The 115343-nt window shown below is 59.8% G+C and carries 92 protein-coding genes, 1 tRNA gene and 7 pseudogenes (2 of these 100 only partly in view); 40 read left to right on the top strand and 60 right to left on the bottom strand.

Annotation, left to right across the window (positions count from 1 at the left end):
• Positions 1-439: pseudogene (locus AQUI_RS27910) on the top strand (IS91 family transposase) (its annotated part extends 170 nt beyond the left edge of the window); the annotation flags it as partial.
• A gap of 376 nt (positions 440-815) precedes the next feature.
• Here the strand turns inward: AQUI_RS27910 and AQUI_RS0113170 are convergent.
• Complete coding sequence (locus tag AQUI_RS0113170; protein ID WP_027257928.1) at positions 816-1511, bottom strand: Crp/Fnr family transcriptional regulator; 696 nt, start codon at positions 1509-1511, stop codon at positions 816-818.
• 241 nt (positions 1512-1752) lie between these two features.
• On the opposite strand from AQUI_RS0113170, the gene AQUI_RS0113165 reads away from it, so the two are divergent.
• From AQUI_RS0113165 to AQUI_RS0113140, 6 genes are all read left to right on the top strand, one after another.
• The gene (locus AQUI_RS0113165) at positions 1753-2961 is read left to right on the top strand and encodes an NnrS family protein (protein WP_027257927.1); all 1209 of its coding nucleotides are present in this window, start codon (positions 1753-1755) and stop codon (positions 2959-2961) included.
• Between the two features lie 128 nt (positions 2962-3089).
• The gene (locus AQUI_RS0113160; protein WP_027257926.1) at positions 3090-4091 is read left to right on the top strand and encodes a cytochrome-c peroxidase; all 1002 of its coding nucleotides are present in this window, start codon (positions 3090-3092) and stop codon (positions 4089-4091) included.
• Positions 4092-4116: 25 nt separating this feature from the next.
• Entirely contained in the window at positions 4117-6495 is a 2379-nt protein-coding gene (locus tag AQUI_RS27905; protein WP_051371892.1) for a response regulator, read from the top strand.
• A gap of 236 nt (positions 6496-6731) precedes the next feature.
• Positions 6732-8816, top strand: a complete 2085-nt coding sequence (locus tag AQUI_RS0113150) for a peroxidase family protein (protein ID WP_027257925.1) — start codon at positions 6732-6734, stop codon at positions 8814-8816.
• 240 nt (positions 8817-9056) lie between these two features.
• Positions 9057-10988, top strand: a complete 1932-nt coding sequence (locus AQUI_RS0113145) for an acyl CoA:acetate/3-ketoacid CoA transferase (RefSeq protein WP_027257924.1) — start codon at positions 9057-9059, stop codon at positions 10986-10988.
• A 299-nt stretch (positions 10989-11287) separates the two neighbouring features.
• A tRNA-Gln gene (locus AQUI_RS0113140) sits at positions 11288-11362 on the top strand.
• Positions 11363-12068: 706 nt separating this feature from the next.
• Here the strand turns inward: AQUI_RS0113140 and AQUI_RS0113135 are convergent.
• Both AQUI_RS0113135 and AQUI_RS27900 read right to left on the bottom strand, forming a co-directional pair.
• Positions 12069-13376: a hypothetical protein gene (locus tag AQUI_RS0113135; protein WP_169730790.1), complete on the bottom strand. Its 1308-nt coding sequence runs from the start codon at positions 13374-13376 to the stop codon at positions 12069-12071.
• A gap of 277 nt (positions 13377-13653) precedes the next feature.
• Positions 13654-14780, bottom strand: a pseudogene (locus AQUI_RS27900) (IS3 family transposase).
• A 174-nt stretch (positions 14781-14954) separates the two neighbouring features.
• On the opposite strand from AQUI_RS27900, the gene AQUI_RS30745 reads away from it, so the two are divergent.
• Positions 14955-15185 carry a hypothetical protein gene (locus tag AQUI_RS30745; RefSeq protein WP_156916825.1) on the top strand — a complete coding sequence of 77 codons (231 nt, stop codon included), beginning with the start codon at positions 14955-14957 and terminating at the stop codon, positions 15183-15185.
• Positions 15186-16286: 1101 nt separating this feature from the next.
• On the opposite strand, the gene AQUI_RS0113110 is transcribed toward AQUI_RS30745, so the two are convergent.
• Positions 16287-18173 (bottom strand): adenylate/guanylate cyclase domain-containing protein, encoded by a 1887-nt coding sequence (locus AQUI_RS0113110; RefSeq protein WP_027257920.1) that lies wholly within the window; start codon positions 18171-18173, stop codon positions 16287-16289.
• 337 nt (positions 18174-18510) lie between these two features.
• On the opposite strand from AQUI_RS0113110, the gene AQUI_RS0113105 reads away from it, so the two are divergent.
• On the top strand, positions 18511-19683 hold the full coding sequence (locus AQUI_RS0113105; RefSeq protein WP_027257919.1) for an IS5 family transposase: 1173 nt from the start codon (positions 18511-18513) through the stop codon (positions 19681-19683).
• Between the two features lie 122 nt (positions 19684-19805).
• Here AQUI_RS0113105 and AQUI_RS0113100 read toward each other — a convergent pair whose 3' ends face one another.
• A complete protein-coding gene (locus AQUI_RS0113100; protein ID WP_027257918.1) occupies positions 19806-20738 on the bottom strand; it encodes an IS5 family transposase in 933 nt (310 codons plus the stop codon).
• 646 nt (positions 20739-21384) lie between these two features.
• A pseudogene (locus AQUI_RS31950) lies at positions 21385-21783 on the bottom strand (recombinase family protein); the annotation flags it as partial.
• 47 nt (positions 21784-21830) lie between these two features.
• Here AQUI_RS31950 and AQUI_RS29975 point away from each other — a divergent pair.
• Positions 21831-22195 (top strand): annotated as a pseudogene (locus AQUI_RS29975) (transposase); the annotation flags it as partial.
• A 639-nt stretch (positions 22196-22834) separates the two neighbouring features.
• Here the strand turns inward: AQUI_RS29975 and AQUI_RS0113090 are convergent.
• From AQUI_RS0113090 to AQUI_RS31945, 6 genes are all read right to left on the bottom strand, one after another.
• Positions 22835-23977, bottom strand: a complete 1143-nt coding sequence (locus AQUI_RS0113090; protein ID WP_245596918.1) for a zinc-dependent alcohol dehydrogenase family protein — start codon at positions 23975-23977, stop codon at positions 22835-22837.
• A gap of 29 nt (positions 23978-24006) precedes the next feature.
• The gene (locus AQUI_RS0113085) at positions 24007-24915 is read right to left on the bottom strand and encodes a 2OG-Fe(II) oxygenase family protein (RefSeq protein WP_027257916.1); all 909 of its coding nucleotides are present in this window, start codon (positions 24913-24915) and stop codon (positions 24007-24009) included.
• Between the two features lie 152 nt (positions 24916-25067).
• Positions 25068-25913, bottom strand: a complete 846-nt coding sequence (locus AQUI_RS0113080; RefSeq protein WP_027257915.1) for an enoyl-CoA hydratase/isomerase family protein — start codon at positions 25911-25913, stop codon at positions 25068-25070.
• Between the two features lie 101 nt (positions 25914-26014).
• The gene (locus tag AQUI_RS0113075) at positions 26015-26803 is read right to left on the bottom strand and encodes an SDR family NAD(P)-dependent oxidoreductase (protein ID WP_027257914.1); all 789 of its coding nucleotides are present in this window, start codon (positions 26801-26803) and stop codon (positions 26015-26017) included.
• A 36-nt stretch (positions 26804-26839) separates the two neighbouring features.
• A complete protein-coding gene (locus AQUI_RS27890) occupies positions 26840-27508 on the bottom strand; it encodes a CmcJ/NvfI family oxidoreductase (protein WP_245596917.1) in 669 nt (222 codons plus the stop codon).
• Positions 27480-27626, bottom strand: coding sequence for a hypothetical protein (locus AQUI_RS31945; protein WP_245596916.1), 147 nt, complete (start codon positions 27624-27626; stop codon positions 27480-27482). Before AQUI_RS31945 ends, AQUI_RS27890 begins: the two co-directional genes overlap by 29 nt.
• Before the next feature lie 98 nt (positions 27627-27724).
• Between AQUI_RS31945 and AQUI_RS0113065 the strand changes: the two genes are divergently transcribed.
• Positions 27725-28648, top strand: a complete 924-nt coding sequence (locus AQUI_RS0113065) for a LysR family transcriptional regulator (protein ID WP_027257913.1) — start codon at positions 27725-27727, stop codon at positions 28646-28648.
• 1053 nt (positions 28649-29701) lie between these two features.
• Positions 29702-29992 (top strand): annotated as a pseudogene (locus AQUI_RS27885) (integrase core domain-containing protein); the annotation flags it as partial.
• 198 nt (positions 29993-30190) lie between these two features.
• On the opposite strand, the gene AQUI_RS32470 reads toward AQUI_RS27885, so the two are convergent.
• The 4 genes from AQUI_RS32470 to AQUI_RS0113045 are packed head-to-tail and all read right to left on the bottom strand — an operon-like array spanning position 30191 to position 33188.
• The gene (locus AQUI_RS32470) at positions 30191-30820 is read right to left on the bottom strand and encodes a pyridoxamine 5'-phosphate oxidase family protein (protein ID WP_211236016.1); all 630 of its coding nucleotides are present in this window, start codon (positions 30818-30820) and stop codon (positions 30191-30193) included.
• 31 nt (positions 30821-30851) lie between these two features.
• Complete coding sequence (locus tag AQUI_RS0113055) at positions 30852-31139, bottom strand: DUF1330 domain-containing protein (protein ID WP_027257912.1); 288 nt, start codon at positions 31137-31139, stop codon at positions 30852-30854.
• 60 nt (positions 31140-31199) lie between these two features.
• Positions 31200-32456: an NAD(P)/FAD-dependent oxidoreductase gene (locus tag AQUI_RS0113050; protein WP_342665587.1), complete on the bottom strand. Its 1257-nt coding sequence runs from the start codon at positions 32454-32456 to the stop codon at positions 31200-31202.
• A 24-nt stretch (positions 32457-32480) separates the two neighbouring features.
• Complete coding sequence (locus AQUI_RS0113045; RefSeq protein WP_027257910.1) at positions 32481-33188, bottom strand: SDR family oxidoreductase; 708 nt, start codon at positions 33186-33188, stop codon at positions 32481-32483.
• 124 nt (positions 33189-33312) lie between these two features.
• Here AQUI_RS0113045 and gcvA point away from each other — a divergent pair, with 124 nt between their 5' ends.
• Positions 33313-34185, top strand: a complete 873-nt coding sequence (gene gcvA, locus AQUI_RS0113040; protein WP_051371891.1) for a transcriptional regulator GcvA — start codon at positions 33313-33315, stop codon at positions 34183-34185.
• 35 nt (positions 34186-34220) lie between these two features.
• On the opposite strand, the gene AQUI_RS0113035 is transcribed toward gcvA, so the two are convergent.
• From AQUI_RS0113035 to AQUI_RS0112990, 10 genes are all read right to left on the bottom strand, one after another.
• Positions 34221-34994: a pyrroline-5-carboxylate reductase gene (locus AQUI_RS0113035; protein WP_027257908.1), complete on the bottom strand. Its 774-nt coding sequence runs from the start codon at positions 34992-34994 to the stop codon at positions 34221-34223.
• Between the two features lie 4 nt (positions 34995-34998).
• The gene (locus AQUI_RS0113030; protein ID WP_027257907.1) at positions 34999-36015 is read right to left on the bottom strand and encodes a proline racemase family protein; all 1017 of its coding nucleotides are present in this window, start codon (positions 36013-36015) and stop codon (positions 34999-35001) included.
• A 20-nt stretch (positions 36016-36035) separates the two neighbouring features.
• Positions 36036-36386, bottom strand: a complete 351-nt coding sequence (locus tag AQUI_RS27880) for an SDR family NAD(P)-dependent oxidoreductase (protein WP_084294380.1) — start codon at positions 36384-36386, stop codon at positions 36036-36038.
• 3 nt (positions 36387-36389) lie between these two features.
• On the bottom strand, positions 36390-37865 hold the full coding sequence (locus AQUI_RS0113020) for an aldehyde dehydrogenase family protein (protein WP_027257906.1): 1476 nt from the start codon (positions 37863-37865) through the stop codon (positions 36390-36392).
• A gap of 13 nt (positions 37866-37878) precedes the next feature.
• A complete protein-coding gene (locus AQUI_RS0113015) occupies positions 37879-39126 on the bottom strand; it encodes an NAD(P)/FAD-dependent oxidoreductase (protein ID WP_027257905.1) in 1248 nt (415 codons plus the stop codon).
• Positions 39127-39182: 56 nt separating this feature from the next.
• Positions 39183-40073 (bottom strand): 4-hydroxy-tetrahydrodipicolinate synthase, encoded by an 891-nt coding sequence (gene dapA, locus AQUI_RS0113010; protein WP_211236015.1) that lies wholly within the window; start codon positions 40071-40073, stop codon positions 39183-39185.
• A 27-nt stretch (positions 40074-40100) separates the two neighbouring features.
• A complete protein-coding gene (locus AQUI_RS0113005) occupies positions 40101-40841 on the bottom strand; it encodes an amino acid ABC transporter ATP-binding protein (RefSeq protein WP_027257903.1) in 741 nt (246 codons plus the stop codon).
• 13 nt (positions 40842-40854) lie between these two features.
• The gene (locus tag AQUI_RS0113000; RefSeq protein ID WP_211236014.1) at positions 40855-41898 is read right to left on the bottom strand and encodes an amino acid ABC transporter permease; all 1044 of its coding nucleotides are present in this window, start codon (positions 41896-41898) and stop codon (positions 40855-40857) included.
• Positions 41899-41958: 60 nt separating this feature from the next.
• Entirely contained in the window at positions 41959-43125 is a 1167-nt protein-coding gene (locus AQUI_RS0112995) for an amino acid ABC transporter permease (protein WP_027257901.1), read from the bottom strand.
• A gap of 85 nt (positions 43126-43210) precedes the next feature.
• Entirely contained in the window at positions 43211-44245 is a 1035-nt protein-coding gene (locus tag AQUI_RS0112990) for a transporter substrate-binding domain-containing protein (protein WP_035919952.1), read from the bottom strand.
• 119 nt (positions 44246-44364) lie between these two features.
• Here AQUI_RS0112990 and AQUI_RS27875 point away from each other — a divergent pair, with 119 nt between their 5' ends.
• A complete protein-coding gene (locus AQUI_RS27875; RefSeq protein WP_051371890.1) occupies positions 44365-45096 on the top strand; it encodes a GntR family transcriptional regulator in 732 nt (243 codons plus the stop codon).
• A 245-nt stretch (positions 45097-45341) separates the two neighbouring features.
• Here AQUI_RS27875 and AQUI_RS0112980 read toward each other — a convergent pair whose 3' ends face one another.
• The 3 genes from AQUI_RS0112980 to AQUI_RS0112970 all read right to left on the bottom strand — a co-directional run bounded on the left by AQUI_RS0112980 (position 45342) and on the right by AQUI_RS0112970 (position 47492).
• Complete coding sequence (locus AQUI_RS0112980) at positions 45342-46223, bottom strand: hypothetical protein (RefSeq protein ID WP_156916824.1); 882 nt, start codon at positions 46221-46223, stop codon at positions 45342-45344.
• Positions 46196-46489 (bottom strand): hypothetical protein, encoded by a 294-nt coding sequence (locus tag AQUI_RS0112975; protein WP_156916823.1) that lies wholly within the window; start codon positions 46487-46489, stop codon positions 46196-46198. Before AQUI_RS0112975 ends, AQUI_RS0112980 begins: the two co-directional genes overlap by 28 nt.
• A 139-nt stretch (positions 46490-46628) precedes the next feature.
• On the bottom strand, positions 46629-47492 hold the full coding sequence (locus tag AQUI_RS0112970) for a LysR family transcriptional regulator (protein WP_211236013.1): 864 nt from the start codon (positions 47490-47492) through the stop codon (positions 46629-46631).
• Positions 47493-47604: 112 nt separating this feature from the next.
• Here AQUI_RS0112970 and AQUI_RS0112965 point away from each other — a divergent pair, with 112 nt between their 5' ends.
• Both AQUI_RS0112965 and AQUI_RS0112960 read left to right on the top strand, forming a co-directional pair.
• On the top strand, positions 47605-48696 hold the full coding sequence (locus AQUI_RS0112965) for an NADH:flavin oxidoreductase/NADH oxidase (RefSeq protein ID WP_027257896.1): 1092 nt from the start codon (positions 47605-47607) through the stop codon (positions 48694-48696).
• A 159-nt stretch (positions 48697-48855) separates the two neighbouring features.
• Complete coding sequence (locus AQUI_RS0112960) at positions 48856-49617, top strand: NAD(P)-binding domain-containing protein (protein ID WP_027257895.1); 762 nt, start codon at positions 48856-48858, stop codon at positions 49615-49617.
• A gap of 60 nt (positions 49618-49677) precedes the next feature.
• Here AQUI_RS0112960 and AQUI_RS30740 read toward each other — a convergent pair whose 3' ends face one another.
• The 17 genes from AQUI_RS30740 to AQUI_RS0112875 form a co-directional block, all read right to left on the bottom strand.
• Positions 49678-49827 carry a hypothetical protein gene (locus AQUI_RS30740; protein ID WP_156916822.1) on the bottom strand — a complete coding sequence of 50 codons (150 nt, stop codon included), beginning with the start codon at positions 49825-49827 and terminating at the stop codon, positions 49678-49680.
• Positions 49828-50047: 220 nt separating this feature from the next.
• Positions 50048-51421: an aspartate aminotransferase family protein gene (locus tag AQUI_RS0112950; RefSeq protein WP_027257894.1), complete on the bottom strand. Its 1374-nt coding sequence runs from the start codon at positions 51419-51421 to the stop codon at positions 50048-50050.
• Between the two features lie 138 nt (positions 51422-51559).
• A complete protein-coding gene (locus AQUI_RS0112945; RefSeq protein WP_027257893.1) occupies positions 51560-53035 on the bottom strand; it encodes an NAD-dependent succinate-semialdehyde dehydrogenase in 1476 nt (491 codons plus the stop codon).
• Positions 53036-53156: 121 nt separating this feature from the next.
• On the bottom strand, positions 53157-53942 hold the full coding sequence (locus tag AQUI_RS0112940) for an SDR family NAD(P)-dependent oxidoreductase (protein WP_027257892.1): 786 nt from the start codon (positions 53940-53942) through the stop codon (positions 53157-53159).
• A gap of 97 nt (positions 53943-54039) precedes the next feature.
• The gene (locus tag AQUI_RS0112935) at positions 54040-54519 is read right to left on the bottom strand and encodes an Lrp/AsnC family transcriptional regulator (protein WP_027257891.1); all 480 of its coding nucleotides are present in this window, start codon (positions 54517-54519) and stop codon (positions 54040-54042) included.
• 12 nt (positions 54520-54531) lie between these two features.
• Positions 54532-55524: a N(2)-acetyl-L-2,4-diaminobutanoate deacetylase DoeB gene (gene doeB, locus AQUI_RS0112930; RefSeq protein ID WP_027257890.1), complete on the bottom strand. Its 993-nt coding sequence runs from the start codon at positions 55522-55524 to the stop codon at positions 54532-54534.
• Positions 55525-55527: 3 nt separating this feature from the next.
• On the bottom strand, positions 55528-56715 hold the full coding sequence (doeA, locus tag AQUI_RS0112925; RefSeq protein WP_027257889.1) for an ectoine hydrolase DoeA: 1188 nt from the start codon (positions 56713-56715) through the stop codon (positions 55528-55530).
• Between the two features lie 19 nt (positions 56716-56734).
• Complete coding sequence (gene eutC, locus AQUI_RS0112920; RefSeq protein ID WP_027257888.1) at positions 56735-57727, bottom strand: ectoine utilization protein EutC; 993 nt, start codon at positions 57725-57727, stop codon at positions 56735-56737.
• A complete protein-coding gene (gene eutB / locus AQUI_RS0112915) occupies positions 57720-58727 on the bottom strand; it encodes a hydroxyectoine utilization dehydratase EutB (protein ID WP_027257887.1) in 1008 nt (335 codons plus the stop codon). Before eutB ends, eutC begins: the two co-directional genes overlap by 8 nt.
• An 18-nt stretch (positions 58728-58745) precedes the next feature.
• Entirely contained in the window at positions 58746-59510 is a 765-nt protein-coding gene (eutA, locus tag AQUI_RS0112910; RefSeq protein ID WP_027257886.1) for an ectoine utilization protein EutA, read from the bottom strand.
• A gap of 10 nt (positions 59511-59520) precedes the next feature.
• Positions 59521-59958: a universal stress protein gene (locus AQUI_RS0112905; protein ID WP_027257885.1), complete on the bottom strand. Its 438-nt coding sequence runs from the start codon at positions 59956-59958 to the stop codon at positions 59521-59523.
• Between the two features lie 12 nt (positions 59959-59970).
• On the bottom strand, positions 59971-61257 hold the full coding sequence (locus AQUI_RS0112900) for a TRAP transporter large permease (protein WP_027257884.1): 1287 nt from the start codon (positions 61255-61257) through the stop codon (positions 59971-59973).
• A gap of 10 nt (positions 61258-61267) precedes the next feature.
• Positions 61268-61834 (bottom strand): TRAP transporter small permease, encoded by a 567-nt coding sequence (locus AQUI_RS0112895; RefSeq protein WP_027257883.1) that lies wholly within the window; start codon positions 61832-61834, stop codon positions 61268-61270.
• Between the two features lie 69 nt (positions 61835-61903).
• On the bottom strand, positions 61904-62920 hold the full coding sequence (locus tag AQUI_RS0112890; RefSeq protein WP_027257882.1) for a TRAP transporter substrate-binding protein: 1017 nt from the start codon (positions 62918-62920) through the stop codon (positions 61904-61906).
• Positions 62921-63015: 95 nt separating this feature from the next.
• Positions 63016-64410, bottom strand: a complete 1395-nt coding sequence (gene ehuR / locus AQUI_RS0112885; RefSeq protein WP_027257881.1) for a MocR-like ectoine utilization transcription factor EhuR — start codon at positions 64408-64410, stop codon at positions 63016-63018.
• Positions 64411-64612: 202 nt separating this feature from the next.
• Positions 64613-65710: a DegT/DnrJ/EryC1/StrS family aminotransferase gene (locus AQUI_RS0112880; RefSeq protein ID WP_027257880.1), complete on the bottom strand. Its 1098-nt coding sequence runs from the start codon at positions 65708-65710 to the stop codon at positions 64613-64615.
• Positions 65707-66117: a sugar 3,4-ketoisomerase gene (locus AQUI_RS0112875; RefSeq protein WP_027257879.1), complete on the bottom strand. Its 411-nt coding sequence runs from the start codon at positions 66115-66117 to the stop codon at positions 65707-65709. Before AQUI_RS0112875 ends, AQUI_RS0112880 begins: the two co-directional genes overlap by 4 nt.
• 109 nt (positions 66118-66226) lie before the next feature.
• Between AQUI_RS0112875 and AQUI_RS0112870 the strand changes: the two genes are divergently transcribed.
• The 4 genes from AQUI_RS0112870 to AQUI_RS0112855 all read left to right on the top strand — a co-directional run bounded on the left by AQUI_RS0112870 (position 66227) and on the right by AQUI_RS0112855 (position 69772).
• Positions 66227-66901, top strand: coding sequence for an acetyltransferase (locus AQUI_RS0112870; RefSeq protein WP_027257878.1), 675 nt, complete (start codon positions 66227-66229; stop codon positions 66899-66901).
• Position 66902: 1 nt separating this feature from the next.
• Positions 66903-67829 carry a hypothetical protein gene (locus AQUI_RS0112865; protein WP_027257877.1) on the top strand — a complete coding sequence of 309 codons (927 nt, stop codon included), beginning with the start codon at positions 66903-66905 and terminating at the stop codon, positions 67827-67829.
• 3 nt (positions 67830-67832) lie between these two features.
• Positions 67833-68774 (top strand): GNAT family N-acetyltransferase, encoded by a 942-nt coding sequence (locus tag AQUI_RS0112860; RefSeq protein ID WP_245596915.1) that lies wholly within the window; start codon positions 67833-67835, stop codon positions 68772-68774.
• 62 nt (positions 68775-68836) lie between these two features.
• On the top strand, positions 68837-69772 hold the full coding sequence (locus tag AQUI_RS0112855) for a glycosyltransferase (RefSeq protein WP_027257875.1): 936 nt from the start codon (positions 68837-68839) through the stop codon (positions 69770-69772).
• Between the two features lie 44 nt (positions 69773-69816).
• Here the strand turns inward: AQUI_RS0112855 and AQUI_RS0112850 are convergent, their stop codons facing one another.
• From AQUI_RS0112850 to pcaQ, 6 genes and pseudogenes are all read right to left on the bottom strand, one after another.
• Positions 69817-72462 (bottom strand): methyl-accepting chemotaxis protein, encoded by a 2646-nt coding sequence (locus AQUI_RS0112850; RefSeq protein ID WP_035919950.1) that lies wholly within the window; start codon positions 72460-72462, stop codon positions 69817-69819.
• Between the two features lie 232 nt (positions 72463-72694).
• Positions 72695-73153, bottom strand: a complete 459-nt coding sequence (locus AQUI_RS0112845; protein WP_156916821.1) for a hypothetical protein — start codon at positions 73151-73153, stop codon at positions 72695-72697.
• A gap of 153 nt (positions 73154-73306) precedes the next feature.
• Complete coding sequence (locus AQUI_RS0112840) at positions 73307-74965, bottom strand: transcriptional regulator (RefSeq protein ID WP_027257872.1); 1659 nt, start codon at positions 74963-74965, stop codon at positions 73307-73309.
• A 181-nt stretch (positions 74966-75146) separates the two neighbouring features.
• Positions 75147-76171 (bottom strand): annotated as a pseudogene (locus AQUI_RS29965) (IS5 family transposase).
• A gap of 315 nt (positions 76172-76486) precedes the next feature.
• Positions 76487-77398, bottom strand: a complete 912-nt coding sequence (locus AQUI_RS0112825) for an MBL fold metallo-hydrolase (RefSeq protein ID WP_027257870.1) — start codon at positions 77396-77398, stop codon at positions 76487-76489.
• A 128-nt stretch (positions 77399-77526) separates the two neighbouring features.
• Positions 77527-78435 (bottom strand): pca operon transcription factor PcaQ, encoded by a 909-nt coding sequence (pcaQ, locus tag AQUI_RS0112820; protein WP_483805410.1) that lies wholly within the window; start codon positions 78433-78435, stop codon positions 77527-77529.
• A 106-nt stretch (positions 78436-78541) separates the two neighbouring features.
• On the opposite strand from pcaQ, the gene pcaC reads away from it, so the two are divergent.
• From pcaC to AQUI_RS0112800, 4 genes are all read left to right on the top strand, one after another.
• Positions 78542-78940 carry a 4-carboxymuconolactone decarboxylase gene (pcaC, locus tag AQUI_RS0112815; protein ID WP_027257868.1) on the top strand — a complete coding sequence of 133 codons (399 nt, stop codon included), beginning with the start codon at positions 78542-78544 and terminating at the stop codon, positions 78938-78940.
• Positions 78937-79674, top strand: a complete 738-nt coding sequence (gene pcaH / locus AQUI_RS0112810; RefSeq protein ID WP_027257867.1) for a protocatechuate 3,4-dioxygenase subunit beta — start codon at positions 78937-78939, stop codon at positions 79672-79674. Before pcaC ends, pcaH begins: the two co-directional genes overlap by 4 nt.
• A 61-nt stretch (positions 79675-79735) precedes the next feature.
• Complete coding sequence (pcaG, locus tag AQUI_RS0112805; RefSeq protein WP_027257866.1) at positions 79736-80356, top strand: protocatechuate 3,4-dioxygenase subunit alpha; 621 nt, start codon at positions 79736-79738, stop codon at positions 80354-80356.
• 12 nt (positions 80357-80368) lie between these two features.
• Positions 80369-81199: a 3-oxoadipate:acetyl-CoA acetyltransferase gene (locus AQUI_RS0112800; RefSeq protein WP_027257865.1), complete on the top strand. Its 831-nt coding sequence runs from the start codon at positions 80369-80371 to the stop codon at positions 81197-81199.
• Positions 81200-81304: 105 nt separating this feature from the next.
• On the opposite strand, the gene cueR is transcribed toward AQUI_RS0112800, so the two are convergent.
• Positions 81305-81694 (bottom strand): Cu(I)-responsive transcriptional regulator, encoded by a 390-nt coding sequence (cueR, locus tag AQUI_RS0112795; RefSeq protein WP_027257864.1) that lies wholly within the window; start codon positions 81692-81694, stop codon positions 81305-81307.
• Positions 81691-84198 carry a heavy metal translocating P-type ATPase gene (locus AQUI_RS0112790; RefSeq protein ID WP_027257863.1) on the bottom strand — a complete coding sequence of 836 codons (2508 nt, stop codon included), beginning with the start codon at positions 84196-84198 and terminating at the stop codon, positions 81691-81693. Before AQUI_RS0112790 ends, cueR begins: the two co-directional genes overlap by 4 nt.
• A gap of 356 nt (positions 84199-84554) precedes the next feature.
• Between AQUI_RS0112790 and AQUI_RS0112785 the strand changes: the two genes are divergently transcribed.
• Positions 84555-85667, top strand: coding sequence for an S-(hydroxymethyl)glutathione dehydrogenase/class III alcohol dehydrogenase (locus AQUI_RS0112785; protein ID WP_027257862.1), 1113 nt, complete (start codon positions 84555-84557; stop codon positions 85665-85667).
• A 113-nt stretch (positions 85668-85780) separates the two neighbouring features.
• Here the strand turns inward: AQUI_RS0112785 and AQUI_RS0112780 are convergent, their stop codons facing one another.
• The 3 genes from AQUI_RS0112780 to AQUI_RS0112770 are packed head-to-tail and all read right to left on the bottom strand — an operon-like array spanning position 85781 to position 90572.
• Positions 85781-87295, bottom strand: coding sequence for a SpoVR family protein (locus AQUI_RS0112780; RefSeq protein ID WP_027257861.1), 1515 nt, complete (start codon positions 87293-87295; stop codon positions 85781-85783).
• Positions 87282-88619 carry a YeaH/YhbH family protein gene (locus AQUI_RS0112775; protein WP_027257860.1) on the bottom strand — a complete coding sequence of 446 codons (1338 nt, stop codon included), beginning with the start codon at positions 88617-88619 and terminating at the stop codon, positions 87282-87284. The genes AQUI_RS0112780 and AQUI_RS0112775 overlap by 14 nt, the downstream gene beginning before the upstream one ends.
• 18 nt (positions 88620-88637) lie before the next feature.
• On the bottom strand, positions 88638-90572 hold the full coding sequence (locus tag AQUI_RS0112770; RefSeq protein ID WP_027257859.1) for a PrkA family serine protein kinase: 1935 nt from the start codon (positions 90570-90572) through the stop codon (positions 88638-88640).
• 730 nt (positions 90573-91302) lie between these two features.
• Between AQUI_RS0112770 and AQUI_RS0112765 the strand changes: the two genes are divergently transcribed.
• From AQUI_RS0112765 to AQUI_RS0112750, 4 genes are all read left to right on the top strand, one after another.
• Positions 91303-93828, top strand: coding sequence for an Ig-like domain-containing protein (locus tag AQUI_RS0112765; protein WP_027257858.1), 2526 nt, complete (start codon positions 91303-91305; stop codon positions 93826-93828).
• A 71-nt stretch (positions 93829-93899) separates the two neighbouring features.
• Positions 93900-95189 (top strand): TolC family protein, encoded by a 1290-nt coding sequence (locus AQUI_RS0112760; protein ID WP_027257857.1) that lies wholly within the window; start codon positions 93900-93902, stop codon positions 95187-95189.
• On the top strand, positions 95186-97492 hold the full coding sequence (locus AQUI_RS0112755; RefSeq protein WP_027257856.1) for a type I secretion system permease/ATPase: 2307 nt from the start codon (positions 95186-95188) through the stop codon (positions 97490-97492). Before AQUI_RS0112760 ends, AQUI_RS0112755 begins: the two co-directional genes overlap by 4 nt.
• Positions 97489-98667, top strand: a complete 1179-nt coding sequence (locus AQUI_RS0112750) for an HlyD family type I secretion periplasmic adaptor subunit (RefSeq protein ID WP_027257855.1) — start codon at positions 97489-97491, stop codon at positions 98665-98667. Before AQUI_RS0112755 ends, AQUI_RS0112750 begins: the two co-directional genes overlap by 4 nt.
• Positions 98668-98736: 69 nt before the next feature.
• On the opposite strand, the gene AQUI_RS27860 is transcribed toward AQUI_RS0112750, so the two are convergent.
• A complete protein-coding gene (locus tag AQUI_RS27860) occupies positions 98737-99450 on the bottom strand; it encodes a trypsin-like serine peptidase (RefSeq protein ID WP_027257854.1) in 714 nt (237 codons plus the stop codon).
• Between the two features lie 541 nt (positions 99451-99991).
• On the opposite strand from AQUI_RS27860, the gene AQUI_RS0112740 reads away from it, so the two are divergent.
• The 3 genes and pseudogenes from AQUI_RS0112740 (at position 99992) to AQUI_RS27845 (ending at position 104563) form a co-directional block, all read left to right on the top strand.
• The gene (locus AQUI_RS0112740; protein WP_027257853.1) at positions 99992-102325 is read left to right on the top strand and encodes a methyl-accepting chemotaxis protein; all 2334 of its coding nucleotides are present in this window, start codon (positions 99992-99994) and stop codon (positions 102323-102325) included.
• Between the two features lie 565 nt (positions 102326-102890).
• Positions 102891-103914, top strand: a pseudogene (locus AQUI_RS29960) (IS5 family transposase).
• A 49-nt stretch (positions 103915-103963) separates the two neighbouring features.
• Positions 103964-104563, top strand: a complete 600-nt coding sequence (locus AQUI_RS27845; RefSeq protein ID WP_051371889.1) for a LysR substrate-binding domain-containing protein — start codon at positions 103964-103966, stop codon at positions 104561-104563.
• A gap of 9 nt (positions 104564-104572) precedes the next feature.
• On the opposite strand, the gene AQUI_RS0112715 is transcribed toward AQUI_RS27845, so the two are convergent.
• Together AQUI_RS0112715 and AQUI_RS0112710 are read right to left on the bottom strand one after the other, a co-directional pair.
• Positions 104573-105241, bottom strand: a complete 669-nt coding sequence (locus AQUI_RS0112715; protein WP_027257851.1) for a GntR family transcriptional regulator — start codon at positions 105239-105241, stop codon at positions 104573-104575.
• Positions 105242-105342: 101 nt separating this feature from the next.
• Positions 105343-105957: a helix-turn-helix domain-containing protein gene (locus AQUI_RS0112710; protein ID WP_027257850.1), complete on the bottom strand. Its 615-nt coding sequence runs from the start codon at positions 105955-105957 to the stop codon at positions 105343-105345.
• A 173-nt stretch (positions 105958-106130) separates the two neighbouring features.
• On the opposite strand from AQUI_RS0112710, the gene lpdA reads away from it, so the two are divergent.
• The 8 genes from lpdA to AQUI_RS0112670 all read left to right on the top strand — a co-directional run.
• On the top strand, positions 106131-107513 hold the full coding sequence (lpdA, locus tag AQUI_RS0112705; RefSeq protein WP_027257849.1) for a dihydrolipoyl dehydrogenase: 1383 nt from the start codon (positions 106131-106133) through the stop codon (positions 107511-107513).
• An 18-nt stretch (positions 107514-107531) separates the two neighbouring features.
• A complete protein-coding gene (gene lipA / locus AQUI_RS0112700; protein ID WP_027257848.1) occupies positions 107532-108476 on the top strand; it encodes a lipoyl synthase in 945 nt (314 codons plus the stop codon).
• Between the two features lie 25 nt (positions 108477-108501).
• Positions 108502-109872, top strand: a complete 1371-nt coding sequence (locus tag AQUI_RS0112695) for an alanine/glycine:cation symporter family protein (RefSeq protein WP_027257847.1) — start codon at positions 108502-108504, stop codon at positions 109870-109872.
• 67 nt (positions 109873-109939) lie between these two features.
• Positions 109940-110353: a universal stress protein gene (locus AQUI_RS0112690; protein WP_027257846.1), complete on the top strand. Its 414-nt coding sequence runs from the start codon at positions 109940-109942 to the stop codon at positions 110351-110353.
• Between the two features lie 30 nt (positions 110354-110383).
• Positions 110384-111481, top strand: coding sequence for a glycine cleavage system aminomethyltransferase GcvT (gcvT, locus tag AQUI_RS0112685; protein WP_027257845.1), 1098 nt, complete (start codon positions 110384-110386; stop codon positions 111479-111481).
• Positions 111482-111502: 21 nt separating this feature from the next.
• On the top strand, positions 111503-111868 hold the full coding sequence (gene gcvH / locus AQUI_RS0112680) for a glycine cleavage system protein GcvH (RefSeq protein WP_027257844.1): 366 nt from the start codon (positions 111503-111505) through the stop codon (positions 111866-111868).
• Positions 111869-111989: 121 nt separating this feature from the next.
• Positions 111990-114848 (top strand): aminomethyl-transferring glycine dehydrogenase, encoded by a 2859-nt coding sequence (gene gcvP, locus AQUI_RS0112675; RefSeq protein ID WP_027257843.1) that lies wholly within the window; start codon positions 111990-111992, stop codon positions 114846-114848.
• A gap of 100 nt (positions 114849-114948) precedes the next feature.
• Positions 114949-115343, top strand: the 5' end (the start) of a protein-coding gene (locus AQUI_RS0112670) for a helix-turn-helix domain-containing protein (RefSeq protein WP_027257842.1). 610 nt of this gene lie beyond the right edge of the window; 395 of the gene's 1005 nt are visible here — the first part of the coding sequence; its start codon is at positions 114949-114951; its stop codon lies off the right edge, out of view.

Below are 115343 nucleotides of genomic sequence, written 5' to 3'. Positions count from 1 at the left end.
GGTTCTGGCCTGCCTGAGCCGTTACACCCACCGGGCCGCCATCTCGAACGCCCGTCTGATCACCGCCGATGCCGGTACCGTGGCCTTCCGCTGGAAGGATTGCCGCATCAAATCCGGTGATCGCCCAAAGGCCATGCGGCTGGCCACGTTCGAGTTCATCCGCCGCTTCCTGATGCATGTTCTACCTGACGGCTTCCGCCGCATCCGGCACTATGGCCTTCTGGCCAGCCCTGCACGCAAAGCAAACATCACGAAAATCCGCGCTTTGCTCTGCGTCCAACGCGTTGAACAAGCCGCCACGCCAGAGCCCGAAGCCGAGATCGCTCCGCTCTCCTTGCGCGAACAATGCTCCTGCTGCGGCGGCCCCATGCGCATCGTCGGGATATTCCGCCGTGGCCGGAAACCGATGTCGCGCGCGCCACCAAAGGAGCAGGCCGCATACACGATGCTTGCCCATCCAATCCAACGAGCACTGGCCGCTCCTGGACGGACGGCCCAAGCCCGCTGCGCCCGTCATTCCGGATGATCGCTGCAAATATCCGGCGCTCCTTCACTCAATGAGATATCCGCTGCGAATGGCTGCTGCTGACGCACGCAAATAGATCAGAGGTGCGCTGGTGGCAGTGTTGCCATCAACCGCAATTCCTCTTCCCCATAGACAACGCCCAACCCCCGCGGCTTCCTCCTTCCGAGGTTTGTCAACGCCGGCCGCAGGCCGCGCCAGAAAGCAATGCGGCACCCCGGCCCGCATCGAAAAACCTTCAGGAAATCTGACCTTAACCGTTGTGCCGACGACTCGAGCCTTCACTATGTTTCTAGCCCTGCACCCCGCTCAGGACCACCAGCCGATGCGGGTCCGTAACCACGATGTGCTTGCGAGTGGAATGAACGATGCCGTCCTTTTCCCAGGCTGACAACAGCCGGCTGACGGTGTGCAGCGTGGTGCCGGTCATCTCGGAGATATTGCGGCGGGTCACCGGGAAGGCGATCTCGATCCCCTCCTCCACTTTGCGGCCCGACTGGGTCACCATCCGCAACAGCGCCGCCGCCACCCGCTGCTCCACCGCCTGCGTCGCCAGTTCGGTGATCCGGGTCTGCATCTCTCCCAGCCGCTGGCCCAGGGTGTTGTAGCTCTCGGTGGCAAAGCCCTGGTACTTGGCGGTGAACTCCGGCCACATCCGCACCGGCCAGGACAGCGCCAGCGATTCCGAGGCCGCCACCGCGGTCGCCGGATAAGTGTCACGGTTCAGCGCGGGCGCAATGCCGAACAGCTGGCCCGGTGAAATATGCAGTGCGATGATCTGCTCGCCGCCCTCGGTGGTCTTCACCACCCGGATGTAGCCGTCCAGCAGCAGGTGGAATCGCTCTGCGTCATGGCCTTCGTGAAAGATCTCATTGCCCTCGTCATAGCGTTTGGGCAGCGCTTGATCGAGGATTTCGCGGATCTGGCCGCGCTCCAGGCGGCTGAAGGGCGGCAGCCCGGTCAGGAGGCTTTCATCGAGCTTGGACAAGAATGCACCGCAAGTTTGCTAGAGGACAAAGAGTTGACCCCGCCGTTATCGCATAGTGAAGCCAGAGGAAACAACCGTGCGGTAAAAACGGGAAACCGGAATTGGGGGAGCCTCCCTCCTCCCTGCCCGCCGGAGCTGATCCACGGGGTTCGGCGAAAGATTGCGTCCCTTGCGCTGAACCGGCGGGCGGCACCTGACCAGTGCCGCCCGCCTGTCTTTGACCGGACGTATGGAGGCCGTGATGGCTGCGCGAACCGACTATACCGGACCTGTTCTGTTTTCCTTCGGCTTCAGGCCGTTTTTTCTAGGCGCCTGCCTGTTTGCGCTGGCCGTGATCCCGGCCTGGCTGCTGATCTGGCGAGGCGATCTGGATTACAGCGGCCCGTTTCTGCCAACCGACTGGCACATCCACGAGATGATCTTCGGCTATGGCGCCGCCGTTGTGGCGGGCTTTTTGTTCACCGCGGTTCCCAACTGGACCGGGCGGATGTCCGCCCGCGGCTGGCCGCTGGCGCTGCTCTCTGGCCTTTGGCTGCTGGGACGGTTCGCCGCTGCCGGCTGGCTGGGGCTGCCCGCGCTGGGAGTGATGGCAGTAGACTGCGCCTTTCTGGCCGCTGTGGTTGTGATGATCGCACGCGAGATCATCGCGGGCGAAAACTGGCGCAACCTTAAGGTCCTGGTGCCGGTTACCCTGCTCGGCCTGGCCAATGCCTGCTTCTATATTGAGGCAATGACCGAGGGAGCGGCTGATATCTCGCGCCGATTGGGAATTGCTGTGCTGATCTTTCTGATCATGCTGATCGGCGGGCGGATCATCCCCAGTTTCACCCGCAACTGGCTGGCCAAACACGGCGCCGAGAAGATGCCGGTTCCATTCGGCACATTCGATGCCGTGACCCTCGCGTCGGGTGCTGCCGCTTTACTCGCCTGGACCGCAGCACCCTGGGCTGCCGTCAGCGGCGTGCTGCTTTTGGCGGCCGGACTGCTGCACGCCCTGCGGCTGGCACGCTGGTGCGGGCTGGCCGGCCTGGGCGAGCCGCTGCTGTTCATGCTGCATGCGGCCTATGCGCTGGTGCCTGCAGGGCTGATTGCCGCTGCGGCAGTGCCATCTGGCTTGCTCGAACCCGCCGCGGCCGCGCATATTCTGGGTATCGGCGCCGTTGGAGGCATGACACTGGCCGTCATGATGCGCGCCACCATGGGCCACAGCGGCCGCCCGCTGGTTGCAGGCCCGGCTCTGACCGCTGCCTTTGCACTGGTCATAGCGTCTGCCGCTTTGCGGGTTGCAGGCAGCACCGAACTGGCCGCAGGTTGGACCGGCATCACCGTATCCGGAGGTTTATGGACCGCAGGGTTTGCGCTGATGGTGCTGAAAACCGGTCCCTGGCTGGCAACCCGGCGTGCGGGACCCAAGAAAGTGTCAGGGACGCAGGCCCAGCACCGGACCTAGTGCACACATGAGGCCGTAGAGACGGCAAAGCTTACGCAAATTTAACGGCCTTCTCAGAGAGTGCTATTCCGGGTAACTAGGCTTTGGATCCGGGTAACTAGGCTTTGGATAGTGTGGGGAGGTCCTAAATGCAGTGGAAAGCTGCTGCCGCTGCTGTAGTGCCGCTGCTGCTATGGGCCGTCCAGAGCCTGGCGCAACCCGCCGGGCTTGAAGCATTCAAGCGGCCTGCTGCCGTGCCGTTCCCGGAGGCTGCGCCCTACAGCCGCGAAATTGCCACCTTAGGCAAAATGCTGTTCTTCGATCCGCGCCTGTCCGGCGGCCGGAACATCAGCTGCTCAAGCTGCCACAACCCTTCTTTCGGCTGGGAAACCCCGGTTCCCAAAGCCATTGGTGCTGCAAATAAGCCGGTGCGCCGCCATGCGCCGACACTCCTGAACGCCGCCTGGATCACCCCGCTGTTCTGGGACGGGCGCGCGGACAGCCTGGAACAGCAGGCTATTGGACCAATTACTGCTCCGGATGAGATGAACGCGACCTTTGACGGCATCACCGCCCGCCTGACTGCGGTGCATGAATACAATTTCTGGTTCGAGCGCCTGTTCCCTGGGCGGGGGATCCGCAAGGAGACCGTCCTGACCGCACTCGCCACCTATCAGCGCACGATTGTCAGCGGCGTAGCCAGTTTCGACCGCTGGGTAAGCGGGGATGCAACTGCAGTGCCGGAGGCCGCCAAACGCGGCTTTGCACTGTTTAATGGGCGGGCGAATTGCGTGTCTTGTCATTCCGGCTGGATGTTCACGGACAACCAGCTGCATGACATCGGGATGCAAACAACCGATCTGGGCGGCGGCGGCCTGACACCGGCGGATCCAGACCAGAACTACCGTTTCAAGACCCCCGGGCTGCGCAACATCGCTCTGCGGGCGCCTTACATGCACGACGGCTCGTTCACCTCGTTGCGGGACGTGGTCCGCCATTATGCCGGCGGCGGCGCGGCCAGGGCAACCCGGACGCCGGATATCGAGGGTTTTGCCGCCACCGAAGCGGAAATCACCGACCTGATCGCCTTTCTGCAAACGCTGACGGATACTGAAACCAATGTGCCAACCCCTATTCTGCCGGCGAACTGAAGCGCATGGCTGAGGGTTCCCGCTTATGAATATCAAACGCTCCACCGTGCTGCCGGTTCTGGTGATTGCGGTTGCGGCACTGCTCGCGGCGCTGCTGATCGGCAGCATGGCGATGTATGCCTCCAGCCGGAAAGACGCGGTGCTGGAATCGTCGCTTGAGGTGACCCGGCGCGCCAGCGGCGTCAGCACGGGCATCACTGCCGCCCAAGTTTATGCCCAAGACGTTCTGGCGATGACGCGGCTGATCCCGCAGGAGGAAGTGGCCAGCCAGTTTCAATCTCAACTCAAGGAAATCAACAGCGATCTCAGCGCATTGCTGAAGCAGCCGCTGCCCGGGCCATTGCGGGCCGAGGCTGAAACCCTGAACCATGCGCTGTCGGAGTGGTGCGAGTTGGCGGTTGTGCTTTTGGGCATCAAACCTGCACAGGAAGTCCCCACACTAAGCACATTGATGATGAGCAGCGAGGCCGTTACCCGGCAAGCTGCCACCGTGACCGGCCTGGCGGCTGTGCATGCCGAACAGGCCGTTGCGGCGGCAAACCGGGCGTTGTCCCGTATTTTTGTTCTGGGACTGACCGGTACTGCACTGCTTATGCTTGCAGCACTGATTTTTGCCATGCGCAAGGCACATGCCATCTCTGGCTCGATGCAATTGGCGGCTTCCAAACTGCGGCGGCTGGCGAGCCGGGAGCAATCTGCGCCGTCCCACGAAGCATGTGAGATTTCTGCGGTATTTGCGGCGCTGGACACGCTGGAATTCAGCTTGGTGGAAAAGAAGCGGATCGCCGAGCGGCTGCAGCAGGAAAAAGCCCGGGCAGAAGCGGCCACCGAGACCAAATCCCGCTTCCTGGCAACGATGAGCCACGAAATCCGCACGCCGATCAACGGGGTTCTGGGGATGGCGGAAGTGCTGAATGAAACCAGCCTGACATCTGAACAGCAGTCCTGCACCGGCACCATCCTGGCATCGTCCGAGGCGCTGTTGCGCATCGTCAACGACATTCTCGATTTCTCCAAGCTGGAGGCCGGAAAAGAGCAGATGCTGGAGCAGCCCTTCAACCTGCGCGACGTGATTTATGACGTCGCCACGCTGATGTCGCCCAGCGCATCCGCCAAGGGGCTGGAAATCTGTATCGACATCCCGGAAAACACGCCTGCCGTCTTTACCGGCGACAGCGGCCGGGTGCGGCAGGTTCTGATGAACCTGGTGGGCAACGCGGTAAAGTTCACCCTGGAAGGTTTTATCAGCATTACCCTTAACTACGACGCCAGCCATGCTATTCCACTGTGCATCGATGTACGCGACACCGGGGTGGGTATCCCCGAAGACAGTATCGGCCAGATCTTTCATGCCTTCGAGCAGGTCGAAAGCACCACCGCCCGGCGTTTTGAGGGCACTGGCCTGGGTCTGGCCATCTCGTCGCGTCTGGCGCAGGCTATGGGCGGGCGGATCGATGTGGACTCGGAGGTCGGCACAGGGTCCTGCTTCACTGTTTGCCTGACCCTGCCGGTTGCCGCTCCGGTGCCGCCCCCTGCCCGGCCGCTTGCGGGCAAACTGGTGGCTGTGGCTGCGGATCTGGCCTTTGCCCGCGACGTGCGGCTGCGCCAGCTGGCTCTCTGGGGGGCAGACACAATCGCGCTTCACGGCATGGACGGCCTACCGGAGAAAGTGGCCGCAATGGCTGCAGACCAGCAGCAACCGGATCTGGTGCTGGTTGAAACCAGCCTGCCGCTGGAGCAAGCCAGAAGCCTGTGCAGGAACCTGCACAGCTTACCTGGGTGCCGGGACATGCCGATCGTTTTCTGCACCGGCGGCCAGTTGCTGGCCGAATATGAAGCGCTGAAGGAGTGCAAGACTTTGCGTGTGCTGATGAAACCGGCACGCAACAAACTGCTTCTGCAGACCCTGCAGGAGGTCCTGAACACCGGCGCACCCGTGGCTGCCGCCGCTGCGCTGCCCAGCACCGGGCAAACAGCCGGCCAATTCAGCCACTTGCGCCTGCTGGCAGCTGAGGACAATCGCACCAACCAGCTGGTTTTGCAGAAAATGCTGGCCCCTTCCGGCATTCAGCTGACCATTTGCAGCAATGGGCGGGAGGCGGTGGACACCTTCGCCGCACAACGCTTCGATCTGGTGCTGATGGACATGTCGATGCCGGTGATGGATGGCCTTGAAGCCACCCGCTGCCTGCGGGCCTGGGAGCAAGAGAACGGCCGGGCGCCCTGCCCGGTCATTGCGCTCACCGCCAATGTGCTGAGCACCGACGAAGCGGCCTGCCGCGCCGCAGGCATGGTTGAATTCCTTTCCAAGCCGATGCGGAAGCAGCAGCTGCTGGAGCAAATCGCCAAATGGGCTGATACTCCGGCCGCCGCTGGAGCAGCGCCGCGGGTCCGTCAAGCCTGACACGCAGGGTCCTGGCCTTTTGCTTCACCTGTGACGCAATGGCGCTGATCCGCCACGAAAATCACGACAATACACAAAATCACACTAATTCGTGATACACTGGATGCCTGTCTGTGTCCCGGTTTGAGTGCATTTCCGGAACCTGGGAAGGCGTTTGCCGACACCGCTCGCACGGGGATTGCGAGCCGCACACAATTGCAGTTTTGGTGAAAGTTAATGAGTGATTGGGGGATCACATGTCCAATTTGCAGATCGGGGCCGCACGCCCCGCCGATGGCTATGCCGCACATTCCGAAAATCCAACTTGGGGGGCAACCGGCACAGGTCTGCTGCATTTAGCGCCCAGCGGCCTGACCTCTGATGGCGGCATGGCCGGGTCAGACCGGCCCAACCCGCGTGAGATTTCAAACATCCTTTCTGCGCAAGACAGCAGCACTCTGAATACTGCCGGCGCATCGGATTTCCTGTGGATCTGGGGGCAGTTTCTGGACCATGACCTGTCCCTGACCGGGGCCGAAAGCCAGACCGGGGCAGATATCGAAGTCCCGGCGGGAGATCCGTTTTTCGATCCCTTCAGCACCGGTGAGGCGGTCATTCCCTTTACCCGCGTGGCACAGCAGGACGGTGAGTACCTCAATGAGATCACCGCATTTATCGATGCCTCCATGATCTATGGCTCGACGGTGGAAACTGTCGCAGCAATGCGGGACGAAGGCGGCGGGCTGCGGATGACCAAGGACGGGTATCTGGCCCGGGATGGCGACGGCTTCCTGACCGGGGACGTCCGCGCCGCAGAAAATGTGCCCCTGTCCTCGATGCACACGATTTTCACCCGCGAGCACAACCGGCTGGTTGAGGAACTGGCCGCAAGGGATCCCGACCTGACAGATGACCAGCTGTTTGAGGCGGCCCGCGCCAGGGTCGAAGCGCTGGTGCAGAGTGTCACCTTCAAGGAGTTTCTCCCCCTTTTGATCGGCCAGGACGCGCTTGGGGGCTATCAGGGCTATGACCCGGACGTGAACCCTGGCATAGCAATCGAGTTTTCTACAGCCGTGTTCCGGCTGGGGCATACGCTTTTGCCGGCCAATCTGCAGCTGGTGGCAGCTGACGGAACCGCCGGCCTGCTGGCGTTGCGGGACGCGTTCTTTCAGCCGCACCTGCTGAAGGAACCGGACATGATCGAAAACGTCATGCGCGGTGCTGCAACCCAAGCCTCCGAAGCAGTTGACACCCTGGTCGTCGAGGATGTGCGTTCGTTCCTGTTCGGGCCGCCCGGCGCGGGCGGACTTGACCTGGCAGCGCTGAACATTCAACGCGGGCGCGATCTGGGGGTTGCCAGCTATAACGGCCTGCGGGAAGCGCTTGGCCTTGACCGGGCAGAAAGCTTTACTGATATCACGCAAGATGCCGGTCTGGCTGCCAGGCTGGAAGAGGCCTACGGCGAGACCGATCTGGTCGACGCTTGGGTTGGCGGGCTGGCCGAAGACCCGTCCGGCGGCGGGCTGCTTGGGGAAACCTTTACCACGGTGATGGTGGACCAGTTCACCCGCCTGCGCGACGGCGATCCATTCTGGAGTGAAGGACGCCAAGGTATTCCCGCCAGCGAGCTGAAGGCACTATGGGACACAAAACTGTCCGATGTAATTCTGCGCAACACCGATCTCAGCGCGGTTCAAAAAGACATCTTTACAGCGATGGACAGAATTCCAGGCACCATGGGTGACGACACATTGGCAGGCGGAACCGGGCGCGATTTCCTGTTCGGCAGCGATGGTGCCGACAGCCTGGCTGGCCGGGCCGGCGGCGATGACCTTCAGGGGGGCCGTGGCAGGGACACGCTTGCAGGCAACCAGGGGGACGATTTCCTGAACGGAGGCGCTGGCCGGGACTATTTGAATGGCGGATCCGGGGAAGACTTCATCTTTGGCGGCACTGGCAAGGATCATCTCACGGGAGGGCAGGACAACGACGAACTGTCAGGCGGGCGCGGCATGGACAGACTGTCCGGTAACCAAGGTAACGACACGCTTGACGGCGGCCTGCATGCCGACACTCTGACCGGCGGCACTGGTAATGATCTGCTGACCGGCGGCGCTGGCGACGACCGTTTTCTGTTCAGGACCCGGCACCATGGGGATGATACCATAACAGATTTTGAACTTGGCCTTGATGAAATCAAAGTGACGGGTCCAATGCGCCGAGCATTGCATATTGAGGACACTGAAGGCGGTCTGAAGTTTTCGGATGGTGCAAACTGGTCCGTTGTGCTGGAGGGCATCAGCATGGGCGACTGGTTTCAATCCGGCGACAGCCTGTTCTGACTGCAACCGGGCTGATGCGCGGCCACCTGGATGAGACACGCTGCCCGCCGCATCGGCAACAGCCAGCCGCCGATCGGAAACTTCGCCCCAGCCCGCAGGGCGTCATGTCGTATGTCCCCCATCCGCTGACGCAATCAAAGGACAGGCGCCGCCCGGCCCGCGGCTAGAATGCCCGATCAGTTTCCGCAAGGCCGCAAAGCCCTGGCGGAAGGCGACAGGCATCGGGGAGGACGCGCCGCCATGAAAGACAAGACAACCACCACCGAACAGGCAATGGCGCTGATCCGGGACGGGGATGTCGTGACCACTACCGGATTTGTGCAAAGCTGCATCCCGGAAATGCTGCACGCGGCCTTGGAAAAGCGGTTCCTCGAGGAAGGCGCGCCCCGCGACCTGACCCTGATCATGTGCGCAGGCGCCGGTGACAGCAAGGGTCTGGGAACCGGACGGCTGCACCACGACGGGCTGCTGCGCAGGGTGATTGCTGGCAACTTCGGACGGATGCCCAAGGTTGCGCAGGCAGCGCAAGAGAACAAGATCTGCGGCTACAACCTGCCGCAGGGGGTGATCTCGCAGCTTTACCGCGCCTGTGCCGCGGGCCAGCCGGGGCTGTTCTCCAAGGTCGGCCTGCACACCTATGTCGACCCGCGCCACGGCGGCGGCAAGGTCAACAAGGTGACCGAGGAGGACATCGTCCGCTACCACGAAGTCGATGGCGAGGAATGGCTGTTCTACAAGGCCACCAAGATCGACGTCGCCTTCATCCGCGGCACCAGCGCCGACCGCTCTGGCAATATCAGCATGGAGCGTGAGGCGCTGACGCTGGACTGCCTGGCCCAGGCGATGGCCGCCCATAACAACGGCGGCATCGTCATCGCCCAGGTCGAGCGCATTGTCGAGGACGGCTCGATCAAACCCAAAGACGTCAAGATCCCCGGCCTGCTGGTGGACTGCGTCTGCTTGGCGGACGACCCGGAAATGCACCGGATGAATTACGGCGTGCAGCACAACCCTGCCCTGTCCGGTGAAATCCGGGTGCCGGTGGAGGGTATCGCCAAGATGCCGCTGGACCAGCGCAAGATCATCGCCCGCCGCGCCGCCTTTGAACTGCCGCCTAATGGCGCGGTGAACCTGGGTGTCGGCGCCCCCGATGGCGTCGGCGCCGTTGCAAACGAAGAAAAGGCCACCCCCTATATCACCCTGACCACCGAGGCCGGGGCAGTCGGCGGCGTACTGGCAGGCGGCTCCAGCTTCGGCTCCTCCGCCAACGCCGACGCCATCATCGACCAGAACCAGATGTTCGATTTCTACGACGGCGGCGGGTTGGACCTCACCTGCCTCGGCATGGCCGAATGCGATGCTGAGGGCAGCGTCAACGCCTCGCGCTTCGGGGGCCGCCTGAATGGCTGCGGCGGCTTCATCAACATCTCGCAAAACTCCCGCGCCGTGGTCTTTGCCGGCACGTTCACCGCTGGCGGACTGAAGGTAGCGGTTGAGGACGGCAAACTGCGCATCGTCCAGGAAGGACGCAACAAGAAATTCGTCCGCCTGATCGAACAGATCACCTTCTCAGGTCCTTATGCTTCGCAGCGCTCACAGCCGGTGCTTTACGTGACCGAACGCTGCGTGCTGCAGCTGACGCCCAAGGGGCTGGAGCTGATCGAGATCGCGCCCGGCATCGACCTGCAGCGCGATATTCTTGACCAGATGGAGTTCAAGCCGATCATCGAGAATGTCACCCAAATGGACCCCCGCATCTTCCGGGATGAGCCGATGGGACTGATGAACGACCTGTTGAACCTGAACCTGCCGGAGCGGATCACTTATGATGCCGCACGCCACACCATGTTCCTCAACCTCGAAGGCTGGAGCGTCAAGAAAAAGCGCGACATCGAGGACCTGACCCGGGTCCTTCAAGATGCCTTTGTCAAAAGCGGCCAGGATGTGAACATGGTGATGAATCAGAACGGCTTCCGCATTGCCGAGGATCTGCAGGATGCCTACGCGGCCGCAGTCGGGCAGACGCTGGAGCGCCACAGCGCCTCGATCGCCCACTATACCACCAGCGCCTTCATGCGCCTGAAAATGCAAGGCACCCTCGCCAGCCGCAGTGTGCAGCCGCATATTTTCGAGAGCGGTGAAGAGGCGCATCAGGCCATTTGGGGGTCCTGAAGCGGACACAAACCCGCGCCAGCCCGTTTCGGGCTGGCCACATCCTCCGCACCCGTCGGCGCGCGCCGGAAAAGCGGGCCGCCCCCTCTTTTATGAACTTGGCAGGCTCTCAAACCGCTTCATGCAAAAGATCCGTAAACCCTTAAGGTGAATACGGTTTCCAAGGGCACCGGCTTGCAGTCAGCTGATGAAAGCTCGGGCCCATGCAGATTTCCTAACGAGAGCGGGACAGGAACTGCATTTTTTTTAAATACCCTCTTGCACCCCCCTGCAACAAACTTTAGACAGCGCCTCACCGATGGGGTGTAGCCAAGTGGTAAGGCAGCAGTTTTTGGTACTGTGCATCGTAGGTTCGAATCCTACCACCCCAGCCATCGGCCTCTCACTGAACACCCCAGCCAACCCGCTGTTGCCGAGCCGCTACCAACTTCCCAGCCTGCCGCTATCGACCCGCTGACCAGTGGTGACGGTGGAGAACTGGTGGTGGCGTTGGCCGGTGTGGTGTGTGGTTAACTATTCACATTGCACTCGGGAAGCTGTGCCAGAACCCACTCTGGTGTTGGTCGAACCATTTCTGGGAGTTCTTGAAGGACATCGTCAACAACTTCAGCGCTTAGCTCGGCTACCTCGCAAGCGTAGTCTGATACCGAGCCTTCAGGGTTTTGCTCTTGACAGGAGCTATAGTCTTGCGCCTCAAAAGCAACTGCAGCACCCGCCCCAACTGCTGGGACCGCAGTGAGAACACGACGCAACCGAGCTTTTGCTTTTGCTCGTGCCACAGCCTTCGTAATCTCTTTCCTATGCTTAACAGCGGTCGTTGCCGCGCTCGCGGTCAAAGATGCTACTTGCAGTGAAAGCTGAAAGGCCCATGTCGCAAGTGTTGCTGAGCAAACGACAAGTCCAGCCGATAACCAAATCAGGAATGTCGCACGCCGAAGCAGCCGTAGAATCTTCAACACTCAATCTCCCACATGGCGAACAAGCCAAGCACAATTAGCAGCTTGTTCTCGCAGATTTAGTTTCTCATCGCGAGGGCGTCTTGAGTCTAGGCCAGGCCAGGAAAAACGATGCCAAACCACTTCATTCGGCACCTTCCTCCTCAACTTCAACGTCTTCCATAGAGGCCTTCTTCACCGGCTGAGGAGGGCCAGGCTGCCAGGCTCGCAGATGCGCAGCCGCCAACTCATAGAACTCCGGAACAACAGCTTCCAGATCCTCAATGAAGGTCTTCCGGCCAGAAAATCTAGCACCAGTTCGCTCCACAAGTTTCACTTCAAAACCATGAGGAACTAAGTCCGGGTTGTCAGCCTGCAATACAGTGGGATCTGCCCGTAATTCGCCTACACACTTGGTTGTCGGCGCTACTCGGCCAGGCCAGAGTCCTGAAACCAACAGTCGCTCATCGTCTTTGGGCAGCATTCTTAGAAGCCAATTCACCCTTGCTTTGGTCGATTTCCGATCTGTGGGTGCTTTGAGTGTCATAGACGCTGAAAAGGTACGCAGCCCCAAATTTGCTACAACGTTGATATCAAGGGCTAAATTGGGAACTTGGAAGGTGCTAGATAGGATTTGGGTATCTACAAGGGTTTGCGCAGCAATGCGCGCTCGAAGCTCTGGGTCATCGGAGTACTTGCGCTCAATGCGAGCTTTGACGGCAGTTCCAATGAATGTTGATAGATGAAGGCTCAGATCTCGCTCTTCAGCGTACCAGCAGGCTACAGCTTCTTCTACTTCTGGTGAGGTTCGTTTCAGAACTGTTTCGTTGGATACAGCCTGAACCAGACCTTTCCACTCCGAACCCATCTGGGTGAACCTCTCTACCCCAGTAGAGGGATGCCCGAGGAACTCCATCAGCTCGTCCATAAGAAAGCTCTGCTCAGCATCCTCAACGCTTCCTTGGAGTGAAAGAAGCTCACACTGGGTAGCGAGCCATGACCACGACCAATGAAAAAGCTCCGTTTTCCTGAGGAGTTTCTTCGGTACTGATACCGGCGAATGGTCCGCACGCGACACGAATTGATTGGAAATAGTAATCACGGCATCGACGCCATTCGCGCGCGCCAGCTCGACGTATCGTACAACCTGATCGTCGGATAGATCGTTTTTGGCAATCTTGGTCTCGACAAGAGCGGTCCAGCGTCGGCTCCCGCTTTCCAGAACAATAAGCCCATCTGGCCTGCAGTCTTGGTCGGTCTTCTCCTTAAGCACAACTTCCGTAAACGTGGAAATTCGGGTACGCGTTCCAACTCTCTGCCCGAGGCTGGCAAGTATTTCCGTTGCCAATGGGGGTACTTGCGTAAGAACAGCCAAGAAAATCGACGTTACGCGGCGCTCTCGATTGGTTTCTGCAAGAACCGGGAAAAGGCGAGCCGGTGATCCAAACTCCACAATATCGGGTAAATCCCTTCAACTAATCTCCTTTAGGGGGAGGTTAGCGAACGGCTACTCTTGGAGCAACAATGAGTATTTTGCTTTCCAATCCGGCATCCCTTAGCGTGTGAAGGCTAAATGTGGGCGTCCTTGAACTCATCAGTCGGAACGAAAAGCAGGAACACCATCAGTGCGAAGTTGGCTGGCGGGACGAGTACCAGCAGGAACCACCATTGATTTACTCCGGTGTCTCGGGTCCGGTGAGCGGCCCCGCTTGAGTGGTCCAAGTTGAAAGTTAGTGCATGGTTGGCCTTTGGTCTACCGGAACAATGGCCTCTGGAGCCGGTGGGCGGTAGCCCAGAGCACTGTGTGGTCGTCTGGTGTTGTAGTGTTTTCTCCAACTTTCGATGATGATCTGGGCTTCCCGCAGCGAGTAAAAGACCTCACCGTTCAGCAGCTCGTCGCGCATGCGCCCGTTGAAGCTTTCGCAATATCCGTTCTCCCACGGTGACCCGGGTTCGATGAATGCGGTCTTAGCCCCAACTGCTTTGATCCAGCCTCTGACGGCCTCAGCTATGAATTCGGGGCCGTTGTCAGACCTGATGTAAGCAGGCACGCCCCGAAGAATGAACAGGTCGGTCAGAACATCAATGACCTCGGTCGAGTTCAGCTGCCGCCTCACCCGGGTCGCCAAACATTCCCGACTGTGTTCGTCCAGAATATTCAATGTCCTGAACGCTCGACCATCGTCTGTTCGATGATGCACGAAGTCGTACGACCAGACGTGATTGCGATACTCTGGCCGCAGCCGAACACACGAACCATTGTTGAGCCAGAGCCGCCCTTTCTTGGGCTGTTTCATGGGAACCTTTAGCCCCTCTCGCCGCCATAGACGTTCGACGCGCTTGTCGTTCACCTGCCAGCCTGCGTCTCACAGCAGAGCGGCAATCCGACGGTAGCCATATCGACCATACTGACGTGTCAGCTCGATCATGTCCTCGACCAGGCGGTCTTCGTCAGCACGCCCAAGTGGCAACCGGCGCTGCGTGGATCGGTGCTGGCCCAGGACGCGGCATACACGGCGTTCGGAAATCTTGATTTGGCTACGCACATGATCGATGCAGGCACGGCGGCGCGAGGGGCTCAGAAGTTTCCCTTTGCGGCCTCTGACAGGATCAGTTTGTCGAGTGTAAGATCTGAAACGGCACGGCGAAGGCGCTCGTTCTCCTTCTGGAGCCGCTTCAGTTCCTTGAGTTGTTCTGTGCCCATTCCGCCGTACTTCTTCTTCCAACGGCAATAGGTTTGTTCCGTCACACTGATCTGCCGAATGGCGTCTATTCGGGGCATGCCTTGCCCCATCAGCACTTCAACCTGCCGTAACTTCACGACAATCTCTTCAGGCTTGGGTCTCTTAATCGCCATCTATGGTCCTCCGCTTTCCTAATCATAGGGGCGGACCACTTCATTGGGGGAGGCTCACGGGCTGAGGCTCTTGATCCTTTCCTTCCAGAGTACTGCCGCGAAGTGGGCGTGATCGCGCACTATGTTCGAGGGGACTGGGAGACCTGTTTTCAAGCAGCCACAGCATTTCCTCGTATGACAAGACGCGCCGCCGCATACCGTGCCGCCGCTGCTTTGCATCTGGACGACGCTGAACGCCTTGAGCGGGCCGTTCGAAGACTTGCAACAGTTGACCCTGAGTTCGATGCCGATGGTTTTTTGTCGGTCGAACGCTTTCGCGAAACGAGCCGAAACACTCAACTGCGTTACGAGATACATCAGGTGCGGTCTCTCATGCACGACAAACCCTTGCGTGCAGTTGTGTAACCTAGACGGTCCACCGATTAATTGTCCGAAGACAAATAGACGGTATTTGAACGATACGCGAATGAGCACCGTTTGGTTCGCCGTCATCTATGTCGACTCTGTCTCGCTCCCTCCCATTTCAGGCGGCACGCGGCCAAGGGTCGGTATGGATTCGATGATCCATGACGCAGTTCAGTGACCGCTTCGGCGCAGTATTCTGTATCGCGGCAAAAGACCTGCTGCAGATGCGAGTAGTTTCTGCATGAGCAATAGCCGTGACCGAAAAAGGCGGGTTCATCCCGCTCTTCAATGATCGGTCCTGGTTGCAGCGAAAAGACGGTTTGAGATTTGGGAATCGTCGTGGCTTCGAATGACCTGTCTGGCGAAATCGGCTGCAACGCAGCAATGAGCGTGCCGCGCCTGCGACCGGATGCTGCGTTAGCAAACACCTGGAAGGGCAACGGCGGCAAGGCGCCGGAGAACAGGGCTGATCGGTGGCATCGGATCGGAACAATCAGCGTGCCCGCGCTGATCGGCGTCGCAGACTTCGCAGCTCAGCCCATCGGCTTCCCAAGCCCTGAACCGCAATCCCCATAGAAACGAAATCCGCCCGCGCTTTCCTCCTTGTCAGATTTATCGCCGCTGCAGCTCACGCTGACAGCAGCCACAAACCTTAGACCAGGACGAAGCCGCTCGCGCGGCACTGGCGCCTGTGGCAGGCGTTTGCATTGATCTGACCGCTGTGCATTTGGGAATGGGCGCGGCTGTCTGACGATTGGTTTGGTTCCATAGAGGCTCACCTAGCTCGATACTGAATGCCAGTTCAGACATTTGTACGAAGCGCAGCATCATGCAAAGTGGGCTCATCGCTGCCCAATGCTTGCGCAACGAGGCCGACGGTCCAGGCCGAACGGAAGCTGCCGTCCATAATTTCGGCCAATCCTTTGAAATCGTGTCGCCAGAAGCAGCGCTCTGCCGTTCCCGCATCGGCAGCAGTTGTTCGTGTGGCAGGCGGCGAAACCTGACTCTGAGCCCAAAGTGCCGGATGCTGCGGAATGCGTGAAGGGCAGCGGTGCGTGCTAGGCGGACGTCGCCGTTTAAGGAGCAACCCAATCCAGCCATTCACTCTGGCCTGTCAGAGAGTCCAAGTTCTTTCAGAATCAAGTAGCGTTTTTCTGGCAATGAATTGTCGACATAAGCGAGATCAAATGCCTTATAGTCCGAAATTGATAGCTGAGGATTTATTTTCCGCGCTTCGTCCATAAGTTCGATAGCGCGGGCTTTTTCGCCGATTTGCCAGGCAGGAATCGCCGCCAACGCAAAAAAATGTGCTCTGTAGGCCTCCGGAGTTGCAGCGAGAAGTTCGTCGGTCAAAGCGAATGCAGCTTCGAATTCTCCTGCGTCCATCATCGCACCGTGTTGATCGGCGATTAACCACCAAAGAGTTACAGGGGTTATCCGAACCGCTCGCGCAAAAAATTCGAGAGACTCCTCGGAATCGCCAATATATTTCAGCACCCAGGCTGTGCCTCGGATCGCACTCGCATCTCCAGGACCGAGACGCACCGCACGTAAAGCCAGGTCTCTGGCTTCATCCGGTCTTTTTTGGATGACTCGAACTAGGGCAAAACTTTCCAGTGACCCTGGCCTGTCTGGATCCAATTCCAATGCGCGCTCCATGTGCGCTTCGGCTAGAGAAATGGAACGGGCTGGATCAGTTGAAAAACCCATACGCGCGTCCATCAGATGGGTGAATCCTATCCGCGATTGCGCTGCAGCATACGAAGGATCAAGATCTGCTGCTCGGGCAAAATGCTGCCGCGCCAAATAGTTGTCGCTTTGCGTGAATTTGACTCGAAGCGCTTCTCCTTTGGCCATCTCGGCAAATGCTTCAAGGTTATCAGTTTCATGCGCGTCAAGACGCTCGCCTGAGACCGTCTTGTCATAAACTTGTTGGACTACGGCAAGCGTTATCTCGTCTTGTACTTTGAAGAAGTCGTCGATCTTGCGATCGAATGTCTCGGACCACAGATGTCTTCCGGCCACCGCATCGATCAATTGCGCGGTCACTCTTATCCTGTCCTCGACCAATTGAACGCTGCCGTCGAGCACATAGCGAACCCCAAATTCCGCAGCCACGTCGCGTACGTCGAAGTCTTTTCCTTTGAACGCAAAGGTCGAACTTTTCGCAATGACCAGGGTCTCAGGCAAATTCGCCAAATTGGCGATAACATTTTCGCTCACTCCGTCAGCGAGATAAATGTTCTGGTCAGCGTCTTCTCCGATATAGTCGAAAGGCATCACGGCGAATGAAGGTCCATCAGGCAAAGCTTGCGACATTTCAGTGAGAAGCACCGGTTCGAAGTCTGTGCGTGATACCCAGAGCCAGGCAGCAATAGCGGTTGTTGCAGCGATCAAGAATGACGCAATCAACAGAAATGAATTGCGGCGGTTTGGTGGCGGCACCTTCAGCGCGGCTTCACCTTCTCGCAGAAGTTGGAATACCCGAACGGCGCGCGCGATGTTCTTGACGTTAATCTCGCCCAAATCTTGCAGGCGAAAAGATAACCGATCACGAACTTGGTCACGCACCGAACGACTAATGATGATACCGCCAGGTGGGGCCAGAGCTTCAAGCCTTGCAGCCACATTCACACCGTCGCCCAAAAGGTCATCACCGTCTTCGACAACGTCACCCGCGTTGATCCCAATCCGATGCAGCATCCTTTCTGCGGCGGGCAGCTCATTGTTGAATTCGCCAATTTTGGTTTGAAAGCCGGTCGCAAAACGGACCGCTTCTACGGCGCTTGTGAACTCAATAAGCATGCTGTCTCCGGCAGTGTTGACAAGCCGTCCGCCGAATTTGGTCAAAAGCGGGTTGATCACTTCCTCGCGCTGTCGATGCAGCATGCCAAGCGCTGCTTCCTCATTGCTGCCAACCAGGCGCGAAAAGTCGACAATGTCACTGGCAAGAACGGTGGTGAGTCGACGTTGCCATGAATGTGCCATTGAGGGTTGGTCTCCTGAGGCGCTGCAAAGTCACCCAGTCGCCGGTATCAGTCGCCGCTAGTCCAGAGAGTAGTACCGGGCAATTGCTGAGTCGAGACAAGTGGACGTGTCGCGGTTTAATGCCGCTCCTTTGATAGCATTTATTGCGGCAAAGGAGACGAACTATGGGAACGAAACGGACGGACGAATTCCGCCAGGATGCAGTGCGCATAGCACTGACCAGTGGGCTGACGCGCAAGCAGGTGGCTTCTGACTTAGCAGGCCGCTGAAGAAGTCGGCTCTCGACGCGGTCTGAGGAACATGATTCATCCTGAGCACAATTTCGGCGGGGGTGATGATGCGCGGGACGGACGAAGCGAGCGGATCGCTTTTCAGCTATGTCGATCTGGAAGAGCGCATCCCCGCGCGGCACCCGCTGCGGAAGATCCGGCAGGTGGTCAACGATGCGCTGGCCAGTCTGGATGCCGATTTCGAGGCGCTCTACACCGATTTCGGCCGCCCCTCGATCCCGCCGGAGCGGCTGATCCGGGCGAGCCTGATCCAAATCCTGTTCTCAATCCGCTCCGAGCGGCAGTTGATGGAACAGATGCGATATAACCTGCTGTTCCGCTGGTTCGTGGGCCTCGGGATCGACGATCCGGTGTGGGTACCGACCGTGTTCACCAAGAACCGCGACCGGCTGCTGACAGCCGATATGTCGCGCAAGGTGATGGCGGCAATTCTGGCGCATCGCGAGGTCGCGCCGCTCCTGTCGGACGAGCATTTCTCGGTCGATGGCACGCTGGTCAAGGCCTGGGCGTCGATGAAGAGCTTCCAGCCGAAGGCAGCGGACACGCGGCCCGGCGATGATGGCCCGGACGACCCGCCCCCGACGTCTGTTAACCCCGCCATACAGCCCGCCCAGACCGAACCTGAGACCGCTCCAATGCCCCACGCCACTCGCCGCAGCCGCAATGCCGAGATCAACTTCAAAGGCGAGAAGCGTTCGAATGCGACCCATGCTTCGGTCACCGACCCGGATGCACGGCTCTATAAGAAATCCGCGGGCACAGGTGCGGTGCGGTGCTTCATGGGGCATGCGCTGATGGAGAACCGGCACGGGCTGGTTGTTCAAGGCGACCTGACCCGCGCTGACGGCCGCGCCGAGCGCAAGGCCGCGCTGGACATGCTGCACTGCCATTCCCCCGGATCGACCCGGCAACTGACCTTGGGTGCCGACAAGGGGTACGATGCGGCCGAATTCGTCGCGGATCTCCGCCAGGCCTGCGTCACCCTACACGTCGCCAGGAAGGCGCGGCATTCAGCAATCGACGGGCGCACAACCAGGCACAAAGGCTATGCCCTGTCCCAGAAGCACCGCAAGAGGATCGAGGAGGCGTTTGGCTGGGCCAAGACCGTTGGCGGCATGTCCCAGACCCTCTATCGCGGCGTCGAACGAGTGCGATCCCGTTTCATTCTCACACTCGCCGCAGGAAATCTCGCTCGGCTACCCCGGTTGTTGGCGGTATGAGGCTGGATGAGGCGGCCACCGGCCCGCTTCCAGCCACCCGCTCCCGAAGATCGATGAGGGAACTCATCGGCGTTGTTGCAGAACTCCTTCTTGAGGCCTGACTACCCCTTTCCCCTCTGACCTTAGGCGACGCGGACGATCTCGGCGGCGCTGAGTGCATTGAAGCGGTTGATGAGGGCGATGCGGATGTGGATTTCGGCGGTTTGGCGGTCAGGGTCTTTAGCGGCGATGCGCTCGCCGAATGCTTTCAAGCAGCGCATCTTTGCCTCGACCCGGCTCCGGGCGTGGTATCCCGTCCAGCGTTTCCAGAAGGCCCGGCCGTAGTGCCGGGTGGCGCGCAAGGTTTCGTTTCTGACCTGTGCAGCCGGGCAGTTTTCTTTCCACGGCCGGCCATTCTTGCGGATAGGGATAATCTGGGCGGCACCACGCTCGATGATGGCGGAGTGGCAACGGCGCGTGTCATAGGCTCCGTCTGCGGTCACGCTGCTGATCTCTTCGCCCTTCGGAATCTGATCGAGCAGTTCCGGCAGGACCGGGCTGTCGCCGTCGCGGCTGGGGGTGAATTCGACAGCACGGATGTCAGACGTGGCAGCATCCATCGCAAGATGCACCTTGCGCCATTGGCGCCGCCCCTGAACGCCGTGCTTGCGGGCCTGCCACTCGCCATCGCCAAGGAATTTGATCCCGGTGCTGTCAACCAGCAGGTTCAGTGGCCCATCGGCGCGGCGATACGGGATCTGGACGGCCAGCGCTTTCAGTCGACGGCACAGCGTAGAGAAATCAGGAACGGGCCAGTCCAGCCCCGCCAGGTGCAAAAGGCTGGCGACCATCCCGGCGGTCTGCCGGAGGGGCAGCTTGAACAGAACCTTGATCGACAGGCAGAACTGGATCGCCGCGTTCGAGAAGACCGGCGGGCGCCCAGCCCGCCCTTCATGCGGCGCGAGCCAGGTCATCTCTTTGTCCAGCCAGATCAGGAGCGAACCGCGCTTCCTGAGCGCATCGTTGTAACTGGACCAATTCGTCGTGCAATAGCGGGCAGGTGCGGGCTTGCTCATCTGCCCCGTCTAACCTCATGGATTCGTGTTGTGAATCCTTAGCGATCAGAGTTCTGCAACAACGCCCTCCCAGGTGCAGCTTCAATTCCACACCGCGGCGGCGCATCTGAAACGGCGCCACCAGGATCAGTCCCGCCTGATTCATCTGCTCCAGGTTGCAGCCAAGGCATTTGGCAAGTAAGCGCGGTTCCAGCTGCACTGTCAGTTCGCCCGGCCGCAGGTCCACCCGCTCAACCAGTGCAAAACAATCTGCTGCATTCTGGATGCCCTTCAATCTCTCTGCTGCTGAAAGCATCTCCGGCGCAGTCCTGTTCTGCGCAATCGACGTTGCGGCGTCGGGTTGGCTCAGGTGCTGCCTGACCAGATCCGCTATCAGCCCCTCCAGCTGTTCTGCCGGCAAACGCCAGGCATCCGGATGCTTCTGACTGCGGTCTTTCACAAGGCGGTGAGAGATGTAGTACCGCAGGCGTTTGCCGTTCTTCCGGCTGTGACTGGGGGTCAGGCGATCACCGGTTTCATCAAAGAGTTTTCCAGCCAGAGGAGAGGTGGTTGCCTTTTGCCTGCTGCCGCGTGTCTTTGATGCTGTGCCCTGTAGCATCTGCTGGACCTGTTCCCACAGACCCGTTTCAATGATCGCCTGATGCTGGCCTTTATAGACCCGACCCTTGTGCTGGATCCGCCCGGCATAAATCGGGTTGCTCAGGATGTGATGGATGTGGCCACGGTCGAAAGCCTTGCCGCCTGTCACGCGCCCGCCTGCCCGCTCGCGGCTGCGGGATCTAAGGCCAAGGTCTTCGGCACGCTCCTTGACGTCCCGGATATTGCCAAGCGTCAGATCGAGCCCGTACAGTTCTCGGATCGTGTCCGCTTCATTCTCATCGACCTTCAGCGTTCGGCCATCTGCCTGGTAGCCGAGCGGGACACTCCCACCCATCCAAAGCCCCTTGCGTTTAGACGCTGCGATCTTGTCGCGGATGGGCTCGGCGGTGACCTCACGCTCAAACTGGGCAAAGCTCAATAGAACATTCAGTGTAAGCCGCCCCATGCTGGTCGCCGTGTTGAAAGACTGAGTAACGGAAACGAAAGAAGCATCCGCGGCATCCGCTGACCTTCAAGGCGGCTGTCGATGATCCTGACCGCTTCAAGCGATCTCGCACAGTGGCCGCACATTTTGGACTGACACTGCGCCATTTCCAGTCGGGTGAACATGATAACCCCGGCGGAATATCAAAGGCGGGTGACAGAGATGTTCGCGCAACTCTGTACGCGGCAGCAAACGCACTGCTCATGCGCACGATGGCCGGGTCACAGATCAAAACCTGGGGAATGCGATTGATGCGCACAAAGGGTCGGCGGCGCGCAGTTGTTGCGTCGCCCGCAAATTGGCCGTTTTGCTGCACCGCATGTGGACAGATGGCACAGAGTTCCGTTCGGAAAAGGTGGAGGGCACGGCATGATCTGAAACGCTCGAAACACAATCTGAACGGGGTCGTCCCTCACCGGACGAGGTTCGTGGATGAAGCCGAAAATGGCTGCTGCGCAACGAGACGCGCGTCTCTAAGCAAGGCTCTCCACTGCCAATCCGACACATGCGTGCAGCGATACCAATAAGGCATCACACGGACTGCGAAGAGAAGCGTGACCCGGATGAGCGACAATCGCCCCAACAAAACAAAGAAAACGAGCTTGACCCAAACATCCAATTAGAGAAGCTGTCGTTGGTCATTCCCCTCCACCGCTGCGGTGCAGACTGTCATTTCAGACTTTCGCTGCACCCGCGTGATTTCAGTAGCGGCGAATTCACACATCGCGGACCTTCCTGCCGTTCGCTGCAGTTGCTCAAACTACGCCGCGGTCGCGAGAAGTTCTAAAGGAAGAGCGGATTGCCGACTTTCGCCGCGGACTGCATAAAGGTTTGTTCCGGGGAGTAATACGCCCTTTTCGGAGGCGCGGAGAGTTGGTTTTCGGGCTCGCTCTCCTGGGAGTATCCCAAATCGGATCATCATCTTCCGCGTTGTTGTATGGCCCCTAAGACTTATAGAGCGGTTGCCACTGCGCTTTCGCCTGGCAACCGCCCATGCAAGCATCCCGTTTGGTTAGACGTCAATGACAACCTTGCCGATGGCCTTTCCGCTTGTCAGGCGGTCATAGGCTCCGCTGACATTATCGAGACCAAATACCTCGCTATCCAGCAAAGGCTTCAATGCGCCTGCGTCTACAATTTTCGCCAGCTCGGCCAAAATCGCGCCATGCTCTTCGCGGCCCTGATTGCTCAGCATGGGCAACAGCATGAATACGATGTGCAGCGACAGGCCTTTGAAATGTGCTGGCGACAGGTCAATTTCCAGCAGCCCAACGGTTGAGGCGATATTGGCGTTGAGCGCTGCGGCCTCGAAGGAATTGGTCATGTTGGCGCCGCCAACTGTATCAAAGACCAGATCAAAACCCGCGCCATCTGTGTATTTTGCCACATAATCGGTGATCTTTTCAGCAGCGAAATCAATTGGTGTCGCACCATATCCTTTTATCACATCCATCTGAGTGCCGCCCGTGCCAGTGGCATAGACATCCGCGCCAAAGTGTTTGGCCAGTTGCACAGCAAGATGACCAACACCACCTGCGCCACCCTGTACCAGAACCTTTTGGCTAGCCGCGATACCTGCGCGTTCAAGCCCTTCGTAGGCCGTGATGCCAACCAGAGGCATGGCTGCGGCTTCGCGCATCGAGATGGATTTAGGTTTGTGGGCGATCAGTCGGGCGTCAGCCAGCATGAATTCGGCCAATGCGCCCTGTAGATCGGCCAGTCCGCCGGCGCAGCCGTAGACCTCATCACCAACGGCAAATTCGTTCACGCCTTCGCCAACGACCTCAATGACTCCGGCAAAATCCATGCCCAATACCGCAGGCAGAGCGGGAGAGAGCGGCAGATCACTGCCCAATGCGCGGATCATTGTATCCACTGTGTTCACGCTGCTGGCCGCAATGCGCACCACAACATGGCCGGAGGTCGGCACTGGCGTGGGCAGATCGGCGGCTTCGAATTTTGCGTTTTCGCCGTAGGCGGTGATGGTCATGGCTTTCATTTTGCACATCCTGAAGACTAAGTGATGTGCAGGAAATATAGAATTATGAAAGGGGGTAAATTGGCCCAAATCTAAGTTCAGTTTTCCGATTTTACATATAATGTGATGCGGCGTCCCTGACAGTCTAAGAGGGCCACCCGCCTTGGGGGACCTCATAAACTGTCCTTAATGGCGCGTGGCTGGCCCTAAAACGGGGAAAAACCGTCCTTTGGTGTTGTCGACACGCTCCAGCGCTGTTTCGCATCAATCTCTGCCTGATGGCCACCAAAGCGGGGCACCTGCCCCTGATCTCCATAGAGCCAGAGCACAAGGTTGGATCGCTCCCCTTTGGTAATCGGCATGGATTCATGGGGCACGCTGCCATGATGGATCAGCGCTTTACCAGGGGCAAAGCTCAGCTCCGCGACCTGCCGGGTTTCTCGATCAAAGAACCTCACACCAGATCCAGAGAACTCCTCTCCGAGCAGATTCAGGTTGAGATTCAGCGTGACAGAGGAGGCATCGGTATGGGCCCGCAAGGAGGTGTCCGCATCCGCCTGCCATTGGATAGAAAACCCAAAGGTCTGGGTGTCATAGCCGACAATATCTGGGAACAGCAGCCGCGAAATTGGCCGCATGTAAGCCTCCATGAGGTTGCGGTAGAAGCTCTGAAAACCCGGCGCGGCGAGGTAGCCTGGTGAACGGCTGTCCAGCATCGCGCCCCCACGGTTCAGCGAAATCCCATAGGGCGGGCGCAGTGGGATCTCAGCGGCGGCGACACTTTCAAGGTAGTCGCGTAGGGCCGCGAGTCGTGCGGGATCAAAGAACTGCGCCTCATAAACGCCGGGGAAGACCTCTTCCCACAGTTCTTTTACCGCGATCTCTGTGCTTGGATCTTGCCAGGCCTGCTCGACGGCTGCGCGCAGTCTGGAGTCATACAGGCTGCTGTCCAGAATGGATTTCAGCGCATCGCCGCCCTCCCATTCCTTCCAGGCCCCCTCAAGCAGGTCTTTGTTTTGGTTCCAGAACTGTTGGACTGTAGGCGTCCTGTGCAGCATCTCTTCGCGCGTGGGTCGTTTGAGCGAGCGCGCGCGTTCAAGTGAAGTTTGTATCATCTCATGTCACTCCTCGTGACTGTCGCGCAGCCTGTTTGGTCTGCGTCTTTCGTTAAAAGAAACCTGACCCCTTGGGCTGGTTTAAGGTTTGTGGGGAAGTGACCCGATGGGCATCCCAAGCATGACTTGGGATGCCCTGCTAGGGGTGGCTGCTATTGGATATCCTGGACTTCCATGACCAAGCTGTTCCAGTTGCGCTGGTTTTCGATGTCATGCTCCAGCCCCTGCTCATCCGCGATGGCAAAGCGTTTTACGGCATTCGTTTTGCTGGTTGCTTGATACAGCCAATAGGCCTCGGCCTTCAGGGCGTCTTCAATTGGTTGGTCGATCGATTCATAAACCATCTGCTTGCAGGCATTGATCGAGTCAGCCGGGAACTTGGCAATGCGATTGGCAAGCGTGTTGACGTAATCGTCAATCTCATCCGCCTCAAAGGCCTTGTTGATCGTACCCATAGCTTCGGCCTCATCAGCGCTGAAATCCCGTGCGCTCAGGATGATCTCCAAGGCACGCCCGAGACCTGTCTGACGGGCCATACGGGATGCGCCGCCGCCGCAGGGCAGAATGCCCATACCGACTTCCATCTGCATGAATTTATATTTGCCACGCACAGCAAAGCGCATGTCGAGCGCCAGCGCCAACTCGTGCCCGCCACCGCGCGCAAAGCCTTCCAGCTTGGCAATCGTGGCCTGAGGCACCCTGCTGATGCGCTCACAGACCGACTGCAGATCAAGCAGTTGCGCCTCTTCGCGCGACACGGCCTCGGTGGACATGTCTTTCAGAAGTTCAGTGTCATAGTGACAGACCCAGATCTCTGGGTTAGCCGATTGAAAGATGACTACTTTGGTGTCGCGGTCACGTTCCAACCGCATGGCAAGACTGTTGAGATCGGCCAGCATTTCCTGGCCCTGCACATTCACTGTCCCAAAATCAAAGGTAACGGTGGCGATTGCGTTTTCGACTTTGACATCAAATGTGATGAAGTTCTCATATTTCATTGGGCTGCCTTTCTTGGGGCCGCGCAGAATGCTCTGGCGGATTGCATTGGTTTTGAAGGGGGGCTGGGGCAAAGGCCCGGTATCAGCCGGACCTTTTCTGTTTAGGGCTGCAGGGTCAGCACATCCTGGATGGCCTGCATCACATCGGCGCTGTGAGCCGCATCCAGCGCAGCCGCATGTGGCTGAGCGAACTGCCCGCTGTCGTTGTCAAAATACTTGCCGCTGGCATCTGCAAAGGAGGCCCCCAATGCGGCTTCGCGCAGGATCTTCACGCCGATGCTCAGATCATTCCCGGCAATGCCAAAGCCTTCTTGGACCATTTTCGAGGCGAGCAAGGATCCCGGGTTCACGGCGACAATCACGGGGCCCTCAGGCAGCTCCTTTGCCATCTCGCGGGACCAGATTGTGATGGCCAGTTTGCTTTGGGCATAGGCGCCCATATCGTCCAGCTTTTTGCGTCCCAGCAGAGCCTCCAGATCAACCGGCGCCTGCGCAGCCGAGGACAGGTTCACGACACGGCCCTCTTTTGCGAGGATCGGTAGCAGGTCACGCGTCAGCGCATAGGGAGCAAAGGTGTTCACCACAAACCTGATATCATAGCCATCTTTGGTCATGGTGTTCGGAGCCTTGAGGATACCGGCATTATTGATAATCACGTCAATCTGGCTGTGCTTTGCCCGGATGCTCTCCGCCAGCGCATGCACATCAGGCAGGTTCGATAGGTCAGCTATATATTGCTCTGTTGTGCCTGCGACAGTTTTCGCCGCCGCCTCAAGCTTGGCCGCGTTGCGACCATGCAGAAGGATTGTATGTCCTTCAGCGGCAAGGGTTTGAGCGGTCAGAAGGCCGATACCATCGGTGGAGCCAGTGATAAGAATTGTCTTGGTCATTGGATGATCTCTCTGTGTTGATCCCAGCTTTGGGAGTTAGGCCGCGTAACGAACCAAAGTTCGGCTTTCGATGCTGCGCCGGACGGTGTGAATGTTTGGGTCCTCAACCATGTCCAAGGCACTGTGGGCGATTGACGGCAGGCCGCGATTGTCGAAGATATTGAAGAATGCTATCTCATCAGGAGTCATTTTGGATAAATATAGCCAATCATGATCAGGGTTTGCCGCGACTCCCATGATCTGCCCCTTGCGATCCGGATATATCAAATCGAGCAGGATCCAATCATCATCGGCAACACTGGACGGGCAGATAAACCCCAGCGGAGCGGAGTTGATCGCCGCGCCAATGGGTCGCCAAAGGTTGATAAATGCGAAGTGCCCCTTGGACCATTCTGCGGCCTTATCTTCACCCAAAATGTCGACTAGACGTCTCTTGGCCCCATCAGCGCTGTAGTCGCTGTGCACATTGCGGGCCGGTGCACGGTCTGCATTTGGATCATCCACGCGCACGGTATGGTCAAAGACTATGACTTCCTGCGCGCCGATTTCAGAGGTCAGCAGTTTGGACAGCTCCTTGTCGTAGGTGTCCTGCCAATCCATTCCAGCGACGAAGAACTGCACATCGGTAGGAAATGTCGTGAAGCCGACAGAGTTCCCCTCGAACGACAGACCAGCCTCAGACCTGCGCACATCCCGCACCGCCATCTGCCTTGGCGCAAGCTCGGGCGAAATCAGGTTCGCCGACTATCCCGCCAGCATCCAACTCAAAAGACTGCCGTTCAGGTTTATGGACATGGTAATTTACGGTCGCGATCTGGGCCATTGGGTGCTCCTGTGGTCGTCTCGCAACCAGATTTATCACTTCTAAAAGTTATATAAAGAAGGTAGGTTTGATTTCAGTATTCCGAAAAAGTAAACGACATGGACATTCAGACCCTGCGCCTTTTTGTTCTAGCCTGCGAAACACTGAACATCAGCGCGGCGGGCCGCACGCTCGGCATGGCGCCTGCTGTTGCGAGCACACGTATTGCGAAGTTAGAGCGTCTTGTCGGCGCAGACCTGTTACACCGATCAACCCGCAAAGTAACTCTGTCTTTGGAAGGACAAGACTTTCTGCCCTACGCGCGCGAAATGATCGCCCAGGAGGAAGCCGCGCTTGCCGCCCTTGGCAAGGGCCGCACCAAGGTCAGCGGAACCCTTCGCTTCGCAGCGCCCAGCACCTTTGCCCAGCTTTACTTGGCGCCGCTTTTGCCGACATTTATGGACAAATACCCAGACCTTCGGCTCGATTTACACCTGTCGGACTCGCAGTTTGATCTCATCGAGGGCAGCTACGATCTGGCGCTGCGCAACTCGGTTCTTGCGGATAGCAGCCTCACCGCACGCAAGCTGGCGGACGATACGCGTATCCTGTGCGCCTCGCCAGCCTACCTTGAATGCTATGGCACCCCGACTGACCCGGAAGAACTGGCAATACATCGATTGATCGCATTCAAAGATACGGAACCAAAGACGCTGGTCTCCAGCGCAGGTACGCATGCCCTGTTCGATCCCAAGAACTCTGCCCATTACCTGATCCTGAACGATGGGCTGACCCAAAAACTAACGACGCTCGACGGTGCTGGCATTTCCATCAACTCACTCTGGGCAGTACAAAAGGAAATTGCAGACGGAACGTTGACGCGTGTGTTGCCCGACTATGAGTTAACAAACAAACCGGCACTTTGGCTGATCTACCCGAAAAGCAATGTCGTTTCCGCCAAAGTTCGCGTGTTTATGGATTTCCTCATAGATCACTTAGGTCGTGAAAATGTGGCTCGTAAAGCGCCCAGATCCAAAATCTAACGCGAGCAACGGATCTTGCAGTTTAAGGCTATAGCGGACGCTTGCCACGACATAGCTGAATGTCTGGTAAGGGCCGGTCTTTCTCGCGCGATTTCTCTGCGTCTGCGAAATGCTGCAACTGCCCGCTCGGCAAAATGGGCTCTTTGCTGCCTTGCGGCTTTGCAGAAATCAGCTGGCCCAAAAGAATGTGGGAATGTCAGCTTCCACAGGTGAACCCATAAGATCTCGCACTTGCACAGAAGGTTCGCATTCCGCCCTTCCTCCGAAAGCCTTCGCGACCGCAGCGGAAATTATGCACCCCCAGCGAATGGCAGCAAGGTCCCGCAGTGTGTGAATGCGAGGTTTCAGATTTGCTGCGGCCTGCCGGAAGGGCTGCATTCTTCTCTGCCATGCAGCGAGTGAAATTCGGCAGCGCAGCGTTTTGACGCGCTGCGTTCGCTCGCAGCACAAAAAACAAACTCACAGATTGGGCTCATTGCTGTCGAACGCTGCGCGTTGCATGAATGCCTGCTTACGGAACTTCCCGACAGATCGGCTGGTTGGCAGTGGCTTTAAAACTCGCCATTCACTTCTCTGTTTGCCTCCAACTTTTCCCTGATACCCTTGTGAAATTTCCCTGATAGCGTACTTAGGGAATTTCCCCACAAGGGATTGACTTTCGGAAACAATTTTCAAGGGGAGACTGAAAACCCTGCCGGTTTTGTTGATTTTCCCTGTTCTTTCCCTGTTAAACAGGGAATTTCGCGGCGAGACTGGCTAGCTCGAGACTGGGTGCACAGCCATCGGCCTCTCACTGAATAATCTAAGACGGTTGATTGCCCCCAGACAGGCAAAGTGCCCCTAGAAATGCCCCTGTGCCTAACTGGCGTGTTTCGGGCTCATAGGGGCTCTCTGAGGCGGTCTTCTGGTGGCTTCCTGAATGCAGGTAGAGCGGTGATCAGGGGGGTGACCTTTAGGTGCTCTATTCTGGGACCCTTAAGCTTCTTCCTCCTTACGGGCCTATATATGAGGTGGGGGAGATGATCCTCCCCTATAGATGATCACCTCTTCTTCTTGCGCGGAGCACCATTCCACCCGCAAACCCAGGGCAAGATTGAACGCTGGCATCAGACCATGAAAAACCGGGTCCTGCTGGAAAACTACTACCTCCCCGGCGATCTTGAACGCCAGATCGGGGCTTTCGTCGACTACTACAACAACCAGCGCTACCATGAGAGCCTGAGCAACGTCACACCCGCCGACGTCTGCTTCGGAAGGGACAAAGCCATTCTCAGAGAACGGGAGAAGATCAAGAAGTTGACGATCCGACAGCGCCGATTGCAACATCAAAAACAGGCAGCATAATCATTCACGCAACCGAACCAGAGCCTCCAATGCTCAAGCCGCTCTGAAGTCCCATTTTATTTGACCACGGACAATCGGCCCCGGTACGATTTTTGGCAAGCAAATAGCGCAGGCACTTGTGAACAAGGACTTTTCCGGACCGCCCGTCACTCCGGTCACTGACCACACCATGCCCTTTGCGGGGCTACGCCATGCTCACTACGAAACCGGAGCAGCTTTGACCCACCTGATCAAAGACTGGGCATGAAGGTATTTACGGATTGATCCACCGGCCGGAAACAAGCGCGCCGGTTTCGTCATAACAGAACTTGGCGCGCCGGTTGTCCTGCCTTTGCAATTGGAACCAGTCCAGGGATGTCGCTCGAAAGAGGCTACACCAAAGGCCTGGTTGCCACCAACATTCCCTGAATGGACTACGTTCTCAGGACGGGCCTCGAAAGCCCGTTCGTCCCCCGGTGGCCCACCGGAATAGGTGCCTCGCGTCCAGGGCGGCAGGGTTTGCCAGGCTTGTTCAGCGCGATCGGTGCCACTCGGGAAAAGGGTGATCCTTCCGAAGAGACGCAACTGCGTACGCGTTTCAGGGCAATAGCCAAGCACTGAGGCCTGAGGGTTGGACGTCAACTCTGCCCATTTGGGGCTGCGAATATCGGTATGAAACTCCAGCACCCGAAAGCTGCAATCAACACACCTCAACACGACAGTCCGGGCCTGGGGCGCAAGATCCGCATTTACGGAGCATAAAGTTAGATACCGATAGCCGGACCGGGGATCATCCGCTGCATCTTCGAGGTTTTGCCAAGCAGCAGCCTCTACGTCATGATGTTGCATGTGCTGATTTCCTGAAAGAGTTGGCAGAACGTCACGCGCCATCCAGAATGGAGACTTCCCGATCATAGGCTTTTGCTGCGAGTTGCAGGGATTCCTGATACTCGGGATCCTCATAACAGGCTTTGGCGACCTCAAAGCTTTCAAACTTCAGGATGAACTGGCGCGGAAAGCTGCGCCCTTCCACTTCTTCGACACGTCCTTTCCCGGCGATGATTTCTACGCCGTAGCGTTGCGCAATTGGTGCGAAGAGGTCGCTATAGGCCATGAGGGCAGCTTCGTCCTTCACGGCTCCACCTTTGACAATCCAGTATCCGGCCATGCCGTCGCCCCTGTCAAGAGTGAGGGCGCTGGCACAACCTGCCTGCGCCCACCGTTTCAGTCAGATCACAGCGCGCTCGATGACCCGCTCACCTTTGGCGAAGCGTTCATAGAGGAAGGGCGACAAATCTATGCTGCGGAACTCGCCATATATGATCTGTTCCGCAACACCGCGCCCTACAGCAGGACCCTGTTGCGAGCCGTGACCCGAAGACCCGTTCGTGAAGTGGAAGTTCGACACCTCGTCATGCGGCCCGATGACCACATTGTAGTCAAAGGTGTTGAAGTCGTAATGCCCCATCCAGAAGTCGATGACTTCAACATCTTTGAACTGCGGGATCCGGTTCGAGATGATCGGATGCACCTTGTCTTCCCAGATTGTTTCCTCGGCACTGAAATCCTCAACACCTACGGTCGAATCTGCGCCCAGCGGCGGGCACCCTACCAGGTAGTCGTCACCGAACTGGCGAAAATGCACACCGGTCGGATCAATGGTCAGCGGCAGATCGCGGTCAAGCGGCTCTTTCGCCTTGAAGATAAAGGTGTAGCGACGCTTGGGTTGAATATCGAGTTTCAGACCCGCCATCTCGGCAACTTGTCCGGCGCGGGTGCCCGAAGCGTTAACCACATGGCCGACCTTCACCGTTTCACCAGATGCAAGAGTGACGCTGGTCACCTTGTCGCCTTCACGGGCGATGGAAGTGATTTCGTTCTCGACATATTCGACGTCGTTCTCAATGGACTTGCGCAGCAACCATTCCACCATCAGCGGCGCGTTGTAGTAACCCTCATCGACGGTGTTGAGGCTGCCGGCTACGATGTCGGACAGATTGTAGAACGAATAATCAGCCGCGATTTCCTCAGGCGTGACCATTTTCGTTCCCGCGCCACATTCTTCCTGAACGGATTGGTCACGTTCCAGTACCTTGGTCAGTTCCGGTCCGTCGGACAAGTACAGATAGCCAAAGTTGCGGATGGTCAGCTCCGGCACTGACGGGTCGCCACCGAGGTTTTCGCGGAAGTTACGCACGAACTCCGCTGCGTATTGGCCAATCTTCACGTTGATCGGGTTGGCAAACTGCTGACGCATACAGTTGTTAGAGGCTGCAGTTTGCGCCTGTAGATAGCTCTTGTCGCGCTCAACGATCAGGACGCGCCCTTTGAAGTCAGGGTTCGAAGCCAGGAACCAGGCAGTACAGGCCCCCATGGTCGCGCCGCCGATGATGACAACGTCATAGTAATCATGTTTCGGGCTGGTATCGATCTGCGGCAGGTCGATCTTGAACAGCCCATCGTGAGAGGTGGGTTTCATCGTCATGTAATGGATCCTTTGAATTCCGCCTTAAACCGAGCGGGTGATGCCACCATCGACGCGGATGTTCTGGCCAGTGATATAGGCTCCGCCTTCGGAGGCGAGGAAGGCCACGGTGGCCGCAATTTCGTCATAGGATTTGCCGTAGCGTTCCATCGGGATCTTCGCCAGAAAGTCCGGGTTCTCGGGCAGGCTGTCGATAAAACCTGGCAGCACGTTGTTCATACGTACATTGTCGGTGGCGTATTTGTCCGAGAACAGCTTGGTGTAGGCGGCCAGACCAGCGCGCATAACACCCGAGGTCGGAAAGACTGGATCGGGCTCGAATGCCGCGAAGGTCGAAATATTGATGATGGTGCCCGATTTCTGTTCGATCATGACCGGCGCGACAATGCGGGTGGCGCGCACGGAATTCAGGAAATAGACTTCCATGCCTTCATGCCAATCTTCATCGCTAATTTCGAGAACGGGTGCACGCGGACCGTGACCAGCCGAATTGACCAGCACATCAATGCGCCCCCATTTCTCCATTACCACGTCGACCAATTTCTGCATGTCTTCGCTGGACTTGTTTGTTCCGGTTACACCGATTCCGCCCAGTTCCTTGGCCAGTGCTTCGCCTTTACCGGACGAGGACAGGATCGCAACGTTGAAACCGTCGGCCGCAAGGCGACGCGCACTGTCGGCCCCCATGCCGCTGCCGCCGCCCATGATGATTGCTACTTTTTTGTCGGCCATATTTTTTCTCCTCGGGAATTGATGAGTTCTTTCTTGTTTCCAAGGTGTGTCATCGACACCGTTTTGACCAATCAGTTATTCTGCGTTAACCCTATAGAAATACTACAACCTTTGGAGCCTTTCGATGCGCGACATGCCTCCCCTGAATTCCCTGAAGGCTTTTGAAGCCTCTGGTCGGCATCTCAATTTCAGGATTGCCGCCGAAGAACTTGGGGTGACACAAGGGGCAGTGGCGCAACAGGTGCGCTCCCTTGAAAATCTTCTGAATATCAAGCTTTTCAACCGCCTCGCACGTGGGTTGTCCTTAACCGATGAAGGGCGGCGTTACCTTCCGCCTGTTCGTCGCGCTTTTGACATGATTGCAGAAGCAACAGAAAACCTCGCCCCAACGGATGCTGTTGTCACCATTAGTACCACCCCCTCATTCGCAACAAGGTGGCTGGTGCCTCGGCTCGGTGTCTTCTCCGAAGAGCATCCGAACATCCGCATTCGGCTGGATGCCTCTCCAGCGCTGTCAAACTTCCAGACCGACGGTGTGGATATCGCTATCCGGCAAGGGAAGCCGCCTTTCGGTCCGGGGCTGGTGGCGGACCCGTTGTTCGGCTCAGAGGTGATCGCGGTCTGTCATCCAGAGTTGGCAGAGGGCCCCCAGCCGATCCGGGCTCCGGATGACCTTCACCACCATGTTCTGCTGGAGGACGCTCATGGCTGGTGGCCGCTGTTCCTCGAGGCCGCAATGCACGACAGTCCCGCACCGGACATGAGGACGATGAACTTCAACCAGACATCACTGGCAATCGATGCGGCCATTGCCAGCCAAGGTGTGGCCCTCACCAATCACGCGCTTGTCAGCCACGAGCTGGAAGCTGGGCGCCTGTGCCAACCCTTTGCTCATTCACTAACAACCGATGAAGGGTTCTACATTGTGGCCCCCAGAGCCCCCCGCAACCCCGCACTGGTCGCCGTTGTCCGCGATTGGCTGATTGCGCAGAGCTGAACTCCGTCAAGACAGGCTCGAGGGTGAGATCAGTTTTAGTGCATGCCCCGAATGCGCTTTGCAACACTGTCGCAGGACCTATTCAGCGCATTGCCACCTTCCTGTTCGAGAAATGTCCGGAACAGCTGTTCATTCAGCCCACCTGGTGTCGTATGCCGCAACCGCAACTCTTCGAAACTCTCTCCTGACGCCTGGGTTGCCGTATCCGCCAACCCCTGAAACATCCCCGCCAGATAGGCCCGGGCACCTTCGCAGCTGGTGCCCGGGCTACACAACCACTGGGCCGCAGCCTCGGACAAACCATAGTACAGCCCCATCATCGCGCTGGTGACTGCGTAGGCATCGAAAGCCTCAATTTTTCTGGCTGCAACTGCCGTGCCCAGAGCATCAAACAGCTCTTCCACCTTTGGCGCGGAAGGAAAAATCGCTGTCACCCCGGCCAAATCCGCAACCGATGGCAGCGGAATGGCCCGACAGATTTGAGCATCGGGATGGGTCCATTCCCTAATACGGTTTATCGGGATCGTGGCGATCAGGCTGACAATTTGCCGGTCAGGGCCGATCGTCAGCGATGTCAGCACATCTTCGGCATGCTGAGGACGGACAGCAAGAAACAACATCTCCGCCTCGTCCACGATGGTCTGGTTCTCTTCGCAAACGCGCACCAACGGGGACAGTTGAGCCAGCCCAGCGGAGATTTCAAGGGGCCGGCTGGAAACAAGGATCTCGGATGCCAGGTAATTTGCGCGCAAAAGTCCCCGCACAATTGCCTCGGTGATGACTCCGGTTCCAATGAATCCCAGCTTCACGAAGTCACCCTCCCCAGGTGTCGGAAAGGATAAAACCGCTTGGGAACGGGTCGCTCGGGTCAAGCCCGATCTGTGACATGCCATAAATCCAGCACTGACCTGTCACCCGCACGCGGCTACCTTGGTAGGGACCAATCTGTGCCTCACCAATCAACTCAGCGCTGAATTCCCCGTTGATGATCGATCGAGTTGTGATCTTTTCTCCCGTCGTGATCTCACCCTTGGCATGCAATAGGGCCATGGTGGAATTGGTGCCTGTCCCACAAGGCGAACGGTCGGCGCGGGCCGGCTTCAGCGTCGTGCAGGTGCGCACGGCCCCATCCTCGTCGCGGGACCGGAACATGACGTAGGCCAGTCCATGTACTTCTGGAATTTCGGGGTGCGCGATATCCGTCTGTGCGGCGATCATATCGCGCAACACAACCCCTCTTTCCGCCAGCTCACGCGCGTTCTTTGGAGCAATGTTCGACCCGATCTGATCCACATCTACTAGCGCGTAGAACACACCACCGTAGCACAGATCATATTTCACACGGCCCCATTCCGGTGTATCGACTTCTCCATCGGCAATCGCAACGAAGGATGGCGGCATGTCCAGGCTCACACCCGTAACCTTGCCGTCCTTGCATGTGGCCGTGGCTTTCACCAACCCGGCCGCCGTATCCAGCGTCACCACTGTTTCGGGCTCGGCCATTTCCATCATGCCGGTCTCCAGAATGGCCGTGACGGCGCACATCGAGTTCGACCCCGACATTGCGTGAGCCTGATCTTTTTGAAGCACCATCATTCCGAAGTCGGCATCCGGATGGCAGGCGGGCGGGATCAGCACAAAGGAGTGGTTTGCCGCTGCACGCGGCTCGGAGCAGAGCCAGCGGCGCAATCCGTCATCAACTTCGTTGATGTAGGCCAGCTTGGCCGCCATCGTGTCACCAGGGATGTCCAAGACACCGCCGGTGACGACCCGACCAATCTCACCGGCACAGTGAACGTCGACGGTTTGCAGTGTGCGTTTCCAGCGCATGATGTCCTCTCTTTCTGCTTCTACGCGACGGCCTGGGCCCCGGTGATCTCGACCACCGAGCCGCAGAGGTAGCCCGCCTCATCCGAAGCCAAGAAGGCGGTCAGCGCGGCAATTTCCTCGGGCTCGCCGATACGGCCATAGGTAACCAGTGCGGTGAGGTCGTCGAGGCCGCACCCGGTCCGTGCCAAGTTGCTTTCCAGCATCGGGGTGCGCACCTCGCCCGATGCCACCGCGTTCACTCGGATGCCGTCCGGCGCATAGTCGCGGGCGAGGTTCAGGGTAAAGGCCACCACTGCGGCCTTGCTGGTACTATAGGCGATATGCCCCGTGGCCCCTGTCAGCAGGACCGTTTTCCCATCGAGCATCGCCATGTGTCAGTCCTTGATGTACCAGCCCCAGGGTTTGGAGCGGTCATAGGTCGTGATTTGCTTTGTCTCGAGGTAATTGTTGAACCCCCATTCCCCTAGTTCACGCCCAATGCCAGATTGCTTGTATCCGCCCCAGGGCGCTTCGGTGAAGGTGGGTTGCGAGCAATTGATCCAGACGATCCCGGCCCGGAATGCACGGGCAACACGTTCAGCACGATCCAGATCATTGGACAAAACCGCCGCCCCAAGGCCGAAGCGCGTGTCGTTGGCCAGGTCTATGGCCTCTTCTTCGGCTGCAAACTTACGGATGCAAACGACAGGGCCGAAGATTTCTTCGTTCCAGATCCAGGTATCGGTAGGAACGTCGGCGAAAATTGTGGGTTCGACATAGCAACCGTGTTCCAACCCTTCGGGCACGCCGCCACCGGTGACCAACGTGGCTTCAGATTTGCCCATCTCAATGGCAGAAAGCACTTTTTCATACTGAGATTGGCTGACCAGAGGTCCGAGCAAAACACCCTCGTTCAACCCATGGCCGATCTTGATCTTACGCGCCTCTTCTACCAGTCGCTCCATTAGAGCTGGGTAGATATCCTCGTGAATGAGAACTCGGCTGGTGGCAGAGCAGACCTCGCCCTGATTCCAGAAAATCCCGAACAGGATCCACTCCACCGCCTCGGCGATATCGGCATCCTCGAAGACCACCATCGGGGATTTTCCACCCAGTTCCAGTGAAATGGTTTTAATGTCCTGCGCAGCAGTGGCCATGATGCGCGATCCAGTGGGGACAGACCCGGTGAAGGCCAGTTTGTTGACGCCCGGGTGTTCGGTCAGCGGTTGGCCAGCATCGGGGCCGAAACCGGTCACAATATTCAGAACACCATCGGGCAGCCCCGCCTTTTGCGCGATCACACCCAGTTCCAGCGCGGTCAGCGGTGTCAGTTCCGAAGGTTTCAGAACCATGGTGCACCCTGCGGCCAAGGCTGGCGCCACTTTCCAGGCAGCCATGAGCATCGGAAAGTTCCACGGGATGATTGCCCCGGCCACGCCTACCGGTTCCTTGACAGCCTTGGAGGTAAACTCATCCATCGACAGGGCGATTTCTTGTACCGAATTGTTGTCGAACCGCTCAGCCAAGTCCGCGTAGAAGTGGAAACACCCGGCGGTGTCCTCGATGTCCCAGATAGCCTCGGGCAAGGGCTTGCCGTTATCGCGTACTTCGATGCGGGCCAGTTCATCGGTGCGGGCCGTGATCTCGTCTCCCATTCTGCGCAGAATGGCGGCGCGTGCGGCGCCGCTCATCCGCGGCCAGGGCCCCTGGTCAAAAGCGGCGCGTGCGGCCCGCACGGCGGCGTCCACATCGGCGGCCCCGCCAGCGGCGACCTGGTGAAACACCTTCCGGTCCGACGGGTCGACCACGTCAAACATCTGGCCAGAGGCGGGCGCAACCCATACGCCATTGATGAACAGTTGGTTTTGCATGGTTTGACTTCCTTCAGAAACGGTCAATTCGATATGGGGACATGTCCAACGCAGGTACCCCCCCGGTGATCAGATCGCCCATCAGATGGGCGCAGGTCGCAGCGTAGGTCAGCCCCAGATGCCCATGCCCTGTCGCATAGAACACGCCCGGCGTTTTGGCCGAGGCCGACATGACCGGTATGGTGTCAGGAAAGCCCGGGCGGTGGCCCATCCATTCGGTGAAATCTTCTACTTTCAGGTTCGGCAAAGCCTCGCGCGCCCGCCGCACCGTGACCTTGGAGCGGCGATAGTCCGGAGCGGCATCCAACCCCGCCATTTCAACCGTGCCGCCCACCCGAATGCCATTTGCCGTTGGGCTGACCATGAAGGCTTTCGCAGGCCAGATAATGGAATGCGCCATCTTGATCCCCGGTGCCATGATCTGGGTGTGGTAGCCACGCTCGGTCTCAAGCGGCATAGGCTCACTCAACATTTTGGACAGCCATGCCGTGAAGGCTCCGGCGCAGAGGACCACTTCGTCGGCACGCAGAACCTCAGCCCCCAAGCGAACACCAACTATCCGCTCACCGCGCTCAAACCCGGTCACATCGGCGCGGCGTACAATGCCGCCCATGCCTTCGAAACGCGCGACCAGCCGCTCGACGATCTTATTGGGATCGGCCACGGTTCGATTGTCCGGCAACAGAACCGCCTTGGTGATCTGATCGGTGATCTCCGGCTCAAGAGTACGTATGGCCGCTGCGTCCAATACCTCATAGTCGAACCCGAACCGATCCAGCATGTCGATGCGCTCGCGGTCAGCCTGGAATTCTGCCTCATTGGCATAGAGAGACAGGCAGCCCGTTTGAGACAACTGCTTCTCGACGCCAATTTCAGCCATCAGGACCCGTGTATCTGCCAACGAGCGTTCGCACAGGGCGGCCCCTGCTGCCTCCAATCGCCGGACGGCTGACGGGCGGCTGGCCGCGAGAAAGCGGATGAACCACGGGATCAGGCGCGGCATGTAACGCGGGCTGACCCGGATCGGTCCTTCCGGGTCCATCATCCAGCCCGGGATTTGTTTCCACGTGGATGGCCGCGCCACCGGCATGAATTCGGTCACTGCAATCGACGCCATATTGCCAAACGACGCACCCGAACCCGGCGCATCCCGGTCGATCAAAGTCACGTTTCGATCCCGCTTCTGCAGGTCATAGGCGATGGCGGCGCCGACCACACCGGCCCCGACGACAATTGTGGTTGTTGCAGTTGATGTGCTCATGGCACGCACCTTGAATGATGGGTTTGGGATGACCGGAGCTACCCCAAACACGAGGGTCACATGGCTTGGATCGGCTCCAACGCCTCTTTCAGCGCGGCCTTCTCTTCGTCGGTCAACGGACCCAGAGGCGAACGGCATTCGCCCACCGGCAGGCCCTGCAGCTCGCAACCATACTTGATTTTCTGCACGAACTTGCCGCTCTCAAGGATGTTCATCGCACGATACAGCTTGGCCATGATGTCTTTCGCCTTGGCCAGTTCGCCGACCTTGTAAGCGCGGTCCAGATCACAGCAGGCCTTGGCGAGGAAATTGGACGGGCCGCAAATCCAGCTGTCCGCGCCCCAGAACATGAAGTCCAAAGCGATATCGTCCGAGCCGGAAATCAGCTGGATCTTGCCCTCGTAGCGAGTGGCGATTTCGATCGCTCGCTGCAGTACGCCCGAGCTTTCCTTGATGCCGATGACACGCGGTTTGTCGGCGAAGTGATCCATCAGTTCGAAGCTGATATCGCTGCCGTCCTTTGCCGGGTAGCTGTAGAGTACCAGATTCACATCGACTTCGGCCAGCACGGTTTCATAGTGCTTGATCAGCTCGTCCTGTGTCGGGCGGGTGTAGAAGGGCGGGGCCAGCAAAACGTTGTCATAGCCGATTTCCTTGGCCATGGCTGTCTGCTCGATCACCTCGCGCGTAGCTGGTGCGTTGGTACCGGCAATCAGGATCTCGTCGTCGTTGGCGAAGTCCTTCACGAATTGCAGAACCTGGCGGCGTTCCTCGGTCGACTGGCTGAAGTATTCACCTGTCGATCCGTTCGGCACCCAGCCAGTTACGCCTGCGTCCCGGAAATGAGTCAGCAGTTTTTCAAATGCCCCGAAATCAATCTTGCCCGCGGCATCGAACGGGGTGACCAGAGCGGGCATCACACCCGAGAGTTTCACATTGTAGTTCATGTTTACATTCCTTCTTTTGGGCGGGGCTCAGTGCCCGACGATTTGGCTGAGAAAGGTTTTCGTGCGCTCGTTCTGCGGATTGTCGAAGAACTGGTCCGGCGCACCCTCTTCGATGATTTCGCCATCGGCCATGAAGATCACCCGGTCGGCAACCTGACGGGCAAAGCCCATCTCATGTGTGACGCAGACCATGGTCATGCCCTCTTCGGCGAGGCCGACCATCACGTCCAAAACTTCCGAGATCATCTCAGGGTCCAGCGCCGAGGTGGGTTCGTCAAATAGCATGATGTCCGGCGTCATGCACAGCGCTCGCGCGATGGCCACCCGCTGCTGTTGTCCGCCAGACAATTGACCAGGGTACTTGTGCGCCTGATCAGGAATCTTGACCCGTTCAAGATACTGCATGGCGGTCTTTTCCGCCTCAGCCCGTCCGATCATGCGCGCCAGCATCGGGGCGAGCGTGCAATTGTCGAGCACGGTCATATGTGGGAAGAGGTTGAAGTTCTGGAACACCATCCCGGCTTCGCGCCGGATTTCGTCGATGTGATCGACATCATCATCCAAAACGGTGCCCATGACCTCGATCAGCCCAGATTGGTGCTCTTCCAACCGATTGATGCAGCGGATCATCGTGGACTTTCCGGACCCTGACGGACCGCACACGACGATTTTCTCGCCAGGCTTAACCTCGAGGTCAATATTCTTCAGCGCGTGGAAGCCGCCGTAGAACTTGTTCATACCCTCCATGCGAATGGCAGGTTCAGTCATTGTAAAAACTCCTTCAGCGGCGGCCGGTATCGAGGCGGCGTTCCAGATAGGCGCCGTAGCGTGACAGCGAGAAGACGAAGACAAAGAAGATCAGCCCCACGAAAACGTACATCTCGATGACGGCGAAATTCCAATCGGCGGTGCCTGACGCCGCCCGGCCAGAAGCCATGACGTCAAAGAACCCGATGATCGTGACAAGCGAGGTTTCTTTGAACGTGATCACGAACTGGTTGATCGTCGGCGGCAGGGCATTGCGGAAGGCCTGCGGCAGGACGATGTATCCAATCCTGTGCCGGCACTTCAGGCCAAGAGCCTTTGCGGCCTCTTCCTGACCGACAGGCAAGGCTTGCATGCCGCCGCGGATGATCTCGGCCTGGTAGCACGCAAAGAACAGCGCATAGCCCACGATGACACGATAGAGCTTGCCCCCAATCGCCCAGTCGGGAAGCACAAAGGGCATCACGATGGCGAAGGTGAACATGATGGACAGCAGCGGCAGCGAGCGGATCGTGTCGATGATCAATGCCATTGTCTTCGAGATCCACGGCAGGTCCGACCGACGCAGCAAGGCAAAGACAATGGCCAGCGGCATGCCCAGAATGCTGACAGCCGCAAATATGAAGACGGTCAACGACAACCCGCCCCAGTTCTGCTCGGTCACTTCTACCAGCCCAAACCAGCCGCCACGCATCAGGACATAGAAAATGGCAAAGCCGGTCAGCCAAAGGATGGGGAGACGGCGCGTCGACCAGAACCACGGGATGCAGGACAGCACGGCCACACCCAGCATGACCAGGCTGGCAAGCCCCGAGCGCCACTGTTCTTCGAAGGGGTAGAGGCCGAACAGGACAATCCGCCAGCGTGTTGAAACCACAGACCAGCAGGCGCCACCATGCAGGTCTTCGCGGCAGACATCCCCACGGTTGGCACCGAAGGTCGCATCAAACACGGCCCAGTTTAGCAAAGACCAGATGATCCACAGGGCCAGCGCACCGAATGCAACGGAGACAATTGCGTCGATACGCGTTGCGAAGTACTTGGCCTTGATGCGCTGCAACAGGTCGGGTTCTTGCATGTGAACAGTGGCTGGAGCGGTTTCAGCAGTCATAGTCATGCCTCAGATCCTTAGTTGGGTGCCCTTGAGCTTGATCGCGTCGTTGACGCGGTTCAGCACCCAGGCGATCGAGTAGTTGATAATCAGGAAGCCCCCCATCAGGATGCCGATCAATTCGAGCGTCTGACCGCTCTGATTGATGGCGGTCGACACCACCATGAAGAAGTCGGTGAAACTGATGGCGATACCGACGGTCGTCGCTTTGAACAACCAGACGAATTGGTTGATCAACGTCGGCATCACGATACGAATGGCCAAGGGCAGTCGAACGCGGCTGAAAATTTGCCAACCAGTCAGCCCCAAGGCGTGGCCTGCCTCGCTCTGCCCTTTGGGGACCGCGTTGAATCCAGCCCGGACAATCTCGGCAATATAAGCGGCGCCGTAGATCGAAATCGCAATAACACAAGCCATCAGTTCGGGCGAGATGCGGATACCCTCTTTGAAATTCAGCCCCTTCTGCACCGGGATGCTAACAAGCGAGGTCTCCGGAATTCGGCCCAGCCACATGGCAACAACGGCGGCGACAACGGCCACAGCTATCAACAGACGACGTTCACGAATGGGGTATGGTCCGTCGATCTGCGACCAGCGTTTTGATCGCAGAATAATTGCCGCCCCAAACGCTGAGAGAAGTATCAACGCCGATAGGAAAACAGAGCCGGCAGTTACATTCAGCCCGGGTACGTAGACGCCACGCCCCGTGAAGACGACGCCACCAAACAGTTGTGTTGCCTCGCGTGGCGACGGCAGCGCCAACAGCAAGGTGTACCAAAACAGCAGCTGCAGGATCAGCGGGATATTGCGGAAAATCTCGACGAATGAGGCGCCGATCAGCTCGGCCATACCATTACCCGACGTCCGCATCACCCCCACGGCGATGCCCAAGATAGTTGCAACAGGCAAGGTGATCGCCCCCAGGAACAGCGAATTCAACACCCCTACCAGGATTGCGTGCCAATAGGGTGACGATGTGCTGTATTCGAAGAGCGAAAAGCTGATACGCCAGCCGGTTGATTGTTGCAGGAAACCGAACCCTGAGGTCAGACCCTGCGCTGCGAGGTTTGTCTGGGCAGTGGTAACAAAAACCACGATCATCAACAGGATTGAGCCAACGAAAGCCAGCTGGAATCCGTTGCTGCGGATGCGTCTGTTCTTTAGGATCGCGGGCATGAGGCGGCTCTCCTGACGAAAACTACGTGGATGGAAAGCGTTGGTGGCAGACGCACTCTGTCTGCCACACACTTGGGAAAGATCATCAGTCGATGATCATCGGGAAGAAGACGCCACCATCCGAATAGAGGGCGTTCACGCCACGCGGCAGGCCGTAGGGAGAATCCTTGCCGATGTTGCGATCATAGATCTCAGCAAAGTTCCCTACTTCCTTGATCATGTTGTAGGCCCAGTCATCCGACACTCCCAGTCGCACGCCATAGCCCGGTGTCACGCCAAGGAATTTCTCGATCGTCGCAGTCGGCGGGTTGGCGCGGATTTCGTCCACGTTCTCCGAAGTGATCCCGTTTGCCTCGGCATACCACAGGGACGACAACATCCAGTTTTGGACGTCCAGCCAATCCGGGTCGCCCTCGGGTACGATGATACCTTCGCTTTCCAGGTCGATCACGTCAGGCAGGATGACATGGTTCTCGGCACCATCCGGCGCATCCACACGGCCGGCGGCCAGGCTGGGAGCCCATTCAACCTGCCCGTCGCAACGGCCTTCGTAGTAGGCATTGCGCAGCTCGTCTCCGTTTTCAAAGGTCAGTAGCTCGGCCTCGATACCCTTGGCCTCCAAATAGGCTGCTGCCGAACGCTCGGTCGAGGTGCCGGCCGCAACACACAGGGTGCCGCCATCCAGATCGGCCATGGTTTCGGCGCCCAGAGACGCGTGTGCCATGGCCTGGAAGGCGCCGATGAAATAGGGGCGGCTATAGGAGAGGTTCAGCTCGGTATCGCGGCTTTGTGTCCAGCCCGAAACCTTTATGACCACGTCAATGTCACCCGACTGCAATGCCGGCCAGCGTTGCGCCCAGCTGATCGGAACGATTTCGAGGTTGCCCTCGGACGTACCAAACAGGCCGGCAGCCAGGGCACGGCACAGGTCGATATCGACACCTTTCCAGGTGCCCTTGTCATCCACTTCCGCAAAACCAAGAAAGCTACCGTTGTGGCCGCTGCACAAAAGCGAGCCACGTTCCAGGACCGCGCCCAGACGGCTATCCGCCTGCGCGGCCTGTGCGGCCCCCACAAGTGCGGCACCTGCGATCAACGCCTTCATCGTTGCCTTCTCCATTATCTTCTCCACGTGTCGACACAATGTCGACACGGTGATGACATGTCAATACGTTTTGTAGAAAGCGGCGAAAGACGTTACGAAGACAGACACGTATAAAGCCGAGAGAACCGCGCCGAATGCCTGCAACCAAAGCGAATCCTGCGAAAGCAACTCCGAAACAGGCCAAGGGTGGCGGTGCGAAATTCGTTTATGAAACACTCAAGCGCGAAATTTTGACCCTCGAATTGGCCCCCGGTGCAGTGCTTGAAGAAACCGTGCTGGCGCAAAGATTCGCCATGTCCCGCTCCCCGATCCGCGAGGCGCTGGTCAGACTGACTGCCGATGGTCTTGCTGAGACCTTGTCGAACCGCTCGACCCTTGTGGCGCCCATCAACCTCGCCGAATTTCCGCGTTACGTCGAAGCGCTGGATGCCTTGCAACGGATCAATACACGCCTCGCCGCAAAGCACCGCAGCGGCGCAGATATCGAGTTGATGTTGGAAAAGGCCCGGGAATTCGACGCTGCCTGCGAAGCCAATGATCATCTGCGAATGTCAGAGGCCAACAAGGCCTTTCACATGGCTGTGGCTGCGGGCGGCAAGAACCCCTATTTCGCCAAGAGCTATGGACAACTACTGGACGAAGGACGGCGAATTCTGCACATGCATTTCGACTATCTACAGTCGTCCACGACTGACCACCTGCTCCAGTCTGAGCACTTCGACATGATCAAGGCAATCGAAGCCCAGGACGTAGATCTGGCAGACCGCCTGGCTCACGAACACACACGTCAGTTCCACGATCGGTTCACGAATTTCATGAAAGCACAGTATCTCGACGACTTCGATTTTTCGACATTCGAGGGGTAACCGAAGCCCGGGAGACAGATCATCTGGGCTGGAAAAGCTGCGACGCCGAACTGTTTTCTTGAGGCTGCTCAATTGCTGTTAAAGACCAACTCTCTAAAGGAGCGTTGGTTGGCAGCGGTTGAGGTGGTGAAGGGAATTAGTTGAGACTGGGGGCACATCATTCCGTGCGGGTAGTGCATTCCCTTTCTTAATCTATTTCGGAAGTTTCAGCATTTACAGCGGCTTGCGGAGACTTAGGGAAGTATTCAGATTTTGAGGTCAACAGGTGCCGATCGCCTGGTCTGAATGAGTTCCGCGAAGTTCCGAGCGCCCTTCACACCCTCGGAATGATCATAGTGCCGTTGCGTGGTTTTCTCATCCCGATGACCCAGAAGTGCCGGTGCCAGAGCTCCGCCATTCTCCAGATCCTCTGCAGCTTCGGTTGCCGCACTGTCACGAAAGCGGTGAATTGGGACCCTGAGCCGCTTGCTGACAAAGGGGTTCAGCGGAATGAAGAGATCCGCATCTGCCCTTGTTCGCATTTTTACCTTGGGTGCTGGCACCACAATTGTCGCCTGATCACTCGTCCATCGGATCCAGTCCAATTCGATGCCGATCAGGTTTTCACTGCGCGGCGCGCGTACCAGCAGAATGTCTTGGGCGAGTGCCATCATGACGTCACGCAGCATTTCGGCATCATAAATGTCCGACAGATCAGGTGTTTTACCGTGTTTCCCGCGATACCGTCGCTTCACACCTTCTGCCCGGGCGTTCACATACCGGATGATTTCATCTGATACATCAATGAAGCGCTGAATGCGTCCCGGTGTGACCGCCTGGAGCTTCGCCTTATTTCGCGGGGCAATGCCCCGGCGGCCCATCTCGAAATCTTTGATCAGTTCCGAGATATCCTCGATATCTTCGGCCTCCCGCTCGCAATACCCGACAGCAAGTTTACGAAGGGTCTTCAAAACGGATGGCACGTAGTCGCTTGCGAACTCCCTGTCCTCATTGGCTTCAGCCAGGACATCCGCAATATTCTCGATGACATCCGGATCGGTCAGCTCGTAGATCGAGCCGATGAGATACCCCCGACCCGACATGAGGGCTTTGGCCGCTGCTACGATATAGCCACGACGGTTGTGCAATGTGCTTTTCGCTCAGCGTTTTTTGGCCGGTAGAAAGCCCAACCGCAGCAGTCATCTGCTCGAACGCGCCGCTCAGACTTGCTCCCTGCCTTGCGTCCCGGCTTGCGCAGCAAGGCCTTCTTGCCCTCCAGAGGCTTGTTCTGCGCATCCAGAAGCTCGAGAAAGGCCTCCATGCCTTCCCCGGTTCGGGATGTTTTGCCGAGCGCCAAGGGAGCGACCTTCTCGTCGAATTCTTGCAACAGATCTGTGATCTGCGCATCCGCCACACCATACCGATCCCGGCCGTCAGCGAATGGATGGGACACGGGGACTGTTTGACGTCAGCACCTTTGGCAATCCAGTGTTACGTTTGCGCATGCAACAATGCTCTTCTCGATAATTTTAACTTGACCTGTGCGAGTTCGCCTAAGCCGTTTGTGCGCGCGCACAGCGCCCCCCCGCCTCCGTGACCAACCAATCTAAGAATAGCTCGAGAACTGGACTACCGCTGTCGGTGATCGCGTAATAGAAGCCCTTTTCTCGGCTTGGCCAGATTTCCACCAACTCGCCGCTTTCCAATTCAGGTGAGACCCAATCACACACGGAATAGGCCGCGGCCTCTCCACGTCGGACGGCCTCGATGATCAGGTTGCCGGGCATCTCGGAAATCTGATCAGGAACAGAAGTGCCCATGCCGTGACGCACGAACCAGTTTTTGACATCTGATACGCCAAGCTCCTGCAACCAGGGTAAGGCTTGCAGCTTTTCATGTGTCCAAGGCTTTGCCGGTACCAGATCTTTGTGGCACAAGACATTAAGGGCGACTTCAAAAAGCGGGGATACCCCTGGCGGCAAGTCCTGATCGCGGCAATACCTTATGGCAACATCAAACCCGGTGTCTTTGAGCGCGCGCGCCTCTGCGCTCAAGTCAAGCTGAACACTCACGCCGGGATGCGCTGCCTGGAAGGATGTCACGCGAGGAACAAGCCAATAGGCGGCAAAGCTGGGAGATGCCGTGATCCGTATCGCGTTCGGCGCCTTGCTCGCTGTGACGACGCGGACGCCCTCGCGTATCTCGCCAAAGCCCCTTCGCAGGTAATGAGCAAGAACTTGTCCTTCATCCGTCAAGAGCACTCCGCGCTTATGGCGTTTGACCAGCTTGACTCCCAGATACCGCTCCAGTGCGCGCACTTGCTGCGTGACCGCCGGCTGCGTGACGTTCATGGCCCTTGCTGCCCCGGATATGCTGCCATGCTCGGAAAAAAGGGCAAAGGCCCGAATGGATGTCATAGATGGAAGGTCAGATTCATTCATAATATGAAATTATACATGTTGAAAAATTCTTGTCTTGCTTGAACCGCAGATTTGCAATCGTTTGTGCTGAAAATCAAATGAGGCGGCTATGCCAGATCTTTTCTCTTCATTGATGATCAATAACGTTACCTTCAAGAACCGCATTGGGATGTCTCCGATGTGCCAGTACGCGTCCGTGGAGGGCGTCGCCACAGATTGGCATCTGGTGCATCTCGGTGCGCGCGCTGTGGGCGGGGCGGGTTTGGTGATGGCGGAGTGCACCGCTGTGTCACCCACGGGCCGCATTTCACACGGCTGCGCGGGCCTCTGGAATGACGCGCAAGCCGCAAAGGCCTCACAGATCGTGTCCTTCCTTAAGGCCCATGGCGCAGTGCCGGGCATCCAGATCTCTCACTCCGGCCGAAAAGGTAGCGCGGCAACTGCGCTTGATGGCGGCAATCATATCTCCGATGAGAACGGAGGGTGGTCTCCGGTAAGCCCGACAACGGAGCGGTTTGACCCAACGGAACAACGGCTTTGGCGCCAGCCCAAAGCACTGACCGTTTCTGAGATCCAAGAAATTCAAGGACAATTCGTGAATGCCGCCAAGCGGGCGCGCGATGCGGGGTATCAGCTGCTCGAAGTGCATTGCGCCCACGGCTATCTGCTCCACTCGTTCCTGACGCCGCTTGTGAATGCGCGCACCGACGAATACGGCGGCTCGCCGCGAAACCGCGCGCGATTCCTGCTCGAAACTGTTGAAAGAGTCCGAGAAGTCTGGCCGGAAGATCGCGTTCTCGCGGTCCGGCTATCCGTCGACGACTTTGCCCCCGGCGGGCTGACCGTTGAAGATATGGCCGAAATCGGCGGCTGGCTGAAAGAGCGCGGGGTCGATATCTTGGACTGCTCGGCGGGGGGGGCTGTGCCCGAGGCCCGAGGAGCGATCAACGGGCGAACACCAGAGCAGCCGGATATGGCCGGCGAGGTGCGCAAGCTTGCAATGATGCCCACCATGGCTGTCGGGGCTATCACGCGGGCGGATCAAGCGAACGAGATCATCACCGCAGGGAAAGCAGACATCGTTCTCCTGGGCCGGGAAATGATGCGCAATCCCCATTGGGCTTTCACCGCCGCAAGGGAACTCGGCGTCGATACACGGCACGTCCTTGCAGAGAATTACGGGTTCTTCGTGGGAGCCTGAGAATACGTCCGCCTATCCCGAAAACGGTTAGCCCAAAGACCGTTCTCGCGCCTATCCGCTTGAACGGGCTAAGGCAGGTGTCTCCTTGGCGATGCCACCACCGCCCACAAACCCGTGCCGCGAGTACTTTGGGCGGCAATCGATGAAGGATCTTTGACAATGGAGCTTGGTTTTCTTGGTATTGGCAGTATCGCCAGCGCCGTGGCACAGGGCTGCGTCGAGGGTGGGCATGAAATCCGGATCAGCGAACGCAGTGCCACACGTTCTTCGGCCATGGCGGCGGCGTATGGCAATGTGTCCGTGGCAGATATGCAGTCGATCGCGGATCACGCCGAAGTGGTATTTTTGGGTACGACAGCAGAAACCGCGCCCGTTGCATTGACCCCTCTATCGTTTCGCGCGGGGCAAAAGGTCGTCTCATTTATGGTAGGCATCGAGACCGATGAAATCGAAAAGCTGATCGCGCCCGTCAAGTTTGAGGCAGTCATGATCCCATTTCCGTCGATTGCCGAAGGCAATTCGCCTGTGCTCGCCTATCCTCACTCGGATGTCATTGACGCGATTTTTGGCACCTCCAACGCGGTGGTGTCCGTGACGAGCAAAGCCGCGCTTAATGACTTCCTCGCCGCACAAGCCGTTCTGTCACCCATAGTCAAGCTCTTGGCGACTGCCGTTGACTGGCTGGCGATGCGGACCGGTGATTATCACGGATCAGAGCAGTTTCTGCGCCTGCTGGTCGGCGGATCTCTGATGGCCAAACCGATGGATGCCCATAAGGCCCTGCCTGAGTTGATCGAGGCGCTGAACACTCCGGGCGGCCTCAACCGGCAGTTCCGGGAACAAATGGAAAGTGATGGCGCCTTCGCGGCTGCCAAACGTGGCCTGGACGATCTTGCAAACCGCCTTTCGGAAGAGAGCTGAAGGACGGAAGTACGCACAAATCTTCGAGTGCGTGGCGCTTGGAAAGCCGCGGGAGAGGCTTCAAAATGCTGCATTCAGAGCGTGTGGGTTCAACTGACTAATCGCAAAGCACTTTTTAATGTAGACCGGTACGTAGCCTTCCATGGCCAGACCGGCCTGCATGACAAAGGAATCCCCGGCGCGGAAATGGGCTGTCCGTTTCGTTCCCATAGCTCGTCTCCTTTGCTGCAATAAATGCTATCAAAGGAGCGGCATCAAACCGCGACACGTCCACTCCGTTGACGACACAGTAGACGAGCCTCGCCGCTGCCATCTGCCGCCCTCGGAACCGCACCACGGGCCGCTGTTGCGCGGCTTTTACCCAGCATTTCGCGAACAAGAGGTCAAAGCTTCACTTAGCCATTAAAAATAGGGAGTTTGGAGCTCAGCTTCACCCCAACACAGCTTGTACAGCCCGCAGCGTCGCTGCCACCACTTGATCAGCTTCCGCACGGCTAAGACAGAACGGAGGTGCAAAGCCCAGGATATCCCCCTGCGGCATGGCGCGGGCGATGACCTTGTCCTGTTCCAGCAATTTGGCCGAGATCTGCGGTCCGATCTTGTTTGCGGCATCAAAGAAAATGCGGCTGTCCTTGTCCTTCACAAATTCTACGGCACACAGCATACCCTCGCCGCGCACGTCGCCCACATTGGCGTGACGGGACAGTGCCTCTGCCATGGTGGCGGTCAGATAGGCGCCGACCTCGCCTGCGTTCTGCACCAGGTTCAGCTCATCGATCAGCTTGAGGTTGGCAACACCCGCTGCCGCACCGATCGGGTGCGCCGAATAGGTCCAGCCATGGCCGATCGGACCGTTTTCGTCGGTGCCTTGTTCCAGGACCTTCCAAACCTTGTCTGAAATGATGGAGCCGGACAGAGGCGCATATGCCGAGGTGAGGCCCTTGGCGATGGTGATGATGTCAGCCTCGATACCGTAGTGGTCCGAACCGAACATACTGCCGAGACGTCCAAAACCGGTGACAACCTCATCAGCAACCAGCAGGATGCCGTGCTTTTTGAGCACCGCCTGAATTGCTTCCCAGTAGCCTGCAGGCGGCGGTACGATGCCGCCGGTGCCCAGAACCGGCTCACCGATGAAGGCAGCGATAGTATCTGCGCCCTCACGCTCGATCAGTGCCTCCAGTTCGGCGGCGCAATGAGCGACGAACTGTTCCTCGGACTGGTCCAAGTTGTTGCGGCGGTAGTAGTACGGGGCCTCGGTGTGGATCACTTGTTCGATTGGAAGGTCGAACTTCTTGTGGAACAGCTCCAGCCCGGTCAAGGAGCCGGTGACCAGCCCGGATCCGTGATAGCCGCGCCAGCGGGAGATGATCTTTTTCTTCTCCGGGCGGCCCAGGATGTTGTTGTAGTACCAGATCAGCTTGACGTTGGTTTCATTCGCGTCCGAACCGCCGAGGCCGAAATAGACCTTGGACATGTTCGCAGGCGCGCGGTCCAGGATCATCTTGGACAATGTGATCGAGGCTTCGGTACCGTGGCCAACATAGGAATGATAATAGGCCAGCTCCTTGGCCTGGTCCCCGATCGCTTCGGCGATTTCCTGGCGGCCATAGCCCACGTTCACGCAGTAGAGACCGGCAAAGGCATCCAGCAGCTTGTTGCCGTCGCGGTCTTCGATGAAGACACCGGATGCGGTTTTGATCACCCGGCTCGGGCTTTCACCGCGGGCGTGCTGGGCCAGATGGGTCGAGGGGTGGAAAAAATTCTCGCGGTCCCATTGATCGAGTTGGTCGTTCTTCAGCATCGTGTTTCCTTTATCAGTTCTGCGGCAAGACGGAATTCTGCGAGAATTCCGGCGTGGAATTCGGGAGTGTCCCGCCTCTTTGATGATGCGGATTTGCCGTGCAAATCCGGGCCGAAATCCGCGCCGGATTTCGGTGTTTCAGGCCCAGTCCCGGCAAAGGTATTTGATCTCGGTGAATTCCTCCATGCCCAGGCGGGCGCCTTCGCGGCCAAGGCCGGACTGCTTGGTTCCGCCAAAGGGGATCGGTGCACCGGTGACTTTGGTGCGGTTCACTGCCACCATGCCGTATTGCAGCGCCCGGCTGAGGCGGTAGATGCGGCGCGGGTCGTGGCTGTGGAGATAGGCCACCAGCCCATACTCGCTGTCATTGGCGCGGGCGATCACCTCTTCCTCGGTATCGAAAGGGGTGATGGGGGCGACGGGGCCAAATGTCTCCTCAGACATGATCAGCGCCTCCGCCGGCACGCCGGTCAGTACCGTCGGCTCATAAAACAGCACCCCCAGCGGATGCCGCTTGCCGCCGCAGGCCAGCGTGGCGCCCTTGGCCAGCGCGTCGGCCACATGCTCCTCCTGCTTTTGCACCGCTTTTTCGTTCATCAGCGGCCCTAGGTCACAGTCATCCATGCCCTTGCCGATGGTCAGGGCCTTGGCAGCTGCGGTGAACTTCGCACAGAATTCCGCATAGACCGGCCGCTCCACAAAGATCCGGTTGGCGCCCAGGCAGTCCTGGCCGGAGGTGGCGAATTTAGCCTTGATCGCCTCATCCACCGCCTTGTCCAGATTACAGCCTTTGAAGACGATCACCGGCGCATGGCCGCCCAACTCCATCACCAGCCGTTTCACCGTGTCCGCCGACTGACGGTACAGCAGCTTGCCGATACTGGTGGAGCCGGTGAAGGACAGGGCGCGCACGCGGGTGTCTCGGGTCCAGGGCTCAACGATGGCGGAGGCACTGCCAGTCACCACGTTGAAAACACCAGCTGGGAAACCCGCGCGTTCGGCCAGCTCTGCCAGCGCAAGGGCGCTGAACGGGGTTTCCCCCGAAGGATGCGCCACAACAGTGCAACCTGCCGCCAGTGCTGCCGCCGCTTTGCGGGTCAGCATGGCAGAGGGAAAGTTCCAGGGTGTGATCAGCGCCGCTACGCCCACCGGCTCGCGCCACAGTTCCACTTCGGCGTCGGGCAAATGGCTGGTCACACCTTCGATGTTGGGGCGTTTGGCCTCTTCAGCGTAGAATTCCACAAAGGCGGCGCCATAGTCGATCTCGCCGCGCGCCTCAGAGAGGGGTTTGCCCTGTTCCAGCACCATGATGCGGGAGAGGTCTTCCTTGTGTTCCAACTGCAGCTCAAACCAGCGGCGCAGGATAGAGGCGCGCTGTTGTGGCAAAAGGCCTGCCCAGGCCGGGAAAGCTGCCTGTGCCGCATCCACGGCGGCAGAGGATTCTTCTGCAGACTGGCTGGCGACGTGGCCAAGCTCAACACCATCCGCGGGATCGCTGACCGGGAAGGTTTCGCCGCTTGCAGCGGCGCACCACTTTCCATTTATATAGGAAAATGAACGCACTAACGCCTTGTCGGCAATGTCCGCGCGGGCAGAGAGAGCAGTCTCTGTCATGGAAGTTCTCCTGTGCTTTACAGGAGAACTTGCCTGATGCTGGCAGAAGAAGTGTCTGAAGTTTCCTGAAACAGCAGAAGAAACAGCTGGCTTCTGCGCCAACCAGCTTGATTTGAAGGTATTACCCGCCGGACGGGTTCATCTGCCGCTTGATGACGCCGGCTCCCATGAAGCCGCCATCGATCGGCAGCACAACTCCGCTGACGTAAGCAGCCCCGGAACTCAGGAGGAACTCCGCCGCAGCACCAACTTCATCTGGGGCTCCGTAGCGGTTGGCAGGAATACCGCTGCAATAGGCGGTTCTGGTCTCCGCGTCATGCATGCGGCTGACCAGCTCGGTTTCAATGGCGCCAGGCGCCATGGCATTGACCGTGATTCCTAGTTCGGCCAGCTCAACCGCCATGACCCGGGTCAATGCATGAACGCCCCCCTTGCTGGCCCCGTACGCAGAGCGCCCGGTTCCACCGCGTTCACCGGCGGCGGACCCCATCAGCAGGATGCGGCCATAGCCTTGACCGGCCATCATCCGCACCGCGCCGCGCGCGCACAGGAATGTCCCGGTCAAATTGATGCCGATCAGCCGGTTCCAATCATCCAGAGAGGTGTCGAGGATGGTTTTTTCCACACCGATCCCGGCGCAATGTGCCATTCCGTGCAATGTCCCGCCAAATTGCTGAACGGCAGCGAACATCGCCTCGACGTCGGCTTCGCGGCTGATATCAGCCTCTATCGCCAAAGCTTCGGCGCCTGCATCGCGCGATTCGGAAGCCGTGGTTTCGGCTGTGTCCGCGTTGCGGTCCGCAATGGCCAGTTTGGCACCGGCATCTGCAAGCCGATGGGCAATTGCCTGCCCGATCCCGCTTCCGCCGCCTGTTACCAGGATATTTTGCCCCGAAAACGTGCCCATGCCGCAGCCTCCTCCACTACCCTGACACCAAGCCTAACCTGCTGCCCGCAAACTGTTTGGGTCTGCATACGACTGGATTCCACCTGAAACTGCCGTTTCAGTCCTGCCGCAGCAGAACATCCAGAGGCGGTGCGCCGGCCCCTTTTACAGGTTTGGTCACAACATAGGTGAAGTAACGGGAAAGTCCGATACGGGCGTCTAGCATCTCGTCGATCAGCCGTTGATAGGCATCGATGTCGCAAGTCACGATCTGCAGCAGGTAGTCAAACCCGCCCCCCAGCGCCCAGCAGGCGGTAACTTCGTCATAGCGCTGCATTGCGGCTTCAAATGCGCGGAAGCTGGCAGCGGTGTGGTCGGCAATCTCAGCTGCGACAAACACCGTCACATGCGGCGCCAGTTTCTTGAGGTTGATGCGGGCGCCGTAGCCTTCGATCAGACCCGCCTGCTCCAGCTTCTTCAACCGGTCCCAGCAGGGCGTCGGCGACAGGCCGATCCGGTCGGCCAGCGCGGCCTTGGTGATGCGGCCCTCGGTTGAGAGCACGCGCAGGATGTCGAGATCGCGCTGGTCCAGTTGCATGTCTTCCGCCTATCAGCCGCCGGTGACGCCGACAACCGCAACGCAGTCTCCGGATTTGATCAGCCCGGGGAAATGGCGGCTGATCACCAGCCCGGCACGGCGGGCACGGTACTCCACCGGCGGCTGCCCGGTGCGGTCCAGCGGCCAGACGCGGCCAACCAGATCCCCCTTGGCCACTGACGCGCCCAGATCGGCCATAATCTCAAACAGCCCGTCGCTCTCGCTGAACAGGAAGCAATCATCGTCCGGCATCGTCAGGTTTACGGTCTCTTCCAGCTGCATCTCACCCTTCAGGATGCCCGCATAGATCAGCACATTGCGCAGCCCCTTCTTGGCAATAGCATTGCTGCGTGCCGTGGAAGAGCCGCCGCCGCCCAGTTCGGTGGTGACCAGAACCTTGCCCATCCCCTCGACCGCGGTGTCGTACATGCCGCCGCTGTCGATCTCCAAAAGCTCCACCGAATAGGGTGCATTGAACGCCTTCATGGCTGCAAAGCAGGCCTCCTGCGTCGCCTTGTTCTCCAGGATATGGGCAGCGGCAAAGGGCACGAAATCCAGCGTCTTGCCGCCGGAGTGGAAATCAACCGCCAGATCCGCCATCGGCAAGAGGGTGCGCTGGAAGTAGTCCGCGATCTTCTCGGTCACGGTGCCGTCAGGACGGCCTGGAAAAGACCGGTTCATGTTGCCCTTGTCGATGGGCGAGGTGCGGGTGCCGGCCCGGAATGCCGGGTAGTTGAAGGCCGGCACGATGATCAGACGGCCGGTCACGTCTTCGGCGCGGGTAGTGGCGGCGAATTCGTGCAAGGCAATCGGGCCTTCATATTCGTCGCCATGGTTGGCGCCGGTCATCAGCGCCGTCGGGCCGTCGCCGTTCCTGATCACGGTCAGCGGGATCATCACTGAGCCCCAAGCTGAGTCATCCCGGCTGTATGGCAGCTTCAGGAAACCGTGGTGCACCCCATCCTGATCCAGCGGGATGGTGGGGGAAATCGGGTTTGCCTTCATGGATCAGTCCTTCACGAACATTTTGCGCGGCACATCGGACAAGCACTCCGACCCGTCCACCCCGATGCGAATGCTTTCGGTGATCTCAAAGCCCCAGTCCTCCATCCAGAGGCCGGTCATGAAGTGGAAGGTCATGTTTTCTTCCAGAACAGTGGTATCGCCCGGACGCAGCGACATGGTGCGCTCGCCCCAGTCCGGCGGGTAGCTGACGCCGATCGGATAGCCGGTGCGGTTGTCTTTTTCGATGCCGTATTTTTTCAGCACCTTGAAGAACGCCTTGGCAATGTCCTCGCAAGTGTTGCCGGCCCTGGCCATCTCAAGCCCGGCTTCCATGCCCTCCAGCACGGCCTTTTCCGCATCCAGGAAAGTTTGCGTCGGCTTGCCCAGGAACACCGTGCGCGACAGCGGGCAGTGATAGCGGTGCACAACACCTGCGATTTCAAAGAAAGTACCCTCGCCGGATTTCATCGGCAGGTCGTCCCAGGTCAGATGCGGCGCGGCTGCATCCGGTCCCGACGGCAACAGCGGCACAATAGCGGGGTAGTCGCCGCCAAACCCCAGGGCCTCGTCATAGCGCAAAGCGGAGTCATAGATATCCGCCACCAGATCGCACTTGCGCATCCCCGGTTCGACCTTGTCGAAAATCCGCTGATGCATGCGTTCAACGATCTTGCCGGCCTGGCGCATATAGGTGAGTTCAGGCTCGGACTTCACTGCGCGCTGCCAGTTCACCAGCGCGTTGCTGTTGGCAAAGCGCGCATTCGGCAGATGCGCTTGCAAGGATGCATAGGCGGCAGCCGTGAAATAGTAGTTGTCCATTTCAACGCCGATGGTGCCGTTGCCCAGACCCCGGTCCGCCAGCTGCGCCGACAGGTAATCCATCGGGTGGCGTTCAGGCGATTGCACGTAATGGTCCGGATAGCCAATGATACTGGCGGGTTCCATGAAGCAGGTGCGCAGGGCACCATTGGCATCCTGGCCGCGGCCGTACCAGAGCGGCTCGCCCTCCAGGCCCAGCACGACGCACTGATGCACATAGAACGACCAGCCGTCATAGCCAGTCAACCAATTCATATTCGAGGGGTCGGTGACGATCAAAAGATCAATGCCGCGGCGGGCCATCTCGGACCGGGTTTTTTTGATACGCGCCTGGTATTCAGAGCGGGAGAAATACAGCTTGGGGTCTGCCATATGCGTGGTTCCTGGTTGATCAGCTGGTAAAAGTGGTGCCGGCGCCCGCCGCATCTGCGCGGGAGCCTGCAAGAGTTGCGATGGCGGTGTCCTGAACGCCGGTGCCGGTCAGGTCGGCGATGATCAGATCACCGTCCGACTGGCGGCCGGGGGTCTTGCCTGAGGTGACATCCCCCAGTTCGGAAAAACTGCGATCCTTGGCGATCAGCCCCGCCTTGGTGGCGCTGCGCAGCTCGCCCTTGACTGCACACTGTGCCTGGCTGTCTGGCACATACAAGGCTGCCTTGGTCAGGCAGGCAGGCTCAAGCTCGCATTTGTGCTCCTGATCCGACCCCATGGCGATGACCAATTGCCCCGGCTTCAGCCACTCCGCCTTGATCACAGGTTCGGCTGCGGGGGTGGTGGTGACCACGATGTCAGCTGACAAAACGGCTTCTCTGATGCCCGTGCTGACCGAAATTTCCAGCCCAAGCTCTTCGCGCAGGCTTGCAGCAGCGGCCTCAGCCTTGGCAATATCCCGTGCCCAGATCACGGCGCTTTTGATTTCGCGCACCAGTGTCATTGCTTGAAGCTGCATTTTCGCCTGCACGCCGGCGCCGATGATGCAGACATGCGCCGCGTCCGCGCGCGCGAGGTGGCGTGCGGCGACAGCACCAGCAGCGGCGGTGCGCACGTCGGTGAGATAGCCATTGTCCAAGAGCAGCGCCTCAAGAATGCCGGTCTTGCTGGAAAACACCACCATCAGACCAGTGGTGCTCGGCAGACCGAGCTTAGGATTGTTGAAAAAACCGGGGCTCATCTTCATGGCAAAGCTGTCGATACCCGGCACATAGGCGGTTTTCACACAGACCTCGCCATTGTGGTCAGGCACAGGCAGCGTCAGGATCGGCGGCATCACCACCTTGCCCCCGGCAAGGGTCGTGAAGCTCCGCTCGACGCAATCCACCGCGTCCTTATCCAACGGCACCAGATCGCGCAGTTCCGCTTCGGTCAGAATCTTGATGTCAGGCATCTGCCCCTCCCTTGGTCTTGGCCGCCACGTCGACATCTTCACCATCGATGATCCGCTTGTGCAGGGCCATGTCGATGTTCTGGCCGCTGACGAGCGACACACAGCGCCCCGGGTTTTCGATTCTGCCGGCCAGCAGGGCAGCGATGCCGACGCTGCCGGAACCTTCGATCACCTGGCGTTCTTCGAAATACGCATGACGGATCGCCGCCGCGATTTCTGTTTCGGAAACCAGCACCACGTCATCGACAAAAGCTTTGGTCATTTCAAAAGTATAGGCATTGTCCAGCCCGATGCCACCACCCAGGGAGTCGGCAAGAGTCGGCAGCTCTTCGACCTGCACCGGTTTGCCCGCCTGCAGGCATTCAAACATTGCTGCGCCGCGTTCCATCGACACGCCAATCACGCGGATTTTCGGGTTCACTGCTTTCATCACCATCGCCACGCCGGAAATCAGCCCGCCACCGGACAGCGGCACCAGCACGGTGTCCAGATCCGGCGCCTGTTCCAGAATTTCCAGCGCCACGGTGCTTTGGCCCGCGATGATGCTGCGGTGATCAAAGGGCGGCAGCATGGTCATGCCGTCCGCCACCAGCCTGTCGACCTCCACCTGCGCATCGTCCTGCGAGCGGCCCGCAATGCGCACTTCGGCGCCGTGGGATTTGATGCCCTCGACCTTGTTCTGCGGCACCAGCTTCGACATGCAAATGATGCAGCGCACCCCGGCCTGCGCTGCCGCATAGGCCAGCCCGCGCCCGTGGTTGCCGGTGGACACGCCAACCACACCCGCCGTGCGCTGTTCATTGGTCAGCGACAAAACTGCATTGGTGGCACCGCGCAGTTTGAAACTGCCAGTGATCTGGGTGCTTTCCAGCTTCAACGAAACCTCTCCGCCGCAAAGCGCGCTGAGAGAGGGCGAAGATACCAGTGCCGTCTGCCGGATACGCCCGGCAATCCGCGCCCGGGCCTGATAGCTGTCCTGAAGGGTGATTTTGCCAGTCATTGGAATTGTTTAGCCTATCTAGAGTTCAAAAAGCCTGCCGAAACCTTTCACCGGATCCGTGATCCCGGCCAAGCGCAGGCACCGCCAGACCATCGCCTGGTTTGAGCTGACAACCGGCTTGCCCAGCCGGTCCTCAATCCGCTCAATGCAAACAGCAGCCCGCAGGGCGGTGCAGGACAGGAAAAGCACATCGGCTGATGACTCACAGGCGGCGATCCCGGCCTCGATGATGCTGTCCTCGGAAATCCGCGCCATTTGGCGATCATCTGTCAGACCGAAACAGGCGGCATTGACCACCTCTGGGCCGTGTACCGCGAAATATTGCGCCATCTCATCTGTGACTTCGGGGCTGTAAGGGGTCAGCAGCGACACCCGCCTGGCCTCCAGTGCTGCAAAGGCATCGAAGGCTGCAGAGCTGGGGGTGACGCAGGGAGTATCCGGCTTGGCGGTGCTCAAGCTGCGCGCGACGGCATCATTGCCCAGCACGATGGAGGCCGCAGTGCAGCCGTAGGCCACCACATCCACCGTTTCGCCGGGCAGGATCTGCGCCGCTGCTTCGGTCAGCCGCGGGCCGGTTTTCAGCAAAGTTTCCCTGGTGGTTGGATTTTCGAATTCGATGCGGTTTGTGTAGACGCCGACCCGGTCCGGATCGCAGATCCGGGCAAAGTCGCGTTCCGACGTGTGGTCGGTCGCCAGCGCCACCAGCGCGATCCGCTTTTTCACCGGGCGGTCATCCAGCCGGGCTGGAACACGCGACGGCGCGGATTGGATATCAAGAGCCATTTTTGCTTTCCTAAACAACAAGAACCGGGGTTTCGGCCAGGCTCGTTACCTTGTGAGAGACACTGCCCAGCAGCACCCCTTCCACCGAGCCAAGGCCGCGGCTGCCGATCGCGATCAGGTCATGCCTGTGCTCCCTGGCAAACCCCGTGATGGTGCGCGCCACCGGCCCCGCTTTAACAAAGGCGCGGGGTGTTCGAGAGCCGCTCGCCGCCGCCAGCGCCTTGCCGCGCTCGGCCACCTCCCTGGCGTGGCTGCGCATGATCTCGTCCAGGTCCTCCGGCTGATCCGGGCGCACCATATGCATCGAGGCCTCCAGCAGCGAATGGTGGCGGTAGACCGTCAGCAGTGTCAGCTGCGCACCGCACAGTTGCGCCAGCTCCGCCGCCTTGGCCAGCGCGGCTTCTGCCCCTTGCGAGCCGTCGAAGGGCACCAGAATGGATGTGAACATCGCCAGTGCTCCTTATTTTGCAAAGGCCAGATCACGCAGGAACAGCGCAATCTGCGGAAAGAAGATCAGTGCCACCGACACCGCCAGCAGCATTAGGATAAACGGCGGCGTGCCACGCACCACCTCGGCATAGGGGCGTTTGAACACGGCAATGGCGGTGAAGATATCGCAGCCGAAGGGCGGCGTGGCCGAGCCAATGGCAACCTGCAGGGTGATGATGGTGCCGACCAGCACCGGATCCAGCCCAACCGATTTCACCACCGGCGCAAAAACCGGCACCAGCACCAGGATCACCACGATGGGATCGACAAACATACAACCGATGAAAAACGCGATGGAGATCACGAACAGCACCCCTAGGGCGCCCATCTCGGCAATCCCGATGGCACCAAGGATCTGCTGCGGCACCTGAGCGAATGAGATAACCCAGGAAAACGCAGCCCCTGCCCCCACCAGAATGAACACGATGGCGGTGACCAGCCCGGTGGATTTTGCGGTTTCATAGACATCCGCCAGCGACATTGAGCGGAACACGGCGACCTCCAGGATCAGCGCATAGAGAACGCAGGCCGCCGCGGCCTCAGTCGGGCTGAAGACGCCGCCGTAGATGCCGCCGATGATGATCACCGGAAACCCCATCGGCCAAAGTGCGGCACGCATGGTCTGCAGCCGCTGGCGCCAGGTGGCCTTGGGCTCGGTCGGCACGTTGTTACGCACGGCGTAGATATAGGCGTAGATGGAAAACAGCAGCAGGATCAGCAGGCCGGGACCAATGCCCGCAATGAACAGCTCGGCAATCGAGGTGCTGGAGACCACCCCGTAGATGATCATGCCGATGGAGGGCGGGATCAGAAAGGCGATGTCGCTGGCATTCACGATCAGCGCCAGCACAAAGCTGTCCTTGTAGCCCGCCTGGAGCATCCGCGGGCGCAGCGGCGAACCGATCGCCACAACGGTCGCCTGAGTCGAGCCGGACACCGCCCCGAACATGGTGCAGGCGGCTGCGGTGGAAATCGCCAGCCCGCCGCGGATATGGCCGATATAGGCCATCACCACATTGATCAGCCGCCCGGCCGACTGGCCGCGGGTCATGATATCGGCGGCAAAGATGAACATCGGCACCGCAATCAGCGAGGCGGGCCGGATGCCGGCCATCATCTGCTGTACCATTGTCTCGGTCCGGGCCAGATCGCCGAACAGCATCAGAAATCCGATGAAGGCGCCGGCAATCAGCGGGATCATCATCGGAAAGCCCAGCAGCAGCAGGGCGATCATGGTCAAAAATATTGTTGCAGCCACGGGTTCGCCCTCAGATTTCGATTTCTTCTGCGTCCTCGTATCCCTCTTGCACATGCGTCGAGAGATAGATGCCGGGGGAGGTCAAGTTGCGCACCGCGGTCAGCAGGTACTGGGCGCCGGTCATGAAGAACCCGGCAGGCACCCAGACCAGGATGACCCAGACCGGGATTTGCAGCGCCGGCAGCACCCGCCCGCGCGCGGCCTGCGAACCGATGTATTTGACCGCGTAAAAGCACAGCAGGAACATGAACCCGGCGGTGACCACGGAGATCACCACCACCATCACCTTGCGCAGGTGCGGCGGCAGCAAGTCATAGATCGCCGACATCCGGATGTGGCGGGCGTTGCGCGCGGCATAGCTGATGCCGGCAAAGGTGATCAGGATGATCAGGATCCGGTTCAGCTCTTCGGTAAAGAAGATGGAGTTTCCCAGCACGAACCGCCCCACCACATTGGCCACGGTATTGGCGGCCATCAGCAGAACCCCTGCCGCTAGCAGGAATGATTCAATGCGGCTGATGGCGCTGTCGATCACACCCAGAAACCCGGGCAGCGCTAATTCGTGTGACTGTTGCATTGCTTCCTCCCCAGGCGCGAATGCTGCTGAGCAGGCAGGACCCGCTCAGCACTGTTTGCAGGACAGGCGTCAGTTGGCGGTGGCCGCCAGGTCTGCCTTCAACTGTTCCAGGATCGCGGCGCCGCTGTCGCCGGTCATCTCGATGAACTTGGCCTCGACCTCAGCCGCCGCTTCCTTGAAGCAGCTACGCTGATCATCGTTCAGCACCGTCACCTGCATTTCCGGTTTGGCTTCCATGATCTTGGCCAGCTCACTCTCGGCAGCCTGCTGCTGGTAAACTACGGTGTGGTCATAGGCGGCCTGCGCCGCGTTTTGCACAACCTGCTGCTCCTCGGCGCTGAGGCCGTCATAGAAGTCTTTGTTGGCCATCACCGCGGTGGTGAAGTTGTTGTGGCCGGCGTAGGTGATGTAATCTGTGACCTCATAGATCTTGGTTGAATAGAGGAAGAACGTCGGGTTCTCCTGCCCCTGGATCACATTGGTCTGCAGCCCGCCGTAAACCTCGCCCCAGGGCAGCGGCGTCGGGGTGGCGCCAAAGGCTTTGTAGCTTTCGACCAGCAGTGGGTTGGTCATCACCCGGAACTTCACCTCGTCCAGATCGGCGCAGGTGGTGACCGGTGTCTTGGTGGTCATCGCCACTTCGCCTTCGGGGAACATGTTCAGCAATTCCAGCCCCTGCTCGGCATAAAGCGGCTTGAACATGCCGTTGATCGCCTTGCTCTCCTTGTAAAAGCGCGCCAGGTGATCCTGATCGGTCGGCAGCAGATAGGGCACAAAGAACACCTGCGCTTCGGGAATCAGCGAGCCGGTAAAGCCCGGCGACTGGTCCACAAACTGCAGGATACCGTCCTGGGTCTGCTCCATGATGTCAGCCGATTCACCCAGTGTGCCATAGGGGAACAGCTGGATCTCGTGATCCGAGTTCGCCTCGATCTCTTCCTTGAATTTCTGCGCATAGACGCCCTGCACATCGGCCATTGCCTCTTCAAAGGCATAGCGCCAAGTGTCGGCCTGCACCGCGCTGTCCGCCAGAACAATCCCCGCCGCAGTCAGGGCACCGAAGGTGATTTTGACAGTTTGAGCCATGTTTTCCTCCCAAGTCTCTTGGGTGCCTGAGCACCGCTGCGCCAGACTTGAAAGGAATTGTACTGCATGTCAATTTTTTTATTGTCGCAGGACAATCAGTATGTAAAGGGCGCTACTCCCTCTGGCGGGCCGCCCAGCATGCCGGCGATCAGCTCTAACGCCTGCCTGAACCGCCCCAGATCCTGGACGCTGCCGAGCGACAGACGCACTGCATTCTGCGGCGGCGTCTTGGGGGGCAGGAACGGCGCATCCGGGGCCACTGCAACTTTCAATTCGCGCGCGTAAGACACGAAACTGCTGGTGCTCCAGCCTTTGGGAAGCGGCAGCCATAGATGCAATGCAGAGGGATGGCCCTGCCAGTGCCAGCCTTTCAGCACCTCAGCGGCGATTCCATGGCGCGCCGCCAGCGCACGCCGCTGCCACTGCGCCAGCTCCAGCGCGGTGCCGTCCTGCACCCAGCGGGTGGCCAGCTCGCACATCAGTGGTGTCGCCATCCAACCGAACACGACAATCCGCCCGGTCAATGCCGGCAGCAGGTGCTCCGGCGCCGCCATGTAACCTGCGCGCAACCCCGACACAGTGCATTTGGTAAAGGTGGTCAAATAGATTGAACGCTCCGGCGCGAGAGCAGTGACCGCCACCGGCCGGCCCTCGGCAACCGGACCAAAGGCATCGTTTTCGATGATGTGCAGATCGTGTTTACGGGCGACATCCACCAGCGCGCGGCGGCGTTCCTCAGGCATCATACCCGCCGTCGTGTTGGCCAAGGATGGAAGTAAAAACAAAACTTTAGGTTTGCTTCCCTGACAAAACCGCTCCAGCGCATCCGGAAGGATGCCATCCCCATCCACATCAACCCCTGCAAGGTTCAGGCCCAGATAAGAACAACCCGAAACCAGCAAATGATGCGTGACCTTGTCTGACACCACCGTGTCGCCAGGCCGGGTCAGCGCCGACAGCGCCGCTGACATGCCATGACTGACCCCATTGGTCATAATGATCCGCTCCGGCGGCACCTCCAAACCGCAATGCCGCAGCCATTGCGATCCGGCGGCACGGTGGGCGTCATGACCGATATTCGGGCGGCAGGACAGATAGTAGCTCGGGTCCAACCCCTCCGGCAGTTCCCTCAGCGCTTGTTCGAACCGCTCAGCATGCTGCTGCGAGAATGCCGGGCGTGAAATCGACAGGTCGAAACCGCCACCGCGTTCAGAGCTCAGCTGAAACGGCTGATCGTTGGACTTGTCAGGATCCAGAACGTAGCTGCCCCGGCCGACCTGGCCATCAATCAGCCTTTGCCGCCGCAAACTTTCATATGCCTTGCTGACGGTGTGGACACTGAGGCCAAGATCATCGGCCATTTTGCGGTGAGTCGGCAGCTGCGTCCCCTTCGGCAGTTTGCCGTCTGAGATTGCCTTTGCAATGGCCAGCGCAAGACTCGCATGCAGGGGGGAGGTCAAGGTGGAAGGATCAGGATGCCATATTGTCATGCGACATTTTACAATTGGCGGCCCCGGCTTCGCAATACAATTTCCACACAACAGGCTTCCAAAACGCCGGCATTGATCCAACTGCTGGATTGCACCGGTCAAATTCAGCCGCTTATTGATGCATTGACCAGCGACCTCGTCCCTAGACAAAGCACACTTGCAGGTTCAAAGGGCCGGGCGTCAAAAATACCGGGCGGGCCGGTCACGCCAGTTTCAACACCTGTTCGATTACATATTCGGTCTGCGCGTCAGTCTGAGCAGGCCCGATCGGCAGGCTGATCACTTCTGTGGCCAGCGTCTCGGAAACAGGGAACGCACCCTTGCCATAGCCAAGCCCTGCATAGGCGTTCTGCAAATGCGGCGGCTTGGGGTAGTGGATGACGGTCCCGACTCCTGCAGCCTCCAGCCGGGCGCGGAAAGCATCCCGGTCGGGATGGCGCACCACAAAGAGGTGCCAGACCGGGTCCGCCCATTTTGGCACCGCAGGCAACACCAGTCCGGCCGCAGACAGTGCCACCAGGTAACGGGCGGCAATTGCCTGGCGGCGGGCATTCCAGCCATCAAGCACTTGCAGCTTCACTTGCAGCGCCGCCGCCTGGATCGGGTCCAAGCGGCTGTTCTGTCCCGCCAGCTCATGTTCGTATTTAACTGCCGAGCCATAGTTCCGCAGCATCGAGACCCGCTCTGCCAGCTCCGGCGAGGTCGTGGTGAACCCACCGCCATCCCCCAGCGCGCCGAGGTTTTTGCCTGGGTAAAAGCTCCAGCAAGCGGCCTCTCCAAAACTGCCGATCCGCTTGCCCTTGTATCCGGCGCCATGCGCTTGGGCCGCGTCTTCCAGCAGGTGCACCCCGTGCTGCCTAGCCAGTTCTATCAGCGGATCCATGTCGGCGGGCTGGCCATAAAGGTGGACCGGGATGATTGCCTTGGTTCGGGACGTGATGGCGGCGACCACTGCATCCGGGTCGATATTGTGAGTAGCTTCCAGCGGTTCCACCGGGACAATGGCTGCACCGCAAAAGCTGACTGCCAGCCAAGTCGCGATATAGGTGTTCGCGGGCACGATCACTTCATCGCCCGGGCCGATCCCCATTGCCTTCAGCGTCAAAATCAGCGCGTCCAAGCCATTGCCAGTGCCCAGGCAATGCGGCGCACCGGTGTAGCGGGCGAAATCCGCCTCAAACGCCTCCACTTCGGGGCCTAGAATAAAGTAACCCGAACGCGCCACCCGCAGCACGGCTGCCTCCAGCTGATCCTGAATTTCAGCATGGGCGCCCGCGATATCGAGGAAGGGAACCTTCATGCCGCACCTACGGCGGCTTTGAATTCACCATAGTCGCGGATGTAGTCCGCTTCGTCATACACCTCGGAGGTCAGCACCATGCAGACCGCCCCGGAGGAAAAGTTGTCAAGGTAGCGCCACATCATCGGGCAGACATACAGCCCGTAGTATGAGCGGTTCAGGTGGAAACGCTTGGTCTCGGCCCCGTCGTCCAGCAGGATATCAAAACTGCCCGACATGCAGATAATGAACTGATGCAGCGCCTTATGCGCATGCTCGCCGCGATCGGCCCCGCCCGGCACATCGTAGAGGTAATACACCCGCTTGATATCAAAGGGGATATGATTGCCGCCCTCGACAAAAGTCAGGTTGCCCCGGACGTCTGTGATTTTGGGCAAGTCAATGATTTTGCAGTCAGTCAGAGGCACGGAAACCGCCTTCGCATTTGAATGTCCCTTGTGTATATGCATATCTGAACCGGACCAGCAAGCAGCGCCGGCCGCCAGGGCCGCCTCAATCAAGGACAGAGTCCCTCCCATGAGCAAAAAGCTACTGATCATCGGTGCGGGTGAATTCGCCGACATCGCCTATGAGTATTTCACCGTCGACAGCGACTATGAGGTTGCGGGTTTTGCGGTGGAGGCAGAGTTTCTGAACGAGGAAGATAAATTCGGCCTGCCGGTGGTGGCGCTGGAAACCGTGGAGACGGTTTTTCCCGCCTCCGAGGTCGAGGCGCATGTGGCGGTGACTTCAACCAAGTTGAACAGGATCCGTGCGCGGCTGATCGAGATCGCCCGCAGCAAAGGCTACAATCTGGCCAATTTCATCAGCCCTCATGCCATGGTCTGGCGCACAGCAGAGCTGGGCGACAATGTTTTCATCTTTGAAAACAACGTTGTGCAGCACGGGGTCAAAATTGAAAGCGGCTGCGTCCTGTGGTCGGGCAATCACATCGGCCACCAGACCCGGATCCGCGAACACTGTTTCCTGGCGTCGCATGTGGTGGTCTCGGGCTATTGCGATATCGGCGCGCGTAGCTTTGTCGGGGTCAATGCGACCTTTGCCGACAATGTGAAAATCGGCGAGGACAGCTTTGTCGGCATGGCCGCCGCCGTAAACAAGAGCTTTGAAACGCCGGGCCAGATCCTGAACGGCAACCCGGCGGAGCCTGCGAAAGTGTCCTCTTACCGTTACTTCCGGATCAAACAGTAACATGGGCTGGGTCAAGAAAGGGCTGGTGTTTGCCCCGGACGGAAGCCAGGACTGGGCCAGGCATTCCTTTATGACACCCTGCCCCTGGCAGCGGGACGAGGACACCATACGTCTGTTCGGCGGGATGCGGGATGATCAGGGGATCAGCCGGATTGGCTGGATCGACGTCGATGCCTCCGATCCTTTGCAGGTCAAGGCTGTGTCCGAACAGCCCGTGATCGGGCTGGGGGCGCCAGGCATGTTCGATGACAACGGCATGATCCTGGGCGACATTCTGGAAGTCGCAGAGGATGAGCTGCGGCTGTATTATGTCGGCTTTCAGCTGGTGGAGAAGGCCAAGTTCCTGGCCTTCACCGGGCTGGCCATCAGCCGTGACCGGGGCAACAGTTTTGAGCGGGTGCAGCAGACGCCGGTCATCGACCGCTGCCCTGAAGGTGCTTTTATCGGTGCGCTGCATTCCATTGCGGCGCTGCCCGATGGCACTTACCGGGCCTGGATTTCCCGCGGCTTTGGCTGGCAGGACATCGGCGGCCGGCTGTTCCCGCAATATGACTGCTGGACATTGACCAGCACAGACGGCGTGCGCTTTGACAATGCAACCGCGCAGCGGATTATCCCCCCCGCCCCGGAAGAATACCGCATCGGCCGCCCGCGGGCGAACCAGCTGCCGGACGGATCCTGGGAACTGCGCGCGACCTCGGACACGCTGTCAAAGCAGTATGCCAGCTTCCGGTTCATCTCTTCCGACGGGGTGAGCTTTACCCGGACCAGCGACGAGGAACTGCCGCGCGGGACCGCAGGTTCCTGGGACGGTGAGATGACCTGCTATCCGGCGCGGATCGACACTCGCCAGGGCCGCAGCTATCTGTTTTACAATGGCAATAACATGGGCGCGACCGGCGTGGGTGTTGCCTTGCTTGAGGATTGAACCGTGGCGATTGAGGTACAGCGCTACGCAGCTGAAAACGCCACCGATTGGGATGTTTTCCTGAAGGCATCGAAAAACGGCACCTTCCTGCTTCAACGCGGGTTCATGGACTATCACGCCGACCGCTTTCAGGATCATTCTCTGATGATCCATGAAGACGGCAAGCTGCTGGCGGTGCTGCCCGCCAATGCCGATGGCACGGCGCTGAATTCCCATGGCGGGCTGACCTACGGCGGGGTAATTTCCGGCACCAAGATGAGTGCGGAGCGCATGCTTATGGTTTTTGAGGCGCTTGCCGCCTATTTGCGCCCCGCCGGGTTCACCGAGGTGAACTACAAAGCCATCCCCTATATCTATCACCGCCAGCCGGCCGATGAAGACATCTATGCGCTGTTCCGGCAGGGTGCGCAGGTTGTACGCACGGATGTGTCAGCCACCATCGCAGTACCGCGCCGCCTGCCCTTTGGCAGCGGCAAAAAAGACGGGTTGCGCAAGGCGCGCAAGGCCGGGCTGGAAATCCGCGAAAGCACCGATTGGAGCGCCTGCTGGGCTCTGCTTAGCCAAGTTCTGGACGACCGGCATAATGCGCAACCTGTGCACAGCGAGGCGGAAATCCGGCTTCTTGCGGACCGTTTTCCTGATCGGGTCAGGATGTTCGGTGCATTTGACGGCGATCAGATGATCTCCGCCCTGGTGATCTTTGACTGCAGCCAGACCGTTCACGTGCAATACATCGCCTCGTCTGACCTAGGCCGCCAGAAAGGCGGTGTCGACATGATTGTTCACTACTTGCTGGACGCTGTTTTTACCGGCAGGGCGTGGTTCGACTTTGGCATTTCCACTACCGATCAGGGCCAGATTCTGAATACCGGGCTGGCCAAACAAAAAGAGATGTTCGGCGCCCGCAGCACAGTGTATCAGCAGTACCTCTGGCAGCTCATCTGACGAAGCTCCTGCCGTCCGGACATCTGACAGAGGATGCGGCCGGCAGAATTAAAGGACATGCAATGACACATAGACCCGCCGCCAGTTTCATCCTGCTGTCCTATTGCCAGGAAGACACTATTGCCGAGTCAGTGCAGTCCTTGCTGGACCAGGATTGCGAACCAATCGAGATTATCATCTCGGATGATGCCTCCACTGACGGGACGTTTGAAAAGATCAAACAGCTCGCCGAAAGCTATTCCGGCCCGCACCGGATTGTGGCACGTCGGAACGACACCAATATGGGCGTCAACCGCCATATCGAACATGCTATCGCCCTCGCTGCCTCCGACCTGATGATCTGGACCGCCGGCGATGACCGCAATGCCCCCAACCGCGCCCAGCGGGTTATCGACAGCCACCGGCTAACCGGCGCCAAACTGCTCTATTCGGATGCGGAAACCATCGGCCCGGACGGAGAACCCGGTGAGAACACCTACCGCCGCGCCCTGTTCTACAAGGGCTTCAGCACTGAGGACGCGGCCACGGCCTTTTCGCTCTACCTGGGGGCAACTGCTGCATGGCACAAAGACCTCTATCGCAAATACGGCGGTTTCCCCAAAGACCGCGCCTATGAGGATCTGATCCTCGGCTTCCGCGCCCTGCTGGAGGACGGCCTGCACTACATTCCCGAGAAGCTGGTGATCTACAAGGAGGACGTCGGCATCTCAGCCCAGTTGACCAAGAAGATCAGCACTCTGACCAATCAGGAGCGCCGGGCACGGATGCTGAAAGGGCAACTGGCCGTCTTGGAACAGCGCCTTGCGGATGCCACAACCTTTGGCCTGGCAGATAGCTCTCCGGTTGTCAGGAAGATGACGCAAGCTGCCGGCAAGATCCGTGCACGGCTGGATTTCTACGACGGTATCGGCGCCGTGCTGGCCAGCCGGCACTATGGTTGGGGGGCAAAGCTGCAGGGCATCGCCAGCGAAGGCATGCGCAGGCTGCGCAACAGGTAACAGGGCAGACCCAAAATGCCTGCCAGACGGCAGGCCGCAAGTTGTCAGGCTTGCAGCCTCCACGGACCTTCCTGTTCCAGACTACCTGAAACCGCCTCTGAATCTGCATTTGTCCTGAAGGCGCCGATAGCTCCGGCCATGGCCTGCGCTTCTTTGGACAGGCCCAGGCTTGAGGAGGTGACTTCCTCGAACAGGGCAGCATTGCGGGTGGTGGCATCGTCAAGATTGGACATTGCCGAATTGATCTCCTGCAGGCTGCCGGATTGCTCGGCAGAGGCCTGGGAAATAGTTTTCATTAGATCTGCTGCGCTGTCGACAGAGGCGGAGATTTCACCAATTGCCGTGCGGGTCTGTTCAACCAGATCCGCACCAAGTTCGACATTCTGGCCGGCCTCATCCACCAGAGCCGAAATTTCAGTCGCGGCTTCTTTCGACCGGTGCGCCAAGGTCCGCACTTCCGAGGCCACCACCGCAAAGCCCTTGCCAACAGTGCCAGCGCGTGCGGCCTCGACCCCGGCATTCAGCGCCAGAAGGTTGGTCTGCTGGGCAATCGCCTCGATCATGCCGATGATCCGTGAGATTTTTTCGGAGCTTTCCTTGATTGCTTCCATTGCGCCGTACGTTCGCTTCACCACTTCGATACTGGCGCTGGCATTCTCGCGTGCCGCTTCAACAGAGGCTGACGCCTCCCCCGAGGCCTGGGCGGTGCCGGTAATGGAAACCGAGAGCTGGTTCACGGCAGCAGCCGTGCCTGCCAGCGTCTGCGCAGTACGCTCCGAGCGTTCGGACAGATCGCGGGAGGCCGAGGAGATTTCGGTGCTGCCGCCAGCAATCGACTGGCCGCTTGTGCTGAGGCTGCTGACGGATGCCTCCAGCTTCTCCAGTGCCGCATTGAAATCATCACGCAGCTTCGTATAGCCCTCACCCATTTCCCCGCGAATCCGGGCTGTCAGATCGCCTTGCGACAGCTGCTCCAGCCCTTCGCCAATGGCCGTCACCGCCGCAGTCTGCTCTGCCAGGCGGGCGTCACGTTCCGCATCCGCTGCGGCCTCAACTTCTGCCTTCTCCACCAGCCCGTCGCGAAACACCGAAAGCGCGGTGGCAATCCGGAAGATTTCGTCGCTCGACCGGTCGTACCCCGTTACAGGGCGCAAGTTGCCTGCAGCCAGCCGCTCGGTTGTGCCGCTGATATCAGCCAGAGGGCGCAGGATAAGGATCCGTGTCAGAACCAGAGACGCCAGGAACACTGCTGCAGCCACAGCCGCCAGGATCTGCAGCTGTTGCTGCGCCGCCTTCACATCACCCGCAAGCCCGCCCGCTATGGACGCGATCTCCAGCCGGCTTTCGGCCCCCAGACTGGTTGCGTGATGTGCAAATTCCAATACCGCGTCCACAGTAGCCTGCGACGCCGCGGCAGCCGCAGCCGTGGCCTCCAGCGACGCCACCTTGAAGACCGGCAATCCTTCGGACGGATCGGCAAGGCCAACCAAGTCCTTAAGTTCCTGCGCAAAGACCCCATTGTTGAAACCGGCATACCCCTGCAGCGCCTTGGCAGCTTCCTGAAGCGGGGCAGCAGCGGCATCGGCGGCATCAATATCATGCGCGGCCGCCACATCCAGCGCCGCCACCTGAAAGGCGCTGATCCAGCCGTTGATCTCCAGCAGCTGCTGCAGCACGCCAACCTGGTTGTCCAGCAGCCCCTGGATCGCCGTCCGGTTATCGGAGCTGGCTTGGGTTGCCGCAACAGACAGGGTGAACACCATACGCTCCATTGCCTGGGTCAGCGGGCGCACGCTGGCGTTGCGGGCGCTCAGAACTTCCTTGCGGCTGTCCTTCAGCTCCTTGCGGCTTGCGGTGAGTGTATAGCGGAACAGTTTCACACCCGCGCGGACCTTCTTGGCCCTGAATGCATCCAGGCCCAGCTCCTCTAGCCCCCCCATGACCGGCTCCAGCCGGCTCAAAGCGTCATTGGCCATCTTTTTGAGCGCCCGCTTGGTGGGCACGTCGCGCACATGGCCCAACGCCAGAGCCGCACCAGACAAAATGCTGATATCAGCGCGGGTCTCCAACAGCGTTTGCAAGCTGCCGAACTGTTGCTCCACCAGGTTTTTGAGCACCTCATCGACCTGGCCAATTGTGTCTTCGCCGCCTGCCATCAAACTGTCGCTGGCCTCCGACGCGACCTGCACAAGCTTCTCCTGCACCGTTTGACTAAGAGTCTGCAGACTGGCGGTCTGGGAGTCGATCCAGGCCTGGTTGCGGAAAGCGCCTTTGCGGGCCGCGATCAGATTGTTGAGCATTTCCGAGGCAGCATCAGCCTCCGGCCTAAACATGGCCCGCTCTGCCGTAGGCAATTCTGCCAGGCTGTTTTCAAGATGCGCAATAGCTGCAGCCGCTTCACTTTCGGCCTGACCCAGGCCATCAACTGATCCAGCCTGCAAAACTGCGATCATAGCATCCTTTGTCCGGCTTCCCGCTTTGACAAGGCGGCCGCTCAGCTCCAGCCGGGGCACTTTCTGTTCGGTCAAAACCTCCATCTGGCGGCCGGTCTGAGAAAAGACCAGAGTAACCAGAACACCGCCAACTGCTAAAGCAGCCCCCATAGCCATCAGGATCAGTGTGATTTTTGCGCCAATGCTGGAAACCAAACGGAAACCGCGCTTGGCGGGAAGTTTTTTCTTTGCAGTCATAATATCACCCAAGGCATCCGCCCATATACCGTGCCAAGACCGGACAAGCTTCCGGCCCCGCCGCCGTTATCGGCAGGCCAGGCATTCAATGGTGCAGGACCGCTGCCGCACAGCTGCCCGCGTCTCCCAAACAAAAGGGCCGCAAGAACGTAAAAAAAACATGAGCGGCAATCGGGAAATCTGTTGGATTTTAGAGACTGGCAAAAACCGAAGGCCGTTTCACCTTTACCGGTCAGGTCTCTCCGGAGAGACGGCGCGCCGCATGCAGAGGCAAATTTGTGGCTTCGGTGACAGGCCGGTAACCGGAAAGCGGATCAAAGATATGCCGGATCTGCCCGCCCTCGCGGCAAGTGGTCAGCAGAACCGGACGGCCATTCACTTGCTCGCCGGACACCGTAACCGGCAAAGTGCCTGTCAGCCAGCCGCCGTAACTGACGGTCCCGCTGCCGCTGCGGATGACAATCTCGAAATAATCCAGCGCAGCCATTCTGAAGATCAGATCCGGCACTTCGCTCGGCCCGCCGCCCAGATGCTCGACCGTCAAGTCGGCACCGATAAGGTTTTGCACCGAATAGCCCCAGCGGTGCATGAAATCCTCAACAACATCCAGGATCTCTTGTGTCCGCTCTTCGGGCTGCACACCCGGGCCGTATTCCGAAAACCGGCGTTCAAAAGACAGGTTCTCTGGCACGCCGCCTCCTTGACCTTGGTTCAGGGCCAAACTGCCCGATTTGCTGCTGGTTCCGGTAAAGCCTAGCACGCACAGCCGCTTCCCGCACAAAAGATGTTTTCGGAATACAGGTTACACTGCGTCACCGTGGCTTTTGCACAGTCGCTTGACCGGCTATTCCGGCACGCCCGCTTGCCGCAAGGCGGAAGCCCATTCCCGTCCCGCCGGGCTCATCGCTGCAGGATTGTCACGCTGAAACTGCGACAGGCAGAATTCCGGCGCCGCCTCAAGCAGCCTTTGGACTGTGCTGCGGGCTTCAGCGCCCCGACCGGACATTTGCAGGGCGATCGCCTTGGAACGCAACGGCACCGGGAAGGCCCCCTTGGCTTCCAGCGACCGTTCAGAAAGTTCAATCGCACGGCCAAAGTTACGGGCAGACAAATACGCCAGCGCTGAGAGCGCATCAAAATAGTACCGCTGCGGCCCCAGAGGCGTCAGCCGCCGGGCCGCGTCGGTCATTTGCACCGCTTCATCCGGCATATCCTGATAGGCCAGTGTCGCCCCTTTCAGCAGCAGCGCCAACGCCTCGTTCGGATTGTCGCGCAGCGCCAGATCATAGGCGTCCTGCGCCAGATCGAAGCGGAACGTCAGATGGCTGGAAATAAGGCCCTTGAGCGTATGAGCCAACGAGAAGCCCGGCGCAGCTTCGATCGCGGCCTCTGCCATCCGGCTGGCCAGGCGGCTGTCCTCTCCACGGTTCGGAGACAACCCCTTTTCAACCCGCATCACATGCCAAAATCCCATCCAAGTCAGCGGCAGCACATGCTTTGGCTCCCGTTCAAGCAGATGCGACAGGATTTCATGTGCTTGCTGGAATTTGCGCGCGTCCATTTCCTGCATCAGAGAAATCGCCGCCATCAACAGGGTATGGCTTTCCAGGGTGGACAGCGGCTTGAAACCCGCCAGCCGGACAGCTTCGCCCGCGGCGGTCTGTCCGATTTGCTGAGTGGCATTGCGCAGCACGGCGCTGCGGCCCTCCATCAGGCTGCCTTTGCTGCCCTCGAAACTGCGCGACCAGATCACTTTTTCGCGGACTGCATCATGCAGATCGATCTCAACCCGGAACCGGTTGCCGTCGCAGCTGACCGTGCCCGACACCAAGTAGTCAACGCCCGCGACAGAAGACACTTCGGCTGGACGCACTGTTTCCGGATCAAACTGGCGCGATGCCAGATATGAGGTGACCGAAAACGCCCAGCTGCGCGACAAGTACCGTGACAATTCTTCAGACATCAGCCCTCCCAGCGGCACAACCGAGTCGCCCGGGGCACGATGCACAAAGGGCAGCACCGCAATGGAAGGCAGCAGCCCATCCAGGATAACACGGCCTGGCGATGCTCCCGCCTGCGGTCCAGGCCGGGCAGCGCCGCGGGCGAATTCCGCCCGGGCTTCGCTCAGCCAAGCGTTAAAAGCGGTCTCATGAGGCAGTTCAAACCCTTCCATGAAATTCGCATTGCCCGCGCAACTGTCCAACTCCACCCTGGTCAGGTCGAGGATAACCCGCTCTCGGTTTGCATATAGCAGCTTGGCCGCTTCGGGGCCCAGATGCCGGCGCAACGTCGACAAGGCTGTCCGCAGGCTTGCCTTTGCCTGTTCGGGCTGCGCCAGGCACCACAGTGTCTTCTCCAGAAACGCCCGCGTGCGGATCCCGCCGTCAGCAGAGGACAAAAGCGCCAGCAGCGCCTGATGTTTCGCCCCAAGTTGAACATTGGCTCCATCTGCGTGAAAGACGCCAAACGCGCCAAACCGGCATATCTTTAGAAAGACAATCATCCGTTAACCCCACAATAATCCGTGTCGCACTTGAAATTAAAGTAACGTTACATTGCATTACGACAATATATTTTGCAATTACTGATTGCATTTTTTCGCAATTCACTTCAAAAGCAACACCTGACAGAGCATTGTTGCAGAACTCACACGTGAGGTGTGACTTCCCCTTTCCCCACTGACTTCATGCCACGCGGACGGTCTCGTCGGTGCCGAGCGCGTGGCAGCGGTTCATAAGAGCGATGCGAATGTGGATCTCGGCGGTCTGGCGCTCGGGGTCTCTTGCGGCGATGGGCTCGCTGAAAGCCTTGAGGCAGCGCATCTTGGCTTCGATGCGGCTTCGGGCGTGGTATCCGGTCCAGCGCTTCCAGAACGCCCGGCCGTAGTGGCGGGTGGCACGCAGTGTCTCGTTGCGGACCCGCGCAGCCGGGCAATCCTCTTTCCGCGCGGGCCCGTTCTTGCGGATCGGGATGACCGGGGTGGCTTGCCGGCCGATGATGGCGGTGTGGCCGCGGCGCGTGTCATATGCCCGGTCAGCGGTCACGGTGCCGATCTGCTCGGCCTCGGGGATCTGACCGAGCAGGTCGGGCAGCACAGGCCGGCAGCACAGGGCTGTCGCCGTCGCGGCTTGGAGTGAATTCCACAGCGCGCATGCCGGAGGTCGCCGTGTCCATGGCCAGATGCACCTTGCGCCCCTCTCATTGATTGCTTTGCAATCAACTGCCGGGCAGGGATTGGCGGCGGCCCTGCACCCCGTGCTTGCGGGCCTGCCATTCGCCATCCCCAAGCAACTTGATCCCGGTGCTGTCCATTGCCCGGCAGGGCATCACAGAGTGATGCCCCGAGAGGGGACCAGCAGGTTGAGCGGGCCGTCCATGCGGCGATACGGGATCTGCACCGCCAGTGTCTTCTGCCTGCGGCAGAGGGTGGAGGAGCCGGGCACGGGCCAATCCGGACCTGCCAGCCGGAGCAGGTTCGACGCCATCCCGGCGGTCTGCCGCAAGAGTAGCTTGAACAGCGCTTTGATCGACAGGCAGAACTGGATCGCCGCGTCGGAAAAGACCGCAGGGGGGGCCGGGCGGCATTCCTGCGGCGCGCGCCAAGTCATGTCCTTGTCCACCCAGATCAGCAGCGAGCCCCGCTTGCGCAACGCGGCGTTGAGGCTGGACCAGTTCGTTGTGCGATCGCGGGAGGGGATGGTTTGCTCATGCGGACCGTGCAAGCGCATGGATTCCTGATGTGAATCCTCAGAAGTCAGAGTTCTGCAACAACGCCACCTGACAGCCATCGAGTGCGTCTGAGGGCTAACACTATCGCCCGAACGACACGGCACAGTAAGCTGACTGCTTGGAGCAACCTGATTTAGTGAAGCTATGCAGGTCCTTTGCAACAACCATGACCTGATCCGCTAAGAAGAGCGGACGCACACGCAAAAACTGTAATTCACTACCCAAGCAGAACAGCGGGGCTGTCTGCCAGCATCGAAAATCAAGCCTTCGGCCTGTGTTGTCTTGATATCCGCCCCTAAACCGCAGGTACAAAGCGGTAGCCGCTGCCAATGCGCTCCGCCCGCCCGATACCGCCGCCGGGCAGATGATAGCCGATCAACTGCATTTGTTCGGCGGCAAGCCGGTCCAGCAAACGCATACGTGCCACAGCAGCCGTTTGCGGCTCTTGGTCGGCACCAACCGGCCTGCCAGGGTCAGCAAAGCTTACATGATGATTACCCACTGCATCCCCTAGAACCAGGACACTGTTACTGCCATCCCTGACTTCAAATGACATATGCCCCGGCGTGTGGCCTGGCGTGGCATGAGCTGCGACTCCAGGCAGGATCTCCTCGCCGTCCCGGAAAAGCTGCACCTTGTCTTCCAGCCGCTCCATCCTGCGCAGGGCCCCAATGGCCATGGCCGTCCTGCTGCTGCCAATCCTGTCTGCAGTCTGCGGGTCGAACCAGTAATCCCATTCTTTCTGCCCCATCAGATAGTCTGCGCCAGGGAACAACAGATCGTCAAAATCATCCAGCACCCCCCACAGGTGATCCGGATGGCAATGTGTAAAGACCACATGCGTCACCTCGTCAGGCGTGACGCCAAGAACATCCAGCGCGCCGGGCAGATTTCCGGCACTATCCTGAAACCCCGGCCCGGCGCCGGCATCGAACAGAACGACTCGGCCCTCTGCGCGCAGCAAGGTTACATTCACCTCCGGCGTCAGCGGCCCGGCTGCAAGCCCGTACTGTTTCAACGCTTGTTGCAAAGCATCCGGCTCAAGCCCGTCAAACAGAAACTCCGGCGGCAAAGTGAGATACCCGTCTGAAACCGTCTCAATCCGCTTATTGCCCAAAGTGATCCGCGCCGAAGCCCAGCCGGGGACAGCAGCAGCCGCCAGCCCCACTGCAGCCGACAACCCAAATTCACGCCTGGTGAACTCCATACCGTTTCCTTCCCGTATCGCCGCGCAATCAAATGCACAAATAATGTTTGGTGAATATTACTTCATGACGGCAGTAAGGGAAACACACGGCAATGCCGCAACCCGGCGTGCCGGAATACAGGCGGTTCCTAAACCAGCTCCAGCGCGGTGCAAGCCCTGCGCAGGGCCGCACAAAACCGCTGGGCTGCAGCCGAAAGCTGGTGCTCCCGCCGGACACACAGACCCACGGGGCCAAGAGTGCTGTCGGTATTCAAGGGCAGCGCTGCCATGCTGCCAGCCTCCAGCTCCGGCCGCACCACACCGTGGCTGATGATCCAAATCGCCTGATGCGCCAAGACAAAGCGCCTCCCAAAGGTGGCGGAAACGGTTTCGATCGGGAACCGGGGCAGTGCCAATCCCTGCTCAAGAAACATCCGCTCGACCATCGGCCGGATTATCGATCCTTCAGACGGCATCAGCACCGGGTAATCCTCAAAAGCTGAAGGCGGCACATGCACGGCGCCGGCCAAAGGATGGTCCCGCGCGACAACGACGGCCACCCGCTCGCGGTACAGCGGGTCGAATTCCACGCCCGCCATGGCTTCCGGCGCAGGCATCCTGCCAACCACCACATCCAGCCCGCCCCGGCGCAGCTGGTCGATCAGGTACTGATTACCCCCGGACATCACCATGAACCGCCCCGGCGCGCCGCCGCCACGCAGTTGCGCCAGCGTGTCAGGGACCAGATCGGCGGCGACGGTGGGAAGTGCGCCAATGGCAACCAGTGGTCCGTCTGCCTCATCCAGGCCGCGCAACAGCGCCACTCCGTCACGAGCCAGCGCCAGGCTGCGCCCGGCATGATCCCGGAACAGCTCGCCATATCCGCTGAGCCGGATACCCCGGCCATGCTTTTCGACCAGCGGCTTGCCGCAAACTTCCTCCAGTTCGCGCAGCGCCCGTGTCACCGCGGGCTGGGTCATGCCCAAGGCCCCGGCCGCCTGGGTGACGCTCATCTTGCGGGCCACTTCGACGAACACCTCAAGATGACGCAGTTTCAATGAAGACGATAGCCGCATACCAGTCCGGTTATGATTTCATGTGTCAATCAAGATTATACAGATCATCCCCGGCATGCGATACTTTATCCAGCACGGGGAGACCAGGATGACGCAGCAAGACCGATACAGCCAAGGCATGCAGATCAGGCGCAAGGTGCTTGGCGACGCCCACGTAGAGCGCGCAGAGACCGCCAAAACAGCGCTGGACGCCCCCTTTCAGGAGCTGATCACCGAAGCTGCCTGGGGCACGGTCTGGGCCTCTGACCGAATTTCACTGCGGGAACGGTCGATGCTGACACTGGCGCTGCTGGCTGCCACTGGGAATTTCGACGAAATTCCGATGCACATCCGCGCCACCGTCCGCACCGGTGCCAGCCAGAAGGACGTGATTGAAGCCTTCCAGCATGCCGCCATCTATGCCGGGGTGCCGCGGGCAAACCGTGCGCTGAAGCTGGCCAAGGAAACCTATGCCGAAATGGCCGCTGAGGAAGGGAGAACCGCATGAGCACACCGCCGAAACAGGGGGAGTTCTACCAGCGCGACCGCCGCTGGCATCCGCCCGCGCTGTCGCAAGATTACAAGACCTCGGTCACCCGCTCGCCGCAGCTTCCGCTGATCAGCCTGGAGAACACCGCCAGCGAGATCACCGGCCCAGTGTTCGGCCACAACGACATCGCCACCGCCGACAATGACCTGCTGACCAACTTTGCCCAACCCGGAGAAAGCCCGATCGGCGAGCGGATTATCGTGCATGGCCGGGTGCTGGATGAAAACGCCCGGCCGGTGCCGAATACGCTGGTGGAAATCTGGCAGGCCAATGCCTCCGGCCGTTACCGGCACAAGAAGGACAGCTACCTAGGGTCGCTGGATGCGAATTTCGGCGGCTGCGGCCGGACGCTGACGGATGAAAACGGCTGCTATCATTTCCGTACCGTGAAACCCGGCGCCTACCCCTGGCGCAACCGGGTGAACGACTGGCGGCCCGCGCATATCCATGTCTCGGTCTTTGGCACCGGTTTTGCCCAGCGGATGATCACCCAGCTCTACTTCGAGGGCGACCCGCTGATTGCCCGCTGCCCGATTGTGAACACCATACCGGACCCGGAAGCGGTGGAGATGCTGATTGCCCGGCTCGACATGAATGCGACCATCCCGCTGGACACCATCGCCTACCGCTTTGACATCGTGCTGCGCGGGCGGCGGTCCACGCTGTTTGAGAACCGGCTGGAGGGGAACTGAAGCATTTCCAGGAAAAGTGGAATCCGGTTTTCCGGTTCGGAAATGCGGCAAGGAGAATGTTATGCGCCAGAAGCTTGGATATCTAAAGGAAACCCCCTCGCAAACCGCCGGCCCCTACGTCCACATCGGCCTCGCGCCCGGTGCCGCGGGGTTTGAGATCTACGATCAGGAGCTTGGACGCGACATTGCCGGTCCCAACGCCAAGGGTGAGCGCATCCGGGTTGAGGGTGTCGTGACCGACGGCACCGGCTCACCAGTCAAGGATGTGCTGCTGGAAGCGTGGCAGGCCAATGCGGACGGTATCTATGCCCACCCGGAACATGCCGGCACGGTGGAGGACGGTTTCCGCGGCTGGGGCCGGGTCACTACCGGTTTCGAGACTGGAGAATGGGGTTTTGACACCGTGAAACCTGGGCCGGTGATGGGCCGCAACAGCCAAAGGATGGCACCGCACATCAGCCTGTGGATTGTGGCACGCGGCATCAATGTGGGGCTGAACACCCGGATCTATTTCGAGGATGAGGGTGAGGCCAATGCGGCCGATCCTGTGCTGAACGTGATAGAATGGGAGAGCCGCCGCCAGACCCTGATCGCCAAGCACAGCGCACAGAACGGCAAGTCCGTCTACCGCTTGGACATCCGCCTGCAGGGCGAAGGTGAAACCGTTTTTTTTGACATCTGAAGGGGATCAATCATGAGCAAACCCTGCATCATCTGCGTTGCCATCACCGGCTCGGTCCCGACCAAGGAAAACAACCCGGCGGTGCCCGTCACCATTGCGGAACAGATCGAAAGCACCCAGGAAGCGTTTGAGGCCGGTGCTTCGATTGCCCATTGCCATGTGAGGAACGACGACCAGACACCGACCTCTGACCCGGAAAGGTTCGCGCGGCTGATGGAGGGACTGCAGAAACATTGCCCCGGCATGATCGTGCAGCTGTCGACCGGCGGCCGCTCCGGTGCAGGGCACGAGCGCGGCGGCATGCTGCCGCTGCGCCCTGACATGGCGTCGCTCTCAGTCGGCTCCAACAACTTCCCCACCCGGGTCTATGAGAATTCCCCCGATTTGGTGGACTGGCTGGCCTCGGAGATGCGCGCTCACGACGTGAAGCCCGAAATCGAGGCCTTTGACTTGTCGCATATCCACCAGGCGGTGAAGATGAACCGCGAGGGCCGCATTCCCGGCACCCTCTATGTGCAATTCGTGATGGGGGTGAAGAACGCGATGCCCGTGGATAAGGACGTGTTCGATTACTACGTCAGGACCATACAGCGGCTGGCACCGGAGGCCCAGTGGTGCGGCGCTGGTGTCGGGCCTGGGCAGATCCTGGTCAACGAATGGTCGATCGCGGCGGGCGGCCACACCCGGACCGGGCTGGAGGACAACATGCGGTTGGACCGCGAGACGCTGGCCCCTTCCAACGCCGCGCTGGTGAAACGCGCGGCAGAGCTTTGCGAAAAACACGAACGTCCTGTCGCCACTTGGCAGCAGGCCCGAAGAATCCTGGAGCTGCGCCCTGCCTGAGGGTGCCGGCTTCGGGCCGCAAGGCCCGAAGCCAGGCCCAAGCCTGCCAGGCCGCCCGTCAGGGCAGCCGCGGGCGCGGGAGCTTCCCTGCCCCATACGGTATGCTCATTCTTCTCCTGACAAATCCTTCAGGATCGGGCAATCCGGGCGGTTGTCGCCTGCGCAGCCTTTGACCAGTTCGCCCAGCGTGTCGCGCATCGCTTGCAAGTCGGCGATCTTCTCCTCGATCTTGCTGAGATGCTCCAGCGCCAGCTGTTTCACATCGGCGCTGGCGCGGCTTTCATCCTCGTAAAGCGCCATCAGGGTGCGGCAGTCCTCGATGGTAAAGCCTAGCGCCCGGGCGCGGCCTAGAAACGCCAGCTTGTGCAGGTCGGTCTTGGCAAAACAGCGATAGCCATTGGCGCTGCGGTGCGGCTTGATCAGACCGATGTCCTCGTAATAGCGGATGGTCTTGGCGGGCAGGCCCGAGCGGCTGGATACGTCCCCGATATTCATGCGCGTGCCTCCTGCTTGATGTCTGCCTTGGGTGCCGGTGCGGCCTGACCCTCATCTATGGCCGGTTTCAGGCGGCGCAAGCGCAGCGCGTTCGACAGCACAAAGACACTCGACAGCGCCATGGCACCCGCCGCCAATGCCGGCGACAGAAGCGGCCCGCCAAGGGGATAGAGCACACCTGCCGCCACCGGCACCAGCAGCACATTATAGCCAAAGGCCCAGCCCAGGTTCTGGCGGATGTTGCGTATGGTGGCGCAGCTGACGGTCAGCGCATTCACCACCCCGCGCAAATCGCCCGAAACCAGCACCACATCCGCCGCTTCAATCGCGACATCCGTACCGGTGCCGATGGCAATACCCGCATCCGCTGCTGCCAGCGCCGGGGCATCGTTGATGCCATCGCCTACAAAAGCCAGCGTGCCGTGCTCCGCCTGCAGCTCCTGCAGCGCCTTAACCTTGTCCGCAGGCAGGCATTCGGCCTTCACCGCATCAATGCCCAGCCGCGCGGCAATTGCCTGCGCCGTGGCCGCCGCATCACCGGTGATCATGGCCACCTTCAACCCCTGATCGTGAAACGCCCTGATTGCTGCATGGGTGCCCGGCTTGATCGGGTCCGCCACCGCAATCACCGCCGCAAGCTGGCCGTCAATAGCAGCATAAAGCGGCGTTTCTCCGCGTTCGGCCAATCGCGCGCCTTCTGCCTCCAGCGCGCCAAGCGCAATGCCTTCGCGCGCCATCAGCCTGGCGGCACCTGCCAGTACCAGGTGCCCCTCGACCTCTGCCCGCAGGCCATAGCCTGGAACCGCCTCAAAGGCGTCTGCCTTGGGCAATCTCTTGCCCGCCGCCGCCGTGATGGCGCGGGCAATGGGATGTTCGGACTGCGCCTCCGCCGCGCCGGTCAGGCGCAGCACCTCGTCGCGGGTGAAGCCCTCGGCGCAGATCAGCTCGGTCAGCGCCGGGCGGCCCTCGGTCAGGGTGCCGGTCTTGTCGAGCGCCACCACCTTAACCTTCTGCAGCTTCTGCAGCGCGTCGCCCTTGCGGAACAGCACCCCCATCTGCGCAGCGCGGCCGATACCCACCATGATCGAGGTCGGCGTGGCCAGCCCCATGGCGCAGGGGCAGGCGATGATCAGCACAGAGACACCGGCCACCAGCGCCAGAGGCAGTGACGGCGCCGGGCCGAAAACAGACCAGGCCAGCACGGTCAGCGCCGCAACCGCGATCACCGCGGGCACGAACCACAGGGTGATCCGGTCGACCAGCCCCTGCACTGGCAGCTTCACTCCTTGCGCCTGCTCCACCATGCGGATGATCTGCGCCAGCACGGTGTCGCGCCCGACGCGGGTAGCGCGGAATTCCAGCGCCGCGTTGCCATTGATGGTGCCTGCCGTCACCTCATCGCCGCGGGACTTGGAAACCGGCACCGGCTCGCCGGAAATCATGCTTTCATCGACGTAGGAATTGCCGGAGGTGATCTCGCCATCCACCGCGACCCGCTCGCCCGGGCGGACCCGGATCAGGTCGCCGGTGCCGATCTCCTCCACCGGGATCTCATTGGCATCACCGGCTGAGACCACCATTGCGGTCTTTGGCTGCAACCCGGCCAGCTTGCGGATCGCGGCACCGGTGCGGCCTTTAGCGCGGGCTTCCAGAAAGCGTCCCGTCAGGATCAGCACCACGATGACCGCCGCAGCCTCGTAATAGACATTGGCCGTGCCCGCAGGCAGCAGCCGCGGCGCGAAGGTGGAGATCACCGAAAATCCATAGGCCGCGGAGGTACCCAGGGCCACCAGCGCGCTCATGTCAGGGGCGCCCCGGAACAGCGCTGGGAACCCTTTGGTGTAGAACTGCCGCCCCGGACCCGCCAACACAAGGGTGGTCAAGGCAAACTGCAACAAGTAGCTGTTCTGCACACCGATGTTTGCCGCCACCCAATGGTGCAGCGCCGGGATCATGTGGCCGCCCATTTCGATTAGGAACACCGGCAGTGTCAGCAGTGCGGCGATCAGCACCTGGCGGCCCAATGCGGACATCTCATCCGCCTTGCGCCGGCTGGCCTGCTCCGCTTCATCCTCCGCCGCGCCGCTGAGACGGGCCGGATAGCCGGTATCCGTCACCGTGCGGGCGAGATCGGCAGCGCGGGCCATGCCGGTTAAATACCGGACCTGGGCCGTCTCATTCGCCATGTTCACGCTGGCCGACAGCACTCCCGGCACCGCCAGCAGCGCACGCTCCACCCGGCCCGCGCAGGACGCGCAGCTCATGCCGCTGAGCACCAGGGAAGCTTGCGCCTGTGCCGCTGGATAACCCGCAGAGGCCAAGGCGCCGGTCAGGTCCGTCAGCGCCACATCTGCAGCGGCCTCTACCTGGCCGGTGGCATTGGCAAGGTTCACGGAGGCCGATTGAACCCCCTCGACCGCGGCCAGCGCGCGCTCTGCCCGCCCGGCGCAGCCTGCACAGCTGAGGCCGGTGATATGTAAGGAAAATTGGATCGTGTCTGACATAGGAGTCCCGCCGGTTCTGGTCCTTTAACATGGGATATGAGGGTTCCGGTCAGGGGAAGGTCAAGGGGCGGCATTCAGTTTCCCTCCCATAGGCGGAACCTTTCTGGCAAGCTGCTGGAAATCAGCAGTTTTTCATCACAGAGGAATGGCGCGGACCGTTGGCCAGCTGTCGCATTCAGGGCAAAGCCCGGCATCCTGCTCCTGATAGGGTGCCGAGGCAATGCTTGCGTGCGCCAGCCTGTAAATGTAACGCTGGGTCATTCAGGCCCGCGGCCCTGCCGCTGGCTGCGCATTCAACCGGACCCGCTTCGCGGCGGCCCGGCCCCGGAGAATTTGGACGAAGGACAAGTCACATGATCAAGACCCGCGCCGCCGTTGCGGTTGCCCCCGGCAAACCGCTGGAAATCATGGAAGTGAACCTCGAAGGCCCGAAAGCGGGCGAGGTTCTGGTGGAAATCAAGGCTACCGGCCTATGCCACACCGACGAATTCACCCGTTCGGGCGATGATCCCGAAGGCATTTTCCCGGCGATCCTGGGTCATGAGGGCGCTGGCGTCGTGATTGAGGTTGGCGAAGGCGTCACCAGCCTGAAGCCCGGTGATCATGTCATTCCGCTTTATACGCCCGAGTGCCGCGAGTGCGACTATTGCCTCAACCCGAAAACCAACCTTTGCCAGGCGATCCGCTCAACCCAGGGCGCGGGCCTCTTGCCCGACGGCACCACCCGGTTCTCGATGCAAGACGGCACCCCGATCCACCACTACATGGGCTGCTCGACCTTTGCGAACCACACCGTGGTTCCGGAAATCGCACTGGCGAAAATCCGTGAGGACGCGCCCTTCGACAAGGTCTGCTACATCGGCTGCGGCGTCACCACCGGCATCGGCGCAGTGATCAACACCGCCAAGGTGGAAATCGGCTCGCGCGCCATCGTGTTTGGCCTCGGCGGCATTGGGCTCAACGTGATCCAGGGCCTGCGCCTGGCCGGTGCGGACCAGATCGTCGGTGTTGATTTGAACCCCGGCAAGGTCGAGATGGCCACCAAGTTCGGCATGACGGATTTCGTCAACCCGGCTGAGGTCGAGGGCGACTTGGTGGCGCATCTGGTCGAAGTGACCGGCGGCGGTGCCGATTACACCTTTGACGCAACCGGCAACGTCAACGTCATGCGCACCGCTTTGGAAGCGGCGCATAAGGGCTGGGGTGAATCGATCATCATCGGCGTTGCGCCCGCCGGTGCCGAGATTTCCACCCGCCCGTTCCAGCTGGTCACCGGCCGTTCCTGGCGCGGCACCGCGTTCGGCGGCGCTTCGGGCCGCACCGACGTGCCCAAGATCGTCGACTGGTACATGGACGGCAAGATCGAGATCGACCCGATGATCACCCACAAGCTGACCCTGGATCAGATCAACGAAGGCTTCGAACTGATGCACGAGGGCAAATCCATCCGCGCCGTGGTGGAATTCTAATCCCTTTCCAGATCGCAAACAGCAAAACGCAGGCCCCTGGGCCTGCGTTTTCATTTCTGCGGCCAGGCAGAAAGACTGCCGTTCAAATGCCGGATGCAGCCCTGTGAAGAGCGTCAGTTTTCGCAGGCGGTCTCCACCGCGTCCAAACTAACATCGTACCCCCAAAGGCGGCGCAGGTGCTTCAGCACCTCCTCCTGGTCCTCCTCATCCAAATGGATGCCGTCGCGAACAGTGTGGGTCAGCTTCAATTCCCGGTCACCGCGCAAATCCGCGTCTGTCACCTGAATATCCGGCTCCAGGTAAGCCAGGTCATATTGTTTTGCCAAGTCGCGCCGGATCGCTTTGTATCCTGCACGGTTGTGGATCTGGCTCACGACCAGATTGGGCAAGTCGGCGTCATTGGTCAGCGTGAACAGTTTGAATTTTCGGATCAGATGCGGCGACAGGAACTGCTGGATAAAGCTTTCATCGCGATAATTCGCCCATGCATCGCGCATCACTTTCCGCCAGTCGGGGTCACCGGCAAAATCGGGGAACCACTCGCGGTCCTCATCGGTCGGATCCTGACAGATGCGGCGGATGTCCTGCATCATCGCAAAACCCAGCGCATAAGGATTGAGGCCGGAGAAACGCGGATCGTCAAATTCCGGCTGCAGCACCACGTTGGTGTGGCTGTGCATCATCTCCATATAGGCGCCTTCGGTGATCTGACCCTGCCCATAGAGTTTATTAATGATGTAGTAGTGCACGAAGGTCGCGCAGCCCTCGTTCATCACCTTGGTCTGTTTCTGCGGATAGAGATACTGTGCCAGCATCCGCACGATGCGCAGGAGTTCACACTGCCAGGCCTCCAGCACCGGGCTGTGCTTTTCCAGAAAATAAAGCACATTCTCCTGCGGCAGGTTCATCTGCTTGCGGCGCGCACTGAAATCGGCATCCTCAACCAGTTCCAATTTGTCCCGGCCAAGGGTCGTATCCGTCCAGATATCCAGCACGCTCTGGCCGCTTTCATAGCCTTCGCGCACCTTCTGCATGGCCACCAGTTCCTCGGTGGTCGGCTTGGGCGGGCGCCCGTAGCGGAACACGCCTTGGGACTGCAGCGCGTGGGCCGCATCCAGCACCTCTTCGACTGCGCAAGGGCCATACCGTTCTTCGCAAGCGGCGATGTAATTCTTGGCAAAGGCCAAGTAATCATGAATACCCGCGGCATCAGTCCACTGCTGGAACAAATAGTTGTTCTTGAAGAAATGGTTATGCCCAAAGGCCGCATGGGCCATCACCAGCGTCTGCATCGCCATGGTGTTTTCTTCCATGTTATAACTGATGCAGGGGTTCGAATTGATAACGATTTCGTAGGCCAGACCCTGACGGCCGGTGCGGTACAGCGCCTCGTCGCGGGCGAAATGCTTGCCGAAGGACCAATGCTGATACATCAGCGGCAGGCCGACACAGGAATAGGCATCCAGCATCTGCTCGGCTGAAATAATTTCGATCTGATTGGGATAAACATCCAGCCCAAGGTCGCCCAGCGCGATCTCCTCAATCGCGTCGCGCGCTGTTTCCATCAGTTCAAAGGTCCACTCCGGCCCGTCGAACAGCGGCTTGCGCGCCTTTTCAGCTGCCTGCATTCTGCGCCCCTTTCACCTTGGGGAGGAAGAACTCCCGGAAAATCGGATAGATGTGGCCGGGCTGCGAGACCCGCTGCATTTCGAAATGCTGCGCCTGGCCTTTCACCTCGCGGTAGTTCTGCCACAGGTCTTCGCCCGCTTCAGGATTGTTCAGCAGCATTTCCGCCGCCTCATCAACGATTTCCACATAGGCATAAAACTGGCTGACCGGCAGCAGATCGTTCAGCAGCAGGTTTTTGCAGCGCACCGAGTCATTGCCGAAATTTTCACCGTCGGAGGCCTGGGCCCCATAGATGTTCCATTCATCCGGTGGGTAACGCTCCTCGATGATCTCCTTCATCTTCTCCAGCGCGGTGGACACAATGGTGCCGCCGGTTTCCCGGGCGTAGAAGAACGTCTCCTCATCGACTTCCTGGGCGTGGTGGGTGTGCCGCACGAAAACCAGTTCGGTGTGTTCATAGCAGCGTTCCAGGAACAGGTGCAGCAGCAGGAAGAACCGCTTGGCCAGATCCTTTTCCCGTTCCTGCATGGAGCCTGAGACATCCATCAGGCAGAATACCACCGCCCGGGAATTGCGGATCTTTTCCGGTACAAAGGTATCATACCGCAGATCCAGGGGGTCGATATACCCGACAACCTTACGCTTGCGGAGGATGCCTTCGAGTTTCTTTTGCAATTCGGCCAGAAATGCCTCTTGCGGCGGGCTGCGTTCCTCCAGCGCTTCCAGCTCAGCGATCTGCTCTTCCAAATCCCGCTGCGACTTGGTGGTCGGACGCTGCAATGCGATCCGGCGCCCCAGAGAGTTGCGCATAGTGCGCACCAGATTGAGGTTATTGGGCGTGCCCGCAGTGGTCAGGCCGGCCCGGCGGGTGCCGATGGTTTCGGTCTCCACCGTGGCCTTTTCCACTAAGTCCGGCAGCTCCAGCCCCTCAAACAGGATTTCCAGATACTCTTCCTGCGTGAGTGTGAAGGAAAACTCGTCCGCACCATCCCCGTCCTCGGAAGCCTTGCGGCCGCCCTCGCCCGCTCCGCCGTCCGGGCGCTTGATGGTGTCGCCGACAACAAAATCCTTATTGCCGGGCAGGACATGGCGGCGCAGGCCGCCCTTGGAGGAGTGAAAGAACCGCGGCTCCTTCAGCCCTCTGGTCGGGATTGTGACCTTTTCGCCTTCGTCCTGGACACCGCTTCCGCTTTGGATCGATTTCCCCCGAACCGACTGGTCGACGCGTTCCTTAATATTTTCCCGGGCCCGCCGCAGGAACCGCTGGCGGTTCCCGAGGCTCTTGCCCTTCGGATTGGCGCGCCTGTCGATGAAATGATGCATATGCCACAGCGCTCCTCTTTAGCCCGCCTTGTTAACACGCATGTACCATTCAACCAGACGCCGCACCTGGCGGTCGGTATAGCCATGGCCGCGCATACGCTCGACGAACTCCTGATGTTTGCCTTCGGTCTTGCTGTCTTTCTTGCTGCCGAAACTGATTACCGGAAGCAGCTCCTCGACCTGGCTGAACATGTGTTTTTCAATCACATCGCGCAGCTTTTCATAGGAGTTCCAGGCCGGGTTTCTGCCGGTGTTTGCGCGATGGCGCAGGGCAAATTTCACGACCTCGTTGCGAAAGTCCTTGGGATTGGCGATGCCAACCGGCTTTTCGATCTTTGAAAGCTCCGCATCCAGCACTTCGCGGTTGTAGAGCTGACCGGTGTCGGGATCCTTGTAATCCTGTTCTTCGATCCAGGCATCGGCGTAGGAGATATAGCGGTCAAAGACATTCTGGCCGTATTCGGTATAACTTTCGAGGTACGCCTTCTGGATCTCGTTGCCGATGAACTCTTCATAGCGCGGCGCCAGTTCCGTCTTGATGAACTCAAGATACTTCTGCTCGGTCTCCTGCGGAAACTGCTCGCGCTTGATCATTTGCTCCAGCACATACATCAGGTGCACCGGATCCGCCGCCACTTCATCCGTGTCGAAGTTGAAAGTGGTGGACAGCACCTTGAAGGCGAAGCGGGTTGAGATGCCATTCATCCCCTCGTCCACGCCGGCGCGGTCCTGATATTCCTGAACCGTCTTGGCTTTGGGGTCGGTGTCTTTCAGGCTTTCGCCGTCATAGACCCGCATCTTGGAATAGAGGTTTGAGTTCTCATGCGGCTTGAGGCGGGTCAGCACCGAGAAGCGGCTGAGGATCTTAAGCGTCTCCGGCGCACAGGGCGCATCGCGCAATTCGCTGAACTCGATCAGTTTTTCATAAATCGATGATTCATCCGAGACCCGCAGGCAATATGGCACCTTGACGATCGACACCCGGTCGATGAATGCCTCGTTATTCTTGTTGTTCTTGAAGGACTGCCATTCACTCTCGTTGGAGTGCGCCAGGATCAGGCCGTTGAATGGGATCGCACCAAAGCTTTCGGTGCCCATATAGTTGCCTTCTTGGGTCGCCGTCAGCAGCGGGTGCAGCATCTTGATCGGCGCCTTGAACATCTCGACAAATTCCAAAACACCCTGGCTCGCGCGGTTCAAGCCGCCGGAGAAGCTGTAGGCGTCCGGGTTGTCCTGGCTGAAATGCTCCAGCTGGCGGATATCGACCTTACCAACCAGGGTAGAGATGTCCTGATTGTTCTCATCCCCCGGCTCGACCTTGGCCACACAGATGCGGCGCAGGCGCGACGGATACATGCGCACCACAGAGAACTTGTTGATGTCGCCGTCGAACTCATCCAGCCGCTGCACTGCCCAGGGCGACATCAGCCCCGGCAGACGATGCTGAACAATGCCGTATTCCTCTTCTAGGATCTTGCCCATGCGGACCGGGTCAAACAAGCCCAGCGGGCTTTCGAAGATCGGCGAGATCTGATCACCGGCCTTCAGCACATAAATCGGCTGATCCTCAACCAGGCGCTTGAGCCGTTCCGCCAGCGAGGATTTGCCACCGCCGACCGGCCCCAGCAGGTAAAGGATCTGCTTACGCTCTTCCAGGCCTTGTGCGGCGTGGCGGAAATAGCCGACGATCCGTTCGATGGTGTCTTCCATACCGTAGAAGTCGTGGAAAGCACTGTAGCGCTTGATTGTCCGGTTCTGAAAGATTGGCCCGAGCCGCGCGTCCTTGGACGTGTCTACCAGCTCCTCTTCGCCAATTGCCTTCAGCATCCTCTCGGCGACGTTCGCGTACAGGCTTGGATCGTCGCGGCAGGCGTTCAAATACTCCTGCAGCGGCATCTCTTGCTCGCGGGTTTCGCCGTACTGCTCTGCAAAAAGTTCGGCAATGTCTTTCATCTTGAATCAAGCCTCCTGGTTATCTGGCGCCGTTCCTCCTGGCGTGTTAGTTCGCGCGCAGACAGACTACGCCCAGTACGTGGGCATGGGTGTCCGCGTCAGTGTTGAGTTCTGATTTCTGCTCGGCGCCGTTTCTGGCGTTATACGTCCGGCTGGCCGCTCTTTGCGGCGGCCTGCGCCCGGATACCAGGCTGGCGGCGTCGTGATACTTACTCTCGAGCTTACACCAATTACGAACTTCTTACTATCTGAAAGTGGTGTACTTTTAATTAATTGCCAGAAACTTTTGCAGGAAATTTTCATCACATCGCGGCGATCACTGGTGTTGCAACCGCCTTCTGCGCTGCGGCAAATCCGGGACGTCCCGCCGCGTATCCACTGCCGGCTGCAGGCACATAAGGAGCTTTGCGCTTCTGCTTCTGGCGTCTGGACAGCAGGGTTAGCACTGCGCAACACCAGGCAAGTCGGCCAATTCCTCCGGTGCCGGCTCCTCGCGCGACCATATCACGGCTGCGTGAAAAACCTTAAAAATTCTGCGGCACTCAAGACACGGTTGCCGCCCAAATTGCTTGAAGCCCGGCCCTGAAGCACTGGACAGCACAATAAAAATCATCACAGTATGGCCTCAAAATGGCCGCAAAAGACGGTCGAAGGGCAAACGTACAGGCAACGGAACGACGCAGCACCTGCCAATTTGCGGCGGCGCAGCGCACAGATGAGTGGTATTACAATGAGCACGGTCGCATTTATTACCCGCGATATGGCGGGCACTACACAGCATGGGAACTTTTCCGAAGGCACCCCGGCACGTATTGACGCCGCCCATGCCAAGGATATCTCGCTGAACCTCAGCCCTGCAGATGTCGAAAGCTATTCCCGCCAGGGCAGCAACCTGCACATCAGTCTGGCCAATGGCCAGGAACTGGTGATTGAGAACTATTACTCCTACGGCTCATCCGGCGGGAAGAACCTGTTCCTCAGCCAGGACGGCGAATTCACCGAAGTTGTCCTGGAAGGCAAATCCAGCGGCATGCTCTTTGCCACATATGAGCCGCTTGATCTGACCGGCAAGTGGAGCGCCTACGATGAGATGGTGTTCCTGGACGTTGACCGTATCGAGCCGGTGGTCGCACCACTGGCCGCGCCGTTGTTCGGCGGGCTGGGTGCGGCCGGAGCCGCGGCCGGCGTCGTCGGCGCGGCGGCAATTGTGGGTGGAGGCGGCGGTGACGGCGGAGGCGGCGGGACGAACGGCATTGTCCCGACAGTCGACGATCCTGATGCCACCTACCCTGTATCCGGTTCCACCACCGAACCGGTGATTATCACCGGCACCGGCGCACCGGGGTCGGAAGTGACCGTCACTGTCGGCACGTCCACAGCCACAACATCCGTCGATGATGACGGCAATTGGAGCGTCACCTTCCCCGTCGATGATCTGCCGGAAGACGGAAACTATGATACCTCTGTGCATGTGGTTGACCCGAACGGGACCGAGTTCGACCTGGATGGTCCTGCTGTCGTAATCGACACGGTTGCCACGGTCGGCCTCGACGAGGGCCAGGCAGGCGGCGACGACATGATCAATGCCGCCGAAGCAGCCGATGGGGTGACCCTGACCGGTACTGCCGAGGCGGGCGCCACAGTGGAAGTCACTTTCCAAGGTGTAACCCGGACGGTTACCGCGACCGAAAGCGGGACTTGGAGCGCTGACTTCGCAGCTTCGGAAATCGCCTCCGGGGAATATGACTCGGAGGTCAGCGTCACCGCGACCGATACATTCGGCAATACTGACAGCGTCACCGGCACGATCCGCGTAGATACGACCACGGCCGTAGGCATCGACAATGGCCAGGCGGGCGGTGATGACATTGTCAGCAATGCGGAAGCAACCGCTGGTCTGACATTGACCGGAACCGGCGAGGCCGGCGCAACCGTCAGCGTCACCGTTGAGGGCGTGACCCGCTCCGCAACCGTGGATGCAGACGGCAACTGGGCCGCAGAGTTCGAAGCCGGCTCTCTGCCCGCCGGTGAATATGACACAACTGTCAGCGTCACATCCACCGACGAAGCCGGCAACACGGCAACCGCCACGGCGGACCTCCATGTTGATACCGTGGTCGATCCCCTCACCCTGAACTCCGGCAGCATTGAGGGCGACAATATCGTCAACGAGACCGAACGCAGCGACGGGGTGACCCTGACCGGCACGGTTGAGCCGGGCTCGACGGTTGTTGTGCAACTGGGTGATGCAACGGAAACCGCCACAGTTGATGCGGACGGCAATTGGAGCGCATCCTTTGCAGCCGCTGACATTACCGAGGGCAGCTACGATGCAGCGGTTGTTGTGTCCGCCACAGACCCCGTGGGCAATACGTCGGAAATCACTGACACCCTGGCAATAGACACCGAGGTGGTGCCTTTCACCTCGGACAGCGTGACCGATGATGATGTGGTGAGCCTTGCGGAAAGTGCTGCGGGCCTCTCGATGTCCGGCACAGTCGAACCCGGATCAACGGTGCAAGTCACCATTCAAGGTGTAACCCGGAACGCGCTGGTGGATCCGGACGGCAACTGGACTGCCGAGTTCGAGGCCGGCGACCTGCGCGAAGGCACCTATGAGGCCACAGCCGAAATCACGGCTACGGACCCGGCAGGCAACACGCAGACCCTGACCGAGGGATTCAGCGTCGACACCGAATACGATGCCCCCAACATTGGCGACGTGATCAGCACCGGCACCAGTGTCAGCGGCGTTTTCAGCGACGATTTTGAAGCCGGCGACACAATCCATGAGTTAACCAGCACGGGCAGTGTTTCAGATGTCAGCGGCACCGAAACCGATCTTGGCAACGGCCAGACCCTGTACGATTTCGATGCCGATGTGCCGGATGGCTCGCACCTTGTTGTGAACCGGGTGGATGACGCGGGCAACAGCTCCGGTACTATGGTGGTGCTCGAAGATGGTGCAGGCGCTGCTGTCCTGGATCATTCGGGCCTCTCGCAGTTCAACATCGACGAGCTGAACCTGGTTCATGCCGATGCCGTCGACCTGACCCTGACCGAAGCCGATATCAATGCGCTGTCGGGCAATTCCGACAAGCTCACCGTGCATGGGGAAGCTGACGACACGCTCACCATTACCGGGGCCACCGCTGCGGGCACCGAGACTGTCGATGGCGAGACTTACAATGTCTACACAATCGGCGATGACGGCACCACGCTGTCCGTGGATGAAGACGTTAACGTCGTGATCTGATCTATCGGCCCGGCGGTCATTTCCGCCGGGCCCAATACATCAAAAGCCTAAAACAAAGGGCATATGGCAGGATGCAACCGGGACGCTTTTTTTGCGCCATCGCAGTGATGTGCAGCCTGTCGGCCTGCGCCCAGACGCTGCCGTCCGGCGGCGGAGAAAGCGCGGAAACCGCGCCGCGCAGCAATTTCACGCAATCCGGCGAGGCCTCCTCCGAGGTGATCCGGGAACTGATGGAGCGCCGTTCCTTGCTGGCGCAGGACAGCGCCTATGGGCAAGTGGCCGAGGCCGCAATTTCCGCCTCCTCCCGTGCCGCCGAGGCAGAGCTGATCAGCGCCAAGCTGCGCGCCGAAGCCGCCTCCAAGAATTGGCTGCCAACCCTTGGCCCATCCGTCAGCCTGACCGATCTGGGGGATTTGGTGGCTGGCCTTCTGATTGAGCAGGTGCTGTTTGACAATGGCCGCCGCAAGGCCGAGCGCGCCTTTGCCGCCGCCGATGTCGAGGTGGCCGCCGTCAGCCTGTCCCAGGACATGAACAGCCGCGTCGAAACCGCTGTCGGGCTGTATGCAGCTGCTTTACGCGGCGATGAAAAGGCCGCCTATGGCAACCGTGCCCTGCGCCGGATGCAGGAATTCCGCCGCATTGTGCAGGGCCGTGTCGACGGCGGCGTGTCGGACCGCGCCGACCTCAACGTGGTGGACAGCAAGATCAGCGGCATCCGCACTGCCACGGCCACCGCCCATGACGCCGCTGCAACCGCGCGCGCGGAACTGCAGGCGATGACCGGCCAGTCCTTTGCGCAAAAGCCTTCGCATCTGGGAATTGCCACACCGCCGGAGCAGGTGCAGTTCCTGGCCGTGCTGAAGGCAAGCGCCGAAGCGGACCGCACCATCGCCCAGGCCAAGTCCGGGCGCGCCGGGCTGCTGCCCCAGATTGCGGCCTCAGGCAATGTGACCTCCGACGGATCGGGCGCTGGGCTGACCCTGGGCGTTGGCCAGCCGCTGGGATTGGGCACACCCGCCGCCATTCAAGCGTTGGAAGCCTCCAAGGAGGCCGCCACCCGTCAGATTGGCGAGACCGAGGAGATTGCCCGCCGCACCTATAGCCGCCAGGTCCAGCAAATTGCGTCCTACCGGCGCCAGGAAGGTGAGACCGCCGCGCTGGTGCGCCGCAGCCGCGAGACTTACGGCCTGTTCCAAAAGCAATTCGAAGCGGGCCAGCGCCCGGTGATGGAGGTGATCCAGGTTTATGAAGAGCTGGTGCGCCGTGAACAGGCCTATATCGACGCAAAATACGAGGTGGTGCTGATCCAGCTGCAGCTGGCACGCGACCTGGGGCTGCTGGCCGATGGGGACAAGATTTGACCGACACAACGCAAAAGCCGCCCCGCCCCCTGCCCGCCTCCGGCAAAAAGCCGGTGCTGCGGGCAGTGCCTGCCTCCGGGACCGGAACACCGCAGGCAATGCAGCCAGCCAACACGCCCGCCGCCGCGCCGGATGCCAATCCGCTGCCAAAAGCCCCGCCGCAGGACACCCAGCCAGAAGTCGGCTCGCTGCTGGAGGGCGCAGCAACCCGCATTCAGCACCGCTCCAGCCTGATTGCCACCCTGGCCGCTCTGAAGGGCAGCGAAGTGCCGGTCAGCGACGTCGCCGCCTTCCTGTGGAGCGAAACACCCGGCGACCTGTCGCTGCATTCACTGGCCAAGGCGCTGCACACCACCGGGTTGCAGCCGAAGATCCTGGAAAAGCAAACCTTGAACCCGGCCCTCTGGCCCGCGCTTGCGGTCATGTCCGGCGGCCAATGCGTGCTGGTGCTGAGCCAGGCCGAAGAAACACTGACCATCTACGACACCTCTTGCGCAGACAACCGCACAGAAGTGCCGCTGGCAGACTTCAGTCCCTATTTCACTGGCACCGTTCTGTCGGCCCGCCCCTCGCTCAAGCAGATGGCGGCAAAACACACGCCGCAGATCGATCCCGGCCACTGGTTCTGGAGTGAGTTTCCGAAATACCGCCGCCAGGTCGGCGAGATCATGCTGGGCTCGCTGGTCGCCAATATACTGGCGGTTTCGGTCGCACTGTTCTCGCTTCAGGTCTACGACCGGGTGGTGCCGCACCAATCGCAAGCCACCCTATGGGTACTGGCGGTCGGTGCCTTTCTGGCAATTGCGCTGGAGGCAATGCTGAAACTGGCCCGTGCCCGGCTGACCGATGCCGCCGGCCGCCAGATCGAGCTGTCGGTGCAGCACAATCTGATGCGCCGCCTGATCGGCATGCGCTCGGACAAGAAACCGCTGCCGCCGTCCGGCCTGTTCGCAGCAATGCGCGATTTCGGATCGGTGCGGGAGTTTTTTACATCCTCCACCATCTCGACCCTGGCAGATATTCCCTTTATCGCCGTCTTCCTGCTGCTGGTGGCCTCGATTGCCGGGCCGGTGGTCTGGGTGATTGTCGCCGGCGGCATTCTGATGCTGCTGCCTGCCTATTTCATGCAGAAGAAGATGATCGCCCTGACCCGCCAGACCCAAGGCGCCAACGCCAAGGCCGGGCGGCTGCTGCATGAGGTTGTCACCGAACTCGACACCGTAAAAACCCAGCGCGGTGAGGAACGGGTGCTGCGCCTGTGGGATGAGCTGAACACCCTGTCCTCGCATTCCGCGACCGAGCAGCGCAAACTGTCCAGCGCCCTCACCTACTGGTCGCAAGGGGTCCAGCAGGCGACCTATATCACCGCTGTGGTTCTGGGCACGCTCTTGGTGTTTGCAGGCGAATTCACCGTCGGCACCATCATCGCCACCGGCATCCTGACCAGCCGCACCCTGGCGCCGCTCACGCAATTTGCCGGCACTTTGGCGCGCTGGAGCAACGTCAAGGCAGCCTTGGAAGGGTTGGACGCCATTGCCCAGGCGCCGCAGGAGAAAGAGAAAGAACGCACCTACCTGCGCCGTCAGAAAATCGAGGGCCGGTTCGACCTGCGCGAGATCCTGTTCCGCTATGAGGACGACGCCGCACCGACGCTGGATGTGCAGGCCGTGGCAGTCACCCCCGGTCAGCGGGTTGCAGTGCTGGGCGTCAATGGCTCGGGAAAATCCACGCTGCTTAAGCTGTTGTCGGGGCTTTATGCGCCCGATCACGGCCGGATTCTGCTGGATGGCACCGATATGGCGCAGATCGACCCGCGCGACCTGCGGGCGAACATCGGATATCTCAGCCAGGACGTGCGCCTGTTTGCCGGCACCCTGCGCGACAACCTGAACCTTAACCAGCTGGAGCGCGATGACGACCGGCTGATGGAAGCGCTGGAATTTGCCGGCCTCGGGGCGCATGTGCGCAGCCATCACAAGGGTCTGGATCTGGAAATCAGCGATGGCGGCCATGGCCTTTCCATCGGCCAGCGCCAGTCCATCGGCTGGGCACGGCTGTGGTTGCAGGATCCTTCGGTGGTGCTGCTGGACGAGCCCACCGCGGCACTGGACCAAACACTGGAGCGCACCCTGGTAAGCCGTCTGGAGAGCTGGCTGGAAGGCCGCACCGCAGTGGTCGCGACCCACCGGATGCCGATCCTGTCGCTGACCAACCGCACCCTGATCCTGCAATCGGGCCGGATGGTTGTGGACGGGCCGCGGGATCAGGTCCTGGCCCATCTGGCCGCCGGGGAAGGCAAATGACCATGTCCCTGCACGACCCCTACGGCAACGCAGAGACTCCGCGCAGCGCCAGCCGCATCATCTATTTGGTGCTTGCCGCCCTTCTGACCTTCCTGATCTGGGCCGCGTTTGCCTCGATTGACGAAATTGTCCGCGGCGAGGGCCAGGTGGTGTCCTCTTCCCGCTCGCAAATCGTTCAGAACCTCGAAGGTGGCATCCTGGCCGAGCTGCAGGTGCGCCAAGGCGACATCGTCACCGCAGGCCAGGTGCTGGCCAAGCTGCAGGATACCAAATTCCGCGCCGCTGCCGATGAGCTGCAAAACCAGATCGACGCGCTGGAAATCAAACGCTACCGGCTGGAGGCGCAAATGAAAGGCGCCTTTGAATTCACGGTGCCGGAGATGCTGGCGCAGCGCTCCCCCCGCATCCTGTCCTCTGAACGCGGGCTGCTGACTGCCCGCCAGACTGATTTCACCAGCCGCCGTGACAGCGCCAAACAGATCCTGGACCAGCAAAATGCTGAGCTGGCCAATATGGAGCGGCTCTACAAGCAGAAGATCGTGGCCTTGATCGAAGTGAACAAGGCCCGCAAACTGTCCACCGATGCCCGTGCCAAATACAACGAGATCGGCACCCAGGCAGAATTGGAACAGGCCGAGGAGTACTCCCGGACTTTGCGCGAGCTCACCACCCTGCGCCAGGAGCAGCGTTTGGCGGTGGATCAGCTGAACCGCACCATCATCACCTCGCCGATGGCCGGTATCGTCAACAGCCTGTCCGTCACCACGATCGGCGGCGTGATCCGTCCCGGCGAAGAGATACTTGAGATCATCCCGCTGGGCGAAGAGCTGTTTGTAGAAGCCCGCATCAAGCCTGAGAACATCGCCAGTGTCCAACCCGGTCAGGACGCCACGATCAAGCTTTCGGCCTACGATTACACCATCTACGGCTCCCTGCGCGGCAAGGTGGATTTCGTCTCAGCCGACACTTTCGAGGACGAGCGCAACCCGCGCGCCGAGCCTTATTACCGGGTGACGGTGCGGGTCGACAAATCCGGTTTTACCGAACGCCAGCAAACCATAGAAATCCGCCCGGGGATGCGGGCAACCGCAGAACTGCAGACCGGCGCCAAAACTGTGCTGCAATATCTCCTGAAACCGCTTTACAAGTCCCGCGAAGCCCTGCGCGAGCCTTGATGCCAAGGAAAACACCTGCACCCGGTTTCGGCGGCAGGCAGAAAGCTGTGCTTTATATGGCTGGGTCCGTCAGCCTGCCCGCCGCATCAGATCCCGGAGCGTCGAATCCAACGCCGTTCCAATCGACACCCGGCGGTTGCCCATCGCTGCCTTGGCCGAGATGACCGAAACCAGCCGCGGCGGCAATCCTGGGCGCATTTCCAGAACCGGCGAGCCTGAAGCACCGAAATCCACCAAGCAGGACATCACCAAGGTCCGGCTCTGCCGCGCCAGGACGCTGCAGGACCGCTCCAGACTAGGCCGGGTCGCATGCCTGCGGGTGTAGGACAGAACACCCAGGATATCCCCCCGCGCCGCGCCGCTGGACATTGTCAGCGGCTGAACCTGTCTGCGGCTGATCGGCCGGTCAAGTTTCAGCACCGCCAGATCGCTGCCGATCTGATGGGTGCCTGCAGGCCGGTAACGGTACTGCGGGTGCATCACCGCTTTCACCACTTGCCGCAGGGCCACGGCCTGCCGCCCGGACAGGCCCGCTTCGAACCTGATGGTGGACGGGTCAACCGGCGCGCCCGTCCTGGGATCGAACAGGCAATGCGCCGCCGTCAGCACCAAGTCTGGTGCGACAAGCGCCCCGGTGCACATGTTTTTGTTGGAGATGTTCAGCCGTCCTACGGCCTCCCACCCTTCCATTGATCTGACGTTGGACCGCGAACCATCCGCAGTCACGCCATCGGGCATGCCCAAAGACAGGCACGCCGCAATCGCAGCAATAAGAAGTCTCATTATCCACTCCAGCTTCCCACAGACGCATCGTTATTCAGGCGTGCGGCTGGAATGAGGCCCAATGTTGCCAGGCTGAGACGGATTCATGGACAGAATGTGGCAGCGTTAACAATTCCCTAACCCCCCGGTTATTGATGCTTAACCATGGCAAAAAAGCCCCCCGCAGCGCCAGAGAAAGTGAACAATTCGTTAATATTTTTTCCAAACCATCAACAAACAAGGAGAATTCCGTAGCCGTTCACCGGCCTGAGACCACTCGATCCGGGCTCCCCCCCCGAATCGAGGCTCTCAATTTTCGGATACGTTAACGATTTCCGCGCTTTCGAAGCAGAACCGTGCACCGGACACATCTGCCCGCTGGCTGCGATGCTGCCCAAATGGTTAACGCTCTTTATCCGGAACCGATGCTGCCTGCCCAACTCATTCCTGGAAATCTCAGGTGTCTTAACGGATTAAAAATCTATCTAGCGTTGTATTGAGCCAATTATCAATGCCTGCATCCACCGCCCGGCGGATGCGTTCCGGAGGTCGCAAGTTAGAAATGTTCCGTTCCTTGAAACTGGCTCACAAGCTGCCGATGCTTGTCATCGGTTCCGCACTCACTCTGACAATTGTCCTGATTGCTTTCAGCAGCAGTTACTTCCGGCGCAGTGTTGTTCACGATGCCGAAATATTCATGCAATCGATGATACAGGACCGCGAGGCGGCGTTGCAGTCCTATCTCGCGTCCATCGAAGCCGCGATCCTGACAATTTCTTCAGTCCCATCAACCGCCAAGGCCATGAAAGACCTTGCGGTGACCTGGGGCACACGTGAAGGCTCCGGGCAAGATGCAGTTCAGAATCTTTCGATGTTTGCCTCTGCTGCTTCGCCATATGACGTTCACTTCGAACGCAACCACCCGGCCTTCAAAAAGATGATGGAGCGGCTTGGGTTTTACGACATATTCCTGATCGACCCGTCGGGCGACGTTATCTTTTCTGTCGCCAAGGAAGCCGATTACACGACGAACATGTCTACCGGCCCCTTCAAGGAGTCTGGTCTTGCCCATGCTTTCCAGCTGGCTGCGGCTGGTGAGAAAGACACGGTCTATTTTTCCGACATCTCAACTTATGAACCCAGTGCCAGTGCTCCCGCGGCATTTGCCGCCACCCGTATCGTGGACAGCGGCGGGCGCTACATTGGTGTCTTTGCGCTGCAGGTCGCAATTGACGGCATCGCCGGAATCACCTCCAGCTACACCGGGGAGCTGAACACTCTGGACGTTTACCTTGCCGGGCAAGATCTCAAGGCCCGGACTCCTTCCCGGCTGGAAGGCGGGCATGCCCTACTGGAGGAATTGCCGCCTCTGCCCCATATGCAAGGTGCCTTTGCCGCAGCGCCCGTGCCGACCGGAGACGAAGAACCCAGAGCTGCTGGAAAGTTTTACCCTTCAATTGCCCGGGCCGATGGCCGGGAAGTTGCCGCCGTTTCAATGCCAGTGGCCTTCCGCAACCTCCAGTGGGCGCTGGTCGCGGAGCTTGACCGGGTGGAAATACTGGCGCCGGCCGTAACGCAACGGCGGATGATGATCCTTATCTCCCTCACCTGTGCAGCGTTGGTTTCATTGGCGGGCTGGCTGTTTGCGCGCTCGGTCACAAAGCCGATCGACCGTATTTGCACAGATATGGAAGCGGTTTCGTCAGGAAATCTGGAGATCGATGTCGAAGCAGCTCACCGGTCCGATGAGATCGGCAAAATCGGCAAGACGCTTGTCTCGATGCAATCAGACCTTAAACAGGCCCGCAGTGCCGAGGAACATCGCAACAAGCTGCAGCGGGATCAGCAAACGGTGGTCGAAAGCCTCAGCGCCGGGCTGGTCAGGCTGTCGACCGGTGATTTTTCCCAGCCGATCACCGAAACATTCCCCCAGGATCACGAGCAACTGCGCTTTGATTTCAATCTGACGCTCGAAACCCTGAACGAGACCGTGCAGAAGGTTGTCGAAGCTTCTGCCAGTATCCGCAACGGCGCTGCGGAGATCAGTCAAGCATCTGATGATCTGTCGCACCGCACCGAAAGCCAGGCAGCAACGCTTGAACAGACGGCCGCGGCGCTGGATGAGCTGACTGCGTCAGTGAAATCCGCCGCAGACGGCGCCCGCAGCGTCGAGGCCACCATGGACGAAGCGCGTTCAGAAGCTGAGGCCAGCGATTCCGTTGTCCGGAACGCCGTTTCCGCAATGACCGGGATCGAGCAGAGCTCGAACCACATTTCGCAGATCATTTCTGTCATTGACGACATCGCCTTCCAGACCAACTTGCTGGCCTTGAATGCAGGCGTCGAGGCCGCGCGGGCAGGCGAAGCCGGCAAGGGATTTGCCGTGGTCGCCTCTGAAGTGCGGGCGCTGGCACAGCGGTCTTCGGACGCGGCAATGGAGATCAAAACGCTGATCGGCGACAGTTCCAAACAGGTGGAGCGCGGGGTCGATCTGGTCGGCAAGGCCGGCGAGGCGCTGCAGAGCATTGTCTCGCGGGTTGCTCATATCACAGAGCTTGTCTCCCGCATTGCCGAAGGGGCTGCGGAGCAGTCGACAGGCCTGCATGAGATAAACACCGGTGTTACTCAGCTGGATCAAGTGACCCAGCAGAACGCCGCTATGGTGGAACAGGCAACCGCCGCTGGGCACATGCTGAACAGCGATGCGGGCAAACTGGCAGAACTTGTGGCGCATTTCACGATCAAAGGCCAATCGCAGACTGCGCAGAGCATTCGAAAGCCTGCCGGGAGCAGCATTCGCGCGGACAATTCAGCGGCGGATACATTCACAACAGATCAGTCCTTCGCGTCCGCAGCAACAGGAACGGACGGTATCGCCAAATGGGAGAACTTTTGACCCCAGCCGCAAGAACTGAGTCTCCTGATGGCCCGAAAATACCTGTTTCTGTGTTCCGCGTCGCTCTAAAAAAGCCTGCCACCGCTCTCCGTACCGCAATGGGCTGACGCCGCCGCTCTGTCCGCCGCAAACGATTCTGAGCGGCATGCTCGGCCCTAGATTCTACTGTTTGCTGCTGCGGATTGGGTCCGCAAGCGCAAAACACCTGCAAAACAACTTTGAATTGCAGCCTGGCAAAGTGGGTGCGGCTGTCTTTGCGGCAGCCGTTCTGCCCAAAATACAGAGCATCTTCCTCATTCCTGCGGGGCGGTAGCGTTGGTACCGGACCAATCCCCCGCATCGCAAAGACTTCACAAAATGGAGGAGTCACAGCGCAATTCAGTGCAAAATCCGATGCTCAATCCGTAGCATCGGCTTTCTTAAGTCAAATTCGTCAGGATAATTAACTCATGCGATAACTGGCATGTGGTAATTTATTCTTATACGAGTGTTTCCGGATGGCGTTGTTGCAGAACTCTGACTTCTGAGGATTCACATCAGGAATCCATGCGCTTGCACGGTCCGCATGAACAAACCATCCGCTCCCGCGATCGCACAACGAACTGGTCCAGCCACAACGCCGCGTTGCGCAAGCGGGGCTCGCTGCTGATCTGGGTGGACAAGGACATGACTTGGCGCGCGCCGCAGGAATGCCGCCCGGCCCCCCCTGCGGTCTTTTCCGACGCGGCGATCCAGTTCTGCCTGTCGATCAAAGCGCTGTTCAAGCTACTCTTGCGGCAGACCGCCGGGATGGCGTCGAACCTGCTCCGGCTGGCAGGTCCGGATTGGCCCGTGCCCGGCTCCTCCACCCTCTGCCGCAGGCAGAAGACACTGGCGGTGCAGATCCCGTATCGCCGCATGGACGGCCCGCTCAACCTGCTGGTCCCCTCTCGGGCATCACTCTGTGATGCCCCGCCGGGCAATGGACAGCACCGGGATCAAGTTGCTTGGGGATGGCGAATGGCAGGCCCGCAAGCACGGGATGCAGGGCCGCCGCCAATCCCTGCCCGGCAGTTGATTGCAAAGCAATCAATGAGAGGGGCGCAAGGTGCATCTGGCCATGGACACGGCGACCTCCGGCATGCGCGCTGTGGAATTCACTCCAAGCCGCGACGGCGACAGCCCTGTGCTGCCGGCCTGTGCTGCCCGACCTGCTCGGTCAGATCCCCGAGGCCGAGCAGATCGGCACCGTGACCGCTGACCGGGCATATGACACGCGCCGCGGCCACACCGCCATCATCGGCCGGCAAGCCACCCCGGTCATCCCGATCCGCAAGAACGGGCCCGCGTGGAAAGAGGATTGCCCGGCTGCGCGGGTCCGCAACGAGACACTGCGTGCCACCCGCCACTACGGCCGGGCGTTCTGGAAGCGCTGGACCGGATACCACGCCCGAAGCCGCATCGAAGCCAAGATGCGCTGCCTCAAGGCTTTCAGCGAGCCCATCGCCGCAAGAGACCCCGAGCGCCAGACCGCCGAGATCCACATTCGCATCGCTCTTATGAACCGCTGCCACGCGCTCGGCACCGACGAGACCGTCCGCGTGGCATGAAGTCAGTGGGGAAAGGGGAAGTCACACCTCACGTGTGAGTTCTGCAACAATGCCGATCCGCATTGCCTTGGGCCCCAGCTTTGCCACCCGCTGGCTGCTGCCGCGTTTTGCCGTGTTCTGCGAGGCCTTTCCGGAGGTGGAGCTGAAGCTGGTGCAAACGCAGAATGTGGACGCCGACATCTTTATCACCTGGGGCGACGGACGTTTTCCCGGCATGATTTCCGAGCCATTGGTCAGCGTGCTGTCGGCACCAGTCGCCAGCACGGCCCTGCTGGACCGGTTGGGGCATCCGCAGTCACCTGCCGACCTGATGCGCTTTCCGCTGATCCACCAGCGCGACACCCTGGGCTGGAACGCCTGGTTCATGCAGGCCGGGGTCCGGCTGGACGGCCCGCTGCCCGGTCCGGTCATTGAAGACACAAATGTGGTGCTGCAGGCCGCCGCGTCCGGGCAGGGTATCGTGATGGGGTGGATCCCGCTGATCGACACGGACCTGCAAAGCGGGGTGCTTGTGCAGCTGTTTGATACAACCGTCAGCGAGAACCGCGCCTATTACCTGGTCCGGCCGGAGTCCGGCCCGAATGAAGGTGTCACCAACGCTATCAGCGACTGGCTGCTTGCCCAGACATCACCAGCAACGGCAGCCTGAGAACAGGTGTCAGGACCGGGTCAGAACGGGAAAATACGCCAGCAACGAGGTTTTGGCCGCTTGAACATGCGCTTTGGTCAGTTCTGCAGCACGAGTGGCATCGCCCTCTTCGCAGGCCGCCAGGATCGCAATGTGCTCCCGCTCGGCACGCTCCATACCGTCGCTCATGACCAGCTGCGCACGGATGTAGCGGTCGATCCGGTCCATCGCGCTGCGGGCTGCTTCGCGAAAATAGGTCAGCGCACTGGCACTGTAGAGCGCGTCGTGGAACTCCCGGTTCAGAACACCCCACTCCATCGGGTTCTTGCAGCCGGCAAACGCCTCGCAATGCAACCGCGCGCTGGCCAGAAGTTCCGGTGACATCCGCGGGACCGCATCACGGATGATCTCTGGCTCCAGCAGCGCGCGGAAATCGAAGATCTCCGCTGCCTCATCCGCCGAAAGCCCGGCAACAACCGCCCCCTTGAAGCGCTGTGTCTTAACCAGCCCGTATTCCTCCAGCCGCGAAATTGCCTCCCGCACCGGGATCCGGCTGGTGTTGAAGCGGCGCGCGATTTCTTCCTGACGGAGCGGTTCACCCTCTTCCAGCCGGCCGTCGATGATTGCATTGCGCAACGCCTCAAACACTGCAGCCGAAGCCGAAGCTTCTGTTGAGATATCAACCGGGTCCAGATTCATCGCAATGCCTCTCCTTTCAGACAGGTGTATGTGAACCTGCCCGTCCGGAAAAGCGGCTTAACCGTCAGCCCGGGTTTACGGACCTCCAGGCGGCTTCCCCGTCACACCTCCAGCGACACCCACAGCACCCTGGCGTCTTCTTTGCTGACCGACACACAGCCGTGGCCCATACCGCTGTCATAATAGACAGAGTCCCCCGCCCGCATACGAAGCGGCCGGTAGTGTTCGGTGTAGAGGATCAGCTCGCCGCTCAGCACAAACATGAACTCTTCGCCCTGGTGGCGCACCCAGTTGTCGAATTCGGTCACGTCGCGCGCCTTGATGGTGCTGATATAAGGCACCATGCGTTTGCTGGTCAGCTCGCTGCACAGCAGTTCATGATCATAGGTCGATGTTTCCTTATGCTCACCCAGGCCGGTGCGGGTGAAATCCCGGCGCCCGGTGACACCGCTTTGCCCGGACTGCACAAACAACTGCGGCGTTTCCAGTTCCAGCGTCTGCATCAAGCGGCGGATGATCTCGAAACTGGGGCGGGTCTGGTTGTTCTCGATCTTCGACAAAGTCGACCGTCCAATGGCCGCAGCGCGCGCTGCTTCCTCCAGCGTCAACCCCTTTTCCTTGCGGGCGTCGCGAATCATTTTCCCCAGGACCTCCCCGTCCGGAGCCTCCACCGCTTCCGGGCCCAGCCCTGTTTCTTCTGAGGGAATTGGTTCCATTCGTGCAAATTCTCCTGTTCCGCAAACAGCTTAGCTTTGATGTATTCACGGGTCAAAATTTCCGAGACCGTACTTTGTGTTTGCAATAGGGAAAAAGTTTCCTATAGGAGACGAAACGTCGTATACGTAAGCATACGTGCCGGTCCTGAGCCGCATTTCGGAGGAGAAACCACATGAGCACATATGATCTGATCGTGATCGGGGCCGGTCCGGGCGGTTATGTCGCAGCAATCCGTGCTGCACAACTGGGTCTCAAAGTCGCCTGCGTCGAAGGCCGCGGATCGTTGGGCGGCACCTGCCTCAACGTTGGCTGCATCCCCTCCAAGGCACTGCTGACCTCCTCCGGCAAGTATGCCGAACTGTCCCACCTGGCCGCGCATGGCATTGCCGTTGAGGGCGCCAGCCTGGACCTGGGCGCGCTGATGGCGCGCAAGGACAAGATTGTCGGTGACTTGACCAAGGGCATCGCCTTCCTGTTCAAAAAGAACGGCGTCGAGCACATCGAAGGCTGGGCCAGCATTCCGGCGCCCGGCCAGGTGCAGGTCGGCGCAGACAGCCACACTGCAAAGAACATTCTTATTGCCACCGGATCGGAACCCGCCGCCCTCCCCGGCGTGGACATCGACGAGGTGGATGTGCTGAGCAGCACCGGTGCGCTGGCGTTAGAAGCCGCGCCAGAGCATCTGGTGGTGATCGGCGCCGGCGTGATCGGGCTTGAACTCGGTCAGGTCTGGTCACGCCTCGGATCCAAAGTGACGGTTGTGGAATACCTGGACCGTATCCTGCCCGGCATCGACGGCGAGATCGCCAAGCTGTCCCAGCGAGCGCTGTCCAAGCGCGGGCTGAAGTTCCAACTGGGCCGCGCGCTGAAGACCATTGCAAAGGGCGAAAACGGCCTGACCCTGACGCTGGACCGTGTGGGCAAGGACAAGGAAGAGCAGATTGAGGCGGACAAGGTGCTGATCGCCATCGGCCGCCGTCCTGTGACCCGCGGCCTGGGCCTGGAAGAACTCGGTGTCTCCATCAATGGCCGCGGCTTTGTCGAGGTGGACGAAACCTTCCAAACGTCGGTTCCCGGCATCTTTGCAATCGGCGACTGCGTGCCCGGCCCGATGCTGGCGCACAAGGCCGAAGAAGACGGCGTGGCCTGCGTCGAAATTATCGCGGGCGAGCATGGCCATGTGGATTACAACACCGTCCCCGGCGTTGTGTACACCGACCCCGAAGTTGCCTCGGTCGGTCTGACCGAAGAGGCGCTGAAAGAGGCCGGAACCGAATACATCTCCGGCAAGTTTGCCTTCATGGCCAACTCCCGCGCGCGTTCCACCGGCGAAACCGACGGCGCTGTCAAAGTGCTGGCATCGCCCGGGGGCAAGATCCTCGGCGCCCATATCTGCGGCGCGCATGGCGGTGATTTAATTGCAGAATTGGTGCTGGCGATGACAAAAGGTGCTACTATCGAGGAGGTTGCACGGACCTGCCACGCGCACCCTGCGATGGGTGAGGCGGTGAAAGAAGCCTGCCTTGATGCACTTGGCCGTGCCATCCACGCCTGATCTGGAGGGAGTTGCCAGATGATGATCCAGCTAAGACCCCGCCACCCGGAAAAGGCCCACAAGGCCGACAGCGCCATCCCGCGCAAACCGAAGTGGATCCGCAAGAAGAAGATCGAAGGGCCTGAGTATTACGAGACCCGCAAGCTGATGCGGGAGCATGATCTGGCGACCGTCTGCGAAGAAGCCGCCTGCCCCAACATCGGCGAATGCTGGTCCAAGCGCCATGCCACCATGATGATCATGGGCGAGGTCTGCACCCGCGGCTGCTCCTTCTGCAACGTGACCACCGGCAGGCCGGACACGCTGGACGCGTTTGAGCCGGGCCGGGTTGCCGCCGCGGTCAAGAAACTGGGCCTGCGCCATGTGGTGATCACCTCCGTTGACCGGGACGACCTGCAGGACGGAGGCGCCGAGCACATCGCCCAGACCATCCGCGCCACCCGCCATCAGAACCCCGGCACCACAATCGAGGTGCTGACTCCGGATTTTCTGGGCAAGGGCGAAGCGGCTGATGCGGTTTTTGAAGCCGCGCCTGATGTGTTCAATCACAACCTGGAAACCGTGCCGCGGCTGTACCCGCGTGTGCGCCCCGGTGCGCGCTATTACACCTCGCTGCGGCTGCTGGACGACGCCAAACGCGCCAACCCGCAACTGTTCACCAAGTCGGGCATCATGGTCGGCCTTGGCGAAACCCTGGACGATGTGCGCCAGGTGATGGATGACCTGCGCGCCGCTCAGGTCGATTTCCTGACCGTGGGCCAGTACCTGCAGCCCACCCCCAAGCACCACCCGATCGACCGCTTCTGGTCGCCGGAAGAATTCGCGCAGCTGGAACAGATTGCCCGGTCCAAGGGCTTTCTCCACGTGTCGGCCACGCCGCTGACCCGTTCATCGTTCCACGCGGATGAAGACTTTGCCGCCCTGAAAGAGGCCCGTCAGATGGCCTTGGCAAAGGGCATTTAACCAAAACGCAAGCGGGAGGAGACCCATGGAAGCGTTAAATTCAATCGTAGGAGCCATCAACGGCGTCGTATGGGGGCCACTGATGCTGGTCCTCATTCTTGGCGTTGGCTTCTTCCTTCAGGTTGGCCTGAAGTTCATGCCGATCCTCAAGATCGGCACCGGCTTCAGCCTGCTGTTCAAAGGCCGTGAAGGCCAGGGCGACGGCCAGATCAGCCCGTTCAACGCGCTGATGACCTCGCTGTCGGCCACCATCGGTACCGGCAATATCGCCGGTGTTGCAACTGCGGTGTTCCTGGGCGGCCCCGGCGCGCTGTTCTGGATGTGGATGACCGCTCTGGTCGGCATGGCCACCAAATACGCCGAAGCTGTCTGCGCGGTGAAATACCGCGAGAAGGACGAGCTGGGCAATTTCGTTGGCGGCCCGATGTACTACATCAAAAACGGCCTGGACGCGAAGTGGGCCTGGCTGGGCTTCGCCTTTGCGCTGTTCGGCGCGGTTGCAGCCTTTGGCATCGGCAACGGCGTGCAGGCCAACGGTGTGGCGCAGGTTCTGGAATCGAACTTTGGCGTGAACACCTCGGTCACCGGCGTGATCCTGATGGTTCTGACCGCCGCCGTGATCCTGGGCGGCATCACCCGCATCGGTGCGGTTGCAGGTAAGCTGGTTCCGTTCATGGCGATTGCCTACATCATCGCAGGCCTGCTGGTTCTGCTGCTGAACCTGGGCAATATCGGCAACGCGCTGTCGCTGGTCTTCACCTATGCCTTCACCCCGTCAGCAGCCGAAGGCGGCTTTGCCGGTGCGGCAGTCTGGGCGGCGATCCGTTTTGGCGTGGCACGCGGCGTGTTCTCGAACGAAGCGGGCCTGGGTTCCGCTCCGATCGCCCACGCAGCGGCTGAGACCAAAGGTCCGGTCAACCAGGGCCTGATCGCAATGCTGGGCACCTTCATCGACACCATCATCGTGTGCTCGATCACCGGTCTGGCGATCATCTCGTCCGGTGCATGGACCTCGGGTGAATCCGGTGCGGCGCTGACCTCGCTGGCGTTTGAGACCACCCTGCCCGGCATCGGCGGCTCGCTGATCGCGGTTGCCCTGTCGATCTTTGCCTTCACCACCATCCTGGGCTGGTCCTTCTACGGCGAGAAATGCGTCGAGTTCCTGCTGGGTGTGAAGTCGCTGATCCCTTACCGTGTTCTGTGGATCGTGATGATCTACTTCGGCGCAACCGCGGACCTGGGCTTCATCTGGCTGCTGGCGGACACGCTGAACGCCATGATGGCCATTCCGAACCTGATCGCCCTGGCGCTGCTGAGCCCGATCGTCTTCAAACTGACGAAAGAGTTCTTTGCCACCGGCGGCAAGTCGGAAGAAGCTGGCACTGCAGCTGAATAACCATCGACGGGGGGCCGTCACGGCCCCCCGCTCCTGACCCGCATTCCACATCTCGAGGAGACGGCTGATGGCCACCAAAATTCTGCTTCCGATCGACCACACAGATCAAAAATCGTGGAAGAAAGCTCTACCCGTCGCGCTGGAGCAGGCCAAGTTCTACGGCGCCGAACTGCATGCTGTTTCGGTCATTCCCGAGATTGTCCAGCTGCCCAACCTGCCCGCGGGCTACGGCTCTGGCGCCAAGGCGCATGTCAAAGGCGCAGTCGAGACTATCCTGGCCCGGAATAATGCCTCCGATGTACCGGTGCAGATCGAAGAAGGCAGCGTTTACCGTGAGATCCTGAAACTTGCCCACAAGGACGGTTATGACATGATCATCATGGCCTCTGCCGAAGGCGAGTTCCCGAACTACGAGATCGGCCCGAACCTGGCCCGCGTCGTGCGCAATGCGCATTGCACGGTCATGGTTGTCCGCGGCTGAGCCTGAACTTTACAAGAAGGGACATCCGTCATGACCGACGCACCCAAACGCACCCCGCTTTATGACCTGCACGTCGAGCTTGGCGGCAAGATCGTCGATTTCGCCGGCTGGGAAATGCCGGTTCAGTACCCCATGGGCATCATGGGTGAGCACAAGCAGTGCCGCGAGAAAGCCGCGCTGTTTGATGTCTCCCACATGGGCCAGGTGATCCTGCGCGGCGACAATGTGGGCGAAAAGCTGGAATCGCTCTGCCCGCAGGCTTTTGCAACCCTGAAGGAGGGCAAGGCGCGCTACGGCTTCTTCACCAATGACGACGGCGGCATCATGGACGACCTGATTGTCTCCAATGCCGGCGACCACTATTTTGTCGTGGTGAACGCCGCGCTGCGCCACCAGGATATCCCCCACATGCAGGCAAACCTGGACGGCGTCGAAGTGACCGAGATCTTCGACCGCGCGCTGGTTGCCGTCCAAGGCCCCAAGGCCGAGGACGTGGTGGGCGAGCTGTGCCCTGCAGCCCGTGAACTGAAGTTCATGGAAACCGCCCTTGCAGATATCGGCGGTGTCGAATGCCGCATCTCGCGTCTGGGCTACACCGGTGAAGACGGCTATGAGATCTCGATCCCGGAAGCGGACGCCATTCGCGTGTCCAAACTGTTCCTGGCCCATGACGACTGCGAGCCTGCAGGCCTCGGCGCCCGCGACAGCCTGCGCCTGGAAGCCGGCCTTTGCCTCTATGGCAACGATATCGACCAGTCGACCTCGCCGATTGAGGCCTCGCTGTCCTGGGCCATCCAGAAGCGCCGCAAGGAAGACGGCGGCTTCCCCGGTGCCGCCCGCGTCCAAAAAGAACTGGCTGAAGGTGCCGCCAAGAAACTGGTCGGCATCAAGCCCGAAGGCCGCGCACCCGCCCGTCAAGGCGTGGAAATCCAAAGCGAAAGCGGTGATACCCTTGGCGCCATCACTTCGGGCAGTTTCGGCCCCACGGTCGGCGGCCCTGTTGCCATGGGCTATGTTGCGGCAGATCATGGCGCAGCAGGCACCAAGGTGAACCTCATCATCCGCGGCAAGGCACAGCCCGCTGAGATCGTCGCCCTGCCCTTCGTCACACAGAACTACAAACGCTAAGACATCATCAGGAGAGTCAAAATGGCCACCTATTATTCCGAAGACCATGAATGGATCACCGTTGAAGGCGACGTCGCAACCCTCGGCATCACCAAGCACGCTGCCGACCAGCTGGGCGAAGTTGTCTTTGTCGAGCAGCGCGAAACCGGCGACGAATTCGAAAAGGGCGGCGAGATCGGCGTGATCGAGTCGGTGAAAGCGGCCTCCGAAATCTACGCGCCGCTGGACGGCGAAGTGGTTGAGGTGAACGAAACCCTGGCTGACAACCCCGGTGCCCTGAACGAAAGCCCGGAAGGCGATGCCTGGATCTACAAGATCAAGCTGTCGGACGCGTCCCAACTGGACGATCTGATGGATCTGGACGGCTACAAAGCCCTGATCGGCTAAGTCTGCCTGCGGATCCGCTGCCGCTTGCGCGGATCCGCCCCTTCTTCTGGCTGAAAATATCCCCACCGGAGTCTCCCCCAAAAGCCCGGCTGGACGTGACCTTTCCAAAGGAGCGCTTTAAATGGCCTTCAAACTTACCGATTACGAAGCCTATGACTTTGCCAACCGGCGCCACATCGGCCCGTCTCCGCAAGAGATGGCCGATATGCTGCAGGTGATCGGCTTCAAAACCCTGGACGAGCTGATCGACGCCACCGTGCCGCCCGCCATCCGCCAGAAAGAGGCGCTGGACTGGGGCCCGGCAATGACCGAGCGCGACGCCCTCTTCCACATGAAAGAAGTGGCCTCCAAGAACAAGGTTCTGACCACGCTGATCGGCCAGGGCTACTATGGCACTACCACCCCGGCGCCGATCCTGCGCAACATCCTGGAAAACCCGGCCTGGTACACCGCCTATACCCCCTACCAGCCGGAGATTTCCCAGGGCCGTCTTGAGGCGCTGTTGAACTTCCAGACCATGGTCAGCGACCTGACCGGCCTGGATATCGCCAACGCCTCGCTGCTGGACGAAGCAACTGCCGCCGCCGAAGCCATGTCGATGGCACATCGCGGCTCGCGCTCCAAAGCAAACAACGCCGCCTTCTTTGTCGACAAGAACTGCCACCCGCAGACCGTCGCCGTGATCCAGACCCGTGCCGAGCCTTTGGGCATCGACGTGGTCGTGGCCGATCCCGACGATCTGGATCCGGGCGCAGTCTTTGGCGCCATCTTCCAGTATCCCGGCACTTACGGCCATGTGCGCGATTTCACATCCGAAATCGAAGCCATCCACGAGCACAAAGGCATCGCCGTTGTTGCCGCCGACATCCTGTCGCTGGCGCTGCTGAAATCGCCGGGTGAAATGGGTGCTGACATTGCCATAGGCTCGACCCAGCGCTTTGGTGTTCCGATGGGTTACGGCGGCCCGCACGCGGCTTATATGGCAACCACCGACAAGCTGAAGCGCGCCATGCCCGGCCGCATCATCGGTGTGTCGGTCGATGCACGCGGCAACAAGGCCTACCGCCTGGCGCTGCAGACCCGCGAACAGCACATCCGCCGCGAAAAAGCCAACTCCAACGTCTGTACCGCACAGGCGCTGCTGGCTGTTATCGCCTCGATGTACGCGGTCTACCACGGCCCCGATGGCATCAAGGCGATTGCCCAGTCGGTGCACCGCAAGACCTCGCGTCTGGCCGCAGGCCTGGAAGAGCATGGCTTCAAGGTTGAGCCGGAGGTCTTCTTCGACACCATCACCGTCGAAGTCGGCCCGCTGCAGAAAACCGTGATGGAAGCGGCCGTTGCCCGCGGCGTGAACCTGCGCAAGATCGGCAGCAGCCACGTCGGCATCTCGCTGGACGAGCAGACCCGCCCGGAAACCATCGAAGCCGTCTGGGGTGCCTTCGGCATCACCAAGAAAGACGACAGCGTTGCCAACCGCGCCTACCGCCTGCCCGACTACGCGCTGCGTGAAAGCGAGTATCTGACCCACCCGATTTTCCACAAGAACCGGGCCGAAGCAGAGATCACCCGCTACATGCGCCGCCTGGCCGACCGCGACCTGGCACTGGACCGTGCGATGATCCCGCTTGGGTCCTGCACCATGAAGCTGAACGCGACCATCGAAATGATCCCGGTCACCTGGCCGGAATTCGGCAACCTGCACCCCTTCTGCCCGGAAGACCAGGCGCAGGGCTATCATCAGATGATCGCCGATCTGAACGACAAGCTCTGCCAGATCACCGGCTATGACGCGATCTCCCAGCAGCCGAACTCCGGTGCGCAGGGCGAATACGCAGGCCTGCTGACGATCCGCAACTACCACGCGTCTCGCGGCGAAGCGCACCGCAACATCTGCCTGATCCCGACCTCTGCGCATGGCACCAACCCGGCGTCGGCACAGATGGTGGGATACAAGGTGATCCCGGTCAAAGCGGACGACAGCGGCAACATCGACGTCGCCGACTTCCGGGCCAAGGCAGAGCAGCACAGCGACAACCTCGCGGCCTGCATGATCACCTACCCGTCGACCCACGGTGTGTTTGAAGAAACCGTGCAGGACGTCTGCCAGATCACCCATGATCATGGCGGTCAGGTCTATATCGACGGCGCCAACATGAATGCCATGGTGGGTCTCGCCCAGCCGGGCAAGATCGGCGGCGACGTTTCGCACCTGAACCTGCACAAGACCTTCTGCATTCCGCACGGCGGCGGCGGCCCCGGCATGGGTCCGATCGGCGTCAAGGCGCACCTGACCGAGCACCTGCCGGGCCACCCGGAATACGGCACTGCCGTGGGGCCGGTTTCAGCAGCTCCGTTCGGTTCGCCCTCGATCCTGCCAGTATCCTGGGCCTACTGCCTTCTGATGGGCGGCGAAGGCCTGACCCAAGCGACCAAAGTGGCGATCCTTAACGCCAACTACATCGCTGCGCGCCTCAAGGATGCCTACAAGATCCTCTACACCTCGGAAACGGGCCGTGTGGCGCATGAGTGCATCCTGGACACCCGTCCGCTGGCAGATGACGGCAACGTCACCGTGGACGATGTGGCCAAGCGTCTGGTCGACTCGGGCTTCCACGCTCCGACCATGTCCTGGCCGGTGGCGGGCACGCTGATGGTGGAACCGACTGAATCCGAGCCCAAGGACGAGCTGGACCGCTTCTGCGACGCCATGCTGTCGATCCGCTCGGAGGCGCAGGACATCATCGACGGCAAGATCGATCCCGAAAACAACCCGCTCAAGCACGCGCCGCACACGGTGCGCGACCTGGTGGGCGAATGGGATCGTCCCTACAGCCGCGAACAGGCCTGCTTCCCTCCCGGCAACCTGGGCGTCGACAAATACTGGCCGGCTGTGAACCGGGTCGACAACGCCTATGGCGACCGTCACCTGATCTGCACCTGCCCGCCGATGTCGGATTACGAAGAAAACGAAGCCTGATCCTTTAGGCCTCCCGCCCCGCCGGCCTGTCCGGCGGGGCACCCTGCCGCCGCGCTTCAGCGGCCGCAGTCCCCGCATGACCCGCTCAGAGGAGAGAATGATGTCCCGTCTCGAACCGCTGACCGTGCCAGCTTTCCAGCACTCCGCTGACAGCGCGGCACACGCCCGCTTCCACGACGTCGAAATCATCCTGCCGCAGTCGGAACCCCCTGCCGCGGCGCAGATGATTTGCGAAGTTTTCCGCGCCGCCAATGATCTGTTTCCCGACAGCGGCTACCGCACCGCCGTGCGCAACCTCAGCTCGCAAATGCGTGCCGTGCCCGCGGGCTGGAAACCGCAGACGGTCATTTTCCTCGGCGGTATCTCCAGCCGATGGCCGCTCAACTCAGGCGAAAAGGCCAGCCTGCAGCGGATCTGCCGCCAGGCCCAGCGCTGCCTGTTTGCCGGCAGTGCCATCTTTCTGCTGGCCGAATCCGGCTTGCAGGCGGCATTCGA

This window comes from Leisingera aquimarina DSM 24565 (assembly GCF_000473165.1).
Classification (GTDB): Bacteria; Pseudomonadota; Alphaproteobacteria; order Rhodobacterales; family Rhodobacteraceae; genus Leisingera; species Leisingera aquimarina.
Note: the sequence above shows the minus strand (reverse complement) of the source record. Positions and strands in the feature narration are given on the sequence as shown.

Coding starts and splice junctions, on each gene's coding strand:
- AQUI_RS27890 (WP_245596917.1), bottom strand. CDS start 27,508: ATGGCGGTGCGGGATGTGCGCAGGTCTGAGGCTGGTCTGTCGTTCGAG.
- AQUI_RS30740 (WP_156916822.1), bottom strand. CDS start 49,827: ATGGGAACGAAACGGACAGCCCATTTCCGCGCCGGGGATTCCTTTGTC.
- ehuR (WP_027257881.1), bottom strand. CDS start 64,410: ATGACAATATGGCATCCTGATCCTTCCACCTTGACCTCCCCCCTGCAT.
- AQUI_RS27860 (WP_027257854.1), bottom strand. CDS start 99,450: ATGAGACTTCTTATTGCTGCGATTGCGGCGTGCCTGTCTTTGGGCATG.
- AQUI_RS0113165 (WP_027257927.1), top strand. CDS start 1,753: ATGGCTGCGCGAACCGACTATACCGGACCTGTTCTGTTTTCCTTCGGC.
- AQUI_RS0113045 (WP_027257910.1), bottom strand. CDS start 33,188: ATGGCCGACAAAAAAGTAGCAATCATCATGGGCGGCGGCAGCGGCATG.
- AQUI_RS0113020 (WP_027257906.1), bottom strand. CDS start 37,865: ATGCAAAACCAACTGTTCATCAATGGCGTATGGGTTGCGCCCGCCTCT.
- AQUI_RS27880 (WP_084294380.1), bottom strand. CDS start 36,386: ATGGCGATGCTCGATGGGAAAACGGTCCTGCTGACAGGGGCCACGGGG.
- AQUI_RS0112865 (WP_027257877.1), top strand. CDS start 66,903: ATGGGCTGGGTCAAGAAAGGGCTGGTGTTTGCCCCGGACGGAAGCCAG.
- AQUI_RS0113090 (WP_245596918.1), bottom strand. CDS start 23,977: ATGAGGTCCCCCAAGGCGGGTGGCCCTCTTAGACTGTCAGGGACGCCG.
- doeB (WP_027257890.1), bottom strand. CDS start 55,524: ATGAAGGCAAACCCGATTTCCCCCACCATCCCGCTGGATCAGGATGGG.
- AQUI_RS0112710 (WP_027257850.1), bottom strand. CDS start 105,957: ATGGAACCAATTCCCTCAGAAGAAACAGGGCTGGGCCCGGAAGCGGTG.
- AQUI_RS0113160 (WP_027257926.1), top strand. CDS start 3,090: ATGCAGTGGAAAGCTGCTGCCGCTGCTGTAGTGCCGCTGCTGCTATGG.
- AQUI_RS0112765 (WP_027257858.1), top strand. CDS start 91,303: ATGAGCACGGTCGCATTTATTACCCGCGATATGGCGGGCACTACACAG.
- AQUI_RS0112790 (WP_027257863.1), bottom strand. CDS start 84,198: ATGTCAGACACGATCCAATTTTCCTTACATATCACCGGCCTCAGCTGT.
- pcaC (WP_027257868.1), top strand. CDS start 78,542: ATGACGCAGCAAGACCGATACAGCCAAGGCATGCAGATCAGGCGCAAG.
- gcvP (WP_027257843.1), top strand. CDS start 111,990: ATGGCCTTCAAACTTACCGATTACGAAGCCTATGACTTTGCCAACCGG.
- gcvT (WP_027257845.1), top strand. CDS start 110,384: ATGACCGACGCACCCAAACGCACCCCGCTTTATGACCTGCACGTCGAG.
- AQUI_RS0112715 (WP_027257851.1), bottom strand. CDS start 105,241: ATGAATCTGGACCCGGTTGATATCTCAACAGAAGCTTCGGCTTCGGCT.
- AQUI_RS0113015 (WP_027257905.1), bottom strand. CDS start 39,126: ATGAGCACATCAACTGCAACAACCACAATTGTCGTCGGGGCCGGTGTG.
- AQUI_RS0112945 (WP_027257893.1), bottom strand. CDS start 53,035: ATGACAGAGACTGCTCTCTCTGCCCGCGCGGACATTGCCGACAAGGCG.
- AQUI_RS0112990 (WP_035919952.1), bottom strand. CDS start 44,245: ATGGAGAAGGCAACGATGAAGGCGTTGATCGCAGGTGCCGCACTTGTG.
- AQUI_RS0112880 (WP_027257880.1), bottom strand. CDS start 65,710: ATGAAGGTTCCCTTCCTCGATATCGCGGGCGCCCATGCTGAAATTCAG.
- AQUI_RS0112775 (WP_027257860.1), bottom strand. CDS start 88,619: ATGCATCATTTCATCGACAGGCGCGCCAATCCGAAGGGCAAGAGCCTC.
- doeA (WP_027257889.1), bottom strand. CDS start 56,715: ATGGCAGACCCCAAGCTGTATTTCTCCCGCTCTGAATACCAGGCGCGT.
- gcvA (WP_051371891.1), top strand. CDS start 33,313: ATGCGCGACATGCCTCCCCTGAATTCCCTGAAGGCTTTTGAAGCCTCT.
- AQUI_RS0112750 (WP_027257855.1), top strand. CDS start 97,489: ATGACCATGTCCCTGCACGACCCCTACGGCAACGCAGAGACTCCGCGC.
- dapA (WP_211236015.1), bottom strand. CDS start 40,073: ATGAACTACAATGTGAAACTCTCGGGTGTGATGCCCGCTCTGGTCACC.
- AQUI_RS0113055 (WP_027257912.1), bottom strand. CDS start 31,139: ATGGCCGGATACTGGATTGTCAAAGGTGGAGCCGTGAAGGACGAAGCT.
- AQUI_RS0112800 (WP_027257865.1), top strand. CDS start 80,369: ATGAGCAAACCCTGCATCATCTGCGTTGCCATCACCGGCTCGGTCCCG.
- pcaH (WP_027257867.1), top strand. CDS start 78,937: ATGAGCACACCGCCGAAACAGGGGGAGTTCTACCAGCGCGACCGCCGC.
- AQUI_RS0112950 (WP_027257894.1), bottom strand. CDS start 51,421: ATGCTGAAGAACGACCAACTCGATCAATGGGACCGCGAGAATTTTTTC.
- AQUI_RS0112895 (WP_027257883.1), bottom strand. CDS start 61,834: ATGCAACAGTCACACGAATTAGCGCTGCCCGGGTTTCTGGGTGTGATC.
- AQUI_RS0112940 (WP_027257892.1), bottom strand. CDS start 53,942: ATGGGCACGTTTTCGGGGCAAAATATCCTGGTAACAGGCGGCGGAAGC.
- pcaG (WP_027257866.1), top strand. CDS start 79,736: ATGCGCCAGAAGCTTGGATATCTAAAGGAAACCCCCTCGCAAACCGCC.
- AQUI_RS31945 (WP_245596916.1), bottom strand. CDS start 27,626: ATGGCCCAGATCGCGACCGTAAATTACCATGTCCATAAACCTGAACGG.
- AQUI_RS30745 (WP_156916825.1), top strand. CDS start 14,955: ATGACAAGACGCGCCGCCGCATACCGTGCCGCCGCTGCTTTGCATCTG.
- lpdA (WP_027257849.1), top strand. CDS start 106,131: ATGAGCACATATGATCTGATCGTGATCGGGGCCGGTCCGGGCGGTTAT.
- AQUI_RS0113030 (WP_027257907.1), bottom strand. CDS start 36,015: ATGCGCTGGAAACGCACACTGCAAACCGTCGACGTTCACTGTGCCGGT.
- AQUI_RS0112825 (WP_027257870.1), bottom strand. CDS start 77,398: ATGGAGTTCACCAGGCGTGAATTTGGGTTGTCGGCTGCAGTGGGGCTG.
- eutA (WP_027257886.1), bottom strand. CDS start 59,510: ATGGCTCTTGATATCCAATCCGCGCCGTCGCGTGTTCCAGCCCGGCTG.
- lipA (WP_027257848.1), top strand. CDS start 107,532: ATGATGATCCAGCTAAGACCCCGCCACCCGGAAAAGGCCCACAAGGCC.
- AQUI_RS0112905 (WP_027257885.1), bottom strand. CDS start 59,958: ATGTTCACATCCATTCTGGTGCCCTTCGACGGCTCGCAAGGGGCAGAA.
- AQUI_RS0113100 (WP_027257918.1), bottom strand. CDS start 20,738: ATGAGCAAGCCCGCACCTGCCCGCTATTGCACGACGAATTGGTCCAGT.
- AQUI_RS0112995 (WP_027257901.1), bottom strand. CDS start 43,125: ATGCCCGCGATCCTAAAGAACAGACGCATCCGCAGCAACGGATTCCAG.
- AQUI_RS0113065 (WP_027257913.1), top strand. CDS start 27,725: ATGGACATTCAGACCCTGCGCCTTTTTGTTCTAGCCTGCGAAACACTG.
- AQUI_RS0113145 (WP_027257924.1), top strand. CDS start 9,057: ATGAAAGACAAGACAACCACCACCGAACAGGCAATGGCGCTGATCCGG.
- AQUI_RS0112840 (WP_027257872.1), bottom strand. CDS start 74,965: ATGATTGTCTTTCTAAAGATATGCCGGTTTGGCGCGTTTGGCGTCTTT.
- AQUI_RS0113085 (WP_027257916.1), bottom strand. CDS start 24,915: ATGATACAAACTTCACTTGAACGCGCGCGCTCGCTCAAACGACCCACG.
- AQUI_RS27905 (WP_051371892.1), top strand. CDS start 4,117: ATGAATATCAAACGCTCCACCGTGCTGCCGGTTCTGGTGATTGCGGTT.
- AQUI_RS0113110 (WP_027257920.1), bottom strand. CDS start 18,173: ATGGCACATTCATGGCAACGTCGACTCACCACCGTTCTTGCCAGTGAC.
- AQUI_RS0112970 (WP_211236013.1), bottom strand. CDS start 47,492: ATGACATCCATTCGGGCCTTTGCCCTTTTTTCCGAGCATGGCAGCATA.
- AQUI_RS0113005 (WP_027257903.1), bottom strand. CDS start 40,841: ATGACTGAACCTGCCATTCGCATGGAGGGTATGAACAAGTTCTACGGC.
- AQUI_RS0112935 (WP_027257891.1), bottom strand. CDS start 54,519: ATGCAACTGGACCAGCGCGATCTCGACATCCTGCGCGTGCTCTCAACC.
- AQUI_RS27845 (WP_051371889.1), top strand. CDS start 103,964: ATGCCGATCCGCATTGCCTTGGGCCCCAGCTTTGCCACCCGCTGGCTG.
- AQUI_RS0112965 (WP_027257896.1), top strand. CDS start 47,605: ATGCCAGATCTTTTCTCTTCATTGATGATCAATAACGTTACCTTCAAG.
- AQUI_RS0112695 (WP_027257847.1), top strand. CDS start 108,502: ATGGAAGCGTTAAATTCAATCGTAGGAGCCATCAACGGCGTCGTATGG.
- AQUI_RS27875 (WP_051371890.1), top strand. CDS start 44,365: ATGCCTGCAACCAAAGCGAATCCTGCGAAAGCAACTCCGAAACAGGCC.
- eutC (WP_027257888.1), bottom strand. CDS start 57,727: ATGCCTGACATCAAGATTCTGACCGAAGCGGAACTGCGCGATCTGGTG.
- eutB (WP_027257887.1), bottom strand. CDS start 58,727: ATGACTGGCAAAATCACCCTTCAGGACAGCTATCAGGCCCGGGCGCGG.
- AQUI_RS0112740 (WP_027257853.1), top strand. CDS start 99,992: ATGTTCCGTTCCTTGAAACTGGCTCACAAGCTGCCGATGCTTGTCATC.
- AQUI_RS0112760 (WP_027257857.1), top strand. CDS start 93,900: ATGCAACCGGGACGCTTTTTTTGCGCCATCGCAGTGATGTGCAGCCTG.
- AQUI_RS0113075 (WP_027257914.1), bottom strand. CDS start 26,803: ATGACCAAGACAATTCTTATCACTGGCTCCACCGATGGTATCGGCCTT.
- AQUI_RS0112960 (WP_027257895.1), top strand. CDS start 48,856: ATGGAGCTTGGTTTTCTTGGTATTGGCAGTATCGCCAGCGCCGTGGCA.
- AQUI_RS0112770 (WP_027257859.1), bottom strand. CDS start 90,572: ATGAAAGACATTGCCGAACTTTTTGCAGAGCAGTACGGCGAAACCCGC.
- AQUI_RS0112780 (WP_027257861.1), bottom strand. CDS start 87,295: ATGCAGGCAGCTGAAAAGGCGCGCAAGCCGCTGTTCGACGGGCCGGAG.
- AQUI_RS0113105 (WP_027257919.1), top strand. CDS start 18,511: ATGCGCGGGACGGACGAAGCGAGCGGATCGCTTTTCAGCTATGTCGAT.
- AQUI_RS0113150 (WP_027257925.1), top strand. CDS start 6,732: ATGTCCAATTTGCAGATCGGGGCCGCACGCCCCGCCGATGGCTATGCC.
- AQUI_RS0112890 (WP_027257882.1), bottom strand. CDS start 62,920: ATGGCTCAAACTGTCAAAATCACCTTCGGTGCCCTGACTGCGGCGGGG.
- gcvH (WP_027257844.1), top strand. CDS start 111,503: ATGGCCACCTATTATTCCGAAGACCATGAATGGATCACCGTTGAAGGC.
- AQUI_RS0113080 (WP_027257915.1), bottom strand. CDS start 25,913: ATGAAATATGAGAACTTCATCACATTTGATGTCAAAGTCGAAAACGCA.
- cueR (WP_027257864.1), bottom strand. CDS start 81,694: ATGAATATCGGGGACGTATCCAGCCGCTCGGGCCTGCCCGCCAAGACC.
- AQUI_RS0112855 (WP_027257875.1), top strand. CDS start 68,837: ATGACACATAGACCCGCCGCCAGTTTCATCCTGCTGTCCTATTGCCAG.
- AQUI_RS0113050 (WP_342665587.1), bottom strand. CDS start 32,456: ATGACGATGAAACCCACCTCTCACGATGGGCTGTTCAAGATCGACCTG.
- AQUI_RS0112870 (WP_027257878.1), top strand. CDS start 66,227: ATGAGCAAAAAGCTACTGATCATCGGTGCGGGTGAATTCGCCGACATC.
- AQUI_RS0112850 (WP_035919950.1), bottom strand. CDS start 72,462: ATGACTGCAAAGAAAAAACTTCCCGCCAAGCGCGGTTTCCGTTTGGTT.
- AQUI_RS0112690 (WP_027257846.1), top strand. CDS start 109,940: ATGGCCACCAAAATTCTGCTTCCGATCGACCACACAGATCAAAAATCG.
- AQUI_RS32470 (WP_211236016.1), bottom strand. CDS start 30,820: ATGCAACATCATGACGTAGAGGCTGCTGCTTGGCAAAACCTCGAAGAT.